The sequence below is a fragment of the Pontixanthobacter luteolus genome, from assembly GCF_947494915.1.
Taxonomy (GTDB): Bacteria; Pseudomonadota; Alphaproteobacteria; order Sphingomonadales; family Sphingomonadaceae; genus Pontixanthobacter; species Pontixanthobacter luteolus.
In genome coordinates, this window is the sequence record NZ_CANLWR010000001.1 from 1481990 (window position 1) to 1594601 (window position 112612).

115 protein-coding genes and 2 tRNA genes (2 of these 117 cut by a window edge) are annotated in these 112612 nt (G+C 60.2%); 52 read left to right on the top strand and 65 right to left on the bottom strand.

Features of this window, described 5'->3' with window-relative positions:
* On the top strand, positions 1 to 325 hold the final stretch of the coding sequence (locus PO778_RS07235) for a sigma-54-dependent transcriptional regulator (protein WP_160730254.1). Its footprint begins 1097 nt before the window's first position; 325 of the gene's 1422 nt are visible here — the last part of the coding sequence; the start codon falls outside the window, past its left edge; it ends in the stop codon at positions 323 to 325.
* A gap of 17 nt (positions 326 to 342) precedes the next feature.
* Here PO778_RS07235 and PO778_RS07240 read toward each other — a convergent pair whose 3' ends face one another.
* Positions 343 to 1824 carry a vanadium-dependent haloperoxidase gene (locus tag PO778_RS07240; RefSeq protein WP_271439082.1) on the bottom strand — a complete coding sequence of 494 codons (1482 nt, stop codon included), beginning with the start codon at positions 1822 to 1824 and terminating at the stop codon, positions 343 to 345.
* Between the two features lie 157 nt (positions 1825 to 1981).
* Here PO778_RS07240 and PO778_RS07245 point away from each other — a divergent pair, with 157 nt between their 5' ends.
* Positions 1982 to 2425, top strand: coding sequence for a hypothetical protein (locus PO778_RS07245; RefSeq protein WP_160730256.1), 444 nt, complete (start codon positions 1982 to 1984; stop codon positions 2423 to 2425).
* Here the strand turns inward: PO778_RS07245 and folP are convergent.
* From folP to PO778_RS07270, 5 genes are all read right to left on the bottom strand, one after another.
* Positions 2394 to 3509, bottom strand: a complete 1116-nt coding sequence (folP, locus tag PO778_RS07250; RefSeq protein ID WP_271439083.1) for a dihydropteroate synthase — start codon at positions 3507 to 3509, stop codon at positions 2394 to 2396. The two genes, PO778_RS07245 and folP, sit on opposite strands and share 32 nt — an antisense overlap.
* 181 nt (positions 3510 to 3690) lie before the next feature.
* Positions 3691 to 4833 carry a site-specific DNA-methyltransferase gene (locus PO778_RS07255; RefSeq protein ID WP_271439084.1) on the bottom strand — a complete coding sequence of 381 codons (1143 nt, stop codon included), beginning with the start codon at positions 4831 to 4833 and terminating at the stop codon, positions 3691 to 3693.
* Positions 4834 to 5032: 199 nt separating this feature from the next.
* Positions 5033 to 5959, bottom strand: coding sequence for a calcium/sodium antiporter (locus PO778_RS07260; RefSeq protein ID WP_271439085.1), 927 nt, complete (start codon positions 5957 to 5959; stop codon positions 5033 to 5035).
* Positions 5956 to 7137, bottom strand: coding sequence for a Na+/H+ antiporter NhaA (gene nhaA, locus PO778_RS07265; RefSeq protein WP_438944389.1), 1182 nt, complete (start codon positions 7135 to 7137; stop codon positions 5956 to 5958). Before nhaA ends, PO778_RS07260 begins: the two co-directional genes overlap by 4 nt.
* Positions 7138 to 7270: 133 nt before the next feature.
* Positions 7271 to 7444, bottom strand: a complete 174-nt coding sequence (locus PO778_RS07270) for an HP1242/YdcH family protein (RefSeq protein WP_160730260.1) — start codon at positions 7442 to 7444, stop codon at positions 7271 to 7273.
* A gap of 99 nt (positions 7445 to 7543) precedes the next feature.
* Between PO778_RS07270 and PO778_RS07275 the strand changes: the two genes are divergently transcribed.
* The gene (locus PO778_RS07275) at positions 7544 to 8443 is read left to right on the top strand and encodes a hydrogen peroxide-inducible genes activator (protein WP_271439087.1); all 900 of its coding nucleotides are present in this window, start codon (positions 7544 to 7546) and stop codon (positions 8441 to 8443) included.
* Positions 8444 to 8458: 15 nt separating this feature from the next.
* On the opposite strand, the gene rnhB is transcribed toward PO778_RS07275, so the two are convergent.
* Positions 8459 to 9094, bottom strand: coding sequence for a ribonuclease HII (rnhB, locus tag PO778_RS07280; RefSeq protein WP_271439088.1), 636 nt, complete (start codon positions 9092 to 9094; stop codon positions 8459 to 8461).
* Between rnhB and PO778_RS07285 the strand changes: the two genes are divergently transcribed.
* The 7 genes from PO778_RS07285 to PO778_RS07315 all read left to right on the top strand — a co-directional run bounded on the left by PO778_RS07285 (position 9093) and on the right by PO778_RS07315 (position 15975).
* Positions 9093 to 10277 carry a PQQ-dependent sugar dehydrogenase gene (locus PO778_RS07285; protein ID WP_271439089.1) on the top strand — a complete coding sequence of 395 codons (1185 nt, stop codon included), beginning with the start codon at positions 9093 to 9095 and terminating at the stop codon, positions 10275 to 10277. The two genes, rnhB and PO778_RS07285, sit on opposite strands and share 2 nt — an antisense overlap.
* Before the next feature lie 80 nt (positions 10278 to 10357).
* Positions 10358 to 10894 (top strand): GNAT family N-acetyltransferase, encoded by a 537-nt coding sequence (locus PO778_RS07290; protein ID WP_271439090.1) that lies wholly within the window; start codon positions 10358 to 10360, stop codon positions 10892 to 10894.
* 66 nt (positions 10895 to 10960) lie between these two features.
* Positions 10961 to 11509, top strand: coding sequence for a DUF1285 domain-containing protein (locus tag PO778_RS07295; protein WP_160730265.1), 549 nt, complete (start codon positions 10961 to 10963; stop codon positions 11507 to 11509).
* Complete coding sequence (locus PO778_RS07300; protein WP_271439091.1) at positions 11506 to 12111, top strand: CoA pyrophosphatase; 606 nt, start codon at positions 11506 to 11508, stop codon at positions 12109 to 12111. Before PO778_RS07295 ends, PO778_RS07300 begins: the two co-directional genes overlap by 4 nt.
* A 7-nt stretch (positions 12112 to 12118) precedes the next feature.
* On the top strand, positions 12119 to 13309 hold the full coding sequence (locus tag PO778_RS07305; RefSeq protein WP_271439092.1) for a CCA tRNA nucleotidyltransferase: 1191 nt from the start codon (positions 12119 to 12121) through the stop codon (positions 13307 to 13309).
* A 251-nt stretch (positions 13310 to 13560) separates the two neighbouring features.
* Entirely contained in the window at positions 13561 to 15168 is a 1608-nt protein-coding gene (locus tag PO778_RS07310) for a DEAD/DEAH box helicase (RefSeq protein ID WP_271439093.1), read from the top strand.
* A gap of 300 nt (positions 15169 to 15468) precedes the next feature.
* Positions 15469 to 15975 carry a hypothetical protein gene (locus tag PO778_RS07315; RefSeq protein ID WP_160730269.1) on the top strand — a complete coding sequence of 169 codons (507 nt, stop codon included), beginning with the start codon at positions 15469 to 15471 and terminating at the stop codon, positions 15973 to 15975.
* Between the two features lie 74 nt (positions 15976 to 16049).
* Here the strand turns inward: PO778_RS07315 and parC are convergent, their stop codons facing one another.
* Positions 16050 to 18365: a DNA topoisomerase IV subunit A gene (gene parC / locus PO778_RS07320; RefSeq protein WP_271439094.1), complete on the bottom strand. Its 2316-nt coding sequence runs from the start codon at positions 18363 to 18365 to the stop codon at positions 16050 to 16052.
* Positions 18366 to 18463: 98 nt separating this feature from the next.
* Here parC and PO778_RS07325 point away from each other — a divergent pair, with 98 nt between their 5' ends.
* The 3 genes from PO778_RS07325 to PO778_RS07335 all read left to right on the top strand — a co-directional run bounded on the left by PO778_RS07325 (position 18464) and on the right by PO778_RS07335 (position 21222).
* A complete protein-coding gene (locus tag PO778_RS07325; RefSeq protein ID WP_271439095.1) occupies positions 18464 to 19003 on the top strand; it encodes a type 1 glutamine amidotransferase domain-containing protein in 540 nt (179 codons plus the stop codon).
* 129 nt (positions 19004 to 19132) lie between these two features.
* Positions 19133 to 20056 (top strand): DUF4349 domain-containing protein, encoded by a 924-nt coding sequence (locus tag PO778_RS07330; protein ID WP_271439096.1) that lies wholly within the window; start codon positions 19133 to 19135, stop codon positions 20054 to 20056.
* A gap of 167 nt (positions 20057 to 20223) precedes the next feature.
* Complete coding sequence (locus PO778_RS07335) at positions 20224 to 21222, top strand: DUF4349 domain-containing protein (protein ID WP_271439097.1); 999 nt, start codon at positions 20224 to 20226, stop codon at positions 21220 to 21222.
* Here the strand turns inward: PO778_RS07335 and PO778_RS07340 are convergent.
* From PO778_RS07340 to PO778_RS07350, 3 genes are read right to left on the bottom strand one after another with little or no spacing between them, the layout of a single operon-like run.
* Positions 21219 to 21551, bottom strand: coding sequence for a 2Fe-2S iron-sulfur cluster-binding protein (locus PO778_RS07340; RefSeq protein ID WP_271439098.1), 333 nt, complete (start codon positions 21549 to 21551; stop codon positions 21219 to 21221). The two genes, PO778_RS07335 and PO778_RS07340, sit on opposite strands and share 4 nt — an antisense overlap.
* A complete protein-coding gene (locus tag PO778_RS07345) occupies positions 21551 to 22636 on the bottom strand; it encodes a cysteine desulfurase family protein (RefSeq protein ID WP_271439360.1) in 1086 nt (361 codons plus the stop codon). Before PO778_RS07345 ends, PO778_RS07340 begins: the two co-directional genes overlap by 1 nt.
* Complete coding sequence (locus tag PO778_RS07350; RefSeq protein ID WP_438944383.1) at positions 22633 to 23622, bottom strand: cysteine desulfurase family protein; 990 nt, start codon at positions 23620 to 23622, stop codon at positions 22633 to 22635. The genes PO778_RS07345 and PO778_RS07350 overlap by 4 nt, the downstream gene beginning before the upstream one ends.
* A gap of 177 nt (positions 23623 to 23799) precedes the next feature.
* On the opposite strand from PO778_RS07350, the gene PO778_RS07355 reads away from it, so the two are divergent.
* Together PO778_RS07355 and PO778_RS07360 are read left to right on the top strand one after the other, a co-directional pair.
* Positions 23800 to 24456, top strand: a complete 657-nt coding sequence (locus PO778_RS07355) for an alpha/beta hydrolase (RefSeq protein ID WP_160730274.1) — start codon at positions 23800 to 23802, stop codon at positions 24454 to 24456.
* Between the two features lie 147 nt (positions 24457 to 24603).
* A complete protein-coding gene (locus PO778_RS07360) occupies positions 24604 to 25290 on the top strand; it encodes a TonB family protein (RefSeq protein ID WP_271439099.1) in 687 nt (228 codons plus the stop codon).
* A gap of 11 nt (positions 25291 to 25301) precedes the next feature.
* Here PO778_RS07360 and PO778_RS07365 read toward each other — a convergent pair whose 3' ends face one another.
* Positions 25302 to 25523 (bottom strand): hypothetical protein, encoded by a 222-nt coding sequence (locus PO778_RS07365; protein WP_160730276.1) that lies wholly within the window; start codon positions 25521 to 25523, stop codon positions 25302 to 25304.
* A 135-nt stretch (positions 25524 to 25658) separates the two neighbouring features.
* Here PO778_RS07365 and PO778_RS07370 point away from each other — a divergent pair, with 135 nt between their 5' ends.
* The 4 genes from PO778_RS07370 to PO778_RS07385 all read left to right on the top strand — a co-directional run bounded on the left by PO778_RS07370 (position 25659) and on the right by PO778_RS07385 (position 30284).
* Complete coding sequence (locus PO778_RS07370) at positions 25659 to 26018, top strand: DUF3597 domain-containing protein (RefSeq protein WP_160730277.1); 360 nt, start codon at positions 25659 to 25661, stop codon at positions 26016 to 26018.
* Positions 26019 to 26120: 102 nt separating this feature from the next.
* Entirely contained in the window at positions 26121 to 27986 is a 1866-nt protein-coding gene (locus PO778_RS07375) for a DUF885 domain-containing protein (RefSeq protein WP_271439100.1), read from the top strand.
* 75 nt (positions 27987 to 28061) lie between these two features.
* Positions 28062 to 28592, top strand: coding sequence for a DUF421 domain-containing protein (locus tag PO778_RS07380; protein ID WP_271439101.1), 531 nt, complete (start codon positions 28062 to 28064; stop codon positions 28590 to 28592).
* 81 nt (positions 28593 to 28673) lie between these two features.
* On the top strand, positions 28674 to 30284 hold the full coding sequence (locus PO778_RS07385) for a DUF1570 domain-containing protein (RefSeq protein ID WP_271439102.1): 1611 nt from the start codon (positions 28674 to 28676) through the stop codon (positions 30282 to 30284).
* A gap of 22 nt (positions 30285 to 30306) precedes the next feature.
* Here PO778_RS07385 and PO778_RS07390 read toward each other — a convergent pair whose 3' ends face one another.
* The 3 genes from PO778_RS07390 to PO778_RS07400 all read right to left on the bottom strand — a co-directional run bounded on the left by PO778_RS07390 (position 30307) and on the right by PO778_RS07400 (position 32981).
* Positions 30307 to 30810 carry a DUF937 domain-containing protein gene (locus PO778_RS07390; protein WP_160730281.1) on the bottom strand — a complete coding sequence of 168 codons (504 nt, stop codon included), beginning with the start codon at positions 30808 to 30810 and terminating at the stop codon, positions 30307 to 30309.
* A 30-nt stretch (positions 30811 to 30840) separates the two neighbouring features.
* Positions 30841 to 31164: a hypothetical protein gene (locus PO778_RS07395; protein WP_160730282.1), complete on the bottom strand. Its 324-nt coding sequence runs from the start codon at positions 31162 to 31164 to the stop codon at positions 30841 to 30843.
* A gap of 221 nt (positions 31165 to 31385) precedes the next feature.
* Complete coding sequence (locus PO778_RS07400; RefSeq protein WP_271439103.1) at positions 31386 to 32981, bottom strand: phosphoenolpyruvate carboxykinase; 1596 nt, start codon at positions 32979 to 32981, stop codon at positions 31386 to 31388.
* Between the two features lie 249 nt (positions 32982 to 33230).
* Here PO778_RS07400 and PO778_RS07405 point away from each other — a divergent pair, with 249 nt between their 5' ends.
* The 7 genes from PO778_RS07405 (at position 33231) to PO778_RS07435 (ending at position 38554) form a co-directional block, all read left to right on the top strand.
* The gene (locus PO778_RS07405) at positions 33231 to 34004 is read left to right on the top strand and encodes a response regulator transcription factor (protein WP_160730284.1); all 774 of its coding nucleotides are present in this window, start codon (positions 33231 to 33233) and stop codon (positions 34002 to 34004) included.
* A complete protein-coding gene (locus tag PO778_RS07410; RefSeq protein ID WP_271439104.1) occupies positions 33997 to 35577 on the top strand; it encodes an ATP-binding protein in 1581 nt (526 codons plus the stop codon). Before PO778_RS07405 ends, PO778_RS07410 begins: the two co-directional genes overlap by 8 nt.
* Positions 35574 to 35996, top strand: a complete 423-nt coding sequence (locus PO778_RS07415; protein ID WP_271439105.1) for an HPr kinase/phosphorylase — start codon at positions 35574 to 35576, stop codon at positions 35994 to 35996. The genes PO778_RS07410 and PO778_RS07415 overlap by 4 nt, the downstream gene beginning before the upstream one ends.
* A gap of 63 nt (positions 35997 to 36059) precedes the next feature.
* On the top strand, positions 36060 to 36986 hold the full coding sequence (gene rapZ, locus PO778_RS07420; protein ID WP_160730287.1) for an RNase adapter RapZ: 927 nt from the start codon (positions 36060 to 36062) through the stop codon (positions 36984 to 36986).
* A 61-nt stretch (positions 36987 to 37047) separates the two neighbouring features.
* A complete protein-coding gene (locus PO778_RS07425) occupies positions 37048 to 37470 on the top strand; it encodes a PTS sugar transporter subunit IIA (RefSeq protein ID WP_160730288.1) in 423 nt (140 codons plus the stop codon).
* On the top strand, positions 37467 to 37745 hold the full coding sequence (locus tag PO778_RS07430) for an HPr family phosphocarrier protein (protein ID WP_271439106.1): 279 nt from the start codon (positions 37467 to 37469) through the stop codon (positions 37743 to 37745). The genes PO778_RS07425 and PO778_RS07430 overlap by 4 nt, the downstream gene beginning before the upstream one ends.
* Positions 37745 to 38554, top strand: coding sequence for a TrmH family RNA methyltransferase (locus PO778_RS07435; RefSeq protein WP_271439107.1), 810 nt, complete (start codon positions 37745 to 37747; stop codon positions 38552 to 38554). The genes PO778_RS07430 and PO778_RS07435 overlap by 1 nt, the downstream gene beginning before the upstream one ends.
* Here the strand turns inward: PO778_RS07435 and PO778_RS07440 are convergent.
* Positions 38527 to 39933 (bottom strand): DNA recombination protein RmuC, encoded by a 1407-nt coding sequence (locus tag PO778_RS07440; protein WP_271439108.1) that lies wholly within the window; start codon positions 39931 to 39933, stop codon positions 38527 to 38529. The two genes, PO778_RS07435 and PO778_RS07440, sit on opposite strands and share 28 nt — an antisense overlap.
* Positions 39934 to 40033: 100 nt before the next feature.
* On the opposite strand from PO778_RS07440, the gene PO778_RS07445 reads away from it, so the two are divergent.
* Complete coding sequence (locus PO778_RS07445) at positions 40034 to 40432, top strand: four-helix bundle copper-binding protein (protein WP_271439109.1); 399 nt, start codon at positions 40034 to 40036, stop codon at positions 40430 to 40432.
* Between the two features lie 84 nt (positions 40433 to 40516).
* Here PO778_RS07445 and def read toward each other — a convergent pair whose 3' ends face one another.
* Together def and recR are read right to left on the bottom strand one after the other, a co-directional pair.
* Positions 40517 to 41095 (bottom strand): peptide deformylase, encoded by a 579-nt coding sequence (gene def / locus PO778_RS07450; RefSeq protein ID WP_160730293.1) that lies wholly within the window; start codon positions 41093 to 41095, stop codon positions 40517 to 40519.
* 49 nt (positions 41096 to 41144) lie between these two features.
* Positions 41145 to 41741 (bottom strand): recombination mediator RecR, encoded by a 597-nt coding sequence (gene recR, locus PO778_RS07455; protein ID WP_160730294.1) that lies wholly within the window; start codon positions 41739 to 41741, stop codon positions 41145 to 41147.
* A 53-nt stretch (positions 41742 to 41794) separates the two neighbouring features.
* Here recR and fmt point away from each other — a divergent pair, with 53 nt between their 5' ends.
* Genes fmt through PO778_RS07470 form a run of 3 tightly spaced genes read left to right on the top strand, consistent with a single transcriptional unit; the run spans position 41795 to position 44577 of the window.
* Complete coding sequence (gene fmt, locus PO778_RS07460) at positions 41795 to 42700, top strand: methionyl-tRNA formyltransferase (RefSeq protein ID WP_271439110.1); 906 nt, start codon at positions 41795 to 41797, stop codon at positions 42698 to 42700.
* Entirely contained in the window at positions 42697 to 43446 is a 750-nt protein-coding gene (truA, locus tag PO778_RS07465; protein WP_271439111.1) for a tRNA pseudouridine(38-40) synthase TruA, read from the top strand. The genes fmt and truA overlap by 4 nt, the downstream gene beginning before the upstream one ends.
* 18 nt (positions 43447 to 43464) lie before the next feature.
* On the top strand, positions 43465 to 44577 hold the full coding sequence (locus PO778_RS07470) for a zinc-binding dehydrogenase (protein ID WP_271439112.1): 1113 nt from the start codon (positions 43465 to 43467) through the stop codon (positions 44575 to 44577).
* 12 nt (positions 44578 to 44589) lie between these two features.
* Here the strand turns inward: PO778_RS07470 and PO778_RS07475 are convergent, their stop codons facing one another.
* Positions 44590 to 45570 (bottom strand): asparaginase, encoded by a 981-nt coding sequence (locus tag PO778_RS07475; RefSeq protein ID WP_271439113.1) that lies wholly within the window; start codon positions 45568 to 45570, stop codon positions 44590 to 44592.
* A gap of 100 nt (positions 45571 to 45670) precedes the next feature.
* Here PO778_RS07475 and PO778_RS07480 point away from each other — a divergent pair.
* Positions 45671 to 45746 (top strand) — tRNA-Val (locus tag PO778_RS07480).
* A gap of 33 nt (positions 45747 to 45779) precedes the next feature.
* On the opposite strand, the gene hemN is transcribed toward PO778_RS07480, so the two are convergent.
* The 11 genes from hemN to PO778_RS07535 form a co-directional block, all read right to left on the bottom strand.
* Entirely contained in the window at positions 45780 to 47093 is a 1314-nt protein-coding gene (gene hemN, locus PO778_RS07485) for an oxygen-independent coproporphyrinogen III oxidase (protein ID WP_271439114.1), read from the bottom strand.
* 45 nt (positions 47094 to 47138) lie between these two features.
* A complete protein-coding gene (locus tag PO778_RS07490; RefSeq protein WP_271439115.1) occupies positions 47139 to 47342 on the bottom strand; it encodes a hypothetical protein in 204 nt (67 codons plus the stop codon).
* Complete coding sequence (gene ccoS, locus PO778_RS07495; protein ID WP_160730300.1) at positions 47339 to 47491, bottom strand: cbb3-type cytochrome oxidase assembly protein CcoS; 153 nt, start codon at positions 47489 to 47491, stop codon at positions 47339 to 47341. Before ccoS ends, PO778_RS07490 begins: the two co-directional genes overlap by 4 nt.
* Positions 47488 to 49611: a heavy metal translocating P-type ATPase gene (locus tag PO778_RS07500; RefSeq protein ID WP_271439116.1), complete on the bottom strand. Its 2124-nt coding sequence runs from the start codon at positions 49609 to 49611 to the stop codon at positions 47488 to 47490. The genes ccoS and PO778_RS07500 overlap by 4 nt, the downstream gene beginning before the upstream one ends.
* Positions 49608 to 50054 (bottom strand): FixH family protein, encoded by a 447-nt coding sequence (locus tag PO778_RS07505; protein ID WP_271439117.1) that lies wholly within the window; start codon positions 50052 to 50054, stop codon positions 49608 to 49610. Before PO778_RS07505 ends, PO778_RS07500 begins: the two co-directional genes overlap by 4 nt.
* Positions 50054 to 51610 carry a cytochrome c oxidase accessory protein CcoG gene (gene ccoG, locus PO778_RS07510; protein WP_271439118.1) on the bottom strand — a complete coding sequence of 519 codons (1557 nt, stop codon included), beginning with the start codon at positions 51608 to 51610 and terminating at the stop codon, positions 50054 to 50056. The genes PO778_RS07505 and ccoG overlap by 1 nt, the downstream gene beginning before the upstream one ends.
* The gene (gene ccoP / locus PO778_RS07515; RefSeq protein ID WP_271439119.1) at positions 51597 to 52523 is read right to left on the bottom strand and encodes a cytochrome-c oxidase, cbb3-type subunit III; all 927 of its coding nucleotides are present in this window, start codon (positions 52521 to 52523) and stop codon (positions 51597 to 51599) included. The genes ccoG and ccoP overlap by 14 nt, the downstream gene beginning before the upstream one ends.
* Positions 52513 to 52677, bottom strand: a complete 165-nt coding sequence (locus PO778_RS07520; RefSeq protein ID WP_160730304.1) for a cbb3-type cytochrome c oxidase subunit 3 — start codon at positions 52675 to 52677, stop codon at positions 52513 to 52515. Before PO778_RS07520 ends, ccoP begins: the two co-directional genes overlap by 11 nt.
* Entirely contained in the window at positions 52674 to 53432 is a 759-nt protein-coding gene (gene ccoO / locus PO778_RS07525; protein WP_271439120.1) for a cytochrome-c oxidase, cbb3-type subunit II, read from the bottom strand. The genes PO778_RS07520 and ccoO overlap by 4 nt, the downstream gene beginning before the upstream one ends.
* Before the next feature lie 11 nt (positions 53433 to 53443).
* Positions 53444 to 55099 (bottom strand): cytochrome-c oxidase, cbb3-type subunit I, encoded by a 1656-nt coding sequence (gene ccoN, locus PO778_RS07530; RefSeq protein WP_160730306.1) that lies wholly within the window; start codon positions 55097 to 55099, stop codon positions 53444 to 53446.
* 111 nt (positions 55100 to 55210) lie between these two features.
* On the bottom strand, positions 55211 to 55897 hold the full coding sequence (locus PO778_RS07535) for a helix-turn-helix domain-containing protein (RefSeq protein WP_160730307.1): 687 nt from the start codon (positions 55895 to 55897) through the stop codon (positions 55211 to 55213).
* Between the two features lie 173 nt (positions 55898 to 56070).
* Between PO778_RS07535 and PO778_RS07540 the strand changes: the two genes are divergently transcribed.
* Positions 56071 to 56748 (top strand): OmpW/AlkL family protein, encoded by a 678-nt coding sequence (locus PO778_RS07540; protein WP_160730308.1) that lies wholly within the window; start codon positions 56071 to 56073, stop codon positions 56746 to 56748.
* Between the two features lie 16 nt (positions 56749 to 56764).
* Here PO778_RS07540 and PO778_RS07545 read toward each other — a convergent pair whose 3' ends face one another.
* Positions 56765 to 57340, bottom strand: a complete 576-nt coding sequence (locus PO778_RS07545; RefSeq protein ID WP_271439121.1) for a TlpA family protein disulfide reductase — start codon at positions 57338 to 57340, stop codon at positions 56765 to 56767.
* 16 nt (positions 57341 to 57356) lie between these two features.
* Between PO778_RS07545 and argH the strand changes: the two genes are divergently transcribed.
* From argH to PO778_RS07565, 4 genes are read left to right on the top strand one after another with little or no spacing between them, the layout of a single operon-like run.
* A complete protein-coding gene (gene argH, locus PO778_RS07550; RefSeq protein ID WP_271439362.1) occupies positions 57357 to 58745 on the top strand; it encodes an argininosuccinate lyase in 1389 nt (462 codons plus the stop codon).
* Positions 58742 to 58999 carry a hypothetical protein gene (locus PO778_RS07555; RefSeq protein WP_160730310.1) on the top strand — a complete coding sequence of 86 codons (258 nt, stop codon included), beginning with the start codon at positions 58742 to 58744 and terminating at the stop codon, positions 58997 to 58999. Before argH ends, PO778_RS07555 begins: the two co-directional genes overlap by 4 nt.
* 15 nt (positions 59000 to 59014) lie before the next feature.
* Positions 59015 to 60274, top strand: coding sequence for a diaminopimelate decarboxylase (lysA, locus tag PO778_RS07560; protein WP_271439122.1), 1260 nt, complete (start codon positions 59015 to 59017; stop codon positions 60272 to 60274).
* Complete coding sequence (locus PO778_RS07565; protein ID WP_271439123.1) at positions 60271 to 61047, top strand: precorrin-2 dehydrogenase/sirohydrochlorin ferrochelatase family protein; 777 nt, start codon at positions 60271 to 60273, stop codon at positions 61045 to 61047. The genes lysA and PO778_RS07565 overlap by 4 nt, the downstream gene beginning before the upstream one ends.
* 2 nt (positions 61048 to 61049) lie before the next feature.
* Here the strand turns inward: PO778_RS07565 and PO778_RS07570 are convergent, their stop codons facing one another.
* Both PO778_RS07570 and PO778_RS07575 read right to left on the bottom strand, forming a co-directional pair.
* On the bottom strand, positions 61050 to 62063 hold the full coding sequence (locus PO778_RS07570) for a helix-turn-helix domain-containing protein (protein WP_271439124.1): 1014 nt from the start codon (positions 62061 to 62063) through the stop codon (positions 61050 to 61052).
* A 72-nt stretch (positions 62064 to 62135) separates the two neighbouring features.
* Positions 62136 to 63425: an adenylosuccinate synthase gene (locus tag PO778_RS07575; protein WP_160730313.1), complete on the bottom strand. Its 1290-nt coding sequence runs from the start codon at positions 63423 to 63425 to the stop codon at positions 62136 to 62138.
* A 187-nt stretch (positions 63426 to 63612) separates the two neighbouring features.
* On the opposite strand from PO778_RS07575, the gene PO778_RS07580 reads away from it, so the two are divergent.
* Positions 63613 to 64440 carry an aldo/keto reductase gene (locus tag PO778_RS07580; RefSeq protein WP_271439125.1) on the top strand — a complete coding sequence of 276 codons (828 nt, stop codon included), beginning with the start codon at positions 63613 to 63615 and terminating at the stop codon, positions 64438 to 64440.
* 59 nt (positions 64441 to 64499) lie between these two features.
* On the opposite strand, the gene PO778_RS07585 is transcribed toward PO778_RS07580, so the two are convergent.
* From PO778_RS07585 to PO778_RS07595, 3 genes are all read right to left on the bottom strand, one after another.
* Positions 64500 to 65609, bottom strand: coding sequence for an ATP phosphoribosyltransferase regulatory subunit (locus PO778_RS07585; protein ID WP_271439126.1), 1110 nt, complete (start codon positions 65607 to 65609; stop codon positions 64500 to 64502).
* Positions 65610 to 65651: 42 nt separating this feature from the next.
* The gene (gene serA / locus PO778_RS07590; RefSeq protein WP_160730316.1) at positions 65652 to 67235 is read right to left on the bottom strand and encodes a phosphoglycerate dehydrogenase; all 1584 of its coding nucleotides are present in this window, start codon (positions 67233 to 67235) and stop codon (positions 65652 to 65654) included.
* Between the two features lie 87 nt (positions 67236 to 67322).
* Positions 67323 to 68474, bottom strand: coding sequence for a phosphoserine transaminase (locus tag PO778_RS07595; RefSeq protein WP_271439127.1), 1152 nt, complete (start codon positions 68472 to 68474; stop codon positions 67323 to 67325).
* 185 nt (positions 68475 to 68659) lie between these two features.
* Between PO778_RS07595 and PO778_RS07600 the strand changes: the two genes are divergently transcribed.
* Entirely contained in the window at positions 68660 to 69808 is a 1149-nt protein-coding gene (locus PO778_RS07600; RefSeq protein ID WP_271439128.1) for a glycosyltransferase family 4 protein, read from the top strand.
* Positions 69809 to 69829: 21 nt separating this feature from the next.
* Here the strand turns inward: PO778_RS07600 and PO778_RS07605 are convergent, their stop codons facing one another.
* Both PO778_RS07605 and PO778_RS07610 read right to left on the bottom strand, forming a co-directional pair.
* A complete protein-coding gene (locus PO778_RS07605; RefSeq protein WP_160730319.1) occupies positions 69830 to 70255 on the bottom strand; it encodes a hypothetical protein in 426 nt (141 codons plus the stop codon).
* A 93-nt stretch (positions 70256 to 70348) separates the two neighbouring features.
* A complete protein-coding gene (locus tag PO778_RS07610) occupies positions 70349 to 70972 on the bottom strand; it encodes a PadR family transcriptional regulator (RefSeq protein WP_235903629.1) in 624 nt (207 codons plus the stop codon).
* 108 nt (positions 70973 to 71080) lie between these two features.
* Here PO778_RS07610 and PO778_RS07615 point away from each other — a divergent pair, with 108 nt between their 5' ends.
* The 5 genes from PO778_RS07615 to PO778_RS07635 all read left to right on the top strand — a co-directional run bounded on the left by PO778_RS07615 (position 71081) and on the right by PO778_RS07635 (position 74567).
* On the top strand, positions 71081 to 72403 hold the full coding sequence (locus PO778_RS07615) for a replication-associated recombination protein A (RefSeq protein WP_160730320.1): 1323 nt from the start codon (positions 71081 to 71083) through the stop codon (positions 72401 to 72403).
* On the top strand, positions 72400 to 73287 hold the full coding sequence (locus PO778_RS07620) for a hypothetical protein (protein WP_271439129.1): 888 nt from the start codon (positions 72400 to 72402) through the stop codon (positions 73285 to 73287). The genes PO778_RS07615 and PO778_RS07620 overlap by 4 nt, the downstream gene beginning before the upstream one ends.
* A gap of 42 nt (positions 73288 to 73329) precedes the next feature.
* A tRNA-Thr gene (locus PO778_RS07625) sits at positions 73330 to 73405 on the top strand.
* 138 nt (positions 73406 to 73543) lie between these two features.
* The gene (locus PO778_RS07630; RefSeq protein ID WP_271439130.1) at positions 73544 to 73702 is read left to right on the top strand and encodes a hypothetical protein; all 159 of its coding nucleotides are present in this window, start codon (positions 73544 to 73546) and stop codon (positions 73700 to 73702) included.
* 91 nt (positions 73703 to 73793) lie between these two features.
* Positions 73794 to 74567, top strand: coding sequence for a hypothetical protein (locus PO778_RS07635; RefSeq protein WP_271439131.1), 774 nt, complete (start codon positions 73794 to 73796; stop codon positions 74565 to 74567).
* Positions 74568 to 74576: 9 nt separating this feature from the next.
* On the opposite strand, the gene queF is transcribed toward PO778_RS07635, so the two are convergent.
* The gene (gene queF, locus PO778_RS07640) at positions 74577 to 75050 is read right to left on the bottom strand and encodes a preQ(1) synthase (RefSeq protein ID WP_160730324.1); all 474 of its coding nucleotides are present in this window, start codon (positions 75048 to 75050) and stop codon (positions 74577 to 74579) included.
* A gap of 495 nt (positions 75051 to 75545) precedes the next feature.
* Between queF and PO778_RS07645 the strand changes: the two genes are divergently transcribed.
* The 9 genes from PO778_RS07645 (at position 75546) to PO778_RS07685 (ending at position 83631) form a co-directional block, all read left to right on the top strand.
* Positions 75546 to 76421 carry a hypothetical protein gene (locus tag PO778_RS07645; protein WP_271439132.1) on the top strand — a complete coding sequence of 292 codons (876 nt, stop codon included), beginning with the start codon at positions 75546 to 75548 and terminating at the stop codon, positions 76419 to 76421.
* A gap of 50 nt (positions 76422 to 76471) precedes the next feature.
* Entirely contained in the window at positions 76472 to 77320 is an 849-nt protein-coding gene (sseA, locus tag PO778_RS07650; RefSeq protein WP_271439133.1) for a 3-mercaptopyruvate sulfurtransferase, read from the top strand.
* 2 nt (positions 77321 to 77322) lie between these two features.
* On the top strand, positions 77323 to 78531 hold the full coding sequence (gene metC / locus PO778_RS07655; RefSeq protein WP_271439134.1) for a cystathionine beta-lyase: 1209 nt from the start codon (positions 77323 to 77325) through the stop codon (positions 78529 to 78531).
* On the top strand, positions 78528 to 79652 hold the full coding sequence (locus PO778_RS07660) for a mechanosensitive ion channel family protein (protein WP_235903630.1): 1125 nt from the start codon (positions 78528 to 78530) through the stop codon (positions 79650 to 79652). The genes metC and PO778_RS07660 overlap by 4 nt, the downstream gene beginning before the upstream one ends.
* A gap of 98 nt (positions 79653 to 79750) precedes the next feature.
* Positions 79751 to 80509: a uroporphyrinogen-III C-methyltransferase gene (gene cobA / locus PO778_RS07665; protein WP_271439135.1), complete on the top strand. Its 759-nt coding sequence runs from the start codon at positions 79751 to 79753 to the stop codon at positions 80507 to 80509.
* Positions 80506 to 80802, top strand: a complete 297-nt coding sequence (locus PO778_RS07670) for a DUF2849 domain-containing protein (RefSeq protein ID WP_160730329.1) — start codon at positions 80506 to 80508, stop codon at positions 80800 to 80802. Before cobA ends, PO778_RS07670 begins: the two co-directional genes overlap by 4 nt.
* Before the next feature lies 1 nt (position 80803).
* Positions 80804 to 82435, top strand: a complete 1632-nt coding sequence (locus tag PO778_RS07675; protein WP_271439136.1) for a nitrite/sulfite reductase — start codon at positions 80804 to 80806, stop codon at positions 82433 to 82435.
* Positions 82428 to 82853 carry a DUF934 domain-containing protein gene (locus PO778_RS07680; protein WP_271439137.1) on the top strand — a complete coding sequence of 142 codons (426 nt, stop codon included), beginning with the start codon at positions 82428 to 82430 and terminating at the stop codon, positions 82851 to 82853. Before PO778_RS07675 ends, PO778_RS07680 begins: the two co-directional genes overlap by 8 nt.
* Positions 82846 to 83631 carry a phosphoadenylyl-sulfate reductase gene (locus PO778_RS07685; RefSeq protein WP_271439138.1) on the top strand — a complete coding sequence of 262 codons (786 nt, stop codon included), beginning with the start codon at positions 82846 to 82848 and terminating at the stop codon, positions 83629 to 83631. Before PO778_RS07680 ends, PO778_RS07685 begins: the two co-directional genes overlap by 8 nt.
* Before the next feature lie 11 nt (positions 83632 to 83642).
* Here PO778_RS07685 and PO778_RS07690 read toward each other — a convergent pair whose 3' ends face one another.
* The 26 genes from PO778_RS07690 to PO778_RS07815 all read right to left on the bottom strand — a co-directional run.
* Positions 83643 to 84563 carry an NAD-dependent epimerase/dehydratase family protein gene (locus tag PO778_RS07690; RefSeq protein ID WP_271439139.1) on the bottom strand — a complete coding sequence of 307 codons (921 nt, stop codon included), beginning with the start codon at positions 84561 to 84563 and terminating at the stop codon, positions 83643 to 83645.
* Positions 84560 to 85693, bottom strand: coding sequence for a glutamate 5-kinase (gene proB, locus PO778_RS07695; RefSeq protein ID WP_271439140.1), 1134 nt, complete (start codon positions 85691 to 85693; stop codon positions 84560 to 84562). The genes PO778_RS07690 and proB overlap by 4 nt, the downstream gene beginning before the upstream one ends.
* Positions 85694 to 85758: 65 nt before the next feature.
* Complete coding sequence (gene obgE, locus PO778_RS07700; RefSeq protein ID WP_160730335.1) at positions 85759 to 86814, bottom strand: GTPase ObgE; 1056 nt, start codon at positions 86812 to 86814, stop codon at positions 85759 to 85761.
* An 89-nt stretch (positions 86815 to 86903) separates the two neighbouring features.
* Positions 86904 to 88001, bottom strand: a complete 1098-nt coding sequence (locus PO778_RS07705; RefSeq protein WP_160730336.1) for a hypothetical protein — start codon at positions 87999 to 88001, stop codon at positions 86904 to 86906.
* A 148-nt stretch (positions 88002 to 88149) separates the two neighbouring features.
* Positions 88150 to 88929 (bottom strand): Bax inhibitor-1/YccA family protein, encoded by a 780-nt coding sequence (locus tag PO778_RS07710; protein WP_271439141.1) that lies wholly within the window; start codon positions 88927 to 88929, stop codon positions 88150 to 88152.
* 109 nt (positions 88930 to 89038) lie between these two features.
* Positions 89039 to 89845: a pyrroline-5-carboxylate reductase family protein gene (locus tag PO778_RS07715; protein ID WP_271439142.1), complete on the bottom strand. Its 807-nt coding sequence runs from the start codon at positions 89843 to 89845 to the stop codon at positions 89039 to 89041.
* Positions 89846 to 89909: 64 nt separating this feature from the next.
* Positions 89910 to 90416 (bottom strand): type III secretion system chaperone family protein, encoded by a 507-nt coding sequence (locus tag PO778_RS07720; protein ID WP_271439143.1) that lies wholly within the window; start codon positions 90414 to 90416, stop codon positions 89910 to 89912.
* A 138-nt stretch (positions 90417 to 90554) separates the two neighbouring features.
* Positions 90555 to 92225 (bottom strand): SPOR domain-containing protein, encoded by a 1671-nt coding sequence (locus PO778_RS07725; RefSeq protein WP_271439144.1) that lies wholly within the window; start codon positions 92223 to 92225, stop codon positions 90555 to 90557.
* Positions 92226 to 92392: 167 nt separating this feature from the next.
* Positions 92393 to 94087 carry a cell division protein FtsZ gene (gene ftsZ, locus PO778_RS07730; protein WP_160730340.1) on the bottom strand — a complete coding sequence of 565 codons (1695 nt, stop codon included), beginning with the start codon at positions 94085 to 94087 and terminating at the stop codon, positions 92393 to 92395.
* A gap of 122 nt (positions 94088 to 94209) precedes the next feature.
* The gene (ftsA, locus tag PO778_RS07735; RefSeq protein ID WP_160730341.1) at positions 94210 to 95490 is read right to left on the bottom strand and encodes a cell division protein FtsA; all 1281 of its coding nucleotides are present in this window, start codon (positions 95488 to 95490) and stop codon (positions 94210 to 94212) included.
* Positions 95490 to 96395, bottom strand: a complete 906-nt coding sequence (locus tag PO778_RS07740; protein WP_160730342.1) for a cell division protein FtsQ/DivIB — start codon at positions 96393 to 96395, stop codon at positions 95490 to 95492. The genes ftsA and PO778_RS07740 overlap by 1 nt, the downstream gene beginning before the upstream one ends.
* Positions 96382 to 97371, bottom strand: a complete 990-nt coding sequence (locus tag PO778_RS07745) for a D-alanine--D-alanine ligase (RefSeq protein ID WP_271439145.1) — start codon at positions 97369 to 97371, stop codon at positions 96382 to 96384. The genes PO778_RS07740 and PO778_RS07745 overlap by 14 nt, the downstream gene beginning before the upstream one ends.
* Entirely contained in the window at positions 97368 to 98309 is a 942-nt protein-coding gene (murB, locus tag PO778_RS07750) for a UDP-N-acetylmuramate dehydrogenase (RefSeq protein WP_271439146.1), read from the bottom strand. The genes PO778_RS07745 and murB overlap by 4 nt, the downstream gene beginning before the upstream one ends.
* Before the next feature lie 26 nt (positions 98310 to 98335).
* Positions 98336 to 99760, bottom strand: coding sequence for a UDP-N-acetylmuramate--L-alanine ligase (murC, locus tag PO778_RS07755; protein WP_271439147.1), 1425 nt, complete (start codon positions 99758 to 99760; stop codon positions 98336 to 98338).
* Positions 99757 to 100953 (bottom strand): undecaprenyldiphospho-muramoylpentapeptide beta-N-acetylglucosaminyltransferase, encoded by a 1197-nt coding sequence (gene murG / locus PO778_RS07760; RefSeq protein ID WP_271439148.1) that lies wholly within the window; start codon positions 100951 to 100953, stop codon positions 99757 to 99759. Before murG ends, murC begins: the two co-directional genes overlap by 4 nt.
* Positions 100950 to 102206, bottom strand: coding sequence for an FtsW/RodA/SpoVE family cell cycle protein (locus PO778_RS07765; protein WP_160730347.1), 1257 nt, complete (start codon positions 102204 to 102206; stop codon positions 100950 to 100952). Before PO778_RS07765 ends, murG begins: the two co-directional genes overlap by 4 nt.
* On the bottom strand, positions 102203 to 103531 hold the full coding sequence (gene murD / locus PO778_RS07770; RefSeq protein ID WP_271439149.1) for a UDP-N-acetylmuramoyl-L-alanine--D-glutamate ligase: 1329 nt from the start codon (positions 103529 to 103531) through the stop codon (positions 102203 to 102205). Before murD ends, PO778_RS07765 begins: the two co-directional genes overlap by 4 nt.
* A complete protein-coding gene (gene mraY / locus PO778_RS07775) occupies positions 103528 to 104598 on the bottom strand; it encodes a phospho-N-acetylmuramoyl-pentapeptide-transferase (protein WP_271439150.1) in 1071 nt (356 codons plus the stop codon). The genes murD and mraY overlap by 4 nt, the downstream gene beginning before the upstream one ends.
* A 23-nt stretch (positions 104599 to 104621) precedes the next feature.
* Positions 104622 to 106088 (bottom strand): UDP-N-acetylmuramoyl-tripeptide--D-alanyl-D-alanine ligase, encoded by a 1467-nt coding sequence (locus PO778_RS07780; protein ID WP_271439151.1) that lies wholly within the window; start codon positions 106086 to 106088, stop codon positions 104622 to 104624.
* Positions 106085 to 107584 (bottom strand): UDP-N-acetylmuramoyl-L-alanyl-D-glutamate--2,6-diaminopimelate ligase, encoded by a 1500-nt coding sequence (locus PO778_RS07785; protein WP_271439152.1) that lies wholly within the window; start codon positions 107582 to 107584, stop codon positions 106085 to 106087. The genes PO778_RS07780 and PO778_RS07785 overlap by 4 nt, the downstream gene beginning before the upstream one ends.
* A complete protein-coding gene (locus PO778_RS07790) occupies positions 107584 to 109302 on the bottom strand; it encodes a peptidoglycan D,D-transpeptidase FtsI family protein (protein ID WP_271439153.1) in 1719 nt (572 codons plus the stop codon). Before PO778_RS07790 ends, PO778_RS07785 begins: the two co-directional genes overlap by 1 nt.
* On the bottom strand, positions 109299 to 109829 hold the full coding sequence (locus PO778_RS07795) for a hypothetical protein (RefSeq protein WP_160730353.1): 531 nt from the start codon (positions 109827 to 109829) through the stop codon (positions 109299 to 109301). The genes PO778_RS07790 and PO778_RS07795 overlap by 4 nt, the downstream gene beginning before the upstream one ends.
* A complete protein-coding gene (rsmH, locus tag PO778_RS07800) occupies positions 109826 to 110803 on the bottom strand; it encodes a 16S rRNA (cytosine(1402)-N(4))-methyltransferase RsmH (RefSeq protein WP_271439154.1) in 978 nt (325 codons plus the stop codon). Before rsmH ends, PO778_RS07795 begins: the two co-directional genes overlap by 4 nt.
* Positions 110800 to 111339, bottom strand: a complete 540-nt coding sequence (locus PO778_RS07805) for a division/cell wall cluster transcriptional repressor MraZ (RefSeq protein WP_271439155.1) — start codon at positions 111337 to 111339, stop codon at positions 110800 to 110802. Before PO778_RS07805 ends, rsmH begins: the two co-directional genes overlap by 4 nt.
* 298 nt (positions 111340 to 111637) lie before the next feature.
* Positions 111638 to 112399: a motility-associated ABC transporter substrate-binding family protein gene (locus tag PO778_RS07810; RefSeq protein WP_271439156.1), complete on the bottom strand. Its 762-nt coding sequence runs from the start codon at positions 112397 to 112399 to the stop codon at positions 111638 to 111640.
* Positions 112400 to 112612, bottom strand: the 3' portion of a protein-coding gene (locus tag PO778_RS07815; protein ID WP_271439157.1) for a tumor necrosis factor receptor family protein. Its footprint extends 147 nt past the window's final position; the window shows 213 of its 360 coding nt (coding positions 148-360); its start codon lies beyond the right edge, outside the window; the stop codon is at positions 112400 to 112402.

Below are 112612 nucleotides of genomic sequence, written 5' to 3' on the forward strand. Positions count from 1 at the left end.
CGTTCGCCAGTTGCAGGCTGTCCTGTTTCGGGCGGCGGTGTTCTGCGACCGCGAGACGCTGACGGTGGAAAGCTTCCCGCAGCTGGTCGAAGTGGTTGGCGACTTTGCCGATGAGGCCGCAAGCCCCCTGCAGGAAGGCGTTGGCATCATGCTCTACACGGCGGACGGCAATCTGAGGCCGCTGGAAGAAATCGAGGCCGATGTAATCCGGCTGGCCATAGGTCATTACCGCGGCAGGATGACAGAGGTCGCCCGGCGCCTCGGAATCGGCCGGTCGACGCTCTACCGCAAGCTCGGAGATCTCGGCATGGGTGACGCTGCCTGAACGGCGGACGTCGCCCCCTATCCGAACAAATCCTGCGCCCGCTCGTGCACCAGCTTGCCGACGCTGCGGCCCATTTTCAGACCTTCAATATTATCCGACTGGATGTGATAGCCGCCATAGATGCGCGAAATTCCCGCCATTTCCGCCGTCTCGGTAAATGTCGGTAGATAGAGGCGCACATCTTCGCCCAGCGCATCGGGTTCCGTGATTTCGCCAGGGTGGCGGATCAGTTCCGCCCCGAATGCATCATCCCCCGTGAACAAGCGCAGTCCTTCCGCGCACGCGGCGCTGACAGTGCTGTGCCCCGAAACGTAACTGGGAAATGGCGGGCTGACGAACACGTATGGCGAGTAGGGATACCATTCGGAACCCTTCAGCTCGATGGTGCCCTTGCCAGGTCCGCCCCACCCCTTGATCATCCGCTCGCCGTAGTAATGCCGCACGAGAGTCCATGGACGCGAGGTGTCCCAATATCGCTTCGAATCCCATGAAGCGATAAACGCATCGTGCGCTGTCTGACCGATCTGGAAGAACATCTTCACGTCGGCATCGAGGTCATTTCCGTCACGGCGCGAAATATCCTGAGCAAAACGCAGCCAATGCCCAGATTGGCCGGTGGAAGACGGCCCGTCGCGCATGAACTCGACCAACCCCTTCTGCTCGTCGGAGAGGCCCGCATTGAATGCGATAATTTCGTCCACCTCGGCGCGGAGTTTTTCAGACCCAACTCTTGGCGGCTCCGGCGCGCGGAACTGATCGCACGAACTCAGGGCAAACGCTTTAACCCGGTACCAGTGCGGGGTGAGAAAGCCCGGCGCAAAGGTGCTCCCGTCGTCACGACGAAACGTGATCGGTTGCCAGCGATCCGGGTGGTATACCCGGTCAGGCGGATTGGCCGGCGAATATTGGGTGTAGTCCGAATAGGGGGTGCCAGCCGATCCCGCTTCGTCGCCCAGCTGGTTCGCGCCGTCACGGTGGCATTCGCTGGCCATTGTTTCAGCTACCAACGTGCCAATTCCGGCCGCGTTGCTGCGTCCGGGAACCGCCAGTTCAGGCCGGTAGCCGAAGCCGCGAAGCGCCGCGTGAACAGTGGCGACATTTTCCGGGTAAAGATCGATCAAAGCGCCGGCTGCGGCATAGCTGATCGCTTCGCGTTTGTTCGCATCGGTCCGGTTTGCCTGTGGCTGACGCAATGAGGCCCCAAACAGGACACCGCGTGCCTTGCCGTCATACGCCGCCCACGCTTCGTACATTGCACCCGTGACGATGGCCATTGCCCGCGCAAGTACGGTTGGCCGCGCTTCGTTGCGCCTGACGTCCTCTGCCGCGATGTTCTGGAGGATATCGACCCAGTGATACGCCAGAGACTGGGCCTGCCCGCCCACCGATTTGCCGGTGTGCTGGATCCGCACTTCTCCTGCGCGAAGCGGCGCCGAGAAGCTAGCACCGCCCAACAGGCCGAGTACCGAACCGGATTTCAAAAAGTTTCGTCTCTGCATGGTTCCCCCTTGCTGCTGGCGTAAATGCAGAAGCCGTTTTTGCAAAGCCCCACAACCTCGATGGCGGTGATTTTTGCCGACCCCACATAGTGCGAATTGTTAGGATGTTTCGCTGTATGGAAACTGTGACGAAGCCAATTTTTGCCCGGGATGCGACATGACAGACAGCAAGTTTCAACAGGTATGCGACAGCCTTTCCAAGGTTGTCGATGGGGACCAGTTCGAAAGGTATCGCTGGGGCCGTGATGAAGCACCCAAACTGAAGCGACTTGCCGAGTTGACCCGCGAAGCATTTTCAGGCCGCGAGGACTTCGAATTGACCGAAGAAGGTGCGACCAGCGAGCTGAAACGTTACGTCATCAAGGTGCACGGCAAGCGCACCATCGCGGTCGCTTTGACCTATGAAGCAGGCAAGGCGGTTATCCGGACTGAATCCGTAAACCGCAGTGCCTATGCCGCTGCTCCCGGCGATCCGATCGCCATCGACTATGAAAACGTCGACGAGGAATGGATCGCAAAGGCGATGCAGGCCGCGTTCAGCCGCATCCGCCAGGCCGGCGGCGCGCATTCTAGCCCGCAGGAAGCTCAGCAAAGTCAGTAAGCGCCGCATCGCGCAAACCGCGCCACACATTGCGCGCCTGAACGACCGGCGCGGCGTCATGGACACGGTGCAACTGCACGCCTGCATTCATCCCTGCAATCGATAGCGCGATGCTGCCGCCCAGCCGGTCCTCGGCAGGTGCCTCGTTCGACAACGCGCCAATCATCCGTTTGCGGCTTGCACCTAGCAGCAATGGCTGACCCAGTGCATGAAACAGCGGCAGCGCGTTGATCAGAGAAAGGTTCTCCGACAGCGTCTTGCCGAAACCGATGCCCGGATCGAGGATTATGTTGCCCCGTTCCAGCCCGGCTTCCAACGCGCGGTCACGTGCAGCCTTCAGCCAATCGAACACATCGAACACCACGTTTGAATAATCGCCATTGGCGTGCAGGTCTTCGCCTTCACCGGGTGCATGCATCAGCACCACCGGACATTGCCGTGCCGCACACAGTTCAAGGCTGCGCGGATCGTGCCGCAATGCCGATACGTCGTTGATGATGTGCGCACCCGCATCCAGCGCCGCCTCCATCACTGCCGGTCGCCGCGTATCGACACTGATTGCGGCGCCCATTCCGGCACAATATTCGACTGCGGGAAGCACCCGTTTCAGTTCGTCGCCTTCCCATGTGGCGGGTGCGCCAGGACGCGTGCTTTCCCCGCCGATATCGACCAGCGCCGCACCAGCTTCCAGCATGGCAGAGGCGTGCGCCCTGCCTGCTGCGGGATCATCGAGGAATTCGCCGCCATCGCTGAAACTGTCAGGCGTGACGTTGAGGATGCCCATGATCTGCGGCTGGTCCAGCGGCACGGTTCGCTCGCCCAGTTTCAGCGGGGCGTGTGCTGTTGTCAGCCCGGCCCATTGCTCGCCCGCATCCGCAGCAACGCCATCTGGCAGGTCGCCAAGAATTTCCTCCACCGTTTCGGGCGATCCGAGCGAGCGCTCGATCACCTGACCGCTGCGCGTCACGATCACGGCAAAGCGGTGCGCGTAGACCATCCCGCCTGCCAGACGGATCGCATCGCCATGCTCCGCCTGCGGGCTGAGCGTGAGGCCAATCGGGCGAATGTATACCTTGTCTGTCATGCCGCGACCCTAAGCTGAAATCCTACAGGATGGAACACATGGAACACAGTCCTGAAACTGGAATCATCGGAGCAATTTGCACGGCACAAAGTCATGAAGCGAGGCTAGCGTGGCACCGGACCTGTAGGACAGGATCAATGCTCTCCACTGCCGCGTCAAACCGCCGACAACTCAGCCGATATCAATCCTCAACCGCGAGCAGATAGGTCTGCCGGACGGCGTCGATCGGTTCGACCTTGTCACCGATTTCCATGTGCCAGAATGTCCAGCCGTTACAGCTTGGAGCGCCCTGCAATTCCTTGCCGAGCCCATGAATCGATCCGGTCTGCTTTTCGTAAACCAGCGATCCGTCAGCGCGGACTTTCGCGACCCAGCGGCGTTTCTTGTCGAACACCTCGGTGCCCGGTTTGATATAGCCGTTCTCGACCAGGGCGCCGAACGCCACCTTGGGCGCATTGCGCTTGCTCTGCATGGTTTGCAGCGCGCTTTCGTCCAGCGGCAATTCCTTCTCGATCCGTTTCAGCGCGGCCTGCGTATAATTGCTTTCCCGCTCGCAGCCGATCCATTCGCGGCCTAGCCTTTTCGCGACTGCACCGGTCGTACCGGTACCGAAAAACGGGTCGAGAACCACGTCGCCCTTTTCCGTTGTTGCAAGCATCACGCGGTAAAGCAGCGCCTCAGGCTTTTGTGTCGGGTGCACTTTCGTGCCGCCTTCCTTCAGCCGTTCCTGGCCGCCGCAAATGGGCAGCACCCAGTCGCTGCGCATCTGCAGTTCGTCATTCAGTGTTTTCATGGCGCGGTAATTGAAGTGGTATTTCGCTTTCTCACCCTGCGAACACCACAGCAGCGTTTCATGCGCATTGGTGAAACGCGTGCCTTTGAAATTGGGCATCGGGTTGCTTTTGCGCCAGACGATGTCGTTGAGAATCCAGAAGCCCAAATCCTGCAGGATCGCGCCGACGCGGTAGATGTTATGGTAACTGCCGATAACCCACAGCGCGCCATCGGGTTTCAGGATACGCTTTGCCTCGGTCAGCCATTCACGAGTAAAATCATCATAAATCTTGAAGCTATCGAACTGGTCCCAATGATCGGTGACCGCGTCGACCTGGCTGCCATCGGGGCGGTTCAGATCGCCGCCCAGCTGAAGGTTATATGGCGGATCAGCAAAGACGAGATCGATGCTGGCATCGGGGATGGAGCGCATGGCCTCCACACAGTCGCCCGACAGGATTTGCCCCAGCGGCAAATCCGGTTTCGATACTTCTGCTTTGGCGCGTTTCGTTTTGGCCGCGCGCATCCGTGTGGTCTCGATGACCCCCATCTTGTCTTTTCCCTTCCTGAGTTATCCACAGGGTGAGTCCAAGCAGACTCCACGTCAAGGAAAGAGTTTTGGGGGCCTATGGTTAACAGCCCGCTAACCAAGAAAGAACGAAAAGAGTCCCCCACAAGATGTTGAGACTCATGGCATTTGGCAGACTCGACATGATGGGGTGTTGCGCGAAAGACTCGGCTGGCCGAATTTATGCAAGGATCAGGACAATGTTGGCGATGAATGCGGCAAGCAAGACCGCGCCGAGCACGCGGCCGATCCGGTCGGCAAACCAGCACAACAGCAAAACCATCAGCGCAGTCGCAGCCACCATCGGCAGTTCGATATCCACCAGCTCGGCCGGAATGGCGACTGGGGAGATGGCCATCGTCGCCCCGCCAATCAGCAGGATATTGTAGATGTTCGATCCGACCACATTGCCCAGTGCCAGGCCCGATTTCCCGCGCAGCGCGGCAGCGACAGAGGCGGCCAGTTCCGGCAGCGAAGTGCCGATCGCGACCACGGTCAGACCGATAACCGTTTCGCTGAGGCCGGCAAAGCGCGCCACGTCCACAGCGCCGTCGACCAGATATTTACCCCCGGCTATCAGCGCGGCAACGCCGATCGCGAACAGCACGACTGATTTCCACAAGGCGGGAATTTCATCCTCGTCTTCATGCTCGTCTTCGTCGGCCGGACGCGGGTGGCGGTATCTCCACACGATATAGATCGTCAGCAGCGCGAGCAGCGCGGCGCCCAGCCATGGTGATGCGAAACCGCCCAATGCGAGCAGCCACAACATAACCGATGCGCTGAACGCGACGACGGCGTCGCGTCTGCCGGTACCGGTCAGGATGATCGGCGCGACCAGCGCGGCCGCGCCCAAAATCAGCAGGGTATTGGCCAGGTTCGACCCGGCAATATTGCCCCAGGCGATTTCGGGCGAGCCGATCAGGGCCGCCTGAACACTGGCGACCATTTCCGGCATGGAAGTCGCCGCACCGACAATTACCAGTCCCGTGACAAGGTTTGAAATCCCCATCCGCCGGGCAAGGCCAACGGCCCCGCGAACCAGCAGCTCGCCGCCCAGCCCCAGTCCGACCAGGCCAGCAAGGATCAGCAATATTGCAGTTGTCATGTAGTCGCCTTGGATGCGGAGCGCAGGATTGCGATGCCGGCCACTGCAGAAACAAGCGATCCCGACAACACACCAAGTTTGACCGCGGCGATTTGTTCCGGCGATGCAAAGGCAAGGTTCCCGATAAACAGGCTCATGGTGAAGCCGATACCTGCTATCAGCGACAGCCCCCAGATCTGCGCCCAGCTAATGCCCTGCGGCAGGTTGGCGATGCCCAGCCTGGTGGCGATCCACGCAAAGCCGACGATGCCCAGTTGCTTACCGACGATCAGGCCCAGCGCGATGCCCAGCGGCAGCGGCGCGATCAGGGCGGCCATTTCCACATCGAGCAAGCCGACACCGGCGTTGGCGAAAGCGAAGATCGGCACGACCAGGAATGCAACCCACGGGTGCAGACCATGCTCCATATGCTCAAGCATCTTTTCACCGCCCCGGCTGGTTACCGGGATCGTCATCGCCAGCGCCACACCCGCCAGCGTTGCATGGACGCCGGATTTCAGCACGAAATACCATAGGGCGACGCCCAGCAGAATGTAAGGCAGGCGTGATCCGACACGTGCGCGCCCGATCAGCAGCAGCAGCGCGAATACAATCGCGGCGGCAATCAGCATCCCGGTTTCAACGCCGGGGGTATAAAACAGCGCGATAATCACGATCGCCCCGATGTCATCGATGACAGCAATCGCCAGCAACAGCGCTTTGAGCGCGACCGGCACACGCTTGCCCAGCAGCGCAAGGATGCCCAAGGCAAAGGCGATGTCAGTGGCAGCAGGGATCGCCCAGCCCGCCATGTTCTCGCTCTGACCCCAGTTGATCGATGTGAACACCAGCGCTGGCAGGACCATTCCGCCCAGCGCAGCGAACAGCGGCAGGGAAGACTGTTTCCAGCTTGATAACTGTCCGGTCAGAACCTCGCGCTTCACCTCGAGCCCGACGAGCAGGAAAAACAGCGCCATAAGACCATCGTTGATCCATAAGAGGGCAGATTTCTCGACTCCCCCACCGCCTATCGTGACTGCAACCGGCGTCTGGAGAAGGCCCGCATACCATCCGGCAAGGCCGCTATTGGCCACGATCAGTGCAGCAGCAGCCGCAATCATCAGCACGATCCCGCCCGCGCTTTCTTCCTTCATGAAGTCGCGCAGATATTTTGCGGATGCCTCGACGGCGGTGGTTATGGCCACGATGTTTGCCCTTAAAAAAGCGGCGCCGCGGGGAAATGCCGCGGACGCCGCTGTGGTTCATTCTGTTTAGGTGACGGCGCCGGGGTCACAGGAGGGGGGTTGGTTCCCCGGCGCCGCCGATGCGAGGTCACTGGACCGCGGGTTCTCCACGTGCCTGGACCTGTGCAATACGGTCTTTCAATTGCAGACGAATACGCTTGAGTATCTTCACTTCCTCTTGCTTGCCTGCCGCCTTGCTGGTGTCGATCAAACGATCGATCCGGCGGTGCCGCAAACGCAATTTCTTGAGGTAGCCATTCATCTCACTCTCCTGAATTTGCCCTGTTGGCCACTATATCGCATCGCCGGTTTGATAATTCCAATTGTTAGTTATCGCTCTTTTTGATAGAAAATATCTATCATGCCTTCACTCCGCCAACTGGAATATCTGATCGCTATCGAAGACGCGGCCCATTTCGGGCGGGCTGCGGCAGAGATGAATGTCACCCAGCCGACGCTCAGCCAGCAGGTGAAGGAAATGGAACTGCGCCTCGGATCGAAACTGATCGATCGAGGCCGCCCGGTTCGCCTGACCCCGATCGGGCGCGAAATTGCCAGCCGCGCCCGCCGTGTGCTGCGCGATATCGGTGAAATCCGCGCGATTGCGCAGCGCGGGAAAGACGGCATGGCCGGTACTATCCGGCTGGGCGTTTCACCGACAATCGGCCCCTATCTGATGCCGCGCGCAGTGGTCCGGCTGCACCGCGATTTCCCCAGCCTCAGGCTCTATATCCGCGAAGGGATCCCGGCAGACCATTTTGCCGATCTGCGCAATGGCCGCCTCGACATGATGCTCGCCCCCTTGCCGGTAATCGGCAGAGATATGCACGTGCAGCCATTGTTTGACGAACCCCTGCAAATGGTCGGCGCGCCCGATCATCGCTTGTTCGCCAAACGCAATTTGCAGCCCGGCGATTTTGCCGGCGAGCCTGTCCTCAGCCTCGACCGGCGGCACCCTTCGCATGGTCAAACCGAACAGATTTGCGAGGAAATGGGCGCCGACCTTCTGCGCGATTACGAAGGGACCAGCCTGGACAGTCTGCGCCAGATGGCCGGGTCAGGTTTGGGCCTGGCGCTGCTGCCGGAACTGTATCTGCGCGCAGAAACCGGCGGTGAAGACATGGTCCGCCGCTTCGAAATCGATGACTGGGCGCCCAAACGCTCGATCGCGGCCGTCTGGCGCGAAGGCGCAGCGTTCGCCAGCAGCTTCGCCGTGATCGCTGAAATCGCCGCCTCAGAAGCTCGCGAGATTCTCGCCTGAGCCGCTGCAGGCAGCCTATATCAGGCTGAGCTGCGCAACCGGCGCGAAGCTTCTGCGATGATGCGGCGTCGGGCCGTGTTCGCGCAGCGCGGCCATGTGGTCTTTCGTTCCGTAGCCCTTGTTCCGTTCCCAGCCATATTGCGGATACTCAGCCGCCGCATGCAGCATCATCCGGTCACGCCATTCCTTGGCGACGATCGAGGCTGCGGATATCGCAGGTTCTAGCGCGTCACCGCCGACAATCGGCCGCCCTTTGCCCCATGCGGCCTCGTCCCATTCGCCGCAGCGCCCGCACGGCGACATATTTCCGTCGATCAGCACAGCCGCAGGGGCGCCGTCGAGAACCGAGCATAGCCGGTTCACCGCCAGCGTCATGGCGAGCATTGTCGCGCCGAGGATATTAAGCTCGTCGATCTGCTTCACATCCACGATGCCGACCGCCCATGCGCATGTGCCCCGGATCGTTTCATCCAGCACCGCGCGCCGTTTCGCAGTCAGCTTCTTGGAATCGTCGAGCCCGGCAGGGCAAGGGTTGCGCAGAACCACGGCACCGGCCACAACCGGCCCCGCCAAGGGGCCGCGTCCGGCCTCGTCCACCCCGATGGTGAAGCCTTCGGCACCAAATTGCCGGTCAGGAGTTGCAGCTAACATGACTATCTCGAAAAACGCCCTTCTCGCCCTCGCCCTATCACCCGCTGCCATCGCGCTATCAAGCTGCGAGGCCAATGGATCGGTGGAAACCGCCACTGAGACACAGGCTGTCGCCGGGGCCAAGGAAGCAGGCACCTTCGGACCGTTCAGCGTGACGGAACACGGTACTTTCAATGAGCCTTGGGCCGCTGCGTTCGAACCGACAACCGGCAATCTGTTCATCACTGAAAAGTCGGGCCAGATTAAGTTCTTCCAACCTGAAAACGGCAAGGTCGGCACGGTGTCGGGCGTACCGGCGGTCGATTACGGAGGACAGGGCGGATTGGGCGACATCGCCTTTGCGCCCGATTACGATCAGAGCGGGATGATCTATCTGAGCTGGGCAGAGGCTGGCGACGGCGATACACGCGGCGCCGTGGTTGGCCGCGGCAAGCTTGCCTGCGGCGGCGCGAGCGCCTGCTCGATCAACGATCTCGAAATAATCTGGCGCCAGGCACCCAAAGTCACCGGACGCGGACATTATTCGCACCGGATCGCGTTTTCGCCTGACGGGCAGCATCTGTATATCGCCTCGGGCGACAGGCAGAAAATGCAGCCCGCGCAGGATACCTCCAACACGCTGGGCACTATCGTCAGGCTCAACCTCGACGGGACGCCGGCCGCGGGAAATCCGATGGCTGACAAGGGCGGAAAGACCAGCGAGATATGGTCCTATGGTCACCGCAACATCCTGGGCATGGACTTCGATGCGCAGGGCCGCCTTTGGGAAACCGAGCACGGCCCGGCTGGCGGCGATGAATTCAATCTTGTGAAAGCGGGTTCCAATTACGGTTGGCCGGTGGTGTCAGACGGTAACCATTATGACGGCGAAAAAATCCCGAACAATTCGACCCGCCCGGACCTAGCCGGATCGGCAATCACCTGGACGCCAGTTATCGCGCCGGGGGATATGGTGTTCTATAAAGGCAACCTGTTCAGCGATTGGCAGGGCGATGCCCTGATCGCGGGTCTTAAAACCAACGCCATCATCCACGTCAAAGTGGATGGTGATACGGCACGGGAAGCTGCGCGATACGAATTCGAAAACCGCCTTCGCACCATTGATACCGGATCTGACGGCGCGCTGTGGGTGCTTGAAGACGGCGAAGGCGGACGATTGCTGCGTCTCACCCCGCAAAACTGATGGGCGAGAGCTGAACCTTACCCGCTGCTAGCTGAAATTGATCGACAGGGCGCGAAGTGCGTCCTATCGGCGCGCGCATCGTGGCAACCATAGTCCCCCTTTCCAATGTCGATGCCGACCTGATCGAGCAACTGCTCGACCGCGCTTTTGGCGAAGGGCGGCAGGCGCGCACAGCCTATCGTATCCGCGAAGGTACCGATTGGCTGGAGGCGCTGAGCTTTGCCGCGCTGGATGAAGACGATTACCTCGCCGGTACGATCCAGCTTTGGCCCGTCGCGCTGACGGACCCCGAAGGGCGCAACCATCCGCTGATCATGGTCGGCCCGGTGGCCGTACTGCCGGAAAAGCAGCAAGAAGGTTACGGCAAGGCCTTGATGCTGGCGGCTCTGGGCGCGCTGGCCCCGCAGTCACCGCTTCCGCAGGTGATGATCGGCGATCCTGAATATTACGGGCGTTTCTTCGGCTTCTCTGCTGCACCGACCGGCAAATGGCATTGCCCCGGCCCGTTCGAGCAATCGCGCCTGCTGGTCCGGTGCGAGAACCCGGCGATCCTTCCGGCGGAAGGTATGCTGGGGCCCTGGCCTTCCGATTTCAATCCAGAGGCCGGCACAGACTAACCCTGCCCGATGGCCTGATCTGGCCCCTTGGCGTTATGCTGCAAGTCTGGCATCGCAATCAGACCAATGCCTTACGAACCACCCCCCGAACTCGCCGGACTGACCCTGTCCGAAATTGCCCAACAGGTTGCCGCGCGCAAACTGCCGCCGGTCGAAAGCTGGAATCCTGCGCAGGAAACCGACAGCCTGATGCGGATCGCGGCCGATGGTCAATGGTATCACGATGGCGGATTGATCCGGCGCCACGCGATGGTGCGGGCCTTTTCCGGTTTACTGGTGCGCGATGAAGACGGCCAGCACTGGCTGGTTACGCCGTTCGAGAAAGCGCGGATCGAGGTCGAGGACGCGGCGCTGATCGCAGTCGACGTCAGTCAGCGCGGCGACGGGCTGGCATTCCGCCTGAACACCGATGATCTGGTGGTTGCCGGACCGGAAAACCGCCTGGTGGCACGCGGCGACGAAGAAACCCCGTCGATATATTTGCAGGTGCGCCGCGGGCTGGAGGCAAAGCTGAACCGCAGCACGTATCAGCAACTGGCCGAAATCGCGCTGGCGGCAGGCGATGACTGGACCGTATCCAGCCTTGGTGAAACTTTCACGCTTCTGCCTGCATGAGCGCGCTGTTCGACCGGCTTTCAGCCCTGTTCGAACTGGGCCACCGCGAGCCGATCCCCGATCTGCTGAGCGATGAACGCTTCGCCGTGGCAGAACGAACCGCGAAAGCGGCGGTGCTGATCGCGGTGACCGACCGGGCAGAACCGGGAGTAATCCTGACCCAGCGGCCAACCACCATGCGTGACCATCCCGGGCAGGTCGCTTTCCCCGGCGGGAAGCTGGACAGCGGCGAAGGTCCGGTTGAAGCCGCCTTGAGAGAGGCGCATGAGGAATTGGCCCTGCACCCCCAGCACGTGCAGCTGATCGGCACCAGCGACCGGTACCAGACGGGAACCGGGTTCGACATTACCCCGGTGCTTGGCGTGGTCCCGCCCGACCTTCCGCTGACCGCGCACCCGCGCGAGGTGGAGGCATGGTTCGAAGTCCCGCTGCGCGTGGTATTCGAACGCAGCAACTGGACGGAGAACGAGGTGTTCTGGCGCGGCCGGACACGGCGCTATCTGGAAATGGACTGGCAAGGCTTCCGCATCTGGGGCGTGACAGCCGCTATCATCGCCAATTTGTCGCGGCGGATTGAAATAGAGGCACTTCTCGGTGAATAGGGGCGCGATGGCCGAAACCAAACTCGAAGCAGACTGGCTGCACCGTGAAGACCTGGCGATGCTGGTCGATGCCCTTGGGGCAGAGGATATGCGCTGGGTCGGCGGATCGGTACGCGACACGCTGCTGGGTATCGAAGTGGCCGATATCGATGCCGCTACCATGCATGAACCGCAGGAAGTCATTCGGCGCCTGAAAGAGGCTGGCATACGGAGCGTGCCCACAGGCCTTGATCATGGCACCATTACCGCGCTGATGCCCGGTGGGCCGGTAGAGATTACCACCTTGCGAAAGGATGTCTCGACTGACGGCCGCCGTGCGACCGTCGCCTTCGCTAGCAATTGGCGCGACGATGCCGCCAGACGAGACTTCACAATCAATGCGCTGTACGCGCATCCCGTGACCGGGCTAGTCACGGATTATTTCGGCGGGCTGGAAGACCTGGCAGCGCGCCGCGTTCGCTTTATCGGCAACGCTCATGAAAGAATTCGCGAGGATCACCTGCGTATTCTCCGCTATTTCCGGTTTCAGGCGCGGTTTGGCTCTCAGCTAGATGAAATTGCCGAGCAGGCGTGCAGCGAACTTGCCGAAACCCTCAAAGGGCTGAGCCGGGAACGGGTGGCGAAGGAATTGCTGCTACTGCTGGGTCTGCCTGATCCGCACTCGACCGTTGCCAGAATGCGCAAACTCGGTGTGATGCAGGTGGTCATGCCTGAGAGCGGGGCACACGAACTCGACGTTCTTGAGCGGCTGATCGCACGTGAGAAGGCAGAGCGAGTGAAGCCTGACGGACTGCGCCGGCTGGCCGCAATGGTGCCTACGGTTCCGCCAGTCGCGGAAACCATCGCCTCGCGGCTGAGATTGTCCCGCGCACAGCGGGAACGGCTGGTTTCTGTTTCAAAACGCATGGCAGACGATGCCGAAAACGCCCGCGCCCTCGCTTATCGCAAAGGTATGGAGATTGCGGTCGACCGCGTCTTGCTTGTCGGCGGATCGATCGAAAAATTGCGCGGCTGGGAGGTCCCAACCTTCCCCCTCAAAGGCGGGGAGATCGTTCAGCGAGGGGTCAGTGCCGGGCCTGAGGTCGCGCGCATTTTGCAGGGCATTCAGAACATATGGGTGGCAGAAGGCTTCCCCGACCGGGTGCGCGTACTCTCCCTTCTGGACGAAGAGCTTGAGCGGCGCGAACAGGCCAGTTGACGTAATTTGATTGCTTATTGCAGCGCCCCACCCTACATGGCGCTCAACGTCCGGCGCGGGATTTGTCCTGCGAAATCGGCTGCGAGCGTGAACTTCCCCTTACAAACAAGGGTTTAGTCCCGCATCCGGTGCACGGAATTTGCGTTGATCGCATTGCTTCCCTTTTCACGCTTGGGTCGCCGTAAGGACCCCTTGGCGCCCGGAATCCCTCTTTTGTTGGGCTTCCGACCGGCGCCCAATGAAAGTATTTTATGTCTTATTTTGAAAAACTCGGCCTCGCCGAACCCATTCTTCGCGCCCTCAATACCAAAGGCTATACAGAGCCGACACCAATTCAGCGCGAATCCATTCCGGCGCTGCTCGACGGCCGCGATCTGCTGGGCATCGCCCAGACCGGCACCGGCAAGACCGCCGCATTCTCGCTGCCTTCGCTTCACCGCTTGGCCGCAAATCCGAAAGGCCGCATTCCAGCTGGCTGCCGGATGCTGATCCTGTCGCCTACCCGCGAACTGGCCGCGCAGATTGCCGAGAACATGCGCGAGTATGCGCGCTTTCTCGACCTGTCGGTTCAGTGCATTTTCGGCGGCGTCCCTGCCCGTCAACAAGCCCGCAAGTTGGTCCCCGGCTGCGACGTACTGGTCGCCACTCCGGGCCGCCTGCTCGACCTGATCGAACAGCGCGCGCTAAGCCTGCAGCATGTCGAAATCTTCGTCCTCGACGAAGCCGACCAGATGATGGATCTGGGCTTTATCAAGCCGTTGACCCGCATCGCCAACATGCTGCCGCAGGAACGCCAGAGCCTGTTCTTCTCCGCCACCATGCCGCAAACGATCGCCGATCTGGGCAAGCGCTTCATCCGCAACCCAGTGCGCGTGGAGGTTGCCCCGCAATCGACCACCGCTGAACGTGTCGACCAGTTCGTGACGTTTATCGACCAGCGCGAAAAGCAGGCCTTGCTCACGCTGACCCTGCGCAAGGGCCTGGCCAATGGCGAGATCGAAAGCGCGCTTGTCTTCACGCGTACGAAACACGGCGCCGACCGCGTCGTCCGCCATCTCGTGGCAGCTGGCATCAACGCTGCTGCCATTCACGGTAACAAGTCGCAAGCGCAGCGCACCCGCGCGCTGGACGGTTTCCGCCGTGGCAGCATTCCCGTGCTGGTTGCGACCGACATTGCCGCACGCGGCATCGATGTTCCGGGCGTCAGCGCGGTGTTCAATTTCGAGATTCCGAACGTGTCAGAACAATATGTTCATCGCATCGGCCGCACCGCGCGTGCCGGACGCAGCGGCATCGCGATCGCCTATGTCGCACCGGATGAAAAACCGTACATTCGCGATATCGAGAAACTGACCGGTCAGCGTCTTACACCGGCCAATCTGCCCGACGATTTCGTCGATCAGGCAAAAGGCCTGCCTGCCCCAGCCCGCAAGGGCACCGGTGCAGAGCGTAGCGATGACGACCGCAGCGCACGTTTCCGCAAGGGCGGTAACGCCGGAAGAGGCGGCGCTGGCGGAAATCGCCGTGATCGCCCGGCCAAGGCCAATGGTGCCGGTGGCCGCGACCGCAAATGGCGCGATGCAGAGGGCCGCTCCCCCGATCAGGGCGAGTACCGGAGCCGCGAAGACCGGGATCGCCGCAACCGCGGCGGCGGACACGATTCGACCGGCAACGGATCGGGCGAAAACTTCGCCCGCCCCAAAAATGTCAGTCACAAGAAAGGCCCGGTCACCAAACCCGTGATCGAGGCAAAACGTACAAATGACAGCAAACCGGCGGCGAAAAAACCGCACCGCAAGGGTGGCAGGCCGCAGGGCGCAGCCAGCGGGAACCGTCCGGTACGCCGCCACCAATCATGATCCAAACGCGCTGAGATCAGTGCTTGAGGCCAGCTTCAGGCCAGCTTCAGGCCAGCTTCAGGATTGTTTCGATATAAACCGGGTGTTGCGTTCTTCTCCATGATTTGGAAAAGAGCGCGACGTCCAGAAATCTGCGGGCTGAAATCTGCGGGGACGAACATAAGCCCATGCTGGCCGCTCCGCTATATTGTGCGGAGCAGGTTTCAGCGCACGGGCATTTCCTGAGCGATCGCTTGTTGCGCCGGTTTCCGGCTGTGCTGTGGCGACTGGTCGCCTGAACGACGAACTTGGAGCGTATTGATGAAATTCATGAAACTGGCCACCCTCTCCGCAATCGCGGCAGCCAGCCTTTCCACCTCTGCCTTCGCCGCACCTGCGGTTGGCGATACAATCACCGGCCCAGAAGGCGGCACCGTTGGCACGGTTGAAGCTGTGGCTGACGGCATGGTCACCTTCAACACCGGCAAGCACAACGTGACGTTGCCGACTGAATCCTTCGGTGAAGGCGATACCGGCCCGACGATCACTGTCACCAAAACCTATCTTGATGACGCGATGGACGCAGAAATCGTCAAGGCAGCAGCAGCACGCGATGCTCTGCTCGTCGAAGGCGCAGCCGTTCTGAGCGCGAACCAGCAGCCGCTGGGCGTGGTCGAAAGCGTTGACGGTGACACTGTAGTCGTCGCCCATGCCGATGGCCCGGTCAGCCTTCTGCGCGAGCACTTCGTTGCACGCGAAGCCAATCTGATGGCGCTTTTCACCAATGAACAGATCAAGACGACGATCGCTGCCAACTCGGCAAGCTAAGTCGCAGCCCTTGAAGGGTCGCAAAGAAGGGCCGGTGCGTATCAGCGCACCGGCCCTTTTCTTTATACCGCGTATCAGGTGAAACGATTGTCGCGCGGGAAACCTTGCGGCGGCATGCGGCCAGCTGCCCCGCGGGCCACCTTCCACTGCCATATTTCATTCTCGGTGCGGGTCCGGTCGCCCTTGCCGCCCATCGCCCAGCTAAGCCCCTCCTCCAGCTTGAAGGTCGTGGCATCGGACAGGCCGCCATCGCGGTAACGCTGCAGCATTACGCCCTGCCCGCGGCCCAGGACCGGCAATTCCTCGAGGCTGAACACCACGAGCTTGCGGTTGTCGCCGACCACCGCAATGTGATCGTGATCCTTGTCTATCTCGCGCAGGACCTGGAATTTGGCATCGCCCTTCAGATTGACGACCTGCCTGCCCTTCTTTGTTTCGGCCAGCATTTCGTCCATCTCTGCCGCGAAACCCTTGCCGTTCGACGCAGCGAGCAACAACTGCCCCTTGGGCCGGTACACAATCACCCCGATAATCTGCGATGCGGAATCGATATCCAGCGTGTTGCGGATCGGTTCGCCGAACCCGCGAGCACCGGGCAGCTTGTCGCCGCCAAGCGTGAAGAAACGGCCATTATCGGCAGCAATCAGCAGTTTGTCGGTGGTTTGCGCGTGCAGCGCGAAGGCCGGGCCGTCGCCTTCCTTGTATTTGAAATCGCCCATGCCGTCTTCCGAGGCAGCCAGATCGACATGCCCCTTGGCCCCGCGGATCCAGCCCTTCTGCGACAGAACAACCGTGATCGGTTCCTTCTCGATCATCGCATCCATGCTGAATTCGACGGTCGGCGCAGCTTCCGCAATGGTTGTCCGGCGGCGGCCAATCGCCGTGTCTTCGGCATATTCCTTGCGCAGTGATTTCAGATCGCGTTTGAGGCGGGTGCGTTGCCGTGCGGGTGAGCCGAGCAACGTTTCCAGTTCCTCCCGCTCTTTCAGCAAGTCATCGCGTTCACCGCGCAGTTGCATTTCTTCCAGCTTGCGCAGCGAACGGAGACGCATGTTCAGAATTGCCTCGGCCTGTCTGTCGGTGAGGCTGAATTCCTTGATCATCACCGCTTTCGGCTCGTCCTCGTAGCGGATAATCTCGATCACCCGGTCGAGGTTGAGGAACGCCACCAGATAACCTTCGACCAGTTCCAGCCGGGCGGCGATCTTTTCCAGCCGGTGGCGGCTGCGGCGCTGCAGGATGTCGATCTGGCTGGTGACCCAATTGCCCAGCAATTCCTTCAGCCCCATCACCATCGGCGTGCGCGAAGCGTCGAGCACGTTGAGGTTCAGGCCAAACCGGGTTTCAAGATCGGTCAGCTTGTACAACGATTCCTTGAGCAGTTCCGGATCGACATTGCGGTTCTTCGGCACCAGCACGAGACGGATCTTCTCGTCACTTTCATCGCGGATATCCTCCAAGATGGGCAGCTTCTTGTCGGCAATCAGCTGCGCGATCTGCTCGATCAGCTTGCCCTTTTGTACCTGATAAGGAATTTCGCTGATGACCAGCTGATATTGGCCCCCGCCCAATCGCTCGATCCCTGCCTCGCGGTCTTCGGCCTTCTCCGCCTCTACCGCGTGGAACCGGCCGCGAATACGGAACGACCCGCGCCCGGTTTCATATGCCTTGGAAATAATTTCCGGACTGTCGACGATCAATCCGCCGGTCGGCAGGTCGGGCCCGTGGAACAGCTCCATCAGGCGCGGGTGTTCGACGTGGGGGTTGTCGATCAGTTCCAGCGTCGCATCGATGATTTCTGCCACATTGTGGCTGGGAATGTTTGTCGCCATGCCCACCGCAATACCGCTGGCACCATTTGCCAGCAGATTGGGGAACAGGCCGGGCATAAGCTCCGGCTCTTCCTCTTCACCATTATAGGTCGGGATGAAATCGACCGTGCCTTCGTCCAGCCCCTGCATCAGCAGCATGGCGGTGCGCGTCAGCCGCGCTTCGGTGTAACGATAGGCAGCTGCGTTATCGCCGTCGATATTCCCGAAATTGCCCTGCCCTTCGACCAGCGGATAGCGGAGCGAAAAATCCTGGGCCAGGCGGACCATCGCATCATACGCCGCAGTATCGCCGTGCGGGTGGTATTTGCCGATCACTTCGCCGACGACTCGGGCGGATTTCTTGAACGTGTTTGACGGGTCCAGCTTGAGCTGGCGCATGGTCCACAAAAGGCGCCGGTGAACAGGCTTCAGCCCGTCACGCAAATCAGGCAGCGAACGCGCCGTAATCGTGGACAGGGCATAGACCAGATACCGTTCCGACAGCGCGGAATCGAAAGGTGCATCGACGATCGCGTCGAACGGATCCGGTTCGGTATTTTCAATGTCGGTAGTCGCCATACGTTTCGCCTTATCACCGGCACGGCTCGCAGGACAATCCGGAACGATTCACTGTCCCCGCCCGTTGATCAGGCAAAAGCAATTCAAGGAGTTATTTTATGACAAACGTACTGATCATGGCCACCAATGGGTTCGAACAAAGCGAACTGATGGGCCCGATGAAGCGTCTGAACGATGCCGGCATCGACACCACGGTCGCAAGCATCGAAACGGGTGAGATCAAAGGCTGGAAAGACGGCAATTGGGGAGAAAGCGTCAAAGTCGATACGACTCTAGGAGACGTATCGGTCGACGATTTTGACGCGCTACTGCTGCCCGGCGGACAGATCAACCCGGATATTCTGCGGATGGAAGGCGATGCGATTGATATCGTGCGCAGCTTCAACATGCGCGGCAAACCAATTGCTGCAATCTGCCATGCGCCGTGGCTTCTGGTCGAGGCCGATATTGTGAAGGGCAAGACCGTCACGAGCTGGCCGTCGCTGCGGACCGATCTGACCAATGCAGGCGGCAAGGTCGTGGATCAGGAAGTGGCAGAAGATGGCAATCTGATCACGAGTCGCAACCCGGATGACATCCCTGCCTTCTCGGATGCCTTAATTGCCCAATTGAAAAATGCGATGGCCGAAGCAGCCTAAAAACGCAGATAATCAACAGCTTGAAAGGCCCTGCCGCGTGATCGCGGTGGGGCTTTTTGCATTTTGGCCTTGACCGATCGGCCTCGCGAGCCTCAATTGTGGCTAAATTATGGCGAGAAGGAGGCTGAAATGAGGCAGAATATGAAACGTGCGATGTTGGCTGGTTTTGCGATCCCGCTGCTAGGGCTGGCGGCCTGCGCTGAGGACCGGGGCGAAAGCACCGAAGCAGCTGCGGATATCGCGCAAAGCTATGAGGCGGACTCCGCAGCTGACGAGGTGGCGACTGAGGCCGGCTACTCAGCCGGGAGCGGGCCATCCGCATCCTCAGCCATTCCGGATCTCGGCAGTGTTGCGATCAATTTGCCCGAGCTGGCTTATACTTATGACTTCGCGTGGCGGATGCCGGGTGAGGACATCGGCAAGCTTCAGCGGCGCCACGCCGATCTCTGCGATCAACAGGGGCCGGCAAGCTGCCAGATTTTGGGCATGCGCAAGAACGGCGAGGTCGGAGATGAGGTGACCGGCGAATTGCAACTGGCTGTAGCCACCCGCCATGCGCGGGCGTTCGGCGCGTTGCTTCAAAAGGAAGCTGGCGAAAGCGGCGCAGAACAGATCTCCGCGAATATCGCGGCCGAAGAACTTTCCAAGGCCATCGTCGACACCGAAGCTCGGCTGGAGGCGCGAACCGCCTTGCGTGACCGGCTCCAGAACGTCCTGCGCACACGCAAAGGGACGGTCCGCGAACTGGTGGAGGCAGAGCGCGGCGTCGCGCAGGTTAATGAGGAAATCGATCAGGCACGCAGCTGGCTGAAGGAGATGCGCGGGCGGGTTGCCTATAGCCGGGTCAATATCCGCTATGAAACCGGAGCTGTCGCCCGCAACGACTTCCTCTCCCCGATCCAGGCTGCGCTCGGATCGCTCGGATCGATCTTCGGGTTCCTGATTGCGGCGCTGATCATGCTCGCCGCAGTGCTGGTTCCAGTCGGCGGCCTGGTGCTTGGCGGCAGGGCAATCAAGCGCAGGTTCGGCATCCGCCAGACTGCTGACGCCTAAGAAAGACAAGACTAACCGATAAGCTTGATGGGGCGGCTGCTTTCACTGCGAGAGCAGCCGCCCCTTCTGTTTCTCTCGCCTCCGCCCGAACACCACCTGCATGTATGATATGTTGTCACATCACGTAAACTGGGGTATGCCGTTACAGGAGAAACAGGGAGAGTGAGATGAATTACAAGGTGTTGGCAGCCAGCGGCGTCGCAGCAATCGGCCTGTTGGCGATTGTCGTGACCATGACCGAAAACTCGCAAAACGGAGATGGGGAGATCATCGAACGTCTGACGATTATGGACCCCCCTTCACCTTCGACGAGCTACGACTACGGCGAACCAGCCCAGTCGATTTCTGCGCCTGCTGCCATGATGATACCACCCTCAGAAGCGGCGATGCCCGAGATTCCGGCTCTCGAAAACGAAGGCACAGCGATCGCCGGACAGCCGCGGATTGCATACCGCTTTGGATATGGCTTCCGCCTGCCGGGAGATGCCGTGAAGCCACTACAGGACCGGCATGCGGATATGTGCGAAACACGCGGCCCAAATGTTTGCCGGATCATTTCGATGCAGCAAAGCGGAGAGGACGATGCCCCGCATCAAGGCAGCCTTCATCTTGCCGTTGCGGCCCCCATTGCTCGCTGTTTCGGCAAGGCAATAACCGGCGTGGCGCAAAATGCCGAAGGAGAGCTGGTATCTTCGTCAATCGATGGCGAAGATCTATCAAAGCAAATCGTCGACACCGAGGCACGCCTGCGCACCCGGATCGTACTGAGGGACAGGCTGATGGAAGTGCTGCGAAGCAGGCGCGGAACCGTCGCTGAACTGGTCGAGGCAGAACGCGGTGTGGCCAAGGTCAATGAAGAGATCGATCAGGCGCGAAGCTGGCTTGCCGAAATGACTGGCCGTGTCGATTTCAGCCAGATGCATATTACATATTCGTCAGGCGCGGTGATTGCGCGCGAATCCAGCTTCACCGATCCCGTAACCGATGCCTTGAGCGCGGCGGGACCGACTTTCGGCGGTATGATCGGCGCGCTGATCCGGCTGCTGACATTCCTGCTGCCGCTCTTGCTGCTGGGCTGGCTGGCCGTCAAAGGCTGGCGCGCGGCGGGCCGTCCTGGTTCCGGATTGCTGAAAGGCCCGGAATACAACGAAATGCCAGTTGGCTAAAGCCCGCTCATATCGCGGCTTTCGCTGGGAATTTTGACAGTCATCCCGTCCAGCTCGTCAGTCAGTGCAATCTGGCAGGAAAGGCGGCTGGTTCGGGTGACACCGTAAGCGAGGTCTAGCATGTCTTCCTCTTCCTCGCTTGCCTCGGGCAATTTCCCAAACCAATCGGGATCGACAATCACATGGCATGTTGAACAGGCCATTTGACCTTCGCAGGTGCCCTCTAGCGGCATTCCCGCCGCCTGCCCCGCTGTCAGCAGGGATGTACCCGCTTCGGCGCGGGCTTCGGTGATCGCGCCATCGGGCGCCTGAAAGCGAACACAAACCATCAGATACCTTGCGCCTCTGCTGCTTCGAGGATTGATCTGGCTCCTGCCTCAAGATCCTCCATGCTGGTATAACGGCCGAAACCCAGCCTGATAGAGCTTTTGGCCTGTTTGTCGCTCAGCCCGATCGCCTTGAGAACATGGCTGGGCCGTCCGGACCCGCTGGCGCAGGCAGACCCGGCGGAAAAACACACATTGCGTGCATCGGACATCAGCCGCGCAACATCGAGACCGTCTTTGCGGATGTTAAGATTGCCCTTCCACCGCGCATCGGCGCTGCCATTCAATTCCCAGCCTGCGAACATTTCCCGCGCCCGGTCCCATAGCGCCGCAATATGTTCCGCGTCCTGCGCCATGCGCTCGTTCGCCTCTTTCGCAGCGGCACCGAAACCGGCGCACAAAGCCGGACTGAGCGTGCCGGACCTGAGCCCGCCTTCCTGTCCGCCGCCGGTCTGCACTTCAGTCAGGTCAAGACCATCGCGGATCCACAGCGCACCAACGCCCTTGGGTCCGTGAAATTTGTGCGCGCTGATCGCGATCATGTCCGCGCCGGTGACCTCGATCTTGCCATAGGCTTGCACCGCGTCGCACAGGAACAGCGCGTTCGCCTCCTTCGCACGGCGGTGCCATTCGACAGTGGGCTGGATTACGCCGATCTCGTTATTGACCTGCATCACCGCGACCAGCCGGGTGTCCGCCGGCATATCCTGCTTGATACTGCACTGGCCGTCTTGCGCGACGTTCAGCTCGTGAAATTTGCCCAGCGACCGTGCGGTATCGCCCACTGCGGAATGCTCGATTGCGGAGAAGGAAACGCTGTCTTTTCCCTTTCCGCCTTTCGTGCCGCGAATGGCCAGATTGATCGCTTCGGTCGCGCCGCTGGTAAAAATGACCTTGCCGCCGGCCGGGAACAGCGCCGCAACCCTGTCCCGCGCCAGTTCGACAGCGGCGGCGGCAGCGCGCCCCATCCTGTGCGCCGAATGCGGATTGCCGAAGCCCTGCCCGTCAGGCCCGTCGAGCCAGCGCAGCATGGCATCGCGTGCTTCGGGGGCAAGCGGAGTGGTTGCCTGATAGTCGAGATAGATCACGTCAGACCTACCCATGCCTGTGCAAAGCGTTCCAGATCTTCTGCCGCTGTGTTCCAGCCAATGCTGACGCGGATCGTGCGCGATGCGGTTTCATCGTCCACTCCGAATGCGTCGAGAACCCGGCTTTTCTTGAGCGTGCCGGATGAACAGGCGCTGCCCGCCGACACGGCAAACCCCATCGCATCCAGGCGGATCAACTGCGCCTGCGCGCTCAGGCTCGGGTGGGCGATCGACTTGATGAACATTGTTGTCATGCCATCTGCATCAACGATCACACCGCCATGGTCGGTCACAATTTCAGTCAATTCTATGAACTTGTCGCCAACATCAATGAACGGTTCCGGGTCGTCTGGCGCCCATTGTTCGAGCGCCGCCGCCATACCCAATGCACCGGGCAGGTTTTCCGTCCCCTGACGGTATCCGCGCTCATGCCCGCCAATCGGATCGAGAAGCGCATAATCACGCACCAGCAATGCCCCGATCCCGATCGGCCCGCCGAATTTGTGAGCCGATATCACCGCCATGTCGCAATCAGGGAGCGCGTGCTTGCCCGCGCTTTGCGAACAATCGCACAGCAGCATGCCGCCGTGAGAGCGCACCTGCTGTGCCAATCCGGATATCGGCTGCATCACACCCGTTTCCGAATTCACGTGTTGAACGGCCACTATCGCGGAGCCATCCGCTTGCAGCAATCGATCCAACGCATTGCTGTCTACCAGTGGACCTTCCAGACCCAAGACTTCCGCACCGGGTGCCGCACGGAAAACCGCATCATGTTCCGCCGCGCTCACGATCTGGCGGTCAGCTTCCGCGCGCTGCAATCCGATAGAAAGCGCCTCGCTCGCACCGCTGGTGAAGATCACTTCGCCGTTCCAGCCGAGAGCATTCTTGACCCGTGCGCGGGCATCCTCCAGCGCCTGTTTCGCCTTGCGGCCCTCTGCGTGCGGGCTGCTGGGATTGGCCCATTTCCGGAACCCGTCCTGCATCGCGGCCAGTGCTTCGGGCCGGATCGGTGAAGTCGCCGCATGGTCGAGATAGATACGGTCGGAAATAGCGCCCTCTGGATATGGTTATCACAATTGCGAAAATCGCATGTGACACTATATAGACAGGGAAATACGCCGCGCTACCCGCGCGTCCGCTACATCTGACAGGTTGAACTCATGCCATCCGTAATTTTTCCCGGTCCCGAAGGCCGTCTTGAAGGCCGCTACACACCCGCCCCGCGCCCGCGCGCGCCGGTCGCCATGATCCTGCACCCGCACCCGCAAGGCGGAGGCACGATGAACGAGCGGATTACGCAAAAACTTTTCAAGACTTTCACCGACCGCGGATTTGCAACGCTGCGCTTCAATTTCCGCGGTGTCGGCCGCAGTCAGGGCAGCTTCGACAATGGCATTGGCGAATTGAGCGATGCGGCATCGGCACTCGACTGGGTGCAGTCTATTCATCCCGAAGCGCAAACGACGTGGGTTGCCGGCGTTTCGTTCGGCGCGCTGATCGGCATGCAATTGCTGATGCGCCGACCGGAAGTACGCGGCTTCATCTCGATCGCTCCGCCCGCAAACATGTACGACTTCAGCTTCCTTGCGCCCTGCCCCGCATCGGGCATCTTCATTCAGGGAACCGCAGACACCGTTGTGCAGCCGAGCGCGGTGCAGAAACTGGTCGACAAGCTGCGCACGCAGAAACACATCACCATCCATCACGAAGAGATCCCGCGGGCGAACCACTTCTTCGAGAACGAGCAGGATGAGTTGATGGCCTCGGTCGACAATTACCTCGATTTCCGCCTGGACCCGGCCTGCCCGATCAAGTGATTGTGGGCTAACGCCCCGCACAGCCTGAATTCCTACACACCTGAAATCAGTGGCAAATTGCCACGCGATATACCTTGCTCTTCAAATGTTATGTTGTAACATTGCCCTATCGGAGGCCGCTAAGAGGTCGCAACAGGAGAGCAAGCCATGTCCTATATCGATCAAGGCACGCGGACGAACAAGCCCGCCGCCATTGCCGCAGTTATCGCTATCCATGCCGGCCTCGGCTATGTGCTGGTCAGCGGACTGTCGACGGTAATCGACATCCTCGATCCGCCACCTCCGCTCACAGGCACAACGGTCATCGACCTTCCGCCGTCGCCCCCGCCGAAAGTGGTGGAAGAAGCGGTCAAGCCAAAGGCACCGGTGAGGAACGAGAACGTGACCGCTCCAGACCTTCCGATAACGATTGTCGTGAATGAGGCCGATTTCATCGTCGAACCGACTTTCGATGATTTCGCGGACGAATTGATCCTGAAGCCCGGTACGGGTGCTGGTCTTGGCGGCGGGACGAAGCCAGCCGATCCTCCTGCGTTCGATCCAGTTGCAGCTGCGCCGAAGAACAATCCGGGAGACTGGGTGAGCCAATCCGATTACCGGTCCAGTTGGGTCCGCAAGGAATTTGACGGTCTGGCCCGCTTCAAACTGACGGTCAGCGCCAGCGGCAAAGTCGAAAACTGCCAGATTACCGGATCGACTGGCCATAACGTTCTCGACCAGGCGACTTGCAAACTGGTCCAGCGCCGCGCGCGTTTCGAACCGGCCCGCAACAGCAGCGGCAAAAAGGTCAGCGGTACCTATACCAATGCAGTGCGCTGGCAGCTGCCCGAATAGACCTTACGAAATCACGAGCCTGCAACTGGCCCCTCGATCTGGTCCAACCGGTCGAGGGGCGCTTTTCCTTCGTCGTCGGGAAGTGTCCAGATCGCGATATTGACTGCCGCAATTATGGCCAGAACGACCATCAGCAGAACCTGCTTGATCGGACCGCCTTTTCGCCACAGCAAAAATGCCCCGAATAGAAGTGCGACAACCGCGAGTGCCAAGATCGAAAGAACTGTATTCATATCGTTCGGATAGCGCTTTTTACCAGTATGTGTCACCCTGAAAGAGTGGAACTAAAGCGACTCTGGACCGTTACATGTCTGAGTCGCAAATCTGCGGTAAAACTCACATTTCGAAATAGACGGGAGAATTAGGTAATGGGTATTTTCAGCTCGATCAAAAACGCGATCTTCGGCAAAAAAGAAGAGAAAGCAGCACCGACGGCACCGGTCACGCCAGCTGCCAGCACCCAGCCAGCTGCGATCAGCGAAGTTGATGTTGCTGCCCGTCTTGATGCGATGGACGGTTCCGACAAACTGAACTGGCGCACCTCGATCGTCGACTTGATGAAGCTGATTGGCGTGGATTCTTCCTTCGCCAATCGCAAGGAATTGGCCGGCGAGCTTGGCGACACGAATTATTCCGGATCGGCTGAAGAGAATATCTGGCTGCACAAGAAAACGATGCAGGAACTTGCCAAGAATGGCGGCAAGGTTCCAGCCGAATTCCTCGACTGATCTGTCAGACATTGAACTGGAAGGGGCGGGCGTTTGCTCGCCCCTTTTTTGTGGGCGCATGACGGTTTGACACGGTGCCTGCGCCGCGCCACACACTCAGCCATGACCACACCACAATTTCAGATAACTCGCCGTCAAGCCATCGCTGGCCTTGGCGCCACAACCGCTGTCACACTTGGCGGCTGCACGACCATCGCCGCTGGCGAAGGCACAATTTCAGCGTCTGCCCAGACGCGCAGCACCCAGCTCATGCTGGAAAAAGTCGCATACAATTTGCTTCAGCATGAGCCTGAGAGAGCCACCGGGCTCGGCGTCGACACCGGCGATCATTCCGGTCTGCGAGGCAGGCTGGAAGATCAGTCGCCAGAGGGGCAGGCAGCCTATGCGGTTCAGCTCAAAACCGATTTGCAGATTATCCGCAGCTGGCCGCGTGAAGGCCTCGATGCGGAAAACATCACCAACCTTGAGGTCGTGCAAAGCGGATACGAGACGGCGCTGGCCGGTTTCGCCTTGCCATACGGCGATGTCCCGGTCGGCAGCTGGCGCACCGCGCCCTATGTCGTAATCCAGAATGTCGGTAGTTATCTCGACCTGCCCCGTTTCATGGGCTCCACTCACCCACTCGCCGATGTTGAAGATGCCGAAGCATATCTTGCGCGGCTTGAAGCCGTCCCCGGCGTTTTCGCGGGCGAGCTGGAACGGATGAAGCAGGCCCGGGCAATGGGCGTGGTTCCGCCTGATTTTCTGCTTGCGAAGGCAGTCAGCCAGATGAAGGCGACGCTGGGTGACCTGATGCAGGGCGGCGGATCTTTGGTCGATCCATTGCGCACAGCCGGTGCCACCCTGCCCGGCACCCGCAAATGGGCGACCGAAGGAGAGAAGATCACTCTCGAGAAGGTTGCCCCGGCACTGGAAGCGCAGCTAGCCGAACTGTTCAAGGAACAGACTGTAGCCACGGGCAATCCCGGAATGCGCGAGCGGCCTTTTGGTGAGGAATGGTATTCCTGGGCGCTGCGTTCCAGCACCACGACCAGCAAGACGCCTGATGAAATTCACCGGCAGGGCCTCGCCGAACTGGAGGAACTGCACGGCAAGATGGACCCGATCCTGCGCGAAATCGGCTATACCACGGGCAGTGTCGGTGAACGCATGCAGGCACTGAGCCAAGACCCGCGCTACAAATTTGCCGTAGGTGATCCCGGCCGCGCGGAGATCATGGAATTCATCAATGAACGGGTCGACTGGATCAAGGCGCAAATGCCGCGCGCGTTCAACACTCTGGTCGATCCCAATATGGAAATCCGCCGCCTCCCGCCCGCCGAAGAGCCCGGCGCACCCGGCGCATATGGCGGAGCAGGCAGCAAGGACGGATCAATCCCGGGCCGCATGTGGATCAATCTGCACACCACCGACTTGCACCGGAAGTACGATCTTGCCGATCTGACATATCATGAGACTATACCCGGCCACGTCTGGGAGGGTGAGTATTCCAATCGTCTGCCACTGATCCGGTCGATCCTGGCGTTCAATCCGTTCAGCGAAGGCTGGGGACTGTATGCCGAGCAGTTGGCCGACGAGCTTGGCGCGTATGACGATTTCAAGGTCGGCCGCCTCGGTTACCTGCAATCACTCGCCTTCCGTGCCTGCCGGATGGTGGTCGACACGGGCCTTCATTCGAAAGGCTGGAGCCGCGAGCGCGCGGTCAACTTCTTCGTCGAACGCAACGGATCGAAAAAGCAGGAAGTCGCCAGCGAAGTCGACCGTTATTGCAGCTGGCCAGGTCAGGCCACGGGCTACAAGCTGGGCCACAGCGAAATCGTCAGCCAGCGCAGCCGCGCACAGACCGAGCTGGGCGGCAAATATGATTTCAAGGCTTTCAACGATGCGGTCATTCTTGGCGGCAACGTTCCGATGGATGTGCTTGCCAAGAACGTCGACCGCTATATCGGATCCGCAACCGGCGCCTGAGGGAACAATGCCGCAGCTGGTTCGCTCCCTTAACAAGAGCGAACGCAGCTGCGGGCGCGTTTCCAAGGGGCCAGCATGTTTTTTCCATCCGATCCTGTCATCGATGCCATCGCCCGGGGGCTTTTGCTTTCGATCATTGCGATGGTCTGGGTAGTGCTGCTGATCCGCACAAACGGGCTTCGCTCACTTTCGAAAATGACCAATTTCGACTTCGTCATGACAGTCGCGCTGGGCTCGTTGGTCGCCGGTGCCTCTCAAGCGAGCGATTGGCCGACGCTGGCTCAGGTCGGCGCAGCAATGCTGGCGCTGTTTGTGTTCCAGAACATTTCGTCCCGGCTGCGCAAAAGCTCGGACAAGATAGAAAGTGCGATGCAAAATGATCCCGTCCTGCTTATGAAGGATGGGAAGATTTGCCACGAGGCGCTGAAGGCAGAACGGGTCGCACAATCGGATCTCATCGCGAAGCTGCGCGAAGCAAACGCCCTTGAATTCTCCAAGATCAGGGCCGTCGTGTTAGAGACAACAGGTGACGTTTCGGTTCTGCATGGCGACACTGAAGTCGATACGCGACTGACAGAGAATGTGAGAGACTTAAGCCAGAAATAAAACCGGCCCAAACAACACTCTGTAACTTCGTAGTTCTTCCGCTATCATCGGTGCGAACGAACAGACTACGGGTTGGGATTTATGATTGATCGCTTGCTGGCACTCGTCGCCGCATCTTTCCTCGTTTTGCCGAATAGTGCCCAAGCAAAGTGGCGGGTCGCGGAAAGCGACTATTTTGTCGTCTATGCAGATGATAGCGAGAAAGATATTCGCCAGTTTGCGCAGATGCTGGAAAGCTATCATGCCGCGATGGAGTATGTGAGCGGCCGCACCGTGCCCAAACCCAGCCCGTCCAACAGAGTTACGATCTTTGCGGTCGGCAGCCGTCGCAGCTTGCAGAAACTCTATGGTGAGAACAGCCGATACATCGGCGGCTTTTATGTTCCCCGTGCTGGCGGATCGCGCGCATTCGTCCCCGACATCCGGATGAGCAACCGGGAACCGACCGCTTCCATGCGAACGCTGCTCCACGAATACGCGCATCACTTCATGATCTCGGGCTCGCGGTTCGCAATGCCGCGCTGGATCAACGAGGGCGCAGCCGAATTCTTCGCTTCGGCAAAGTTCCCCGCTAACGGAAACGTTGTGGTGGGCCGCCCGGCCAATCACCGTGCAAACGAGCTGTTTTATGCTGACAAGGTTTCGGTCCGCGAATTGTTCGACCGCGAACTTTACGCTGAAAATCGCGGGAAGCGGTATGACGCATTCTATGGCCGCAGCTGGCTGCTGTATCATTACCTGACCTTCAATCAGGAACGTCAGGGACAAATGAGGGCGTATCTGGCCGCGCTGGCCGGTGGCCAGGATGCGCTTGACGCTGCACAATCAGCCTTTGGCGATCTGGACCAGCTTGAAGATGAGTTGGACAAATATCAGCGCGCCAAGCGGATGTATAACTTCACGATCAGTCCCGACAAACTGGAGACAGGGGCGATTACAGTCCGCGAAGTAAGCGAAGGGCATAACAAGGTTTTGCCGCTGCAAATCGTCTCACAGCGCGGCGTCAACCGCGAAGAGGCGATAGAGTTGCTCGAAGAGGTCCGCGAGATTGCGGAAGAATACCCGGCTGACGCGGCGGTTCAGGCAGTCTTGGCCGAAGCCGAGCATGACGCCGGCAACTACGCAGAAGCCATCGCCGCAGCTGACAGGGCCATCGCGGCCAATTCTGGCACCAAGAACGCTTATATCCAGAAAGGTTATTCGCTGTTCAGGCTGGCAACTGACGCTGAAGATCGCGGCAAGGCCTATGGCGAAGCGATGGTGCCATTCTCAAAACTCAACAAACTGGAAAACGATCACCCTCTGCCGCTGATCTATTACTACCGCAGCTACGCAGAGCGCGGGCTGGAACCACCGGAACAGGCCAAGCACGCCCTTGAGCGGGCAGCACAGCTGGCACCTTTCGATCAGGGGCTGTGGATGAGGGTCGGCAGGATGCAGGCACAGGAAGGCAAGATCGGCCTGGCATCGCACAGCGTTCGTCCGCTGATGTCCAACCCGCATGGCGGGCGGCTTGCAGCTGAAGCACGTCGGTTCGTAGCCGCTTTGGAAAAGGCACCCGAGGGCGAGCCTTTCGACGTCTCTATGCTGTCATCCATGCCGGTGGTCGAAATCGTGCCGACTGATGGTGATGACGAGGGCGCCTCCGAGCCGGACGGCGCAGACGAATCAGGAAACAGCGGCGGGGCCTGATAACGGCCCCGCCGCCGCCTGGTTACCTGGTCATCATGCCGGTAACGATGGAGCCGAGAATGCCGCCCAGCGCTCCTCCGCCCTGTTGCTGCGCCCCGCCACCTGCGGCGTTCTTGGCCATATAACCAGCCGCCGCCATCGCCAGAATCGGCAACATTTTCTTCAGGATCGCTTCATCGATCCCGGTCAGTGCGGCAACTTCGCCAGCGACGCCGCGGCTCACATCCTTGCTGCCAAAGATTGTACCGAGGATATCGTTCCCCTGTTGGGTTGGCGTTGGTGACTGGCCGAGAACTGCGTCGAGCATGTTACCGCCCCCGCCGCCAAGAATGGCACCTGCCAGACCGCCAAGACCGCCTAGCGGATCGCTGGTGGCCGCACCGCCAGTCGCACTGCGGCCCATGCCTGCCACGATTGCGGGCAACAGCGCACCGGCGCCCACCTTTGCTGTCTGCGGGTCGATACCCAGTTCGCCGGCCATGCTTTCGATGACGCCGCTTTGCTGTAACATTTGTGCAAGGCTCATACTGCCCTCCTGATTGTAATAGGGTTCAGTTCATTTCTTGCCGAAAAGCTTGCCGGCAAACCCGGCAATCTCGTCCAGCGGATTACCGTCGCCATCCTGATCGATCATCGCAGCGAACTTGCTCAGCGATCCTTCGCCGCCAACATGCTGCACGATCTGGTTGAGCACGCCGGTGTCCAGCCCGGTCTTGGCAGATGCGAGTTCGACCGTGTCGCCTTGCATCTGATGGGTCTGGCCAAGTGCCGCGATCGCCTTTTCCGCCATCGCGGGATCGATGCCGATCTTGTCGGCAAGGTTCGCAACATCATCCGGCGCGCCGCCGATGTTTTTAAGAATTTCGTCGAAAAGACCCAATGTTATTCTCCTGCTATTTCAGTCAGGAGTATCATGTCCGAATACGGACCAATGTAAAGGGGCTGAACGTTCGCCCGATCATTCGGCAGAAGCCTGCCCCTCAGACCCATTTATCCATAATATCAATATCTTGGACCGCGAAATGACCGGCGGCCACGAAAAAGGCCCCCTTCCCCCTCAGGGGAAAGAGGCCTTTCCTCTCCAACTGGAAATCAGTCTGGTCAGGCAGCCGTCGGCGCAGCCTTGCGCACGCCTTCGTCGACATGCTCTTCAAATTCCGAGAAATTGTCGACGAACAGCTGCACCAGCTTTTGAGCGGTGCGGTCGTATTCCTCACCATCAGCCCAGGTCGAGCGGGGTTCGAGGATGCTGCTGTCGACGCCCGGAACAGCCACTGGCACTTCGAAACCGAAATTCGGGTCCTTGCGGAATTCAGCGTTGTTGAGCGATCCGTCGAGTGCCGCATTGAGTAGGGCGCGCGTTGCCTTGATCGGCATGCGGTTGCCAACACCGTACTTGCCGCCGGTCCAGCCGGTGTTGACCAGCCAGCAGGCAACCCCGCCCTTGGCGATGCGCTCTTTCAAAAGATTGCCGTAAACACTTGGATGGCGCGGCATGAAAGGTGCACCGAAACAGGTGCTGAAAGTGGCCTCTGGCTCGGTCACGCCGATTTCAGTGCCGGCAACCTTCGCGGTGTATCCCGACAGGAAGTGATACATTGCCTGATCGGGCGTCAGCCGCGAAATCGGAGGCAATACGCCGAAGGCATCTGCGGTAAGCATGATGACATTGCTCGGCACCGGGCCAAGATTGTCTTCCGATGTGTTGGGGATCGATTCGATCGGATAGGCACCGCGGGTATTCTCCGCGAGCGAGTTGTCGTCGAAGTCCAGTTCGCGGGTTTCGGGGTCCATCACGACGTTTTCAAGAACCGTCCCGAACTTGCGCGTGGTGGCGTAGATTTCCGGCTCGGCTTCTTCCGAGAGGCGGATCATCTTTGCGTAGCAACCGCCCTCGAAATTGAAGACCGCGGTGTCCGACCAGCCATGTTCGTCGTCGCCGATCAGTGTACGGCTGGCATCAGCCGAAAGCGTGGTCTTACCGGTGCCCGACAGGCCGAAGAATACGGCGGTCTTTCCGTCAGAACCAATATTCGCCGAACAGTGCATTGGCATCACGCCCTTGGCCGGCAGCAGATAATTCAGGATGCCGAACACGCTCTTCTTCATCTCGCCAGCATATTTCGTGCCGCCGATCAGGATCAGCTTCTCTGCCAGATTGACCGCAATCACGGTTTCGCTGCGCGTCCCATGGCGTTCCGGATCAGCGCGGAAGCTGGGCAGATCGATGATCGTATATTCAGGGGTGAAATCGGCGAGTTCATCCGCAGTCGGGCGAACCAGCAGAGTGCGAATGAACAGGTTGTGCCATGCCAGTTCGTTGATCACGCGAACATTCACGCGGTATTCCGGCTGCGATCCGCCAAACAGGTCAGCCACGTAGAGCGTGTCCTTCTGTCCAACAGCGGCGAGGAAATCCTGTTTCAGATTCGCGAAGTGTTCAGCGGTCATCGACTTGTTGACCTTGCCCCACCAGACCGTGTCTTCGGTCGTATCGTCGCGAACGATGAATTTGTCGTTCGCAGAACGGCCGGTGTGCTGCCCGGTTTCAACAACCAGCGGCCCGTGCTTCGCCAGGCGGCCTTCGCCGTTGGCAAGTGCCTGTTCAACCAATTGTGCCGTACCCAGATTGGGATGGATCGTGGCCGAAGTTTCGATGTTCTGGCTGGCAAGCGGGAATGAAAGCGGGGTTGTCACAAATGTCTCCTGACCCGGCCAACAAGCGCGGGATTTTAGGTCGCTACGGTGGTAACCGATTCGCCTGCATACGAATGCACCGGCGTTCGCTAGCCGCATAATCATCCCGCGCCGCTACGTCAAACCGGCGGGCGCTCACGCGGCCTGAAATCAGGTTGGGCGCAGGATTTCGCCGCTCTCGCGTTGTCTAGCGCGGTAGAAATCGCTACTTCACCAGCAATCGAAATATTCAGTGTGCTTGGAGAGGGAATGTCGCAACCGCAGCAGCGGTCCGTGATCGGACATGGCGAGGAACCTGCCGACGGGCAGCAGGTGATCGCGCTTGTCGATGATGACCGTAATATCCTGACGACAGTTTCGATTGCGCTGCAGGCGGAAGGGTATGCGACGCGCCTGTATTCCGACGGCCAAGCAGCCCTGAAAGCCTTGCTGGAAAATCCGCCAGACCTCGCCGTTTTCGACATCAAGATGCCGCGCATGGACGGGATGGAACTGCTTCGCCGATTGCGCCAGAATTCCGCCCTTCCCGTCATTTTCCTGACCAGCAAGGATGATGAACAGGACGAGGAGGCCGGGCTTGCTCAGGGCGCGGATGATTACATCGCCAAACCTTTCAGCCTGCGCCTGCTGCTCGCCCGCATCCGCGCAATCCTGCGCCGCAGCGATGCGCGGGCTGCGATCATTACCGGGCCAGAGGGTGATGAAGGCAGCAATCCCGCTGGGACGATTGAACGCGGCCGGTTGTCGATGGACCCTGCCCGCCATCATGTGACCTGGAATGACAAACCCGTATCACTCACGGTAACCGAATTCCTCATCCTGGAAGCCCTTGCTGCGCGTCCCGGGGTGATCAAGTCACGCAACCAGTTGATGGACGCGGCCTATCCCGACGATATCTTCGTGGATGACCGTACGGTGGATAGCCACATCAAGCGGATGCGGCGCAAATTCCGCAGCGTGGATTCCGATTTCAATGCGATAGATACGCTTTACGGCGCGGGATACAGCTTCACCGATGGCTGACAGCACGATTGGAGAAAAGCTGGAAGCTGGCTTGGACAAGCTCAGCTGGTCCAGCTGGATTTCGCTCACTTCCCGTATTCTTGCAGTGAACATACTGCCGCTTGCCTTGCTTGGCGGCGGTATCTTCTACCTCGACGGTTACCGCAAACAGCTGCTCGACGAACGCTACAAACTTGCCCGGATCGAGGCGCAGATTACCGCAGAGGCGCTGGCGGGGGCGACCCGCGAACGACAGGAAGCGCTGCTCATCCAGATCGGCAAGGAACAGCGGATGCGCCTGCGCATGTTCGATGCGGAAGGAAATTTGTGGGCCGACAGCTTTGCGCTGGACGAACCTGCCTTTGCATTCGACGATGTGGGGCAGGATACCTGGCGGGAAGATTTCGCCCAGATGCTGGACCGCGCGGTGGACACGATCGTCGGCGCCGAACCGATCCCGGATTACATCGAGCCGGCAGAGGCGCAGGCCGATTCCTGGCCCGAACTTGCAAGAGCGCGCGAACAAGGTCTGTCGCAGATCCAGCTGCGTGATGCGCCTGACGGGACCCCTGTAATCAATGCGGCGGCGCCTGTGGGACTGAAGGGGTCGACCCTGCTTACCACCCGCAATGCCGTGGACATCACCGAAACCGTTCGCAGCGCCCGCACAACGCTGGTCGGCGCGGTGTTCCTTGCGCTGTTTATCTCCATCGCGCTGTCGCTTTATCTGGCGCGGACCATTGTCCTGCCGCTTCGTTCACTGGCCAAGGCTGCCATCCGGGTGCGGCTCGGGCGGGAACGCGAAGTCGAAGTCCCTCGCCTGCCTGAAAGAGCAGATGAAATCGGCCTGCTCGCACGCGCTGTCTCGGATATGACCGACGCCCTGCGCCTGCGCATCGATGCCGTCGAACATTTCGCCGCCGATGTCGCCCACGAGATCAAGAACCCGTTGGCCAGTCTGCGCAGCGCAATCGAGTCGCTCGCTCGGGTCGATGATCCGGAACTCCGCAAACAATTGACCGACATTGCATCACATGACGTTCGCCGGATCGACCGGCTGGTAACGGAAATCTCCGATGCGAGCAGGATCGATGCCGAAATGTCGCGCGCAAAGTTCGAACCGATCGATCTGGCCGCTCTTGCCGAAGCGATTATCGAGCGGCGCGAATACCGCGATGAAAACCGCAACCTTACAGTTGAAGTAGCAAAACCACTTGGCGCCGCGAACGTGATGGGCGTTCCCGTCAGGCTAGAGCGTGTGATCGAAAACCTGCTCGACAATGCGGTCTCGTTTTCCCCGCAGAACGGCCGCATCGACATGCAAATCGATATCGAAGACCAGACCGTGCGCCTGACGGTGTGCGACCAAGGTCCGGGCATTCCGGAGGATGCGCGCGAGAAAGTCTTCCAGCGCTTCCATTCGCTGCGGCCCGATGCCGAAGCATTCGGTAATCATAGCGGCCTGGGCCTCGCCATCGCCAGAACAATTGCAGAGGCGCATGGAGGGTCGCTGTTCGCACAAAGCCGCGCCGATGGCACAAACGGTGCGTGCCTCGTCCTGTCGCTGCCGCACGTTGTCGAAAACGCGTTATGACCGACCCGACGCTGCGCCAGGCGACAGCGGTGTCGATCGAAGGCCGCGGAATGTTGATCGAAGGTTCGCCGGGCGCGGGAAAGACTTCTCTTGCCCTGGAGCTGATTGATCGCGGTGCGATGCTGATCGGGGATGATGGCGTGACGCTCGATGTGCAGAACGGCCGTCTGCATGCTTCCCCTCCGCCAAACACCGAAGGCCTGATTGAGATACGGAATGTCGGGATCGCGGCGCTGCCCGTCACAGATGCGCCGGTTTGCCTTGTCCTTGCGCTAACCGGTGATGCGCCGCGCTATGTCGAGCAGGCTGAAATTATAGATATTGAAGGTCACGCAATACCGCGGCTGCAATTCGACCCACGCCTGTCGCCTGCGGCGACACGGGTGCATTGGGCAATGCGGATCCATGGATTGCCATGATCGCTGCCTTTCCTGTGAAAGACCTTTGCAGGCGGCAGTTTTAGGCCCAGACCACGAAGCCCGATGACCAACGATTCGCCAACCACAACAACCGATCGACGCCAGCACATTCTGCTGGTCACGGGCCTTTCCGGCGCTGGAAAAACAACCGCGCTGCGGGTTCTCGAAGATCTCGGATGGGAAGCGATCGATAATTTCCCCATTCGCCTTCTTGGCCGTTTGATCGGACGCAGCGGCAGCGACGAACAGCGAACCCCGCTGGCCATCGGATTCGATTCCCGCACGCGCGGTTTCGTCCCGCAAGACATTATCGCCAAGGTGAAAGAACTGTCAGAGCGCGACGATCTGTTGGTCACAACGGTATTCCTCGATTGCGCGAGCGGGGAACTCGAACGCCGGTACAATGAAACGCGCCGCCGCCACCCTATGGCGCAAGGGCGGCCGGTACGGGTGGGCATCCAGGCGGAACGCGAATTGCTGGAGCCGCTGCGTCGCTGGGCTGATGTGGTGATCGATACGTCGGAGTTTTCCAGCAACCAGTTGCAGCAAAACGTTCGCGAACAGTTTGGCGGCAGTGCTCCGCAAAGCATGTCGATCATTATTTCCAGCTTCGGATTTGCCCGCGGCACGCCGCCTCTGGCCGACTTGGTGTTCGACATGCGGTTTCTCGATAATCCGCACTGGATAGAAGATCTGCGTGAGCAGACCGGGTTGGACAAACCCGTGGGTGATCATATCCGCAGCGATCCGGCATTTGATACCGCATTCGCCCAAATCCGCGCATTGCTGGGCACTCTGCTCCCCCGATATGCCGCGCAGGGCAAAAGCTACGTCAACATCGCGTTCGGCTGCACCGGCGGCCGTCACCGCTCTGTATTTACCGCGGCGCGGATGGCCGATGCCTTGCAAGAAGACGGCTTTTCGCCCACGGTCATTCATCGCAATCTGGCCTCGCGCGCCGCGGATGAAATTGAAGGACCCAAGGCATGATCGCCACCTTGCGCAGCATTGCCCTTGCGCCTTTACGAAAATCGTCACACATGCGCCGACCATGATTGGAGTCATTCTGGTTACGCACGGCGATCTCGCCAACGAATTCGTCAATGCGATGGAGCATGTCGTCGGCAAGCAGGATGCGATCGCCACGATCTGCATCGGCCCAAACGACGATATGGAGGCCCGCCGCGCGGAAATCGCCTCTGCAATCGAAGATGTCGATAGCGGTGCCGGTGTCATCATTTTGACAGACCTGTTCGGAGGCACACCATCCAACCTGGCGATTTCGCTGCTGGACAAGGGCCGGGTCGAAGTCATCGCCGGGATCAATCTGCCCATGCTGATCAGGCTGGCCGGCGCACGCAAGAAGAACGATTTGCTGACGACCGCGATGGCCGCACGCGATGCGGGCCGCAACTATATCACCATCGCATCCGAATTCCTTGGCCAGGAGAATGCCGAGGCAAAGGCATCATGAGCGAAGTTCGCCGCACAATCACCATTGTCAATCAGCGCGGCCTGCACGCGCGGGCCAGCGCAAAATTCGTCGGCGCAGTGGCCGCCTTGCCAACTGGCGTCAACGTAAAGGTCGCCAAGGATGGTAACGAGGCCGCAGGCGGTTCGATCCTGGGCCTGATGATGCTGGGCGCGGCGAAGGGCGATACGATCGATTTGATCGTCACCGGCGAAAACAGCAACGCGATCCTGCACGAACTTGGCGCGCTGGTCGAAGACGGCTTCGGCGAAGAATAATGTCCTTTGCAGGTCGGCGCGAAATCACCGGATTCTCCAATCCGACGGTCAAATACCTGCGCAGTCTGCGCGACAAGAAACACCGCAAGCGCGAAGGCAAATTCCTGGCCGAAGGGCTGCGATTGCTGACCGATGCCCGTGAATGCGGGCGCCTGCCGGAAACGCTGGTCATGGCCAAGGGACGCGATCCGCACGCTTTGCTGACCGAGCTGGAAGGCGCAGTCGAGGCACATGGCGGTGAGATTATCGAAACCACCGCCGATATCCTTACCAAGATTACAGGCAAGGATAACCCGCAGGCCGTAGCCGGGGTGTTCAGTGAATTCGACACGTCTCTGGGCGCACTGGACCGGAGCTCGGCTGGCATCTGGATGGTCGCTCAGGCTCTGCGTGATCCGGGCAATCTGGGCACCATGCTGCGCACCTGCGATGCGATCGGGGCCGGCGGCCTGATCCTGATTGACGACTGCGCCGATCCCTTTTCCGTGGAGGCCGTTCGCGCCAGCATGGGGGCGATTTTCACTCAGCAGGTGGCGCAGGCAGACTGGGCGGATTTCGTCACATGGCTGCGCGCAGGCGATGGCCAGCTGGTCGCAGCAAGCCTGCGTGATGCAGTGCCCTATCGCGGCGCCCCTTATGCCGGACCCTGTTTCATTCTGGTCGGCAACGAATCGCGCGGTCTGCCGGAGGAATATGAGGCCGAGTGCGACCTGCGCGTCACGATGCCGATGAGAGGCCGCGCCGACAGCCTGAACGCTGCGGTTGCAGGCGCAGTACTCGCTTACGAAGTGCTGGCGTCGCTGGACTGATCCGGCAGGGAAGCCTGCTCGTCAGATTGCACGTCGGCAGCGGTATAGCGCGGGGCCGATTCCACCAGAGGAACCTCTTCGATCTCGCGCTTGCCTATTTCGATGCCCTTCTCAGCCAGACGCTTGCCCGAAGACAGGACATTGCGTTCAAAGCTGCCGACGAACTTGTTGTAATTGCCGACCGCCGTTTCGAGGCCGGAACCGACCCGCTTCAAATGCTGTGATGCAACAGCGAGGCGTTCGTAAAGCTCTGCCCCGGCCTTTCCGATTTCACGTGCTTCATCGGCCAGCTGATCCTGCCGCCAAACCTGCGCAATGGTGCGTGCAATGGCGACCAGATTGGTCGGCGTGGCCAGCAAGACACCGTTCTGGAAGGCGAAATCCCACAGGTCTGGATCAGCTTCCAGCGCGGCGGCGACGAAGTGTTCGCCGGGCACAAACATCACCACGTAATCAGGCGCGTCATCGAACTGGCTCTGATAACTTTTCGCGCCCAATTGCTGAACGTGGCCGCGCATTGATTTGGCGTGCGCGGCAAGTGCGGCCTTGCGCACATTGTCGTCATCAGTTTCAAACGCTTCCTGATAGGCGTTGAGCGAAACCTTTGCATCGATAACCAGTTTCTTCTGGCCGGGCACGTTGACGATGGCATCCGGCCGCAAGCGCCCTTCTTCCGTATCAATCGATTGTTCCAGATTGAAATCGGTGTGCTGCGAGAGACCGCATTGTTCGAGCACGTTCTGCAGCGCCCGTTCCCCCCAACGGCCGCGAGCCTTTGGCCCTGCCGTCAGTGAATTGCTCAGCTTTTGCGCCTCGCGCCGGACTTCTTCCTGGCCAAGGCGCATCTGTTCGATCTGCGTGTTGAGCGAGGTGAAAGCATTGGTGCGCTTCTCCTCCAGCGCGGTAACCTGATCCTCGTATTTCTTCAGCCGGTCGCCCACAGGCTGGAGCAGCGCCTTGATCTTTTCTTCCGATGTCTTTTCCGAATGACCCAGCCGCTCGTTCGCTCGCTCAAGGAATTTCTCCTGCGCAGCGCCAAGCACCTTCGCGCCGGTATTCTCGAATTCCTTCAGCAGTTTTTCGCGCGATTCTTCAAGCAATCGCTTTTGTTCCGCGAACCCGGCTGCCTGCGCCTTGAGCGCAGTGAGTTCCTCGCTGGTGCGATCGAGCCTTTCCGCCAGCGCATCCGCACGCGAGGCGCGGTCGCTCATGGTTGCCAGTTCAGGCGCCATGCGGCCGACCTTGTCCGATGCTTCCTTGGCCTCAGCGTCGCGTTGCTCATAGCGCGTTTTCCAATCGGCTACGGGCCGCGAGCCAACAAAAAATCCGAGCGCGCCGCCAACCACCAAAGCAACTAGCGCGGCTATCAATCCAATCATGTCCATTTACGGAACATAGCTGGAACGTTTGGCCAATCCAAGCTCCATCTGGAACCAATCCCCTGCCTCGTTCGCTGATCCATGGAAAAGGAGATTATTCATGTCGATCAAGGAAATGATCCAGGATCACCCCCAAGTCGGGGCCGATTACAACGAACATCTGGGCGAGGCGGTCAAGCACGCGATGTATTGCGCGGCGATAGCCAACAGCTGCGCCGATGCGTGCAGCGCCGAAGAAGGCGATATGCGCGAATGCATCCGCCTGTGCATGGATTGCTCGGACATTTGCACCGCGACCTACCGCGTCGCCACCCGCCGCACCGCCGGAAATGTCGGCGTGATCGAGGCTATGCTGCGTACCTGCGTTGCAGCTTGCGAGGCATGTTTCGACGAGTGTTCCAAGCACGATAACGACCATTGCCGCCGGTGCGCGCAGATGTGCCGTGAATGTGCCGACGATTGTCTGAAAGCGCTAAGCCAGATGCGTCAGGCCGCCTGATCGGCATAAGCACCGCCGACAAACAAAAAGCCCCCGAAAATCGGGGGCTTTTCTGTTTCTGGTCTGCTGCTGGGTGTTTGACGATCAGGCCGCGCGGCGCAGCTTGTTCAGCTTCTTGATCGCCATCTGTTTTTTCAACCGGCTAAGGTGGTCGATGAACAGAATACCTTCGAGGTGATCCATTTCGTGCTGGATGCAGGTCGCCATCAGACCATCTAGGTCTTCTTCGTGCGTTTTGCCGTCCAGATCCTGATAGCGGACGCGGCAGGTCGCCGGACGGTCGACATCGGCATAGATTTCCGGAACCGAAAGGCAGCCTTCCTGATAAGTCGCGAGTTCTTCCGCCGGATCAAGAATCTCCGGATTGATGAATACGCGCGGCTCTTTCTTCACCGGATAGTGCTTGTGCGATCCCTGACCGTCACCGTGATCATGGCCGCATTCCTCCGGCTCCGCATCCATGTCCGGTTCTTGAAGATCGATCACCAGAACGCGCTTGGGAACGCCGACCTGGATCGCCGCAAGGCCGATACCGGGCGCGTCGTACATGGTTTCGAACATGTCTTCGACGAGCGTCTTCAGTTCGTCATCGAACACATCGACAGGGGTCGAGACGGTTTTGAGCCGGGGGTCCGGCACTTCAAGAATTTCACGGATAGCCATGCGCCCTATTTAGGGTGGGTTTCGCCCTATCGCAAGCCGCAGCAGACGCTCAATCGACCGGTCTGCGCGCACGCAGCGCCTGCGCCAACGTTCCTTCGTCGAGATAATCGAGTTCACCGCCAACCGGCAGGCCGTGCGCCAGCTGAGTGATACGTACCGGAAATTCCTCCAGCCGTTCAGCAATGTAATGCGCGGTCGTTTGCCCTTCCAGCGTGGCATTCATCGCCAGAACGATCTCGTCGATCCCGCCAACCGATACACGGTCGAGGAGCGAGCCGATATTCAGGTCTTCGGGCCGGATTCCGTCCATCGCTGACAGTTTCCCGCCCAGCACATGGTAACGCCCGGTGAACAGCTTTGCCCGGTCGAGCGCCCACAGATCGGACACATCCTCCACCACGCAGATCGAACGCTGGTCGCGGCGCGGGTCGGCGCAGATGCCGCATGGTTGCTGCGTATCGACATTGCTGCAAATCTCGCATTCGACCAGCCTGTCCTGCACCGCGAGAAGCGCGTCCAGCAGAGGCGCCAGCGCAGTTTCGCGGCGTTTGACCAGCCACAACACCGCACGCCGCGCGGAACGCGGGCCAAGCCCGGGCAGCCGCGCCAATGCAGAACTGAGTGTTTCGATCTCTTGCGATGCCATGCCGGCGAAGATAGGGCTTGCCGCGCTTAATAGGAAGGCCGAGAGACCCCGCCATGCGCATCATTTTCATGGGAACACCCGACTTTGCGGTGCCGACGCTCAACGCCCTGCACAAAGCCGGCCACACGATCGTTGCGGTTTATACCCAGCCGCCCCGCCCCGCAGGTCGCGGCAAGAAACTGCAACCATCGCCCGTGCAGAAAGAGGCCGAGATACTCAGTATCGAGGTTCGCTGCCCGACATCGCTGAAAACTGCCGAAGCGCAGGAAGCATTTGCCGCGCTGGAACCCGACATCGCGATTGTCGCAGCGTACGGGATGATCTTGCCGCAGGCGATTCTCGATATTCCGGTGCATGGCTGCCTCAACGTCCACGCCTCGATCCTGCCGCGCTGGCGCGGTGCGGCACCGATTCACCGCGCAATCATGGCTGGAGACCCGGTGACCGGCGTCACCATCATGCAGATGGAGGCCGGGCTCGACACAGGCCCGATGCTGGCCACCGTTCGCACACCGATTGATGACAAGACGACGGGCGAATTGACCGAGGAACTGGCCGAACTGGGCGCGCAATTGATGGTCGGCACCGTCCGTAGTCTGAGCTTCCACCACCCGGTCGAACAGGACGATGAGGATGCGACCCATGCGCCCAAGATCGACAAGGCAGAGGCGAAGATCGATTGGTCGGAGGATGCAGAGGTTATCGAGCGGAAGATACGCGCGCTTGCCCCCTTCCCTGGCGCATGGTTTGAGATGAACGGTGAACGCGTAAAAGTCTTGAAGGCGGAACTGGCTGCGGGCCAGGGAACGCCAGGTGCCACCCTGGACGACATGCTGACCATCGCCTGCGGAACCGGTGCATTGCGGCTGGTCCGCATCCAGCGAGCCGGAAAGCCGAAAATGGACGCAGACGAATTTCTGCGCGGCGTACCGGTGCCGGAAGGGACGCAGTTCGCTTGACCCGTTACGCGCTCACTCTGGAATTTGACGGCACCCCGTTCATGGGGCTGCAACGCCAAACGCATGGTCCCAGCGTCCAGCAGGCCGTGGAAGAAGCCGTAGAGGCGTTCTGCGGCGAACAGGTGCGGATGCAATCGGCAGGGCGCACCGACACCGGTGTCCACGCCTATGCGATGCGTGCGCATATCGATCTTGAGCGCGAATGGCCCACTTTCAAGGTTTCCGAGGCGCTGAACGCTCATTTGCGCCCCCACCCAATTGCCGTGACGCATTGCGAATTCGTGCCCGATGACTGGCACGCACGCTTTTCATGCGAGGGGCGCAGTTACATTTACCGCATCTGCAACCGCCGTGCGCCGCTGACGATCGAGAAAAACCGTGCCTGGCAGGTGCCGCAGCATCTGGACGAGGCGGCGATGCACGACGCAGCGCAGGTGCTGGTCGGCCAGCATGATTTCACCACCTTCCGGTCCGTCAACTGCCAGGCGCAAAGCCCGGTAAAAACGCTCGACCGGCTCGATGTCTATCGCCGCGATGAATGGGTGTTTATCGAGGCAGAGGCGCGCAGTTTCCTGCATCATCAGGTCCGCTCAATGGTCGGCTGCCTCGCCTATGTGGGCATGGGCCGGTGGGACAAGCAGAGAGTCGCTGCTGCACTTGAAACAAAAGATAGGCAGGCGCTGGGGTTGAATGCCCCGCCCTACGGCCTCTATTTCGAATCAGCCAAATATCCCGACAAAACATAACATCCAGGAGAACGAGAGATGACCACCACAGGCAAACAGCTTTTCACAACGCTCGAAAGCGACGGCACACTGACCGTCGCCATTGAAGAGGTTTCGTTCCCCGAACCGACAGGCAATCAGGTGCTCGTCAAGATGGAAGCGGCCCCGATCAACCCGTCGGACCTCGCGATCCTGACCAGTGCCGCCGATCTGGAAAATGCCGAATACAGCAACGGCAAATTCGTCGCGAAAATGCCGGAACCCTTCAACACCGGTTCCAAGGCCCGCCACGGCCAGAAACTGCCCGCCGGTAACGAAGGTGCCGGCACGGTTGTCGCAGCGGGCGACAGCGACATGGCGAAGGCTCTGGTCGGTCAGCGCGTCGCCTGCGTCCCCGGCAGCGCCTACAGCCAGTATTGCATTGCCGATGCCGCAATGTGCCTGCCGCTTGGCGATCATTCGGCGGAAGACGGCGCATCGGCATTCGTCAATCCGATGACTGCGCTCGGCTTTGTCGAGAATGCCAAGATGGATGGCCAAAACGCGATCGTGCACACAGCGGCCGCGTCAAACCTTGGCCAGATGCTGATCAAAATCTGTCAGGAAGACGGCCTCGATCTCGTCAACATCGTGCGCAAGGCGGACCATGTCGATCTGCTCAAGGGACTCGGCGCGAAGCATGTCGTCAATTCATCCGACGATGATTTCATGAAGCAGCTGCGCGAAGCGATCGATGCGACTGACGCCTTTTACGGTTTCGATCCGATTGGCGGCGGTCAGGCGACCGACAACGTGTTCAAGGCGATGGAACAGGTCGCTGTGTCGAAAATGACCGAATACAGCCGCTATGGTTCAAACCAGCAGAAGCGCATGTTCATCTATGGCCGCCTGGATATGGGCCCGACCATTCTGACTCCGAGCTATGGTTTTGGCTGGACGCTTTCGGGCTGGCTGCTGACGCCGTTTCTCGCCAATGCCGGAATGGAAACCGTCACCCGCATGCGCCAGCGCGTGCTCGACAACCTGACCACCACCTTCGCCAGCAGCTACAAGACCAAGGTCAACCTTGAAGAGATGCTGACCAAGGAAGCCGTGCTGGATTACCGGACAATGAAAACCGGCGAGAAATACCTCGTCACGCCGCACAGCTGATAATTTAGTACGTCAGCGTCGGCTGAATTCCTGTTGTATGCGAGCGGGGTCGGTGATCCCGTTCGCAAGCAGCAACTGCAGCAAAATTCGCGCCCGTGCAGGGCCAAGCGCCCGCGCTGCCACGAAACCGGCGGTATCATCCTCCGGCTCACGGTCGACCAGCCCTTCGTCCACACGCGATGCGCGAACCACCGGAACGCCCTGCCGAACCGCTTCGGCCAGCGCATCACGAATTCCGCGCGGCGCGTTTCCGTGACCAAACCCCGCCAGCACGATGCCCTTCGCCCCGCCTTCCAGCGCCTGAGCCACATTGTCGGGTGACATTCCGGCATAGGCGTAAAGAATCGAGACCTTGGGCATATCTTCGTAAAATTCATATCGCGCCGGTTCGCCCGTCCGCCACGGCGGGCCGAACCATTCCAGCGATGTCGGCGTAACGTGCCCCACCGGGCCGCGTGGGAACGCCTTGAACGCATCCGTCATCTCTGTGTGCGCCTTGCGCGCATCGCGGGCAGCAAACACGCGGTCACTCATGACCAGCAGAACGCCGCGGCCGGCCGCATCGGGATCGCCCGCCACGCGCACGGCATTGGCGAAATTGCGCAATCCGTCACTGCCCACTGCATCGGCAGCGCGCATAGCGCCCACAACGACAACCGGCTTCGTCGTCGGTAGCGTCTGGTCCAGCAGGAACGCAGTTTCTTCTGCTGTGTCAGTCCCGTGGGTAATGATGATACCGCGGCAATCCTCGTCCGCCATCGCGCGCGTCGCCGCATCGTGCAGGCGGTGCCACAGCTGCGGCCCGATATCTTCCGAACCGATATTGGCAAATTGTTCGCCAACCAGGTTGGCAGACAGGCCGATCCGATCCATCTCCGACAGGAAATCGGCAATGCCGATCTGGCCCGGCCGGTAGTCGCGCCGCGTCGCCGAACCGGCCACTCCGGCGATAGTTCCGCCCGTGGCGAACACCTTGATATGCTTGTCGCTCATGCCGCGGCCTTAGCCGTGTGCAAAAAAAGGTTCAAAGAAATCCACTTTGGCGATTGATTTTGCACCTTTGGGCGTTATTAGGGCGCTTCCGATGGATATCGGGCGATTAGCTCAGTTGGTAGAGCATCTCGTTTACACCGAGAGGGTCGGCAGTTCGAGCCTGTCATCGCCCACCATTCCCCTACAGTGCAAACACGGCCCAACCGGGCCTAAACGGCGGAACTGAAACGCCGCTGCGATTCTGCGCGGTAAGGGTCAAACAGCGCGGCGATCGTACGCGTATATGGCAATCCATCTGGCAGGATGGTCAGGTAATCCCCCTCCATTGCAGCCAGGCCGCGAACGGTAAACGGACACAGCCTGCCAGCGATCTCGCTGCGAATCGCGTCAGGTATCCGTGCGTGTCCCTGACACAGCAGCGATTCGATGATCGCACCGCGTTTCTGGTCGTCATCCGACCGAACGATGCCGTGGCTGGCCGTCAGCCGGCCCTGCGAAGCTTGCATCCTGTAGCGCCCGCTGTTCTTCTCGTTCTGGACGAGCAGGCCGGGGAAGCTGCTGATTGCCGAACTGCCCAGTCCGATCAGCGTTTTTGCGCGGTCATCAGTGTACCCTTGGAAATTGCGCCTCAGCCCGCCGCATAGTGCCGCGTGGGCCAGCGGATCGCCGCCCGGTTTCGCAAAATGATCAAAGCCCACCGGCACGTAGCCGTGCGTGCAGAGATAGGAATATCCGAGCTTGGCCATTGCAAAACGCTCGTCCTGTCCGGCCATGTTGCTGGCATCGATAGCCCGCTGACGCGGCACGATGTGCGGCACATGGGCATATCCGAACAACGCGATCCGATCAGCGCCAAGCACGCGTGTACGATGCAATGTGTCGAGCAAATCGCCCTCAGTCTGCTCGGGCAAGCCATACATGAGATCGAAATTGAGCGAGGTGACACCGGCATCACGAAGCCAGTTGACCGTTTGCACGATCATTTCCTCTGACTGAACCCTGCCTATCGCCTTCTGACAATGCGCCGCGAATGTCTGCACGCCCAGGCTTGCCCGGTCTATTCCGGTGCGGGCGATTGTTGCGGCCCATTCTTCAGTCATCGTTCGCGGATCGAGTTCGATCGAAAACATAGGATCAGGGCATTCGAAATTGTCCTGCAATGCAGCAGTCAGTCGTTCAAAATCCTCTGGCGTGATCGCATTCGGGCTGCCGCCGCCGAACGCAATGCGCCCGATATGGGCGCTATCGGGCAGCAGGGCGGCAATCGTTTCGATTTCGCTGTGCAAGGCATCGAGATAGGAAACCACCCGCTGCCTGCGCCCGGCCGCACCGGTGTTGCATCCGCAGTAAAAGCAAATTTGCTCGCAGAAAGGGATATGGACATAGAGCGATATCTCGCCCTCTGCCTGCATCAACGCATTGCGATAGGCACCGGGGTCCACGGCTGCGAAGTCGGCGGCGGTGGGAAAGCTTGTATAGCGGGGGACCGGGGTCGCCAGCAGGTCTGGATGATAAGGCCACATGCCAGCCTGTGTGGCCGCATTACCGGCAGGCGTCTTTGCGTCAGATCAAATTTTCTTGCGGCAAGCGCCCGCATGGCACGCCTTCGCCGGGCATGGCTGACTAGGCGGCGTTTCCCGTTCACCAATCGGGATCGAGATCGCACCGCCCGAACACAGCTGCACCTGCAAAACCTGCACCCCATCGTCCGCAGGCAGCGGACCGATCATAACCGGCAGTAGAACCCCGATCGCGGCGAGAGAAAGGTTCACAGCGCGTCCTCTTCATCATCGATCAGGACGCGGTTCGCAGCGCCATCCAGATCGTCGAACTGGCCGTTTTTCATAGCCCAGAAGAACACCGCGAGGCCGAGGCCGCCCATGCCAAGCGCAATCGGGATCAGAATGGCAAGGCCGCTCACTTTGCAGCCCTCGCCAGTCGCAGCGAATTGGCAACGACCACTACAGAACTGAGCGACATCGCAATCGCTGCGATCAGCGGCGTGACCAGCCCGGCCAAGGCCAACGGCACGGCCAGCACATTGTATCCGATAGCAAATCCGAAGTTCTGCCGCACGATCACCATTGTCCGGCGGGCAACACGGATCGCATCGACCACCGGCATCAGTTTTTCGCCCAGAAACACGGCATCGGCGGCCTGCTGGCTGGCGTCGCTGGCGGTGCCCGGGGCGACGGAGGCATGCGCCGCAGCCAGCGCGGGTCCATCGTTGAGGCCATCGCCGACCATGAGGGGAAGTCTGCCTGCGGCTTTCATCGCATAAAGCCTTTCCAGCTTTTCAGCCGGCAACATATTGCCCTGGCCTTCGATTTCGAGCGCCCGGCCCATTTCGTCCACTGCATCCTGCCGGTCGCCCGACATGATCGCAGATGTAATGCCCAATGTGCCCAGACGGGAAACTGTGTCCCCTGCATCGGCGCGCATCTGATCGGTGAAACGGATCAGCTTCGTTTCATCTCCGACACGCAGAGAAACGGCCATCGCCGACTCCCCGCCCGCCGGTTTTTCCAACGCCACATCGACACCGCCGCATCGCGCATAGACACCGGCACCGCCCACTTCGCTCACATCGCTCAGCACTGCCGGGGCAGTCTTTGCCAAGCCGAGCGATCTTGCCAGACCCTTGCTCAACGGATGCCGGCTCTGCTGCGCAAGCGCCAGACCGATTGCTCGCTCGGTTTCACTCAGATCCTCGACATCCGCACGCGCTTCGCCAAGCGTCAAGGTGCCTGTCTTGTCGAACAGAGCGGTATCAACCTCCGCAAGCCTTTCCAGCGCGCTGCCATCCTTCACCAGAACGCCGCGCTTGATCAGGGCGTTGCTGGCAACAACCTGCGCTGCCGGAACGGCCAGTCCCATCGCACACGGACAGGTGATAATCAGTACAGCAATGGCAACCACCAGCGATTGATGCCACCCGGCCCCGGCGATCATCCATCCCGCAAATGCCAGCGCTGACAGTGAATGAACGGCAGGCGCGTAAAGCCGCGCTGCACGGTCAGCAATCCGGACATATCGGCTGCGCGATTGCCCGGCCTCGTCCATCAGGCGCGCGATCTCTGCAATCGCAGTGTCTGATGCGGCGGCGGTGATCCTGACTTGCAAGGGGTCCAGCAAGTTGATCGCACCAGCGTGAACTGCGCTGTCCCTGGCGACAGTCTGCGGCGCGCTTTCGCCAGTCAGCATGGCGTTGTCTATCGCGCCGCTGCCTTGTTCGATTACTCCGTCTGCGGCCAATGCCTCGCCCGACGCGACCAGCATCAGCATCCCCGGCTCCAGATCGTCAGCGGGTATTCTCGAGAGGGATCCGTCGCCTTGAAAAACGCTCGCGCTGCGCCCCATCCGGCCGAGCAATGATCCAATGCCCGCGCGCATCTTGTTGCGCATCATGGAATCGAGCGCGCGCCCCGCCAGCAGGAAGAACAGCAGCATGACCGCGCTTTCGAAATAGGCATGACCGCCGCCGTAGAGTGTTTCGTAAATGCTCAGACCGGTGGCCAGCAGAACGCCGATCGAAATCGGCACGTCCATGTTGGTTCTACGATACCGCAGCGCCATCAATGCGGAGGAGAAGAACGGCCTGCCTGCATAGGCAATAACCGGTAGTGCGATCAGGCCGGATAGCCAGTGGAACATCTCGCGCGTGGCGCCGCCTGCCCCCGCCCAGATACTGACCGACAACAGCATGATGTTCATCATTCCGAACCCGGCAACCGCCAGCGCCCGCAGCAGTGCCTTGGATTCGCGGTCATCTTCAGCAAGCGGATTGGCCGCGGCAGCCTGCGCTTCGAACCCAAGTTCGAACAGCGCCTGCGTCAGGTGATCTTCGCTCAGCGATTTCGTATGGCGCACCGCGACACGCTTGGCAGAAAAATTGACCCGTGCGCTCTCGACCCCGTCAACCTCCGCCAGCCCGCGTTCGATTTTTGCAATACAGCCCGCACAGCGCATCCCCGGAACGGTAAAGCGTGTATCCACCAGCTCTTGCGCCGCATCGGCTGCGATGGTGGCCGGAGCAGTCATGAAACGTGCAATTCTTCAATCCAGCGGGACACGCCATCGGTGATGACCAGACGAACGATCCAGCGCCCATCTGCGAGCGGGCGTGTCGAAACGTAATTGCCGGGTGCGAAATGCGTGAATTCGACGTCGACAGTTTCCGGCTGACCAAGCGGCCTGCGTGCGGTGGCAGAGACCATCGCCCCTTCCGGCACACCTTTGGTCGCGACAGAGAAATGCCCCGCCTGTGCCTTGGTGACGTCAGCACTCCAGCCCAGCTGCGCCTGCTTTTCCGCCTGTTCCAGCCATCCATTGAATTCCTGACTGGCGACGTAGGAGTTTTTGACCACGACCCCGCTGAAGCCGCCGACCGCCAGCGATGCCATGTAGAAATTCACGGCAAAAACGATGCCGAACCCGGCAACGAAAATGCCCAAAATCGTGCGGCCTGTCAGCGGCTTGCCCATCAGTTATCTCCTGGCGCGGAAAAGCGCGTTTCGCTGGTGTCGGTCTCACGCTGTTCGTCCAATGATGTGACGGTGAAGCGGAAGTCTGTGACGGGCGTATCTGCAGGCGCCATGACGTAGGCCCGGATGGTCTTGGTCTGATCAGCCTGCGCCTTGATAACTTGCGTTACAGCTGCATCGCCGCGGGCAATTTCGCCAGTCCACATGACCGCACCCGGCAGACCTTCCAGTCCAATCTGCATTTCGCGCGGGCGGCTTTCCATGTTGCGGACCTTCAGCGTGAATGCGTTGCGGATCGACCCGTCGCTCATCAGCATGAACGGCGGGTTGCGATCTGGCGATGCGGAAATCTCCGTATGGTTGCGCACACCCAGGGCGAACAGGATGGCCAGCCCGATGCTGCCCCAGATCATCGTGTAAGCAATTGTCCGCGGCCTCAGCAAAGCCTTCCAAACCGGACGGGGTTCTTCGCCGGCAGCTTCTTTCTCGCAATCTTCCAGCGTCGCGTAGTCTATCAATCCGCGCGGTTTGCCGATGTCAGCCATGACCCGGTCGCACGCATCGATGCACAGCGCGCAAGTGATGCAGCCGATCTGCGGCCCCTCGCGGATATCGATACCTGTCGGGCACACTGCGATACATTGCTTGCAGTCGATACAGTCGCCAAACTTTTCCGGCTCCTTGCGCGCTTTCTTCAGGCTGCCGCGCGGTTCACCGCGCCAATCCTTGTAGGTGACGATCAACGATTTTTCGTCGAGCATCGCAGTCTGGATACGCGGCCACGGACACATGTAGATGCAAACCTGTTCGCGCATGAACCCGCCAAGCACGAAAGTCGTCAGCGTCAGAATGGCAACCGTGGTGTATGCGACAGGTGCGGCCTGACCGGTCCAGAAGTCCACGGTAAGCGTCGGCGCGTCGGCGAAGTACATGATCCACGCGCCGCCGGTCCAGAAACTGATCACCAGATAGATGGTCCATTTCAGCGCGCGCCTGGCGATCTTGCTTGGTCCCCACGGTGCGGCATCCAGACGGATACGCGCATTACGGTCACCATCGACCAGCCGGTCGATATGCTGGAACAGATCGGTCCACACGGTTTGCGGGCAGGCATAGCCGCACCAGGCCCTGCCGACCGCGCTGGTTACCAAGAACAGGCCGATCCCCGCCATGATGAGCAGGCCGGCCACGAAATAGAATTCATGCGGCCATATCTCTATGCCGAACATGTAGAAACGCCGCCCGGCCAGATCGACCAGAACCGCCTGGTCCGGCGCATATGGGCCGCGGTCCCACCGGATCCACGGGGTGATGTAGTACACCGCCAGCGTCAGGATCATCACCAGCCATTTGAACCGCCGGAAAGGGCCGTCAATGCGCTGGTTATGGACAGTTTTCTGCTTCTCATAAAGATGAGCAGGCGGCGGTTCTTCCGGCGCGTGGCGGCGAGTTGCAGCTTCCGGTTTTGCGGTTGCGGCAGAAACCGAATGGGCGGCAGGATCGACCATTTTGACGACCCCGCCCGCTATCTCGATCGGTTTGTCAGGGTTGCTCATCAGCATTGACCACCGGGTCTTCAGCGACCTCCATCACATCTTCACCCCCGCCGAGCGAATGCACATAGGCTGCCAGCATCTTGATGGTGACCGGGTCCAGCCGCCCTTCCCATTTGGGCATCATACCCATGCGTGGTGCCAGTATCTGGCTCTGGATCTGCGCGCGGCTGTTGCCATACAGCCAGATCGCATCGGACAGGTTTGGTGCGCCCTGTGCGCGGTCGCCCATCCCGTTTGCACCGTGGCAGGATGCGCAATTGTTGGCATAGATTTCCGCACCGAGCGGGTTGCTGTTCGCCATTTTGCTGAACGACATCACGTGATCGGTAATCGCGTTCAGCTCTTCATCGCTGAAGACGCCGGCAAATGGCGGCATGATGCTCGACCGCGTCTGATCATCGCCCTGTTGGCGGATGCCGTGAATCAGCGTGTATTCGATCGCCTGCAAATCACCTCCCCACAGCCAGTCATCATCGGCGAGGTTGGGATAGCCCAGCCCCTGGCTGCCCGCTGCGCCGGAACCGTGGCACTGGACGCAGTTGACCTTGAAAGCGGCAGCCCCGCCAGCAACCGCCTGCTGCATCAGCTGCGGGTTATCCTGCAATTTCACCACATCGATCGCAGCGAGCTGTTCGCGGAAGGATTGCTGCGCCAGATCGGCGGCGCTCATATCCTTGGCCAGATCGCCGCGGCTGCTCCAGCCGAGAATGCCCTCGGTACCCTTTTCCAGCATTGGCAATGCCGGATAGAGCACAACATACACCGCCGCCCACACGATGGTGAGATAAAATGTCCACACCCACCAGCGCGGCATCGGGGTGTCCAGTTCCTCGATCCCGTCCCATTCATGCCCGACGAATTCGGTGCCAGTAGGCTCGTCGACGCGCTGCCCTTCGGTTGGCTTATTGGCCATCGCTGTCTTCCTTAAAAATCGAATTGGCTGCAGTCTGGTTGTGGCGGTCCGATCCCGGCCGGAACGGCCACAGGCACAGCATCAGGAAAAGCACGAACATCAGCGCCAGCCCGTAGCTGTCGGCAAAATGCCGCAAGGTTTCGTAGAAGCTCACCGGCCTTTCTCCTCAGCCAGTTCTTCCTGCGCCGCAGCCTTGTTCACATCCACCAGCGTACCCAGCATCTGCAGGTAAGCGATCAATGCGTCGAGCTCGGTCAGACGCGCGGGGTTGCCGTCAAAATCGCGGGTCTGCGATTTCGGATACCGGGCTTCGATACCCTTGGCATCGCCAGCCTCGTCCGCCTGGCCGCGAAGATCCTCTTCGGCCATTTCAATCTGCTCATCAGTGTATGGCACGCCGACCATCTGCAATGCGCGCATATTCGCAGCCGGATCGGCAACCTTCAGATCGGTTTCGGCAAGGAAGGAATATTGCGGCATGATGCTTTGCGGAACCACGCTTTGCGGGTTCTTCAGATGCTGCACATGCCAGTCATCCGAATACCGCCCGCCAACGCGCGCCAGATCCGGTCCGGTACGTTTCGAACCCCATTGGAAAGGGTGATCGTACATACTCTCCGCTGCCAGACTGTAGTGACCGTAACGTTCCACTTCGTCGCGAAATGGACGGATCATCTGGCTGTGGCAGGTATAACACCCTTCGCGGATGTAGATGTCGCGGCCCGCCTGCTCCAGCGGAGTGTAAGGCCGCATCCCGTCCACCTTCTCGATCGTGTTATCGATCCAGAACAGCGGCGCGATTTCCACCAGTCCGCCGATCGCAACGACCGCCAGTGTCCCAGCCGCCAGGAGCGTGATGTTCTTTTCGAGCTTCTTGTGGCGCCCGAGAATGCTGTTTTGCTTGCTCATCGGTCGGATTCCTATTCGGCCGGAACTGTGGTGATTGGACGGTCTGCAGCATCGCTATGCGGCGTCTCTGTCATGGGCGCTTCTTCGCGAATGCGGCCAGCCAGAGTCATCCAGATGTTGTAGGTCATGATCAGCGCGCCGCTGAGGTAGAGCAGCCCGCCAAATGCCCGCATCAGGTACATCGGGTGGAGAGCTGCGACACTGTCGACAAAGCTGTTCACCAGGTATCCGTCGACGCCGTATTCACGCCACATCAGGCCTTGGGTAATCCCGGCGACCCACATGCTGGCGGCATAGAAAACGATGCCGAGTGTCGCGAGCCAGAAGTGCCAGTTGATCATCCGCAGCGAATACAGCCGTTCGCGCTTCCAAAGGCGCGGAACGAGGTAGTAAAGCGCGGCGAAGGTGATCATGCCGTTCCAGCCCAGCGCGCCGGAATGGACGTGTCCGATGGTCCAGTCGGTGTAATGCGACAGGCCGTTGACTGCCTTGATCGACAGCATTGGCCCTTCGAACGTGCTCATGCCGTAGAACGCCAGCGCCATCACCATCATGCGGATGATCGGGTCTGTGCGGACCTTGTCCCATGCGCCGTTCAGCGTCATCAGGCCGTTGATCATCCCGCCCCAGCTGGGCATCCACAGCATGATCGAAAACACCATGCCCAGTGTCTGCGCCCAGTCAGGCAGCGCGGTGTAGTGCAGATGGTGCGGACCTGCCCAGATATAGAGGAAGATCAGCGACCAGAAGTGGATGATCGACAGCCGGTAGGAATAGACCGGCCGCTCTGCCTGCTTCGGCACGAAGTAATACATCATCGCGAGGAAGCCTGCGGTCAGGAAGAACCCGACCGCGTTATGGCCATACCACCACTGGGTCAGGGCATCCTGAACGCCTGCGAACGCGCTATAGCTTTTCGCGCCTAGGAAGCTGACCGGGATCGCCAGGTTGTTGACGACGTGCAGCATCGCGATCGTCACGATGAACGCGAGGTAGAACCAGTTGGCCACATAGATATGCGGTTCATGCCGGCGAACGATGGTCCCTACGAACACCGCCAGATAGGCAAGCCAGACAATGGTCAGCCACAGATCGACATACCATTCCGGCTCTGCATATTCCTTCGACTGGGTGATACCGAGCAGATAGCCGCTGGCCGCCAGCACGATGAACAGCTGGTAGCCCCAGAACACGAACCGGGCGAGCGAAGGAAATGCCAATTGGGTCCGGCAGGTGCGCTGCACAACATAAAAACTGGTCGCGATCAGCGCGTTTCCGCCGAACGCAAAAATCACCGCCGATGTGTGCAGCGGACGGACCCGGCCAAATGTCAGATAGGGTTCGAAATTCAGGACTGGGAAGGCGAGCTGCAAGGCAATGAACAATCCTGCCAGCAAACCCGCCAGACCCCAGAACGTAGTCGCGAGCACGCCCCAGCGGACCGGATCATCATCATATGTTTCCGGCCCGGTTGGCATCTTGAACAGGCTTTGCGCCTTCGCCATCGGGTCGTACCGCCCAGCGGTGACCCAGATCAAAACGAACGCGACAATTGCGATGATCGTCGCATGCGCGGCAAAACCGCTATCCTGCGCACCGATTATCGCACCGATGGCGAGCAAGAGGATCAGGAACCACAGTCCGACCCTGCCAAGTACAGCTTCCATTAGAAATTCACCCCTCTAGAACACGCTCTCATTAGAAAGCCTGCCCCGGACCCGCATTGATCCAGATCAAATTTGAAAAAAATGCCGTGCTCTGCCGGACAAGGTCGCGGATCAGGCATGACCCGCCCGTTTCGCCAATTCCGCCAAATCGCACAATTCCACCCGGCATCGGCCCACGGTCTGCACCAGGCCGGACTTCCGCAATTCACCGAATTGGCGGCTGATGGTTTCAATCGTCAGCCCCAGACTGTCGCCAATATCCCGCCGCGACATTGGCAGGTCTAGGATAGTCGTGCCGTCTTCACGTGTACCAATCCGTTCGGCCATTCCGACCAGGAAGCTGGCGAGCCGTTCCTGTGCATTCTTGCGGCCCAGCCCCACGGCCTTGTCCCGGCACCGGTGCAGCGCGGTCAGCGATCGTTCCAGCAGGATGTCTTCGAACGCCGGGTCGGTGCGGGTCAGGTCAATGAATTCACGCGCCGGAAAAAGCAGTATCTGCGTGTCGACCAGCGCGCACAGATCATAAGAATGCCACGCATTGCCAGGAACGGACACCAGATCACCGCGAAAATGGAACGCAACAATCTGCTCCCTGCCGCCGGATGCGCTGGCGATGAGTTTCGTCGCCCCGCTGGCGACGTAGGCCAGCGAATTTTCGGTGGGGTCCAGCGGTACCATGGACCCGCGGCAAATCGGCAGCAAATGGGCTAGCTTCTGCAGCCCGCACGCTGTGCTGGCGTGCGGCGTGGAACGCGGAATGTCGCGCAGGAATGAACCGAATGCATCGTTTGCGACCATGATGGGCACCGAAATGTGGCAATTGAATACGTGCCACCGAATTGGTGCAAAAAAGCCGGTCAGTCTTTGACCCAGATCAATGAACGCAGGTCTTTTCGCGAATAATCCAGCCTCGTTGCCGCAAGAACCCTTGGCTGCATCGGGCAGCCACTGCGGCACCGGGAATAAGGATTATGAAACGCACAACTGCCGTATGCCTAATGGCCTTCGCATCAATCGCTGCCGTGTCTGCGCCAGCTATGGCCGCTGAACGGGCAGGCACGGTTCAGGCAAAACTGTTTGCCACCGGTGTGCTGCCCGATGGCAAGATCACGAGCATCGACACCGATATTGTCGGACTGCCAGCCAATACCCAGACCGAAGCGAACGACAATTTCGTGCCGACGCTGGCGGTGGAGTATTTCTTCACCGAGAATTTCTCTGTCGAAACCATCTGCTGCATGACACAGCACGATGTCGACGGGACAACCGGTCTGCCCGGCGCAGAACTGGTTTCTGATGCCAAGCTGATCCCGGCCACCGTGACCGCGAAATACCATTTCGATCTCGGCGGTGTGAAACCCTATGTCGGTGCCGGCCCCGCTTACTTCCTGTTCTTCGACGAAGAACCGGGCGCTGCCACAATCCCGCTGGGCGTCACCGATTTCGATATGTCGAATGAACTCGGCCTGGCGTTGCAAGCCGGCGTCGATGTGCCGATCAATGACAAGGGCATTTCCTTCAGCGTCGATGCCAAACGGTACTTCATCGACACGACCGCGCGCTGGTTCGCAGGCAACACCCTTGCCATCCAGACAGAGCACAAGTTGGACCCGTGGGTCCTCAGCGCTGGTGTAGCTTACCAGTTCTGACGCGTAATTTGCGCGATTATTCGGCGAGTATGGCCTCGCGCGCTTCGGCGCTGGACCAGTCATACTCGCCGACTACGCGCCACACTTCCTGACCGCTGGCATTATACAGCACGGTCACAGGCATGATCTCGCTACCTACGGAAAAACCCAGTTCGTTTTGCGGGTCCATCCACGGCTCCAGATTTTGAAATTCCATTTGTTCGAAGAACGGGACGACTTTTTCTGCGCCTTGAAAATCCTGGCTCACCGTGACCAACCGGACCTGACCGTCCAGATCGCCCGCCAGATCATCCAGCATCGGCATCTCCACCACGCAGGGCGCGCACCATGTCGCCCACAGGTTCAGCAAGATCGGCTGCCCCTGTGCCGCGCCCAGATTCAGCGTTTCGCCGTCCGGCCCGGTCACATTGACCGCTGGCAGCAGTTCCCCGGCGCGGCTGCGATCGATCTCTCCGACCAAGCTGGACTTCTCCGCGCCCAATTCGCCCTGTTCTTGCGCCGGGTTGGTAGCTTCCCTATCGCAAGCTGCAAGGCCGGCAGTCAGGCCAATCAGGATCAAGGCGTTACGCGTGAGCGAAAATCGTAAGGACAAGGCAGGCTCCAACCAGATGTGGGGCGGAAGGTTCGCTGAAGGACCTAGCGCGATCATGCGCGAAATCAACGCCTCTATCCCGTTCGACAAGGCATTGTGGCGTCAGGATATCGCCGCCAGCAAGGCGCATGTCGCAATGCTCGGCGCGCAGGGTATCGTCAGCGCAGGCGATGCAGCGACGATCGCAGACGGGCTGGATGCGGTCGCAGCCGAATATGAACGCGATGGGGTGCCGGAAAACTGGGACCTCGAAGACATTCACATGACCACCGAAAGCCGTCTGGCGGAACTGATCGGCCCTGCCGCCGGCCGGCTTCACACCGCACGCAGCCGCAACGATCAGGTCGCCACCGATTTCAAGCTGTGGGTTCGCGAAGCGATCGAGCAGACCGATGCCGGTCTTGCCGCGCTGCAACAGGCGCTGGTGACGCAGGCGGGCCGTCATGCAGACAGCATCATGCCCGGCTTCACTCACTTGCAAACCGCGCAACCGGTGACGCTGGGCCATCATCTGCTGGCCTATTATGAAATGCTACGGCGTGACCGGTCGAGATTGGCAGATGCGCGTGCACGGATGAATGAATGCCCGCTTGGTTCTGCGGCGCTGGCCGGCACCGGATTTCCGATCGACCGCGATGCCACCAGCGAGGCGCTGGGGTTCGCCCGGCCAACCGCAAACAGCCTGGATGCCGTGTCCGACCGCGATTTCGCGCTCGATTACCTGATGGCCGCCAGCCAGATCGCGCTGCATCTTTCGCGGCTGGCAGAAGAATTCATCATCTGGGCGAGCCAGCCATTCGGGTTCGTGCGGATGGCAGACAGCCTGTCGACCGGCAGTTCGATCATGCCGCAAAAGAAAAACCCCGACGCGGCCGAACTGGTGCGCGGCCACGCAGGCCGGGTGATTGGTTCAGCGACCGCGCTGATGATCACCATGAAAGGCCTGCCGCTCGCATATTCCAAGGATATGCAGGACGACAAACCGCCGGTATTCGAAGCGGCCAGCCTGCTCGCGCTTTCGATTGCGGCGATGACCGGAATGGTGGCCGACAGCACCTTCAAAACCGACCGGATGCGGCAGGCGGCAGAGCTTGGCTATGCCACCGCAACCGATCTTGCCGACTGGCTGGTGCGAGAGGCGGACATTCCGTTTCGCGAAGCGCACCATATCACCGGCGCAGCGGTTAAGCTGGCTGAACAAAAAGGCGCGGCGCTGGACGAACTTTCGCTGGAGGAACTCAAAGCCATCGACGAACGTATCGATGAGCGGGTGTATACCGCGCTGTCCGTCGAAGCATCGGTTGCCGCACGGTCATCTTATGGCGGAACTGCGCCTGAACAGGTAATGCGCCAGGTCGAAACAGCGCGCAAAGCTCTGGGTATTGCTGAAGGAAACGACACATGATCCGCAAATCCCCGATCGCCGTTTGCGTGATGCCGGCATTGCTTGCGGGATTGGGTGCGTGTGCCCAGCGCGCACCGCTGGAGCCGCTGGAGGGCCAGAGCCTGCCGGTCGCCCCAACGGGTAGCGAGGCACGGCCTACCGCCGACGAATTGTTGGAACTGGACCCGCAGGCCGCCCCGGAACGCAGCGTCGAACTACGCCGCCGCAGTGAAGAACGCGAAGACGATCCGTTCGATCTTCCGCCTGAAAATTGAGCTTAGAACAAGACGATGGATCATTTTGAACTTCGCGGCGGCGTGCTTCATGCCGAAGACGTGCCCCTGACCAAGATCGCCGAAGAAGTCGGCACGCCGGTCTATGTCTATTCCCGCGCGACCCTGATCCGCCACGCCCGCGTTTTCCGCGATGCGTTGTCGGGGGTGAACAAACCGCACATCGCCTTTGCAGTGAAATCAAACCCCAACCTGGCAGTGCTGAAAGTCTTGCAGCAAGAAGGCTACGGCGCAGATGTCGTGTCCGGGGGCGAACTGGTGCGCGCATTGGCTGCCGACATGGCGTCGCAGGACATAGTGTTTTCCGGCGTTGGCAAGACGCATGATGAACTGCTGCAGGGTCTTCGCGCCAATATCGGTCAGTTCAATATCGAATCCGAAGAAGAAGGCTATGAACTGGCCTCGATCGCGGCCCGCCACGGGATGACGGCGCGCTGCGCATTGCGGGTAAACCCGGACGTCGATGCGCGCACTCACGAGAAAATCTCGACCGGCAAGGCGGAAAACAAGTTTGGTGTTCCGATCGACCGGGCAGCTGAAATCTACGCCAATTTGGCCGATCAGGACGGCATGGATATGCGCGGGATCGCCGTCCATATCGGCAGCCAGCTTTCCACCCTCGAACCGCTGGAAACTGCTTTCCTGAAAGTAGGCAAGCTGGTGCAGGAACTGCGCGATGCCGGGCAAAAGGTAACGCATGTCGACCTGGGCGGCGGACTTGGCGTGCCGTACAAGGCCGGTGAAATCATGCCCAGCCCCGCCGAATACGGGGCGATGGTTGCGCGCGTCACCAAAGACTGGGATGTGGCGCTGTCTTTCGAACCGGGCCGCGTCATTGCGGGCAACGCCGGTATTCTGCTGACCAGGGTGATCCGGGTGAAACGCAGTTCGAATGCCAGCCCGTTTATCGTCGTCGATGCAGCGATGAACGATCTGGCCCGGCCTGCAATGTACGGCGCATGGCATGATATCGAAGCTGTGGCCCCCAACGGCGGCAAAATGAATGCCCACGTGGTCGGCCCCATCTGCGAGACCGGCGATACCTTTGCCATGAACCGCGATCTCGACGTTCTGGAAAGCGGCGACTTGGCGATCTTCCGCACCGCTGGTGCATATGGTGCGACTATGGCGTCCAGCTACAACAGCCGCGGTTTCGTGGCCGAAGTGCTGGTCGATGGCGACAAATTCGCGGTCGTTGCAGACCGTTTGCCGGCAGCAGACATCATGGCGGCAGAACGGGTGCCGGACTGGCTGTGATCGGTTCGCTTCCCCTGCTCCACCGCATTGCGGGACAACGCGTGGTCGTGCTCGGCGAAGGGGAGATGGGCGAAGCGAAGAAGCGCTTGGTCGAGCGTGCGGGCGGGATCCCCTGCGGCGAGGCCGAGGCGCATCATGCCAAGCTGGCTTTTATCGCGCTGGAGGATGAGCGCGCTGCGAAGGCGGCAGCCATGCGGCTGAGCCGCAAGGGTCTGCTGGTCAATGTCGCCGACCGTCCGGATTTGTGCGAATTCACTACCCCCAGCATTCTCGACCGTGACCCGGTCTTGATCGCGATCGGGACATCCGGTGCCTCAGCCGGCCTTTCCAAACAGATCAGGCTGCGGCTGGAGAAACTCTTGCCTCAGACCCTAGGCGATCTTGCCGCGAAACTGGCCGCCAGCCGCGATGCCATGCGTGCGCGGTTCCCCGACGGTGCACAGCGCCGCAATGCTCTGGATGCAGCACTTGCCGAAGGCGGCACGCTTGATCCGCTCGATCCTGGGTCTGCAGAGCGGGTGGACGATTGGCTTGCCGCGGCCGACGATCCCGTAGCGTCACAGACAGTGGAAATTCAGCTTACGAGCGATGACCCTGAAGACCTGACGCTGAAACAGGCCCGTTTGCTCGGCACGGTTGACCTGCTGCTCCACGATCCGGCGGTGCCGGCAGAAATCCTCGACCGGGCAAGAGCTGACGCGCTGCGCCGCGAATTGCCTTACAGCGGGGAGCCTGTCTGCGGCCTCACAATCACCCTGCGCGCAGCCAGCTAAAATCACACCAGCGCGGCAGCGTCTTTCTTCAATTCGATGAAATAGCGGGCCATTGCGTCTGCCGCCCGGTCGCTGAGCGCGATGAAGGCGCGGCGTTTGTCGGCCTCATCCTCAACCCGCTCCAACAGACCAGCATCGACCATCTGGCTGATCCAGCGCAGCGCGGTTGTCGGCGGAACCCCGCTTGCAATGCACAGGGAGGTGACCGACACACGCGTGTGCTCTGCGCGGGCTGCCGTCAGGTCCAGCAGGATATCCCATGCCGGATCAGCGAAAAGATCACCGTCGAAAAACCGCGCGCGCAATTGGCGCTGGCGTACGATGCGGCGCACCAGACGCGGATCGGGCAGCGAGGGACGCACTTTGCGCACCAGCCGGCCCGAACCGTCCTCACTTTCCTGCGCGCTGAAATCGTCAGTCGGAGATTCGAAGCGGAAGGCGCCCCCATCGGCGGACTTTCCATCCGCGCCCAAGCGTTCCAGCCGCTCGGCAATCTGTCCGACCTGCTCGGTCAGGCGCAGGAGTGTGATCCGATCATCATCCGAAAGATCGCGTAGGCGCATGTTAGGCATTTTCGCCAGAACGCGGCCAAGCGCAATTACGCGTTCCGACCTAGCGGGATCGACAAGAATTTGCGGAGCCGACTGGTCAAGACATCCGAACACGTCATCGAGCGCATCGACCGACGTTGAAATCACCAATTGCGCGCCCGAATTGGCGATGCGCATATCCAGCCGGGCCAGCGCAGCCAGTGTCCTGCCGTCCACAACCGGACAATCGAGAAGCACCACCTCGCCAAGCGAGCAGGCTTCACCGCCCAAAAGTTCATTCACGCTGCCGACCTGCCCCTGACGCAGCCCGGCAGCCAGCGCATCATCGAGGATACCGGCGCGCACGTGGCTGCGGTCGGCAAACACCGATACCGTCAGCGGCAGCCCGGCGGGATCGTTTGCAACGCCGCGCGCAACCCCTGTCGGGTGGTAATCGAAATCGGCTTGCGCCCTGTGACCTGACATCTTCCCAGCTCCTGATAACAAGAACAGGGTAAGAACAAATGTAGATCAAGTAAAGATCATATCGTCACAATTCTAGTCGACGAAGGGATCTCGCATCAGGATAGTATCGTCGCGTTCCGGACTTGTGGACACAAGCGCAACCGGCGTTTCGATCAATTCCTGCACACGCTGGATGTATTTGATCGCATTGGCGGGCAGGTCGGCATAGCTGCGGGCGCCGGCGGTGCTTTCGCTCCACCCTTCCATTTCTTCATAGATCGGTTCGACCTCGGCCTGATCGGCAGCGTGGCTGGGGAAATAATCCATGATCTTTCCGCGCAGACGGTAGCCGGTGCAGATTTTCACCGTATCGAACCCGTCCAGCACGTCGACCTTCGTCAGCGCGACACCGGTGACGCCGCTGATGGCGCAGCTCTGGCGGACCAGCACCGCATCGAACCAGCCGCAGCGCCGCTGGCGTCCGGTGACGGTGCCGAATTCATGGCCTCGCTCGCCCAGCCGCTGGCCGTCTGCATCGTCCAGTTCGGTCGGGAACGGACCGCTGCCGACGCGGGTCGTGTAGGCCTTCACAATGCCGAGCACGAAGCCGGTCGAGTTGGGGCCCAGGCCCGACCCGCTGGCCGCTGTTCCGCTGACCGTGTTGGAACTGGTGACGAACGGATAGGTGCCGTGATCGACATCCAGAAGCACGCCCTGCGCGCCTTCGAACAGGATCTTGGCGCCAGCCTTGCGCACTTTCTTGAGCCGTTTCCAAACCGGCTGGGCAAACCGCAGCACGAAGGGGGCGATTTCCTTCAGTTCGGCAAGCAAAGCCTCCCGGTCGACCGGCGGCTGGTCGAAACCGGCGCGCAGCGCATCGTGATGCGCGCACAGGCGGTCTAGCTGCGGCTCCAGCGTATCGAGATGTGCGAGGTCGCACACCCGGATCGCGCGGCGGCCGACCTTGTCTTCATAGGCCGGGCCGATGCCGCGTCCGGTGGTCCCGATTTTGCCGCTGCCGGCGGCGGTTTCGCGCAGACCGTCAAGATCGCGGTGGATTGGCAGGATCAGCGGGCAGTTGTCGGCAATCGCGAAATTGTCGTCAGTGATCGTCACACCCTGCGATTCGAGTTTCTCGATCTCTCCTTTGAGAGCCCACGGGTCCAGCACCACGCCATTGCCGATAATCGACAGCGTGCCTGACACGATGCCGCTGGGCAGCAGGCTAAGCTTGAACACATTGCCATCGATGACCAGCGTGTGGCCGGCATTGTGGCCGCCCTGAAAACGCACCACGGCATCTGCGCGGCTGGCGAGCCAGTCGACGATCTTGCCCTTGCCCTCATCGCCCCACTGGGCACCGATCACAGTTACGTTAGCCATAGGTATTCCTTCACCCCTGCCCGGGGATCCTCAAACGTCCTTCGACAGGACTCGACGTCAGGGATGAAATGGACGGACCGGAGCCCGAAATGCGTGTGCGGGGTAGAGGTGCAAGGCAGTGCAAGTCAAGCGGTCTGGTGGATGCAAATTCACCGGAACCGCTCGCACCGGCGTTCGTAGAAATGATATGAACAAAACAAACAACTATCCCACCCTCACCCTGAACGATGATCGCCAGATTCCGCAGCTTGGCTTTGGAACCTGGGAAATCGATGAAGACGATGCCGCTGCCGCTGTCCGAACCGCGCTGGAAGCCGGTTACTGGCTGATCGATACAGCGGCTATTTATCAGAACGAACGCGGCGTCGGCGAAGGGATCGGCGACTGGAGCGATATTTTCCTTCAGACCAAGATCTGGAACGAAAGCCAGGGCTATGACCGCACATTGAAGGCGGCAGACAAATGCCTGCAGCGCCTGGGCCGCGATCATGTCGATATGTTGCTGATCCATTGGCCGTGCCCGGAGAAAGATCTGTTTGTCGACACCTGGAAGGCGCTGATCGAACTGCGCGACCAAGGCAAGGCGAAGTCAATCGGCGTGTCCAATTTCCGCGAGCAAGACCTGAAACGGATTGCCGATGAGACAGGCGTTGTGCCCGCACTCAACCAGATTGAACTGCACCCGACTTTCCAGCAGCGTGATATGCGCAAGCTGCACGATGAAATGGGCATCGTCACGCAAAGCTGGTCACCGCTGGGCCAAGGCAACGCTATGGGCAGCGATGCAGTTAGCAAGATTGCGGAGGAGATCGGCCAGTCGAAAGCTGCGGTGGTCATCCGCTGGCATATCCAGTGCGGATTGAGCACCCTGCCCCGGTCCACCAATCCTGACCATATCCGGGACAATTTCTCTGCGCTGTCATTCGAACTGACCGCCGATCAGATGAAGATGATCGATGATCTTGACGATGCAGAAGGCCGGATCGGTCCGGAGCCGGGCAAGTTCAACTCATAACCGGTTAGCCGGCGGGGTATGCCAAACGCGCAGACCCCGCTGGCAAACGGGCAATGGCTTCAGAGCGGTTTCGGCTGCTCGCCTGAAAGGACGTGCGTACAGCGAAGAGCCCCTGCGTCGTCTTGCTCAGACAAGGCAGCAACTGTTCGCCACCCATTGGCACGAAGTGCTGCCGCCGCTGCGCGGTCATGACCGACCGGCAAGAACAGCGTGTCGCGCTGGCTATCGCTGTCGAGCGCATCAACCAGCCGGTCCACATAGAGAGAGAAACCGGTCGCAGCCTCGTCGCTGCCGCCAATTGTGTATGTGCCGCCGCGGCCCAATGCGCCGCGCACACCCTGTGCGTAAATCGTAAAGCCGAACCAGCTCTGATATTCAAAACCGTGCCGTTCGGTCGGGTCGAGAGTGACGCGCGCGCTGCCGCCAACCCGGCTGGCGATGGTTTTCAGCCCTTCGATCCGTGATGCCAGCGCACCGCCGGCATCCAGTTCGGCAAGACGAGCGATGGAATCGGCAAAGTCGCCGGTTGCGTAAAGCAGCGGCAAATAGGCGTCGCCGCCGGCAGCCTTCAGCCCGCCGGCATCCTTGGTATCAAGTTCGCGGCGAACAGCCTCAATCTGGGTTTCGTCCAGCGGCATGGTTTGCGCGGAGAGCGTATCGACAAGATCGGGCAACGTGAAATCGACCGAGATTCCGGTTGCTCCCGCTGCCTTGAGCGATTCAATCGCCAATTCAACCATTTCGGCTGCCGCTGCTGCGCTGTCGGCACCGATCAATTCAGCGCCGATCTGCAATCGCTGGCGCGACGGGTCCAACTGGTCTGCGGTGATCGTAGCAACTTCGCCTGCATAGCACAGCCGCAACGGACGCGGGGCGCCAGCGAGCGAGGTCGCGGCAATCCGCCCGACCTGCACCGTCATGTCGGAACGCAGCGCCAGCGTGCGCAGACTGCCGGGATCCACAAAGCGGAACATCCGGCGCGGCGACACGCCGTCCATCCGTTCGGCCATCGATTTTTCGAATTCAATCAGCGGCGGACGCACGCGGTCATAGCCGTGTGCGTCCATCGCCTGCAATGCGGCCCGCATTACACGGGTCGCAATTGCCGCTTCTTCGGGCAAGCGGTCGGAAAGTCCGACTGGCAGCAAGTCGTCGGTCGAATTACTCATAGCTGTTCACTCATATCGAGCGGGCGCTTGCCCCAAACGTGATCAAAAGGCCAGCGGAGTTACGACTTTGACGCCTTCCAGCGCGCAGGCCTTTTGCACAATGTCCTGCGGGATCGGCTGATCGACCGAAAGTAGTACCACGGCCTCCCCTCCGCCATCGCGGCGGCCAAGGTTGAAGTTGCCGATATTGATACCGTTTTCGCCCAGAAGCGAACCGATGCGGCCGATGAAACCCGGCGCATCTTCGTTGACGATATAAAGCATATCGCCCTGCAAATCCGCCTCGATACCGATGCCGAAGATTTCAACCAGTCGTGGCGCTTCGCTGCCGAACAGCGTGCCCGCCACAGACCGTGCACCCTGGCTGGTTTCAACCGTCACGCGCAGTAGCGTGTGATATACGCCTTCGCGGTCGTGGCGGATTTCGCGAACGTCCAGCCCGCGTTCCTTTGCAAGGTATGGCGCGTTGACCATGTTCACCGTGTCCGAATACTGTTTCATCAGACCGGCCATCACCGCACCGGTGATCGGTTTGCCGTTCAGATCGGCGGCGGCGCCTTCGCGCTCGATGCTGATCTTGTCGAGATTGCCGTGGGCCAATTGCCCGACGAGCGAGCCGAGCTTTTCAGCCAGCGACATGTAAGGCTTGAGCTTGGGCGCTTCTTCCGCGCTCAGGCTTGGCATGTTGAGCGCATTGGTGACGCCGCCATTGACCAGGTAATCGGCCATCTGTTCGGCAACCTGCAGCGCAACATTGACCTGTGCCTCTGTGGTCGAGGCGCCGAGGTGCGGCGTGCAGATGAAATTCTTGGTGCCGAACAGCGGGTTTTCCTTGGCCGGTTCCTGCGCGAACACGTCGAGAGCAGCGCCAGCGATATGGTCGCTTTCGAGCAGGTCCTTCAGAGCCGCCTCGTCGATCAGGCCACCGCGGGCGCAATTGACGATACGCACGCCTTGCTTGGTCTTTTCAAGGTTTTCCCGGCTAAGGATATTGCGGGTCTGGTCGGTCAGCGGCGTGTGCAGCGTGATGAAATCCGCACGGGCCAGAAGCGTGTCGAGGTCAACCTTCTCCACGCCCATTTCCACGGCGCGGTCCTCTGTCAGGAACGGGTCGAAAGCGACAACCTTCATCTTCAAACCGAGCGCGCGGCTGGCAACGATCGAGCCGATATTGCCGGCACCGATCAGGCCCAGCGTCTTGCCGGTGACTTCAACACCCATGAACGCGCTTTTCGGCCATTCGCCCTGCTGCGTGCGGGCATCGGCCGCCGGGATTTGGCGGGCAAGCGCCATGATCATCGCAATCGCATGTTCCGCGGTGGTGATCGAATTGCCGAATGGGGTGTTCATCACGACCACGCCCTTGCCGCTAGCATAGGGGATATCGACATTGTCGACCCCGATACCGGCGCGGCCGATGACCTTCAGATTGGTCGCCGCGTCGAGGATTTCAGGGGTGACCGTGGTGGACGAACGGATCGCCAACCCGTCATATTCGCCAATCCGCGCTGCCAATTCTTCCGGTGTTTCGCCGGTGATTACATCGACATCGCAGCCGCGTTCCTGAAAAATGCGGGCGGCGTTCGGGTCCATCTTGTCAGAGATGAGTACTTTGGGTTTCGTCATAGAAAATTCCTTCGCAAAATCCGGCGCAGACCGCACAGCGGCCGCGTCAGCGGAAAACGGGGCCCCGGGCAGTGCCGGGGCCGCCGATCATTTCTGGATTTCGGCGTATGCCCATTCAATCCATGGCAGAAGACGCTCGAGGTCTTCCTTCTCCACGGTTCCGCCGCACCAGATGCGCAGGCTTGGCGGTGCATCGCGGTAGCCGTTGAAATCGTAACCTACGTCACGTTCATCCAGCATCTTGGCGATGGTCTTGGGCACGGCTGCCTGGTCTTCTGGCGACAGGCTGTCGTAATAGTCGCCCTGAAACACAAAACACACACCGGTATTGGTACGTTTTGCCGGGTCGGAAACCATGTTGCGCAGCCACGGTGTCGCTTCGATCCAGTCGGTCACGACTTTTGCGTTGGCGCTGGCCCGTTCGAACATTGCCTGACGGCCGCCGAGCGATTTGGCCCATTCCAGCGCGAGAATGTAATCCTCGGTCGCCAGCAGGCTGGGTGTGTTGATGGTCGCGCCTTCGAAGATGGCGCGATTGATCTTGTCACCCTTTTTCATGCGGAACAGTTTCGGCAGCGGCCATTCCGGATCGTAGCTTTCGATACGCGCGACTGCCTTGGGGCTGAGGATCAGCATACCGTGCTGTGCCTCGCTGCCCATCACCTTCTGCCAGCTGAACGTGGTCGCATCGAGTTTCGACCAGTCCATTTCCTGCGCGAAGATCGCGCTGGTGGCGTCGTTGATGGTGATACCCTCGCGGCCTTCGGCCAGCCAATCGGTATCAGGAATGCGTGCGCCCGAAGTTGTTCCGTTCCAGGTGAAGACAACATCGTTGTCCTGCGGAATGCTCGCCAGATCGGGGATTTCGCCGTAATCGGCATCAAGGACAGTCAGGTCCTTCAGCTTGAGCTGTTTGACCGCGTCCTGAATCCAGACATTGCCGAAGCTTTCCCATGCTGCGACAGTCGCGGGGCGCGCGCCAAGCATGGTCCACATCGCGCATTCCAGCGCGCCGGTATCCGAACCGGGCATAATGCCGACAAGGTAGTCGTCGGGCACGCCCAACAGTTCACGGGTCAGGTCGATCGCGTATTTCAGGCGCGCCTTGCCGGTTGCCGAACGGTGCGAACGGCCGAGTGCTTCGGTTTTGAGATTGCTCGCCGACCAGCCTTTGAACTTGGCAGTTGGTCCGGACGAAAAGAAAGGACGCTCAGGTTTGAGCGCAGGTACGTCAGTCATGTATTCTCTCCTCACAGAGAGCACGCGCGGCGTTGGGACCGCGTGGCCCGTCGGCGGCAATAATGTTGCGCCGCAGCATGTCAAGCAGCATCAGCATTTCCCGGCAAATGATCGGTGGAATGCTTTGTGTGCGCGACGAACTCCGCACTCGCCAAACGCGGTGCGGCAATCTAAAGCGCTGGCATATGCAGACGTCCGACCTTCGCATTGCGCTCTTCAGCGGCAATTACAATTACGTTCGCGATGGTGCGAATCAGGCGCTCAACCGTCTGGTTGAATATCTGCTGCGCCAAGGTGCCAGCGTTCGCGTTTACGCGCCGACCGTGGACGAACCCGCGTTCGAGCCGCAGGGCGACCTCGTCAGCGTACCTTCAGTGCCAATCCCCGGGCGCAGCGAATTCCGTTTCCCGCTTGGTCTGCCAAAAAGCGTGCGCGACGACATTGCGAATTTCGATCCCAACATCATTCATGTGGCCTCGCCCGATGTGTCATCGCACCGTGCAGTCAGCTGGGCACGCGATCACGACATCCCGATCCTTGCTTCGGTGCACACGCGGTTCGAAACCTATCCGCGCTATTACGGGCTTGGTTTCACTGAGCCGTGGCTCGAGGCCATTCTGCGCCGGTTCTATCATCGCTGCGACGGACTTGTTGCACCATCCGAAAGCCAGATCGAGACTTTGCGCGAACAGGGAATGCATGATGACATTTCCATCTGGTCGCGCGGGGTGGACCGGACTGTTTTCGCTTCCCAGAAGCGCGATCTGGAATGGCGCCGCAAACTGGGCATCGAGGACGACGATGTAGCCATCGTTTTTCTTGGCCGTCTGGTGATGGAGAAGGGTCTCGACGTTTTTGCCGAAACGATTGTGCAGCTGCGCAAGAAACAGGTGCCGCACAAGGTGATGGTCATCGGCGAAGGCCCTGCCCGCAAATGGTTCGAGAAGAACCTGCCGGGCGGCATCTTTGTCGGCTTTCAGACCGGACCTGATCTTGGGCGCGCGCTGGCCAGCGGGGATATCTTCTTCAACCCGTCGGTTACCGAGACCTTCGGCAATGTCACGCTGGAAGCAATGGCGTGCGGTCTGCCGGTTGTCGCAGCCGGTGCGACCGGCTCATCCAGCCTGGTAAATGACGGGGCTACAGGCCGGCTTGTCCCGCATGGATCGCCGGAGAATTTTGCCGAGGCAATCGCGCCTTATTGTCAGGGCAACGCGCTGCGCAAGGAGCACGGCGATGCCGGTGAAAAACGCAGCCTGGATTTCAGCTGGGATGCAATCAATCAGGCGGTTGCAGATACCTACGTCCGCCTGATCGAAGCACGCAAAAACTGAGGCAAATGGCCTCAACGCCCGTTAGCGCAAAACCCCTGCGCTGCGCATTTTGACAGCATACCAGAGCATCAGTGCCGTGATCACCCATATCGATACGGCAAGAACGGGATTTTGGAGGCTTTCCGGTGTCTGGGTGAGGACATGCTGATACAGCGAAGTCCCCACCAGCCCGGCAATCGCCACGATTAGCGATGTCACGGCCCATCTCGACCTGAGCAGAAGCAGGATCGACCCTGCAAATGCCCCCCATACGCCGAGCGCCCAGAACGCATTCGCCCACAGGGGGTAGCTGTCGAAATACGCGATCTGGTCAGCCGTCATTCCAAGCGATTCCAGCTTGTCCATCCGCGTTGCCAGATAGGACATGATCCCTATCGAGTTCCAAAGCAGTGTCAGAACACCGATCACCCACAGGTGCCACGGTGCTTTACCGGTCGTGCCGTTCATAATTTCCTCCCTCCGCGCAGAATTTTAGCGCGGCTCAATAGGAGGAAGCTAACTCACGGCATCCAGACCGGCAAATGCGTTAACCCCCGTGGGTCAGAGGCGCTCGATACGCTTTGCTGCCTCGTCGATGATGTCGACGATTTCTTCGATGTCGCCATCCTTGAATCCGCCTGCGCGGTACTTGTTCTTGAGCACGCCCGCCAGATTGCCCATCGCACGGAAAAGCTCAGGCGCACGGTGCCGTTCCTCGTCGCCGGACATGGCGGTCAACTTGTGAACGATTGCGGCGATTTCCGCTTCCCGTTCAGCCAGTTCGTCTGTGCCGGCCTGAGTGATCTCAAAGGCCTTTTTGGCTTCATCGCCCTTTTTCGGCTTGGCTTCCCTGATCGAACCCTCGTCTGCCAACAATTGCAGAGTAGGATAAACGGCGCCGGGGCTTGGCTCGTAATTGCCGCCGGTAATCTCGCCGATCGCCTTGATCAGTTCATAGCCGTGACGCGGTTCGTCACCGATCAGCATGAGCAAGGTCAGCCGGAGCTCGCCCGATCCAAATATCCTGCGCCTGCTACGCGGACCGCGGCCACCCTGACCGCCTCGCCCGCCCCATGGACCGTCACCATCCCAACTGAAACGGCCATCCCAACCGCGTCCTGCGGCCATCATTGCTGCCATGGGAAAGGCTGCTTTCCACGCTTTCCGATTTTTGTGCAGTCTCATATTCTCGATCCTTCTGATATAACTAAGATAGCTCTAAGATATATCTTAAGGCTGTTTGGTCAAGCGATTGGTGCAATCCTTCGGCAAAGTCACTATCTGGATCGACGAATGACTGATTTGTTTGCCGACGACCTCCCGCCGCCCCCTCCCGCCGATACGCCGCGCGAGGACGCGCCGCTCGCCGATCGCCTTCGCCCGGGCGAGTTGAGCGAAGTGGTCGGGCAGGATCATTTGACTGGCGAAGAGGGCGCAATCGGGCGCATGGTCGCGGCGGGGCGGCTGTCTTCCATGATACTCTGGGGTCCGCCGGGCACAGGCAAGACGACAACCGCACGGTTGCTTGCTGATGCTGTCGGCATGCGGTTCGAGGCGATAAGCGCGGTTTTTTCTGGGGTGGCAGACCTGAAGAAGGCATTCGCCGCCGCAGACAAGGCAGCCGATGCAGGCCAGCGCACATTGTTGTTCGTTGACGAAATCCACCGCTTCAACCGGTCCCAGCAGGACGGTTTTCTGCCCTTTGTCGAACGTGGCACGGTAACGCTGGTCGGCGCGACCACCGAGAATCCCAGTTTCGCACTGAACGCCGCGCTGCTCAGCCGCGCGCAGGTGCTGATCCTGAGGCGGCTCGACAATTCCGCACTGTCGATCCTTCTGGAACGGGCAGAGGGCCTGGAGGGCCCCCTCCCCTTGAACCCCGACGCACGCGAGGCGCTGGTGGCATCCGCCGATGGAGACGGGCGCTTCCTGCTCAACCAGGCCGAGACACTTTACGCGGCGAAGATCGAAACACCGCTCGATCCGGCGGGGCTAGGTAAATTCCTGCAGCGGCGTGTTGCCGTTTACGACAAGGATCGTGACGGTCACTACAATCTGATTTCCGCGCTGCATAAAAGCCTGCGCGGGTCAGATCCGCAGGCCGCGCTCTATTACATGGCCCGTATGCTGACCGCCGGGGAGGAGCCGCGCTATGTCCTTAGGCGTCTGGTCCGTTTCGCCAGCGAGGATATCGGGCTGGCCGATCCACAGGCCCTGACCCAGTGCCTCGCGGCTAAGGATGCCTATGAATTCCTCGGCAGTCCGGAAGGCGAATTGGCCATCGTGCAAGCGTGCCTGTATCTGGCGACCGCGCCGAAATCGAACGCCGCCTATGCCGCGCAAAAGGCCGCTTTCAAAAGCGCCCGCGAAACGGGCAGCCTCATGCCGCCGCAGAACATCCTGAACGCACCAACCAAGCTGATGAAAGATATCGGCTACGGCGAAGGCTATTCCTACGATCACAATGCCGAAGGCGGTTTTTCCGGCGACAATTACTGGCCTGACGAGATGGAGCCGCAGGAATATTACCAACCGGTTGAGCGCGGGTTTGAACGTAAGGTGCGCGAACGCATGGAATGGTGGGACCGGAAACGGACCGAACTGCGCAGCCGATGAAACCGGGCCGCTTTGCCGAATTCATTGCCGTCGACTGGTCTGGCGCGAAGGGTGAGCGCCACAAGGGTATCGCGGTTGCAGCCGCCAAAGGACAGGACGCCCCGCGCCTTGTGTCTCCGCCGGGAAAATACTGGTCGAGGCAAGAAGTCCGTTCGCTGATCGAAGGGTTGGCCAGCAATGACATCCTGATCGGAATGGATCTGGGGATTTCGCTGCCGTTCGCCGATTCGGACGCGTTCTTTCCCGGTTGGGACCGCACGCCGCAGGATGCGAAATCGCTGTGGGCCATGGTGGAGAGCATCTGCGAGAACGATCCCAATCTTGAAGCGGGCAGTTTCGTCGCGCATCCCGAGGCATCTCGCTATTTCAGGCATTCCAGGGAACACGTTGGCGATAGGTTCCATCACCCCGCCGCCGAAACGCGCGAGGGGCGCTTTCGTATCGCCGAACAGGCGCAGCGCGCCTTGGGGGTCAGACCGGTGAGCAATTTCAACCTCGTCGGCGCTGCGCAGGTGGGGAAATCCAGCCTCACCGGGATGCGAATGCTGCATTCGCTGCAAGGCGTGGTTTCGGTTTGGCCGGTCGATCCGGTGCCCCCTTCGGGTCCGGTGCTGGTGGAAATGTACACCTCTATCGCTGCGCGCGGCGGCGGTGCACGCAAGGGGAAGACAAAGCTGCGAAGTTACGAGGCGCTCAACGCAGCCTTGGGCAAGTTGGGTTCTCCCCCCGTAGGCGGCGCAGGAGACATTGACGACCATTCTTCCGACGCGCTGGTTACAGCTGCGTGGCTCAGGAAAATCGCTCATGACCCCGCCTATTGGAACCCGGCGGAGCTGACACCAAAAATTGCCCGAACCGAGGGCTGGACATTCGGTGCAGTTTGACGCAAAGGGCGCGCCGCAGCTTCGATAGCTGCACGGCGATGGGCCGGCTTAGCTCAGTTGGTAGAGCAGTTGATTTGTAATCATCAGGCCGCGGGTTCGACTCCTGCAGCCGGCACCATCCCCCCCCTTCCGCATTTTTCCGGTTCGACAGGCGGGCCCTCCCGCAACCCAAGCCTTGAGCCTCGGATTGTGGTAAATTTCAGCTTACCAAAGGCGTTAGGAGATTGCCGAAATCTGGCAATTAAGCTGTGGCGCCATGTTCAAACCGTTCTTCTTTTTCTGCGCGGCTGCCTTGGGCGGGCTGTTCATCATGGGCTATGATCTTGCCGATATTAAACGCGAGATGCTCAATCTGTCGGGTGAAAACGCACGCGTCCTGACAGGCAACGATTCGTCCGGCGACTGGGGCGACTAGACCGATCTGTCGAAACGCTGCGTTGCAGCGTTGCTGAAACGTGGCTCTTCGCCCAGAGTCGCGCGATGGCAATTGCGCGAGGCGGGGCATCATGAGCAATTTCAAGGTAAGCTTTGGCTTTGGAGAGCCTGCGCCTGTTCAGGAGAACAGCAGCAAATCGAGCCCGACTGAGATAGAGTTTCTGTGCGAACTGTCGCTGTGGAACACGATCCCGCAACCGGACAAGGCGATCCGGTTCGCACCCGAATGGTTTAAACGCTTACCCCGCGAGATGGGAATGCCCGATGCAAATGGGCTGCCCGGCCTGACCATCAAGGCGTGCCTGCCGGTTACCGATGTCATGTCGCTTGGTTTTATGCTGCCGCTGCCGTTCGATGTGCAGTTGATGGTGCCGGAAGACCGCGTCTCTATCCAGATGGGCTGGGCCCCGGACGTGCCGTTTCAACCGATAGAACAACATCACCCGGGCCAGATCGGCGCGCCCGAGGATCCCTTCCAAACGGCGATGCCGCTCAAATTCATCAATCCCTGGCGGATCAAGGTTCCAGACGGGTACTCGGTGCTATTCAGCCAGCCATTCAGCCGGCCGGATTTGCCCTTCACATGCTTTTCCGGATTGGTCGATTGCGACCGGTTCGACACCGCAGTGAACATCCCGTTTGTCTGGACCGGTCCGGTTGGCGAAACCCTGCTGCGCGCTGGAACGCCTATCGCCCAGGTTGTGCCGATCAGGCGTGACACGCTGATCAAGGACGCGAGGAGCCGCGTCTCCACCGATCAGGAACTGTCGGAACAGGAAAACGCGAAGAACCGCAAATATAACGAGGAATCGACCTATTCGCGAGAATGGCGCGTCAAGAAATAGCCACGCGCCTCAGCCGCGACCGCGATAGCCCTGCACACCCTGATCCGGCACCCACAGACCTTCCGGCGGCGCGCCGGTTTGCCAGAATACGTCGATCGGAATTCCGCCGCGCGGATACCAGTAACCACCGATCCGCAGCCAGCGCGGCTTCATCTCGTCTGCCAGCCGCTGGCCGATGCCAACCGTCACATCTTCATGAAAGCCGTTGTGATTGCGGAAACTACCCAGAAAAAGCTTGAGGCTTTTCGATTCAACAATCGTGTCCCCCGGGGCGTAATCGATCACAAGGTGCGCGAAATCGGGCTGGCCGGTTACAGGGCATAGCGAGGTGAATTCGGGCGCAGCGAACCGCGTCAGATACAGCGATCCGGGCCGCGGATTGGGTACATAGTCGAGAACCGCCTCTTCAGGAGAGGATGGCAGCGGGCTCTGCTGGCCAAGAAACTGGACGTTGGGCTGGTTTGATTCAGGTGTGTCGCTCATGCCGCGCTGATGCCGTGATCGGACAATTCGCACAAGTCATCTGTGGTATTTGCCAGGTTCAGTGACTATTCAGCGCGCCCTCTGCTGGTCGCACAGAAACCAATCCAAAGAAACATGACACACCGCATCATCCCATCCATCCTCGCCATTGCGCTAACCGCGCCGGCTGCAGCGTCGCCCGGAAGTGTTCGGGATTTCCAGCTGCCCACCCCAACCCCGACAGCGACACCGCAGGTCCAGGGTCCAGTGGATGTCGAAGGCGCGCTGCCGTCACGTCCGCGGGTTCTCCCGACTGCGAGCCCGACACCCCAGCCGTCACCCGCACCTACGGCCAGCGCAACGGATGACTCGGCATCCCCAGCAGCGACGCAGCCCCGCCGCAGCCCGGCCGCCGCACCAGCCCAAACGGTTACTGCGCCGCAGCCGCGGCCTGAGCCGGTTGGCATCGCTCCCGCGCCAGCACAGACCGCTCTGCCGCCAGCGAGTGAGCCGCTAATGGCAGATGGCACTGCCACTGAAGCCCCCGCTACAGAAGATGACGGTGCGTCAGCGGCAAGTTCCCTCCCAACTGAAATCGCCCCCGTGGAAGCCCAATCGGAAGTGATCGGGGACAATACCGCAAGGTTGGGATTGGCCGCATGGCTGGCGGCCTTGGCAGCCGTTCTGGCAATTGTGGTGGGAGCGTTCCTCTTCTGGCGCAGGCAGCGCAGCGAATTTGCCGCAGCACCGCAGATCGAGCCGCCGCTTGCCCGCACACCTGCAGCCGGTTCTGCAACTGCAGAAACCAATCGGCGTGAGCCAGTCAAACCGCCCAAACGTACGCCCTCGCCCGCGCCCCCGTTCGCTCCAGCAGCAGGCAGCGCAGCAGCGGCCACACCCGCGACTGGCGCGGGCAAAGGCAAGCTTCACGTAAAGGCCGAGGCGCTGTCGCTAAGCCGCAGTCTGATGAATGCCACGCTCGCCTACCGGTTTGAATTGCTCAATCAGGGCGACCGGGATCTGACAGACATAACCGTGAAGGCAGATGTCGTCACTGCCCACGGGCAGGCGCCCATCGGCGATCAAATCGCGGACGCAGCGACAGAATTGCAACCGATGAGCGTCGTCGAAACGATACCAGTTGGCGATGGTCATGAAGTGCGCGGGGAATTTCGCTTGCCGATCAATGCAATCCGCACAATTTCACAGGGACAAGCCAGACTGTATGTCCCGCTGCTGAGGCTGCGGATCGAGGCTGAAGGGCTCGATCCGATCATCAGCACGCTGGTGGTCGGCATCAAACCCGCCGAGACCGGTGCCAAACTGCAGCCATTCCGGCTGGACGAAATGGCACAGACTTACCGCAATATCGGCTTGCGCGCGCTGAACTGACAAAGCTGGTCTATCTCGACGAGGGTTCTTGACCCGGCTAGGTTCAGGCCATGGAAATACTCGTATCAACCGACTGGCTTGCCCAGAACCTCAATGCAGATGACCTCGTAATTCTGGACGCATCAGCGCATTTGCCGTCTGCAAATCGCGATCCAGCGGCAGAATTCCTTGCTCAACATATATTGGGTGCTCGGTATCTGGATTTGCCGTTGCTAAAGGATGGCACGTCGCCAGTCCCGTCAGCTCTGCCCCGGCTGGATCAGTTCGAGCAGCGGCTTCGCCAACTCGGCGTGCGCAACACTGATCGAGTCGTCTTGTACGATAACAGCGCGCTCCACAGCTCTGCTCGGGCGTATTTCATCTTCCGCATGTTCGGTTTCGACAATGTTGCGATACTTGATGGAGGCCTGGACAAATGGGTCGCTGAAAACCGTCCTGTCGAACCGGGCACACCGCAAGTGGAACCGTCCGATTTCACCGCACAGTGCGATGATCGCAGCAGGGTCCGGAGTAAAGCGCACATGCTCGGCAATTGCACCAGCTGTGAAGATCAGGTGGTCGATGCACGCGACGCTGACCGTTTCACCGGCGAGGTATCCGATACCGTACACGGCCTCGCCGGCGGCCACATACCGGGCGCGCGAAATTTGCACTTTGCCAGCCTGTTCAACGAAGATGGCACCTTCAGGGATTTAACGGAGCTGCGCGAAATATTCGCCGAGTCCGGCCTTGACCTGGAAAAGCCGATCATCGGCAGCTGCGGGAGCGGGATGACCGCATCTGTGCTGTTGTTCGCGCTGGAACTGCTGGGCAATGACAATGCCGCACTCTACGATGGCAGCTGGAGCGAATGGGGCGCAGATCCCCTTACCCCGAAAGAAGAAGGACCCGCGCGCTAGGCATGGCCAATTTCGATGACAAGCAAGGCCGCGATACGCGCCTGGTAGCGGCTGGACGGCGCGAAGAATGGACCGGTGCAGTGGTCAATCCGCCAGTTTGGCGGGGCAGCACCCATCTGTACCGCGATACAGCGGCGCTCAGACAGGGAACCAAGACCAACGAGGACGGCCGCTTTTTCTATGGCCGGCGCGGTTCGCCAACCCAGTGGGCACTGTGCGATGCTCTGACCAAACTCGAACCCGACGCGTACGGCACGGTGCTTTACCCGAGCGGCGTCGCCGCGTTATCCGGCTCGCTCATGGCCGTGCTGAAACCAGGTGACGTCTTGCTGGTAACAGACAACGCGTATGAGCCGACGCGCCTGATGGCGACCGGCCTGTTCCGCAAACTTGGCATCGAAGCGCGCTTTTTCGACCCGCTGGATGTTGATGGGTTTCGCGATCAGTTCTGCGAACGGACCAAGGCCGTCATGCTGGAAAGCCCCGGTAGCCTGACTATGGAAGTGTGCGATGTGCCTGCCCTCGCAGCGATTGCGCGCGAGATGGGCGCGACCAGCCTGATCGACAACACCTATGCGACGTCGCTTGGCTTTCCAGCGCTCAAGCATGGCTGCGATATATCGATCATGTCGCTGACCAAGCATGTCGGCGGACATTCCGACCTGATGATGGGCAGCGCAAGTGCCGCCAATCGCCATTACCGTCTGCTGCGCCAGACAGCGCAGACGCTGGGCCACGTAGTATCGCCCGACGATGCAGCACTGGCGCTGCGCGGTTTACGCACCATGGGCTTGCGGCTCGACCGGACAACGCAGACCGCTCGTGAGGTTGCAAGCTGGCTGGCCGCGCGCCCGGAAGTGGCACATGTCCTTTGCCCGCTGCTCGAAGGCTGCGCAGGTCACGAATTGTGGAGCCGGGATTTCACCGGCGGGTGCGGCCTATTCAGCTTCGTCCTGAAAGGGGCAGGCGAGGAAAGCAGGGCCCGTCTGATCGACGCCCTGCAACTGTTCGGCATTGGCTACAGCTGGGGCGGTTTCGAAAGCCTGGCTTTGCCATTTGACCCTGCTCCGATCCGCACCGCGACCCCTTGGCCGCCCGGAAACTGGCAGGCAGAGGACCGACATGGCGTTCGCCTCGCCATCGGGCTAGAGGATGCACAGGATCTGATACGCGACCTTGAGCAAGGGTTCGCGGCGATGGAGCAAACATGACCACTGCAACCGCGCCACTGGCGATGGAAACTTCCGACGGCGAGACATTGCAAGCGGGCGATACCGTCACGCTGCAACCGGTCGAGAATGCCAACGGTCAAGACGTCACCTCTCCCGATGTATCAGCTACGCCTGAGCCAACCCCGACGCCAACCGAAGCCGTCAGCGCAGCCGAGGACCTGAAAGAAGCCGTTTCGGACAAGAGCGAGACCGTTGGCGGGATGGTCGACACACTTGATGCGATGGCATTCAGCATCGGCGACATGCGTATCTCGATGTGGGATGTGCTGATTGTCGTTGGAGTTATCTTCCTCGTCATAGCAATGGCATGGGCTGCATCGCGTCTGGTCTCGATGCTGCTCAAGCGGATGACCAAGCTCGACAATACGCAGCGGCTGCTGTCGGAGAAAATCTCCACGATCGTCATCTGGGGTGCGGCATTCTTCCTAGGTATCGATCTGCTTGGCATTGATCTGACTGCACTGGCTGTATTTTCCGGTGCATTCGGTTTGGCGATCGGTTTCGGTTTGCAGAAAACCTTCGGTAATCTGATCGCAGGGATCATCCTGTTGATGGACAAATCGATCAAGCCTGGCGACGTTATTGCGGTCGCCGACCAAGCTGGCAATTCGACGTTTGGCCAGATCCGCAAGATCGGTATCCGCGCCGTTTCGATCACCACCCGGGACCAGAAAGAATACCTGATCCCGAACGAGAACCTGATGGTCAACCAGGTTGAAAACTGGTCCTATTCAAGCCGCAATGTCCGCATGCAGATCCCCGTCGGGGTCAGTTACAATTGCGACATCAAGAAGGCCGAACAATTGATGCTAGAGGCGGCAAAAAACACCTCGCGCGTGCTGAAGTCACCCCCACCGACCTGCTGGCTGGACGGGTATGGTGACAGCTCGGTCGACTTCATAATCCATTGCTGGATCAAGGACCCGGAAGCGGGCATCGGGAATATCAAAAGCGAAGTTCTGAAGACCCTGTGGGACCTGTTTCAGGAAAACGGCATCGAAATTCCATTCCCGCAGCGCGACCTTAATCTGCGCAGCAATGCCCAGATGGATCAGCTTGTCGCGGCTATCTCGCAGCGGGTAACAGGCGACAAAAGCTAAGCTTCTCGGCCTGCTACAACCGCTTTCAAAAACTTTGCTTCCACGCTGGACACCCATTCTCGCTGGAAGGGTAGCGTGCCGTCGCGCATCTGGGCGGCATGACAAAAACAGGCACAGTCTTTCTCGTCGGCGCAGGTCCGGGTGATCCCGATCTGCTGACCATGCGCGCTGCACGTTTGCTGCAGAATGCGACGCTTATTGTCCACGATGGGCTGGTTGATCCCGCTATTCTGGCGCTTGCCAGCAGCGGGGCGACACTGATTTCCGTGGCCAAGAAGCGTTCCAAACACACCCTGCCGCAAGATCAGATCAACGCCCTACTCGTCCGTGAAGCGCACGCAGGGCGCGATGTCGTCCGTCTGAAAGGCGGCGACCCGTTCATCTTCGGACGCGGCGGCGAGGAAATGGAAGACTGCCACGCCGCCGGCGTTCCGGTGGAAGTCGTGCCGGGCATCAGTGCGGCAAATGGCGCGGCTGCGGCAGCTGGCATCGCCCTCACCCACCGTGACAGCGCGAGCATCGTCAGCTTTGTGGCGGGCCAGTGCAAAGGACTGAAAGACCAGAACTGGGCCGGTCTGGCCGGCCAGCACCGCACTCTGGTAATTTACATGGGCGTCAAGACCGCGCCGCAAATTGCCGAAAAACTGATGGAAGACGGCCTTTCGCCTGCGATGCCTGTCGCAGTGATCGAGAACGCCGCACGGCCTGAGATGCGCGTCTTGCGCGGCCCGCTCGCGGCGCTTCCCGAAATCGTTGAAAACCACTCGGTTGTCAGCCCAGCGCTGATCGTGATCGGCGAAGTCACAGCGCGCGGCGATCACGCGATCGCCCGGATCGCAGAGGAGGCAGCGGCATGATCATCCTGACCGGCAATGATCTGAAGACCGGAGCTGTCGTCTGGTGGGATGGCTCCGACTGGGTTCTCCACATAGAAAACGCCATTGACGTGGGCGGCAATGCCGAAGCGGTCATGGCGCGTGAGGAAAGCGCGCGCCGCGTCAATGTACCTTACGCAGTCGAAGCCACCCTGACCGACGGCGTGGCCCGCCCCAATCACATCAAGGACCGCATCCGGGCATTGGGCCCGACAGTGCGGCCCGATCTCACTCTCAAACCGGCCGACCCCGAGATCGGCAACTGGGTAATCTGACATGTATGCATATGACAAATACGACCAGGCGATGGTCGATGCCCGGGTGGAAGAATTCCGCGACCAGGCCCAACGACGTCTCGATGGGAAGCTGAGCGAAGACCAGTTCAAGCCGCTGCGGCTGATGAACGGCCTCTACCTGCAATTGCACGCCTATATGCTGCGCGTGGCGGTTCCCTATGGCACGCTCAATTCGCGTCAGATGCACGCGCTGTCGGATATTGCCGACAAGTATGACCGCGGATACGGGCATTTCACCACCCGGCAGAACATCCAGTACAACTGGATAAAGCTGGAAGATGCAGGCGACATTCTGGCGGACCTCGCCGCGGTTGAAATGCACGCCATCCAGACCAGCGGAAACTGCATCCGCAATATCAGTTCGGACCATTTCGCAGGCGCCGCGCAGGATGAACTGGTCGATCCGCGCCCCTATGCCGAATTGCTGCGCCAATGGTCCAGTTTCCATCCGGAATTCATGTATTTGCCGCGCAAGTTCAAGATTGCGGTGATTGCCAGCGATACAGACCGCGCTGCCATGCGGCTGCACGATATCGGTATCCAGATCGTAAAGAACGATGCGGGTGAACTGGGCGCAAGCTTCTATGTTGGCGGGGGCATGGGACGCACCCCGATGATCGCCCCCAACATCCGCGAATTCGTGCCGCTGGATCAGCTGATCACCTATTCCGAAGCCTGCCTGCGCGTCTACAACCGCTATGGCCGGCGCGACAACAAGTACAAGGCGCGGATCAAGATCCTGGTCCACGAATTGGGGGCAGAGGAATATACGCGGCAGGTAGAGGAAGAATTTGCCCACCTGCTCGGCCAAGGCATCGAACCGCCGATCGCTGAACTGGGCCGGATCAAGACGTTCTTCACCGATCCCGAATTTGCCGACGGCGCGAAAACTGTCGATCGCAGCGATCCTGATTTCGCGCTGTGGGTTGATCGCAACACCCACCGGCACAAGCATGACAGCTATGTCAGCGCGGTTATCAGCCTAAAGCCGGTTGGCGGCATCCCGGGCGATGCGACTGCCGAACAGATGCATCTGATGGCGCAGCTCGCCAGGGATTATAGCTTCGACGAACTGCGCGTGATGCACACGCAGAACATCGTCCTGCCGCACGTCAGGATCGAAGACCTTCATGCCTTGTGGACCGCTCTGGACGAGGCGGGCCTTGGCACGCCGAACCTTGACCGGATCGGCGACATTATTGCCTGCCCCGGCCTCGATTACTGCAGTCTGGCCAACGCCCGCTCGATCCCGCTGGCACAGAAAATTTCCCAGCGCTTCACCGCGAATGGCAAGGAAGACACGCTGGGCGAACTCAAACTGAAAATCTCCGGTTGCATCAATGCCTGCGGGCACCATCACGCCGGGCATATCGGCATCCTCGGCGTCGATAAGAAAGGCGTCGAAAATTACCAGTTGCTGCTGGGCGGAAGCGAGGCAGAGGACACGTCGCTAGCCAAGATTACCGGCCCCGGTTTTTCGGAAGACGGGATCGTCGATGCTATCGAAACAGCCGCTGACGTTTACCTGAGCCAGAGGGAGGATGGGGAACGCTTCCTCGACACCTATCGCCGCATCGGAATGGCTCCGTTCAAGGAGGCGCTGTATGGTTGATATCCTTCGTTTCCGCGATGACGAGGCGGTTGATCATGCCGCTGTCACGGTCGATTCCTTTGTCGAACAGACCAACGCCAACGCCGTTCGGATCGAACCGAGCGACGATGCGCGCGACCTGATCCCGCATCTGGCCCAGATCCATCTGGTGGAAGTCAACTTTCCGGTGTTCGGCGACGGGCGCGGTTATTCCGCCGCGCGTATGCTGCGCGAAGCAGGCTATACCGGCGAAATTCGCGCGGTCGGCGATGTGCTGGTCGATCAGATTGGCAATATGAAGCGCTGCGGTTTCGACGCATTCGAACCCGACGCGCCGCTCGATCCCAGCGATGTCGAAGCTGCGCTGAACCGCTGGCCCGAAGTCTATCAGGAAAGCGCGGACAGCCGCACACCTATCTGGAACCTGCGCCATGAATGATTTGCGTGCGATAGACCGCCTCGACACCGCCCCGCGTTTTACCGACGATGATGCGATCCGCCTAAACCGGATGTTCAGGGGTCAGGATACGCGAGAAATGCTGCGCAATCTGATCGAAGATGATCTGGTCGGCGAACTTGCCACGGTTTCCAGCTTCGGCGCAGAAAGCGCTGTTTTGCTGCACCTTATCAGTGAGGTCGCACCTGATCTGCCGGTCCTGTTTCTGGAAACAGGCAAGCATTTTGACGAAACACTGACTTATCGCGACACCCTGATTACCCAGCTTGGACTGAACAACCTGCGCAACATTTTGCCCGAACCCGGTCTGATCGCGCAGAAAGACGAAAGCGGCCTGCGCTGGTCCTACGACCCCGATGGGTGCTGCGAGATTCGCAAGGTTATCCCGCTCGCCAATGCGCTGGCCGGGTATGACGCAACGCTGACCGGCAGGAAGGCTTTCCAGTCCGCCACGCGCGCCAATCTGCCACGGTTCGAAGTGGACAGTTCCGACGCGCAGGGCCGGCTCAAGATCAACCCGCTGATCGACTGGACGGCTGATGATATTCAGGCCTATTTTGAAGAACACAGCCTGCCGCGTCACCCGCTGGTTGAACAAGGCTACCCCTCGATCGGATGTTCGCCCTGCACCAACAAAGTTGCGCCGGGTGAAGACCCGCGTTCGGGCCGTTGGAAGGGTTGGGACAAGACCGAATGCGGCATTCACACGCCGCTGGGGGATGATGGCGAATTGCCGCCCGGTTTCGATCCGGCTTTCTAGGCCCGGCTGGCCTAGAGCCAGTTCTCGCGCCGATACCATTCGGCCGTTTGCCGCAGCCCCTGCTCCGATTTGATCGCAGGGCTCCAGACACTGTCAGGCACCGACTTGTCCGAACGGGCGACCCAGTTCGGATGGCACATGTAACCGACACGGTCAGCGGTCAGTTTTGCGCCGTCCCCGCGAACCAGCTTGTCGATTTTCGCTGCGCCCAGCAGCACACCGCGCGGCAGGTGCGGGGCCAGAACCGGGCGGCCCACGGCGCGCCCGATTTCCTTCGCCAGTTCCTTGTGCGACCAGCCGCCCACGCGGCCATCATCCGGCTCGAACAGCTTGCACCGCACAATCGGCGACGATGGGACGAGATCCAGAAGCAAAGCGGCCAGATCATCCACATGGATCAGCGAAGTCGCCCCGCCCGGCGGCAGAGGGACAATCCCCAGCCGCGCGCTCTTGAACAGCTCGAACATATCGCTGTCGCGCGGGCCATAGACTGCTGGCGGGCGCACGATCGTCCAGTCGAGACCACTGGCCTCCACCAGCTTCTCTGCTTCCAGCTTGGATGCCCCATACGCGGAAAGATCAGGCTTCCTGGCAGATAGCGAGGACACGAAAACAAACCGCTTCGCACCCGCGCCCTTGGCTGCATCTATCATTGCCTGCGTTCCGGCGACGTTCGCCCGGGCAAATTCCGCAATATCCGGCGTGTTGGTCAACCCGGCAATGTGGACCACGGCATCTGCGCCGCCTGCCAGTGAGCGCAATGCAGGTTCGTCGTGCAGACTGCCGTGAACCCATTCGACCGCAGGCCGGTCATCAGGCACACGCCGTGCCAGCGCGCGCACCGCCAGATCGCGGCGCTTTGCCGCGTCAAGCACTGCCTGCCCCACAAAACCGGTACCGCCAGTTATCGCAATTTTACCCGCACTGCTCACAGCATCACCATCTGGTCTCTATGCACGACCGCGGACCTTGGCGCATGTCCAAGAATGCCGGCTTGTTCGGCCTGCTTCTTGCCTGCAATCGCGCGGCACGCCTCCGCGCCATATTCGGCCAGACCCTGCGCGACGACGCATCCGTCGCCGTCGAGCACGATGACCAGTTCGCCGCGCTCAAACGCGCCCTTCACCTCGACGATACCGGCTGCAAGCAGGCTGGCACCGTTGGCAAGGGCGGAAATGCAGCCCTCGTCGACCACCAGCGATCCGCCCGGCGCGATTCGCCCGCCTAGCCAGGCCTGCCGTGCATTGTCCTGCCGCTGGGCGACGAAGACCGTGCCGCGGTCTTTGCCGAGAGCGGTAGAAATGGGCTTGTCGACCGTGCCGTTTATGATCGCGAGAGCGATTCCGGCGCGCTCGGCAATTTCCGCCGCCTGAATTTTCGATGTCATCCCACCCGAACCCATGCCCGAGGCTGATCCGCCATCCGCCATCGCACGGACTTCGCTCGTCACGCCGTTAACCTGCGGAACGAGCCTTGCCCCAGGTTCGGCGGGGTTGCGGTCCATCAGGCCGTCAACATCGGAGAGAAGGATTACCGCGTCGGCAGAGGCAGCCTGAGCCACGCGGGATGCCAGGCGGTCATTGTCGCCAAAACGGATTTCTTCCGTCGCCACGCTGTCGTTTTCGTTCACGACCGGCACTATGCCAGCTTCCAGCAGGCGTGAAAGCGTGGTCGATGCGTTGAGATATCGGCGGCGCTCTTCCATATCGCCCAGCGTTACCAGCATTTGCGCCGCGGTCAGACCGTGCTGCTCCAACAGCCCCGACCACAACCCGGCCAGCGCAATCTGCCCGACCGACGCCGCGGCCTGCGCATCGGCAAGACTGCCGCGCCCGCCTTTTGGCAGACCCAGCCGCGCAGCGCCCAGAGCGATCGCGCCCGAACTGACCACCACCACGTTCTGGCCACCGGCCCGCAATTCCGAGATTTCGTTGACCAGCCCTGCCAGCCACGCCGATTTTGGTTTGCCGTCACCATCGACGAGCAGCGCAGAACCGATCTTGAGCACCAGAGTGCTACAAATATCCTTGTCGGTCAGATGTTCCAGCCGTTCGATCGCCATAGCGTGGCATTTACCCGCAGGACCCGCGGATGAGAAGCTGCCTTACCGACCAGCGGGCGAAGAAATCAGATGGGTGACCATGGTTCGGCTTCATCAATGCTTTCTTCTTCGGCCGCATTGGTTTCCGTGGACGTCCGATCGGGCAGGTACGAGAGCACCGCATCGAGCAATTGTTCAATCCCCTGCCCAGTTGCGCCGGAAACAGCGAAAACCTCGTCCGCGCCAGCATCCATCAGTTCCTTGGCAAAACCTTCTGCCAGTTCGGCGTCGGCCAGATCGAGCTTGTTCAGCGCGATCAATTGCGGCTTGTTCTCAAGACCTGCACCGTATGCAGCCAGTTCTTCCTGAACTGTCTGCATCGCAGCCGCCGGATCGTCGCCTGAAATATCGACCAGGTGGATCAGCACGCGGCAGCGTTCGATGTGCCCAAGAAAACGGTCACCGATACCGGCCCCGTCAGCAGCCCCTTCGATCAGGCCGGGAATATCCGCGATCACGAACTCGCGCCCTTTGTGATGCACCACGCCCAGTTTCGGCACGAGAGTGGTAAAGGCATAGGCGCCGACTTTCGCCTTCGCATTGGAAACTGCGTTGATGAAAGTGGATTTGCCAGCGTTCGGCAATCCGAGCAGGCCAACATCGGCAAGCAGTTTCAGCCGCAGCCAGACCCACATTTCTTCACCCGCTTCACCAGGCTGATGCTGGCGCGGCGCGCGGTTTGTGGAGCTTTTGTAGCTCGCATTGCCGCGTCCGCCCATTCCGCCTTCGAGGAATACGACGCGCTGCCCGACTTCGGTGAAATCGGCGAGTATTTCTTCCTTGTCTTCGGACAGGATCTGCGTGCCGACCGGTACCTTGATTACAAGGTCGTCGGCACCGGCACCGTAGCGGTCACGGCCCATACCGTGTCCGCCGCGTTTCGCCTTGAAATGCTGTGCATAGCGGAAGTCGATAAGGGTGTTCAGGCCCTGCACGGCTTCGAACACGATGTCCCCGCCCCGGCCGCCATTGCCGCCGTCGGGTCCGCCGTATTCGACGTATTTTTCACGCCGAAAACTAACCGCTCCGGGGCCACCGGCACCGGATTTCAAAAATATCTTCGCTTGGTCGAGGAAATGCATGACGCGCCTTTAGGGCCAATCTCTCTTATTGGCCAGCTATGACGGCCCTCATGTCCATGGCAGACACCGGGGGCACTGCCTCCAGCCGATTAACCGTCTTCGTCAGGCAGCGGCTCAACGACCGGCTCGCTGATGAAAACGGGCTCCTGCGATGGTTCGGGCAAGGGTTGCTCCGTGATTGTAAATCCAGGAATTGCGCCGCTTTCAGGTGCAGCCGCTTCCAGCGTAGCACCGACCAGCGGCCCTTGTACGTTTGCAGCGGCTCCGGTTCCACCGGCACCGACCGCAGGTGCCGCCTGCGCACCGGGCAAGGCATCAACAACGACTGGCTGCGCTTGCGCCGGGTAAGGCGCTGCGGTGTAAACCCGCTCTTCACCGGTGTCCGACGGAGCAACTTCGACGCTGCGAATGACCGGCGCGAATCCGGCTGAACTCGCAGCAGGGGTCGCCGTATTGGTCTGTGTTCCGTCACCCGCAACGAAAGTCGGAGCAGGTGCGAAAACAGCAGACGGAGCGAACGTCGATGCCGGCGCGTATTGCGAATCCCATGCCGCGACATTCACGCGGTACTGTTCAAGCTCAGTGTAGAAATTGTCGAACACGCTCTCGATCAACGGCAGGTTGGCCAACGCAAACGGTTCCAGCCCGCCTTCTTCCACCATCAGTGAAGCGCTGGCGATCTGCATCGCGGTATCGCAAAATGGCCTCTGCGCAGGCGGCAGAGCGAAATAATTGTAAACCTGCGTCATGTAGCCGTCGAATGCGTCACGATATTCGGCCCGGCCGTATTCGGCCCGATATTCCTGCGTGATCTGGTCATTCACCCGCGCAAGTTGACGCTTGTGAGTTGTCAGCAGCGACGAATACGCATCGACAAGCCCGTCATAACGCGGATCAAGACAATTCAGCGCCGCAACATTCAATGCAGAACGCAAATTCCAAACCGATTGCGGCGTCGTGATGCCGTAGTTCACTGTCCGGCGAATTCCGTCGAGCCCGCGAGGAGGCACATACATCGTCGGGGTCGCACCACCCGGCGGCAATGGCCGCGGCGGAATGACTTTGACCGGAGGGGGCGGAGGCGGAGGTGGAGGCGGCGGAGGTGGCGGCGTCACACACCCGGCAAGCAACGCCAGGCCCATCATGGCCCCGGCAAGACGAATTTTTGCGGCGTTCGTTTCGAACATGCTCCTGCGGCCCTCCTTAGCGCGCTTGATACTATGGAACAGCGAATATTACGCTGACCTGAAGCAACCGTAACGCCTTAAGCAGACAAAGAAAATGCCCGGAATGCACATTGCACTCCGGGCACGTTCAAGTGAGTCTTATTTGCGACTATTCCTGGCTGCCGAGGAAGCTCAGCAGGAACTGGAACATGTTGATGAAGTCCAGATACAGGGTCAGCGCGCCGAGGATCACGAGCTTGCCCATTGGGTAAGCTGCCGCGACCGCAGGGTTGGTCATACCGGCTTGGCGGATCGCCAGATATTCCGACTTCAGACGCTGCGTGTCATACGCGGTCAGACCAGCAAAGATCAGCACACCGATGAAGCTGATGGCGTACATCAGGCCCGGCGACTGCAGCCACATATTCAGCAGCATAGCCACGATCAGTCCGACGACACCCATAATCAGGAAGCTGCCCATACCGGACATGTCTTTCTTCGTGGTGTATCCGAATAGGCTAAGCCCTGCGAAGGCCGCCGACGTCGCGAAGAAAGTCACCGCGATGGAGCTTGCTGTGTACATCAGGAATATCGTCGACATCGACAGACCCATCAGCGCAGCAAAGCCCCAGAACATCGCCTGAAGCGTGGCCGTGCTGAACTTGTTACGTCCGAAGCTCATCGCGAAAACGATCGCCAGCGGCGACAGAATGATGATCCATGCCAGCGGGCCGCCGCCGAGCATGATGTCGGCTGCCATGCCCGAGCGGGCGAACAGCAGTGAAATAACGCCGGTCAGGAGAATGCCCGATGTCATGTAATTGTAAATCGAGAGCATATGCTTGCGCAGACCCTCGTCGAATGTGACGCCGCTCGCGACTTCGCCATTGATGCCGGGTGCTGCGCCGAAACCCGTCCGTTCGTTCCGGGTGTCGTTCCAATCAGCCATTACGATTCAACTCCTCTTCCGGATCCCCAATAGGCCCCGGCTCTGGTGACAATATCAGTGTTTAAGCACCATTTTTCAAGTGAAACCGGACGCAAAGCATTTCCCGGCATTAACCTTTTGCGGCAGGTCCCTTCGCCATTTCGGCTCCCCGGTCACGCGCGGCCCTCAAACAGTCGGTCAAAAGGTTCACCAGCGCGCCGCCATCGTCGAGCACGTCGAGCCCCTTTTGTGTCATTCCGCCCGGGCTCGCCACACGTTTCGCCAGCTGCGCCGGTGAATGTTCCGACCTGGCCGCAAGCGCACTCGCACCCTCCACCATAGCCAGCGCAAGCCGCTGCGCCTGCTGCTCGGGCAGGCCAAGATTGGTCGCCCCTGCCGCCAGCGCATCGATGAAACGGTAGACAAAGCCCGGTCCGGACCCTGCAAGGGCGGTGACCAGATCGAACTGGTCTTCGGATTCGAGCCATTCAGCGGTCCCGATTTCCTCGGCCAGCTGCGTAACCGCGTGACGGGTTTCAGCGTCCAGTCCTGCCCCGAACAGGGCGTTGGGCGATTTGCCTATCGAACAGGCAAGGTTCGGCATGAACCGGACCCAGCCCGCCGCCCTTGGGAACCGCGTCTTGCAGGTGTCGATCGTTACTCCGCCGAGAACCGAGAGGAGCACAGTACCGGGTCCGATCAGCGGCTCCAGCCCGGCGGCGACATCGTCCAGCATTTGCGGCTTTACCCCCAGCAGGACTGCGTCATACGTGTCCGCAGGCCAGGCGTTGTGGACCGTAAGCCCGTGCGCGACTTCGGTTTTTGAAGGGTGATAAACCTCGAACCGCGATGCATCACTGCCAGCGGCAAGCCAGCCATCGACCATTGCGCCGGTCATCGTGCCGAAACCGACTATTAGGATTCTCCGAAACGCCATCGCATCGCTCCTGACATACACACAGCCGCCAACTGAAAATCCGCGCACGCCTCAGCTGACAGGCCTAAGCCTCCCCGGCGGCATCGATCAATGCGCTTTCCAGAGCTTCGGTTGGCGACTTGTCGCCCCACAAGACGAATTGGAAAGCCGGATAGAAGCGGTCGCATTCCTCAACCGCCGTTTCCACCAGCGCCTGAGCCTGATCAAGACTAAGAAGCCCGTCATCACCCAGCATCGCGCCATTGCGGTAAACCAGCACACCGCCATTGGACCACATATCGAAATGGCCCATCCATATCTGCTCATTAACCTTGGCGAGCAGCTCGTAAGCGGCGCTCCGTTTTTCCTTGGAAACCCGGACATCGGGCAGGCACAGCAATTGCAGCACCTTGTCTTCCCGCCGCCAGATCGCACGCAGCTGGAATTTCGCCCAGCTTCCCTGAATTTCTCCGGAAAGCTCTTCCTTGGAAGTGGCAGAAAAAGGCCAGCCTCGCGCCTCGAACAGTGCCGCCAGCATATCGACCGGTGCAGCATCGTCTGACGCGGTGAAGCTTTGCTCGCTCGCTCTCATCGGGTGGATCCGTAAACCATGATTGACGGGATGCAGATCACGCGCGCAGCTTGCAATGCGATGCCGAACAAGCGCTGGGGAGAAGTCACTTAGACTGTTCAAAGCTTGTGCAAAAGCGGCGCCGGAACCACCAGAAATTCACTTCAATTGATCAATTTCCTGCCCCTCGGGGCTGGTGAAGGTAAAGCTGTCGACACCATTTTCCTTGAGTGAATTCATGGTGTTGCGAGCCTCTTTCAGGCTGACATATGGCCCTGCAAGCAGGCGATTTGATTGGCCCCAAGGTGTTACGTGCGGGTTTTTGCCGTCCAGAACACCTTGAGCCGACCGGCTGATCCGCCGCCAGTCGAACTTCAATGCAGACACATTCTTTCCGGTCGCGACCTGGACCCAGAACCGTTCAGGATGTTTTGGCGGATCCGGCGTTTTCGGCTCGGGTGGCTTTGCCACCTCGCGCGGGGGTTTGATCGTGGTGATGTCGACCGCACCTGCACCCAGCGATGCCGTTGTAGACGGCCCGAGGCTGAAATTCGCAAACGCCTCGGCAACGGTGGCCGGGTCGTCCGGCGGTGTTTCCGCAGGCGTATTGCTGGCTGCGATCGTGCTGACCACCACGGGTGACGCGCCCGATTGCGAGGCCCCCGCCTGAGCGAGATCGAAACTGGGGGCGGCCGCCTGCATATTTGCCGGTGGTACCGATGCCGGTGCGGCGGCTACCTGCGCTGCAATTGTGCTGTTCGCTGCAGGCAGTTCATTCCGCACCTGCACGTTATCAGCACTGTTCCGCACTGCGATTTGGGGCAATTCCGCAGAAGCAGTGACGGGCTTGGAGCCACTATTGGCGGCGAGGTCTGCAGACTGCGTCGCCTGTGTGTCTGGCTGTGCCGTAACCGGAGCAGGCTCAGGCGGAACTGCACTTCTGCCGCGATCGGGACGGCGCCGTGGGCTCTTTGTGTCTGTCGCTGCACTGGCAACCCGCCGGCCAAGCGGCTCGCCCTGCGGCGCAAGGCGCGCATCGGCATTGCTCGCTGCAGAAGATCGCCCGGCATATTCGGCGATTCGGGGATCGTCGCGGCCGATCTGCGCTGCACGCGGAAAAATACCCAGATTGGCAGCTGCAGCCTGCTGAGCCTTCGTCAGGCGCGGCATGTAGCGCAGATAAGGCGCAATCCGGGCCGACAGGTCGCGCGGCATCACTGCTTCTGCGATGGCAACCGCTTCCGTATCTTCGCCCAGAATTGCCATGCCGAACGCACGGGTCCGGTAAGCGGCAAAGTCCTGTTTTTCGAGGAGTGGATAAAGCACCTTCTCGAATTCGCTGCGGTTTCCGGCGATCGCGTGGCTCAGAGCTAGGCGGCGGCGTGTTTCGTCGTCATCTTTGCGGGCCATTGCCTGCTGATAGAAACTTTGTGCCGCAGCATTGTCGCCGACCAGATCGTAGGCCAGCCCGCGGTCACCGGCCAAGGCACCTGTTGCAGCGCCGGCCTGCTCTGCTTCGTCGAACAGCCGCAGGGCTTCCAAGGGGCGCTCGCGGCGGACAAATGCGCCTGCCAGCCCGACCTTGATACGCGCATTGACTGGCGAAAGCTCGTCCGCACGTCCGAAAAAGCCAATGGCAGCATCCACATCGCCAACCGCCAATGAGGCATTGCCTGCATCAATCAGCGCATCGACATCGCGTGAATTCCTGGCCAGCCTTTGCAGCGCCTCGCTCAGGTCAGTCGCACTTTTGGGGGGCAATGGCTGCACGACGGCTTGCGATACCGCATCCTGCGCCGGCTGCGCGGACAGAGGCGCAGCAGACGCCATCAAACATCCGAACAATGCCGCGCGAAGCGGTTTCCGTGCCGTCAAACCTTGCTGCATGGTTCCAGTTTCGGCCAACGCCAAAATCCAATCTACCTTTCGCATATTCCGCATCGGGTCACCGGCAATAGCATAGCCGCATGAACCCGAGCGGAACGTTGCTTCGTAGATTACTGGTTGTTCTGACGCCCGAGGAAACGGGGAATGTTGAGCGACGAACCGCCTTCATCCTCGCCGTCCTCATCCTCGTCTTCTGCATTGCTGTCAGAACCCGAGCCGCGCGACAGATTGGCCATACGCTCGAACAGAGTGCTGCCCGCACCCGATCCGCCGCCACTGCCGCCCTCGCCCGATCCAGAAACCAGACCGCGCCTGCGACCGGTCTTGACCTCCAGCGGTTGATCTTCTTCAGCCAGCTTGTCGGCGTTGAGAAGGAGTTCGTCCTGCTGCGAACCGGCGTCGGTGCTCTCGTCAGTTTCAACCTCGGCGGTCAGGTCCAGCGCATCGTCATCGCTGCCTGCTTCGGAGATTTCATCCCAATCGTCGTCACTGGCAGAAGCATAGCCCTCTTGCTCACCAGGTGAGGTCAGAGCGGTATCATCCGCAGGTTCCGGCAGGGAAGACTCTTCATCCGCATCGAACGGATCAGCAATCTCGTTCCGCATCCCGGCAAGCGGGTCAACGATGCCGTCGACATCGCCGTCATCCTCGCCCTCTTCCTCGAAATCGTCGTCGTCGAAAGACATTCCGGCAAGACCAGCGGGAACAGCGGAGGGTTCCTCTGCGAACTCTTCTTCGAATTCATCTTCGGCGGGCAGTTCAAGTGCCGGACGCTTTGGCGCACGCGATCCACCCAGGGAGAGCGAATGGGTATCCCCGCCACCGTCAACCTGACCGGCGCCGGGCTCGATACCCGTCGCAACGACCGAAACACGGATCTTCCCGTCAAGATCGGGATTGAAGGCCGAACCCCAGATGATGTTCGCGTCTTCGTCCACCAGCTCACGAATGTGGTTCGCCGCTTCGTCGACTTCCAGCAGCTTCATGTCTTCACCGCCGATGATCGAGATGATCACACCCTTCGCGCCCTGCATAGACACACCGTCGAGCAGCGGGTTCGCGATCGCACGTTCAGCAGCTTCGAGAGCGCGATTTTCGCCCTCGCCCTCGCCGGTGCCCATCATTGCCTTGCCCATTTCTTCCATAACCGACTTAACATCGGCAAAGTCGAGGTTGATCAGGCCCGGCATGACCATCAGGTCGGTAATCGAACGCACACCCTGCTGAAGCACTTCGTCGGCTAGCTGGAACGCTTCCTTGAAAGTGGTTTCAGCCTTGGCGATCAGGAACAGGTTCTGGTTCGGAATAACGATCAGCGTGTCGACATGGCGCTGCAGTTCGGCAATGCCTGCTTCGGCTGCACGCATCCGGCGCGTACCTTCGAACAGGAATGGTTTGGTGACCACGCCAACTGTCAGAACACCCTTGCGCCGCGCCGCTTCTGCGATGACCGCAGCAGCACCCGTGCCTGTACCGCCGCCCATACCGGCTGCGATGAAGCACATGTTCACACCGTCGAGCGCGTCTTCGATTTCCGCGACCGTTTCTTCTGCGGCTGCCTTGCCCACTTCGGGACGGGCGCCAGCACCAAGGCCGCCGGTGATTTCAGGGCCAAGCTGGATGCGGGTGTCCGCAACTGCTGTATTGAGCGCCTGCGCGTCGGTGTTGGCGACGATAAATTCGACGCCTTCGATTTCAGCCGCAATCATGTTGGCGATCGCGTTGCCGCCCGCTCCGCCGACACCGATAACGGTAATCTTCGGGCGAAGTTCGTCGGATGCCGGTGGGCCGATATTAATGCTCATTTTATACCCCTCCAAGGGATTGGTCGCATAATTTGATAGTCACATTCGTTTTGCCACAAAGCGAATCAACCCTGCAAAGGGTAAATCCTCTTATCCACAGTGGTTAACGCACGGAGTTCCACTCAGAAATACTCTTTAACCGCGCGAAATATCCTTCCGAACATCGCTGCGCCCGAAGCTTTCACGGTTTCCTGGTAGCCAGGCTCGATCGAGCGGATGTCCACCGGATCGTCTGCCGCATAGAGGCAAAGCCCCGACAGGGTTGCAAATCCCGGTGTCGCATGGGCCTCGGGCAGGCCGCGCAGCGATGGGGCCTTACCCACCCTGACAGGGCGGCCAAGCGCGCCTTGTGCAAATTCTGCGATGCCTGCAAGTTCAGCGCCACCGCCGGTCAGAACAACCTGATTGCCGCGCGCGCCGGAGAAACCCATCTCCTTCAAAGCCTTGCCGATTTCGTCGGTCAGGCGCGAGAGCTGCTCTGTCACGACGGAAACGAGTTCGGCGCGCGGAATGCGGTTCTTGTCATCAGCGCCACGAGCGGTTGTGCCTGCGGAACTGTCGCCCGGCCCATCAACGGGGATCATTTCGCGGTGGTCGCTAGGGCTGGCGATTGCAGAGCCGGAAACGCATTTCAGCCGCTCGGCCTGGAAACGGCGGATGCCAAAGGCTGATGCAACGGCATCGGTGATATCAGCCGAGCCAAGCGGAATGGCTTTCAATCCCAGCAGCATCCCGCCAGCATAGACAGACACATTGGTCACATCACCGCCGATTTCGACCAGCGCCGTGCCCAACTCCCGTTCCTCGGGGCTAAGACAGGCATGGCCAGCCGCGATTGGCGCCGCAACCACCGCTTCGACGTCCAGGTGCGCGTTCTGCACCGCTTCGATCAGGTTGCGGACTGGCGCGCCGTCGGCAAGCATCACGTGAATATCCACGCCAAGGCGTTCGGCATGAAGGTTCTTTGGATTGGCAACCCCGTGTGCGCCGTCGAGTGTGTAATGCGCCGGCTGCGCGTGTAGCACCATGCGGCCGTCAGGCTCGATGGAATCGCGTGCGGTTACGAGCAATTGCTCGATATCCTCTTCTTCGATCCGGCGGCCGCCAATATCGATTTCCACCTTGGCAATCTGGCTGGCGAGTCCCGCGCCTGCACAGCCGATCCAGACGCTGGACACGCTGGTCCCGGCGTTCTTTTCTGCCCGCTCTACAGCATCACGGATGGCATAGGTTGCGGCGGCCATATCGGTGATATAGCCGCGCTTTATGCCTTGGCTGGCACGGTGGCCCGAGCCCAGCACGATCATCTCTCCGGTCTCCGAAATGCCCATGATCATGGCAGAGATGCGGAAACTGCCGACATTTACTGCGCCGTAGACTTTGGAAATGCGGGGTAGAGCCATCAGCTGCCGCTTCCGGTTTCAAGGCTTTCCTGCGCGCGGCCCGGAATACGCATGTAAATTCGCTCAGGCGCGCGCATGTCGAATGTCGCAACCTTTCCGCCGAGGAGGCGGTTCACCCCGTCGAGCCTTGCGAAGGAAATCAACGCGGTGGCCGCTTCCTTCTCGCCCTGCGGCAAGGCCAGCACCTGATCGGTGCTGAAGGTGAGATTCCAGCGGCGATTGCCGATCCATTCGGCTTGCGCAACCTGCGGCTTCAGCGCCGGTGCGGCATCAAGCAAATCCGTTAGCTGAGCGACCTGCTGCCTGGCACCGGGCCCGGCGATAACCAGCATCCCGCGTGCATTTGCCTGAGTGATCGGTTCGAGTTCCGCCCCGGTTGGATCGATAAGCACCATCCTGCCCGGTTTCCTGAGAACCGCATGGGGTGTGCGTTCAACGATGTTTACGACGAGCGTGTCGGGCAGTTGGCGCGAAACGCGCGCGTCCTGGACCCAGCTCAGTTCGAGCAATTCGTCGCGCAGCGTATCGAGTTCGACCAGCGGCATCGGCCTGTCGCGTTCGCCCAAGACTTTCTCGTAGACCTTCAGTTCGTTCATCCGGTCGACGCCGCTCACGCGAACATGGCGCACTTCGAAACCGGCGTCGGATGCCAGCCCGGCAATCTGTTGCTGTGCCATGGCCGGCACGCCGGCCAGACTAGCCACGAACCATGCCAGCGCCGCTGCTGCACCGAGGATCATCGCCAGGAAGAAACGCGTCAGCTGTTCTTCGGTGAATGGCAGCACAGCCATTGCCGAATCCATGAACGAGCCGGTTTTCGCCTTTGCCCGCCGAGCGGTGTTGGCGCGGCTCTTGGCTGCGGCGGAGCGGCGCACGCCCTGCCCTTTGCGTTTAACCGTTGCCATCTGCCCCTCCTTGCTGATCCGCACCACTTGCCGCGCTGCGAAGCGCTTCCTTGACGATTGTTTCGACGAGATCCGCGTACTCCATACCGCAATATTTTGCCTGTTCAGGCACGAGGCTGAGCGGAGTCATCCCCGGCTGTGTATTCGTTTCCAGCACGAACAGGCCGTCTTCGCCCAGTTCGTCATCCCAGCGGAAGTCAGTTCGGCTCGTACCTTTGCAGCCCAAGACCTTGTGCGCCCTGACCGCATATTCGCAGCACAATTGCGCGATGTTGTCGGGAATTTCAGCGGGGCAGATATGATCGGTCATGCCGTCAGTGTATTTCGCGTCGAAATCGTAAAAGCCGGATTTCGGAACCAGTTCTGTCACCGTCAGGGCGCGTGGGCCACCTTCGCCGTCGATAACGGCTGTGGTAAGCTCGCGCCCCTTTATGAAAGGCTCTGCCAAAAGGTGGTCAAACTGTTGCCACGGCCCTTTGGCATCTCTTTGAATCGGATTGCCGTAATTGCTTTCATCGGTGACGATCGCCACCCCGACCGACGATCCCTCGTTCACGGGTTTGAGCACGTATGGACGCGGCAACGGGTCCTTCTCGTAAAGCTCCGCAGTTTGCACGATCCGCCCACCCGGCATCGGAATACCCGCCGGGACAAGCGCTTGCTTAGTCAGTTCCTTGTCGATTGCGATGACAGAGGTGGCGAGGCCAGAGTGAGTGTATGGCACGCCCATCAGATCGAGCATGCCCTGCACCGTTCCGTCTTCGCCCGGCACCCCGTGCAGAGCGTTGAAAACGATGTCGGGCGCAGCTTGGGCAATTCGGGCGGCAACCTGCCGGTCCATATCGATCCGGGTCACTTTGTGTCCGCGGCTTTCCAGCGCGTCAGCCACGCCTTTGCCGCTCATCAGGGAGACGGGCCGTTCGTTAGCCCATCCGCCCATCAGAACCGCGATATGCAGTTTGCGCTTCGCATTCATGGCCGGCCAACCCTTTGAATTTCCCATTCCAGCTGGACGCCGGAGTTTTCATAGACGCGGCGCTTCACTTCTTCCCCCAGCCCTTCGATATCTGCGCTTGTCGCATCGCCGGTGTTGATCAGGAAATTGGTGTGTTTCTCGCTCACTTGCGCGCCGCCCATTTTGAGCCCCCGACAACCGGCATCATCGACCAGCTGCCAGGCCTTTCGGCCTTCCGGGTTCTTGAAAGTGGAACCGCCGGTCTTGGTCCGTAGCGGCTGCGAGTTTTCGCGCGCTTCGGCAATCCGGTCCATCTCCGCACCGATTTCTTCCGGAACGCCCGGCGTACCCTGAAACCGGGCCTGAACGACCACCGCCCCATCGGGTATCGCGGAATGGCGATATGTGTATTCGAGATCGGCTGCCGGCAAGACGATGCAGTCCCCGCTCGGCAAGATCACTTCACAATCGATCAGCACGTCTGAAACCTCGCGGCCATATGCGCCGCCGTTCATTCGTACGAAGCCGCCAACCGTCCCTGGAATCCCGCGAAGAAATTCAAGGCCGGCAATGCCAGCATCGCGCGCGGTGGAGGAGACGAGAATTCCGTGAGCACCGCCGCCACATGTGACAACACAATTTTCATCCGTTTCGACCTGTGCGAACGGCTTGCCCAGTTTCACGACCACGCCCGGCACGCCGCCATCGCGGATGATCATGTTGGACCCAAGGCCGAGCGCCATCACCGGAAGTTGTCCGCCCAGCCGTTCAAGGAAATCGACCAGATCCGCCCGGTCCGCTGGTTCGAACAACCAGTCCGCATTGCCCCCGGCCTTGAACCAGACCAGCTTGGCGAGCGGCGCATCGGCGGTCAGCTTGCCGCGGATGTTCTCGATTGGAACAGGCGTCGAAACCGCACCATCAACCTCGGATGCGGGTGCCGATCCTGTGTCGTTCATAAACCAGTCGTTTGGTTGATGGCCGCTCACGCCGCAGTCCGTTCTTCAGCAATCGCATCGGCCAGCCCGGCTGCCCATTTCGTGATGTCACCTGCGCCAAGGCACACGACCAGATCGCCTTCAACGATTTGGTCGGCAAGGGTTTTTGCCAGCGCTTGCTGGTCGCTGATTGTCGCTGCTGAACGGTGGCCGCGCGACTTCAGCCCTTCTACCAATGCGTCCGAACTGACACCTTCGATCGGGTCTTCGCCCGCCTCGTATACCGGAGTCACATACACCTGGTCCGCATCGTTGAAGCAGGTCTGGAAATCATCCATCAGATCATTGAGGCGCGAATAACGGTGCGGTTGCATGACCGCGAATACACGCCCGTTCCCGACAGCCGATACGCTTTCCTGCGCAGCCGAAAGTACAGCACGGATTTCAACCGGATGGTGAGCATAATCGTCGATGATGCTTGCCCCGCCGACGGTACCGACCTTGGTAAAGCGCCGACGCACGCCGCCAAATTGACCAAAGCCATTGCAGATCACTTCGTCAGAACAACCCATCTCGATCGCAACAGCAATCGCGGCGAGAGCGTTCTGAACGTTGTGGCGGCCTGGCATCGGCAGCTTGACGCCTTCGATACGGCGATCTTCTTCGCCGCGCTGGCGGACGACCACGTCGAATTTGTTGCCGCCTTCCACAGGCTGGACATTCACACCGCAAATGTCTGCCTGCAGCGAGAACCCATAGGTCACTACACGGCGGTCGCGTACCTTGCCGATCACCGCCTGCACTTCAGGATGATCGATGCACAGAATGGCAGCGCCGTAGAACGGGACGTTGTGAATGAATTCCACAAAGGCATCTTTCACCCCGTCGAAATCGCCGTAGTGATCGAGGTGTTCAGGATCGATGTTGGTTACAACCGCAATCGTACCGTCAAGGCGCAAGAAGCTGCCGTCGCTTTCATCGGCCTCAACCACCATCCAGTCGCTGTCGCCCATGCGCGCGTTGGAGCCGTATTGCTCGATAATGCCGCCATTGATGACGGTGGGATCAACCCCGCCCGCATCCAGAAGTGCAGCGATCATGCTGGTCGTCGTAGTTTTGCCATGCGTGCCGGCAACCGCGACCGTGCTTTTCAGCCGCATCAGTTCAGCGAGCATTTCAGCGCGGCGAACCACGGGGATACGGTTTTCCAGAGCGTGCGCGACTTCGGGGTTGGTCCGCTTCACGGCGGTAGAGATCACGACGACGGCTGCACCTTCAACGTTTTCCTTCTCGTGTCCGATCTTGACCGAAATTCCGCGCTCCCGCAGGCGCAGGACGCTCGGGCTTTCAGACAGGTCACTGCCCTGCACAGTATAGCCGAGATTGTGCATCACTTCCGCAATGCCGGACATCCCGATCCCGCCGATGCCGACGAAATGGATCACCCCGATATCAGTGCCTACGCCCTTCATGATGCATCATCCCTTGCCGCGCCATGCGCCGGCCTTGCTTCCTGCGATGCGCCGCGGGCGTTGTTCGCGCCAACCCGGATAACGTCCATCAGTTCGCTGCCGCCAAAACTCTCGACCAGATCGGCAAGGTCCCGCACCGCGTTGGGACGCCCGCAATTCCAAGCCGCATGCGCCGCCGTTGAAAGTGTATCGGGACGCTGCGCCAAAGCCTGTATCTGGCGCGCGAGTTCCTTGCCGGTAAAATTATGCTGACGGATCGAACGCGCACCGCCGCTTTGGGTCAACTCGCGCGTATTTGCTGCCTGATGGTCATCGGTTGCAATCGGCAGCGGGATCAGGATGGCCGGACGGCCAACCGCAGTCAGTTCCGCGATGGTAGATGCGCCAGCACGGCCAATAAATAGATGCGCGTCGGCCAGCCGCGATGCCATGTCCTCGAAATATGTGCCGAGTTCTGCCGGAATGTCGTGGCTGCGATACCGCTCACGCACGGCATCAATATCTTCCGGGCGGCATTGCTGCGTCACCTGCAGGCGCGCACGCAGAGCAGGCTGCAACATGGCGAGCCCGTCCGGCACCACTTCTGAAAGCACGCTGGCACCCTGACTGCCGCCAGTGACAAGCACGCGCAGCAGCCCTTCATCCGTAAACGGAGGAAACGGATCATCGCGCAATTGCATGACTTCGGCCCGTACCGGGTTGCCAACCAGATGCGTTTTCTCGGCGTGTTTTGGCTTAAGCCGTTTGATTTCCGGATAGGCAGTGGCGATTGCTTCAACCCGGCTGGCCAACAACCGGTTTACCCTGCCAAGCACGGCGTTCTGTTCGTGCACCAGGCTGGGTATTTCAGCCGAAGTCGCCGCCAGCAGCGCAGGCAGTGCCGGGTATCCGCCGAAACCGATTACGGCGCTGGGCTCGAAAGTTTCGAACAGGCGCAGTGACATCTTGCGCCCTTCCAGCACAGCCTTGATGCCCTTGAACCATTTGAGCGGGTTCTTTCCAAACCGGCCGGCAGGCAGGACATGCGCTGGCAAAAATTCAGGCTTGCCCGGGATCGCCGCGCCGCGCTCATCAGTGATCAGCGCAACATGGTGGCCGCGCCGGTCAAGCTCAATCGCCAGCGCAAAGGCCGGGATCAGATGCCCGCCGGTACCACCGGCAGCCAGGACAAAATGGCGGTTCGCGCCGCTCATGAGCGTTTTCCTTCGTTCGTTTTTCGCATCGCCCCGAATTTCTTGAACGGGGGCACCTTGCGCAATCCGGGTGTCTCACGCGTGAGAAACGGATTTCGCCGCGTGATGGCCAGCAATAGCCCGGCGGCAAGACATACAGCGATGGTCGAAGAACCGCCATAGGATACAAGCGGCAAGGTCATGCCTTTCGATGGAAAAAGCTGCAGATTGACGAGGATGTTGATGAACGCCTGACCGCCAATCTGTGTCACCAGACCGGCACCGGCCAGCAGTGTGAACAGATTGTCTTCATCAGCCAGACGAACCAACACGCGGGCGATGATCGCCAGATACATCACGACGATGACAGCGCACATAAGCAGACCGAATTCCTCGCCGATGACGGAGAAAATGTAGTCTGTATGCGCCTCGGGCAGGTTCAGCTTGCGAATGCCCAGCCATAGCCCGCTTCCGGTCCAGCCGCCTGCCAGCAAGGTGCGTTGGGCAAGGTCGACCTGATCGAATGCCGTACCCCCGCCAAGGAATGCGTCGATCCGGTTGCGGCCGTTTTCATACAGGAAATACACCGCGACCAGGCCCGCGATACCGCCGCCGATCAGCATCCCGATACGTTGGACCGAGACGCCCGACAGCAACACCAGAACGAACCACACACCGCCAAACAGCAGCGTCGCACCCAGATTAGGCTGCAACATCAGCAGGAGCCCAACAACACCCATGATTGCGGTGACGATTGCCAGCACCGGCAAATGCGGATCACGCAGCCGCCACGACAGGATCCACGCCAGCGCAATCGCAAAGCCAGGCTTGAGAAATTCCGATGGCTGGAACCTCATACCCAGATTGATCCAGCGCTTCGCTCCGTTCACTTCATGGCCGATCATCGGCACCAGTACGAGGAAACCCAGCATTGCCGCTGCCAGAACGATCCCGACCCTGCGTGCGTTGTCGCGCGACAACATGGATGCGCCGATCAACGTGATCACGCCGAGGAACTGCCAGCGCAGATGCGCCCAGTAAAAATAGAGATCCGGCAACTGCACTGATGCCGTGGACAGCCGGCGCGCACTGGCCGGCGATGCTGCAGCAACAGCGGCTGTGCCGATTGCCATCAGCAGCAGAATCAGAAACAGCAGGACCCGGTCGACTTCGCGCCACCAGATCTTCAACTCCGCGCTTCGTGATCCGCGAAACTTCTCGGTCGCAGGTGCACGTTCGCCGGCACGCGGGATATAGGGCTGGCTGGCGCTCATGCTTCAGGCCTGCGGTCACTATCTGCGGCACCGTCCGGGTCTTGTTCGGTCAGTGTCCTAACGATCTGGCGGAAGTGTTCGCCGCGCTTTTCGTAATCACGAAACTGGTCGAAGCTGGCACAGGCCGGGGATAGCAGGATGACATCGCCGGGCACCGCATTCACGACGGCGCGCCCGACTGCTTCGCACAGCAATTCGCAGCGTTGGACGGGTACCGTCCCTTCCAGAAGCTCTGCGAAACGGGGGCCGGCCTCGCCGATTGTGTAGGCTGTCTTGACGTTGCCCAGATGCTGTTCGCACGCGCCCAATCCATCTTCCTTGGGCAACCCGCCGACAATCCAGTGGAGCCTTGGCGCGGGATTGGGCGGATAGGCAGCGAGAGCGGGTGCAGCGGAATCGGCATTGGTTGCCTTGCTGTCGTTGATGAACAGCACCCCGTCATGCTCCGTCACGAATTCCATCCGGTGCGGCAGGCCCCTAAAGGACTGCAAACCGCGTTCGATCTCATCCGGAGTGAGATCGAGTTCCATGCAAACCTGGATTGCAGCAGATGCATTTTCCGCATTGTGCGGCCCTTGCAGCGACGGCCACCGCACCTGTCTTTCACCATCGATCGCCGGGATCGGATTGGTCGGGGACGCAACGCGCAACTCGGGCGGGATGTGGGAACCAAGGAACGAAATATGCCCGCCGGACTGCATCGCGAACAGACGTGCCTTGCTCGCCGCATAGGCCGCAAATCCGTCATACCGGTCGAGATGGTCGGGGGTTATGTTAAGCAGCACCGCAATTTCGCAATCTAGACTGACTGTCAGGTCGATCTGATAGCTGGACAGTTCCAGCACATAGACACCGCCTTCGGGCAGCGGCTCCTGTTCCATGATCGGAATGCCGATATTGCCGCCCATCAGGGTGGGCACGCCGGCAGATTTGAGAATGTGATGCACCAGCGCGGTGGTGGTCGATTTGCCGTTGGTGCCGGTAATGCCCACCACCTTGTGCGGCGGCAGCGCAGAACGGGCCTGCGCGAACAATTCGATATCGCCGATCACCGGAACGCCGAAACGCGCAGCATACCCTACGATCGGATGGGTGTTGAGCGGAACACCGGGCGACACGATCACGGCGGCAAATCCGCTCAGGTCAATCTCCAACGGGTCAGCCAGACGCGCGCGCCCTTCCAGCTTTTCTCGGGCCACATCCTGCCGGTCCCAAGCGACGACGTCCGCCCCGCTGGCAAGCAATGCTTCCGCCGCGGCGAGACCTGATCTGGCGAGACCGAGGATGGCATAGCGTTTGCCGGAAAAGGCGGGGCTGGTGATCATCTGAGCTTGAGCGTTGCCAGCCCCATCAGTGCGAGCACGATCGACACAATCCAGAACCGGATCACCACCGTCGATTCAGCCCAGCCTTTTTGTTCGAAATGATGGTGGATCGGCGCCATGCGGAAGATCCGTTTGCCGGTGCGCTTGAACCAGAAAACCTGGATGATGACCGACAGTGCCTCCATCACGAACAGGCCGCCGACAATCGCCAGCACAATCTCGTGATGCGATGCCACGGCAATCGCGCCCAGCGCCCCGCCCAGAGCAAGACTGCCGGTATCGCCCATGAACACAGCGGCAGGGGGCGCGTTGAACCACAGGAAAGCGAGGCCGGCACCCATGATCGCAGCACACAGGATCGCAAGCTCGCCTGCCCCCGGAACATGGGGAATGCCGAGATAGGCGGAATAATCCACGCGGCCCACAAGATAGGCGATGATCGCGAAGGTGCCTGAGGCGATGATTACCGGCATGGTCGCAAGACCATCCAGCCCGTCGGTGAGGTTCACCGCGTTACCCGCCCCGACAATTACGACGGCGGCAAAAACATAATAGAATGGGCCAAGCGGGATCGATACGTCCGACACGAACGGGACGTAGAGGTTGGTGTTTATCTGACTGACGATCAGGTAGGATGCGACACCGGCCACGGCGAATTCCATCAGCAGGCGAACCTTGCCTGACACACCCTTGTGACTTGCCTTGGTGACTTTGTCGTAATCGTCAAGGAAACCGATCAGGCCAAATCCCACCGTCACGGCCAGACAGGCCCAGACAAACGGGTTTCGCAAATCCATCCACATGATCATCGAAAATGTCAGCGAGATCAGGATCATCAGGCCGCCCATCGTTGGCGTGCCAACCTTTGCCAGATGGGTTTGCGGCCCATCTTCGCGGATTGGTTGCCCTTTGCCCTGGCGGACACGCAGCATGTTGATGAAACGGGGGCCGATGATCAGGCCGATCACCAGCGCGGTCATCAGCGTCGCCCCGGACCGGAAGGTCTGGTAACGGATGAGGTTGAAAATTCCCTCGAAATTCAGCCACTCGGCGATCAAATAGAGCATTAAGGCTTCCCGCCCCCCACGTTCTAGTTCCTGGCCGTGAAATGCGCGACCACCCTGCCCAGACCAACTGAGTTGGAGCCTTTGACCAGGATCGCGTCCCCCGACGTGATTCCGAATTCTTCAAGCGCCGAAATGGCCTCTGCAGGACCTTCGCAATGCGCGAAGCTGAGTCCCCCTGCAAGCGCATCCGCAGCGCCTTTCCCCAAGTCCCTGACGAGGGCTTTCATCTCTTCACCAACCAATATGGCAAAATCGACATTCGCCTCGGCCAACGGTTCGGCCAGCTGGGCATGAAAACGGGGAGCAAAATCACCCAGTTCCTTCATAGAACCAAGCACCGCAACGCGGCGCGTTGCTGGCGTCTGGCCCAATTGGCGCAAGGTTGCGCGCATTGATGCCGGATTGGCGTTGTAACTTTCGTCGATCAGCAATGCCTTGCCGCTGATTGCGGTGATCTGGTGGCGTGCGCCCCGCCCTTTCAGGCCGCCCATCTCCGCCAGCGCCAGTCCGGCGGACCCCAGATCGCCGCCAGCGGCGCGCACAGCGGCCATGACCGCCAGCGCATTGCTGATCCAGTGGTCGCCCGGCTCCGCGACCGAAAAACACAGCCGCGTCGCGCCGAGGTCCGCCGTGACCAGCGAACCGCCATTGGCAGATGGAATCGCATCGAGCAGACGCACATCGGCATGGCGCGCGCGGCCGAACGACACGATGTTTACGCCGTGTTTCGCCGCGGCCGCTTTCAATTGTTCGAATTGCGGGCTGTCAGCCGGGATCACTGCGGTTCCACCAGGCACAATACCTTCGAAAATCTCTGCCTTGGAATCTGCGATGGCTTCGATACTGCCGAGGTTTTCGATGTGGGCCGGCGCAATCGTGGTGATCACCGCCACGTGCGGCTTCACCTGATTGGTCAGGCCTGAAATTTCGCCAGCGTGGTTCATGCCCATTTCAAACACGCCGAACTTGCTCCGCGCAGGCATTCTGACGAGGCTGAGCGGCACGCCGACATGGTTGTTGTAACTGCGGACGGAACGATGCGTTGCGCCGTGGCTTGCGCGGTCCAGACCGGCAAAGATTGCCTCTTTCACACCCGTTTTGCCGACTGATCCGGTTACCCCGATACGAACCGCCGTGCTGCGTTCGCGGGCCGCGGCTGCCAGCAATTCCAGCGCTTCGTTGGTGTCGGGCACGAGGATGTGCGGCTGTTCAATCGGATGATCGACAACGGCTGCGGTTGCACCGTTCGCAAATGCTTTGTCGAGAAATTTGTGCCCATCGGTCGCTTCGCCTTTGAGCGCGAAGAAAAGGTCCCCGGAACGCACATCGCGGGAATCGATTTCGACGCCGGAAATCTGGAAATCGCAGCTGGCTGTACCGCCGGTCGCCGCAGCAATGCTGGCCGCATCCCACAATGCCAGACCGATGGCATCGCGTTTGCGAACAGGCCATGCGCGCAGCGCAGGGTGGCGGTTGCTCAATGCACTCATTCTTCGGTTCCCCATGCTTCCTTGCCCAGCTTCACGCCGCATTCGCGTGCCACCTCGACATCGTCGAATGGCAACACGCGTGTATTCTCTCCCGAGCCGATGATCTGGCCCTTCTCATGACCCTTGCCGGCGATCAGGATGATGTCGTTTTTGCCCGACATTTCCATTGCGCATTCAATCGCTTCTCGGCGGTCGCCGATCTCGCGCCCCTTGCCATTGGCACCGGCAAGCACTGCTGCACGGATGGCGGCCGGATCTTCACCGCGCGGATTGTCGTCGGTCACGATAATTTCGTCGGACAGGCGCGCGGCAACTTCGCCCATTGGCCCGCGTTTGCCCTGGTCACGGTCGCCGCCCGCACCGAAAACAGTAATCAGGCGTCCGGTCACATGGGGGCGAAGCGCGACAATCGCAGATTCAACCGCATCAGATGTGTGGGCATAATCGACATAAACGGGCGCCCCCGACGGGCTAATCAAAGCTCGTTCCAGCCTGCCGCGCACCGGTTGCAAGCGGCCCACCGCATCGAACACCATTCCTGCATCGCCGCCCGTTGCAAGCGCAAGTCCTGCGGCGACCAGCGCATTCGCAGACTGGTAGGCGCCGATCAGCGGAAGTTTGATAGTACGTTTCTGACCCGCATGCTCGATCTCGAGTTCCTGACCCAGCTGGGTCGGCGTATGGGAGAGCAGGCGGATCCCGTTTTGATCGTTAGCCCCCTGCTCACCCACAGTGAACACACGCAGGTTACGCCGCTGTGCGTGTTCGATAGCCCGTTCGGTCCACTCGCCAGTACCCGTCCAGACTACGATCGTTGCATCGTCATTCACGACTTCATCGAAAAGCCGCATCTTGGCCGCGAAGTAATCCTCCATATCGGCATGATAATCGAGGTGATCGCGGCTGAAATTTGTAAAACCGGCCGCCACAACCGGGAGGCCTTCGTTGCGGTACTGGGACAGCCCGTGGCTCGAAGCTTCGAATGCAACATGGGTAACGCCCTCACGCGCCAGTCCGCTCATGTTCGAATGGAAAGTGACGATATCGGGAGTAGTCAGTCCGGTCGAAACCGAACCATCCGGGGTTGTTACGCCCAAAGTACCGATTGATGCCGCGCGGTGGCCGCACATGCGCCAGATCTGGCGGGTCATTTCGGCGGTCGAAGTCTTGCCGTTGGTGCCGGTGACCGCAACGATTGTTTCAGGCACCGGCTGGAAGAATTGTGCCGCCAGCCGTGCGAATACCCGCCGGGGTTCAGGGTCAGCAATGTGGACCGCGCCCTCCACGCGTGCTTCGGGCCTGGCGACAACGGCAACTGCGCCTGCCTCGACCGCGGCGGGAATGAAATCTTCGCCGTTGACCTGCGAACCCTGGAACGCGCCAAACACAGTGCCCGGCGCGACCTTGCGGTTATCGATGGCGAAGCCGGTGACGTTGATTTCAGCGCCCTCTGGGCACTCGATTCCGGCGGCTTGGGCGATCTTTGTCAGGCGCATCAGTCAGCCTTCGCGATCAGGGGTTTGAGGTCGCTGATATCGATATCGCGCGTGGTGTCGGGCCGCACGCCGAGGATCGGCCCGATACGCGGGACCAGCTTGCCGACGATCGGCGCGGCGTTCCATGCGGCGGTGCGCTGGAACGAACTTGCGGCGGTGCCTTTTGGTTCATCCAGCATCGCGATCACGACATAGCGCGGCTTGTCCATCGGGAAGGCGGCGGCGAAGGTCGAAACCAGAGAGCTGCGGCGATACCCGCCCGCACCCGGCTTTTCCGCGCTGCCGGTCTTGCCGCCGACCCGGAACCCGGGTGCGTCTGCGTTGCGGCCGGTGCCGTACACTGCGATCATGCGGAGCAACTGGCGCATCCGTGAAGAAGTCGATGCCTTGAACACACGGCGGCCCTTGGGTGCCTTGCCCGGCGCGAGCTTGTGCATTGTCGCAGGGCGCCAGACACCGCCATTTACCATCGCAGCATAGGCGCTGGCGAGGTGCAGCGGTGTCACCGCAATGCCGTGGCCATAGCTGACAGTCATGTTGCGCAGGCGCGGCCAGTCATCGCCCGGCCAGATCGGGAAACCCTTTGCCGGCAATTCGATATAGGGCCGCTCGTTCATGCCAAGGTCGATCATCGTGCGGCGCAGGCGCTCTGCCCCCAACTCGTCGGCGATCCGTGCAGTTGTCGTATTGGAAGAATGGATCAGCGTCTCGGCCACGTTGAGGTGGTTGCCGATGAAGTGGCTGTCCTTGATGCTGAAACGGCCAACTTTCACCGGCGAGGCATCATAGCGGCGACCAAAATCTCGCACCGTGCCTGCATCGATCGCCGCTGCTACTGTGAGCGGCTTGAAGGTGGAGCCGAGTTCGTAGACCTGATTGGTCACCCGGTTGAACATATGGTCGACGCCCTTGGCATCAATCTTGTTCGGATCAAATTCGGGCAAGGATGCAAGCGCCATGACCTCGCCGGTATCGACGTCCAGCACGATCCCTGCGGCGCCCATCGCATTGGTCGCCAGCATGCCGCGGCGCAGCTCGTCTTCCAGCGCACCTTGGGCGCGCATGTCGATCGAGAGAGCGACGGGAGTTCCGCGAACTGCCGGGTCCATAAGGCGCGCGTCGAGCACCTGTTCCATGCCGACCTTGCCTTTACCTTCGGCATCGACATAGCCGAGCACATGGGCTGCCATCGATCCTTGCGGATAGTGGCGGTCGGTTTCGCGGGGCATTTCCAGCGCCAGTTCGCCCAGCGCCATGACTTCGTTTGCCTGTTCTGGCAGAACGCGGCGGCGCAGATATCCCGGCCGGCCAGCCGCGAGTTTTTCCGCAGTGACATCAATGTCCATCTCAGGAAAAATGCGGTTGAGTTCCTGCGCGATTTCACGCGGGTTCTTCACCAGCGGATTATCAGCATCGCCCAAAGCCTTGGGGTTATACCACAGCGCATAGGCCGGGAATGCGCGCGCCAGGGGCACACCGTTGCGATCAGTTAATTCCCCGCGCGGCGGCAGCAGCGCATCTTCCAGCGAAGTCGCACGGTAAGTCTGATCGGTGAAACCAAGATAGCCAATCCGGGCCACGGCCGCGCTCGCCACCAGAGCAAAGATGATGGCAACCCACAGCACCCGCAGACGCGCCGTGCCTACAGCCAGTTCGCGGACGGATGTAAGCTGGAAACGGCTGGTCGAAATTGCAGTGCTGACTGCCATCCCGTTCATTCCGGCAGCTCCGCAATCGACCGCTCCAGCGGATTATCGAGCGACAGGCGTTCTGCCAGCGAGGATGGGGCGGACATGGGCGAGCGGCGCCGCTCGCCGGTATTCCCGCCGTCCGAGCGTTCAGGCTGCAAAGTCTCGCCGGTCAGCGGCGAAACCATCAATGCAAAGCTCGACTCTTCACCTTCAACCGGAGCGCGGGCAACACGGATCGGTTCGGGCGCGGTGGCACCGCGGGGAACGCCCAGGCTCGCAAGCTGACGCTCATTCTCGAGGTACTGGTCCGCATTCGGTGCAGAAAGACCGAATTCGATCCGGTTCCAGTCGGCCAGCTGCTGCTGATTGGCGCGGGTCTGAAATTCTGTTTCCAGCAGCAATGTCTCACGCTCCAGCGCGATGAGCTGGCGTTCGGCAAGCCGGACTTCGCTCTTCACGGCATTCACACGGAAAGTGAGCGCGACAAAACCGGTGATGCAGACACTCAGCACCACGGCCCAGCCGATCTGGCGAAGACGCGAACCGCGCATCATGCTGCCTCCCTCGCGGGGGCGGCTGTGCGAACGGCATAGCGCAGGGTTGCGGAGCGCGAACGGGGGTTGTCGTTCACTTCACGCTCGCCAGCACGAATTGCCTTGGACACATCGCGATAGATTGCCGGCTCGGATTCTATTTGCGGCAAGTGACGCGAACCGCCGGTGCTGCCGCTGGCATCCTTGAGGTAACGTTTGACGATACGGTCTTCGAGGCTGTGGAAACTGACCACGGCAAGACGGCCGCCCTCGCCCAGCAGTTTCTCTGCCGCGGCCAACCCCTCGTGCAGCTCGTCCAGCTCCCCATTCACATGGATGCGGATCGCCTGAAAACTGCGGGTCGCCGGGTCTTTCTGCGGGCGCTTGGTGTATTCGCCGGGACGGTAACCAAGCGCCTTGCGAACCACGCGTGCGAGGTCTCCGGTCGTCTCCAGCGGGCGCGCCGCAACGATCGCCCGGGCGACCCGGCGCGACTGGCGTTCTTCGCCGTAATTATAAAGGACGTCGGCGATCACGTTTTCGTCGGCGGAATTGAGGAAATCCGCCGCGCTTTCGCCCTCTTGCGACATACGCATATCGAGCGGTCCATCAGCCGAGAAGGCAAAACCGCGCTCCGCCTGATCAAGCTGCATCGACGATACGCCGATATCCATTGTGATGCCGTCGACCGCTTCGATCCCGGCATCATTCATAGCCTCTGCCATTTCCGAGAAACGCCGCGCATGGAGCACAAGCCGGGGCGGATTTTCGCGTGTTTCAGGCCATTTCTCGCCCGCCTCGATCGCGTCGGGGTCGCGGTCGAAAGCGTGGACGGTGGCCCCTGCATCGAGCAGCGCGCGGGTGTATCCGCCAGCACCGAAAGTCGCGTCGATGATGACGTCGCCTTGCTCGGGCGCAAGCGCCGCAACGACCTCTTGCAACAGCACGGGAATGTGCGGTGCGGTGTTCGCAGCTGTGTTGGGATCGCCGGTCATTTGCGCTTCGCCTTCGCCGCAATGTCGGCCAGCAACCCTTGGCAACCGGCTTTCGCAGCACGCCATTCGTCGCCCTGCCGGTCGAGGACTTGCGGGTTCCAGATTGTGAAGAACCGGCCGCCACCGCGAAAGAACAGTGCGTCTTCGATCAGGCCATCGGCCTTTATGAAGTCGGGCATGGTGAAGCGGCCGCTGTCATCAAAGGGAATTTTCTCGAAACCGAACAACTGGCTAGCGCGCAGTTCACGGTCGTATTCGCGGCCAAGGCGCAGGGCGGCATCTTCTTCGCGGTCAAGCTGGGTTTCAAGCTCTGCTTCTCGGGAAAGGCCGAAGCCAACCAGACAATCCCAGCGGTCATGCTTGGCAAGGCAAAGGATGCGATGCCCATCGCTGGATTCCTTGACGGTTTTTCTGAAGTCGGAAGGCACAACGAACCGACCTTTGTCCCCCAGAAGGGTCAAAGCCTGTCCACTGTAACTATGAAGTGCTCCCGCCACTTCGCCCCAATCCTCTGCCGAACAAAACCCCTGAGGCACGCCTTCTCCGCTCCCGCCCGCGCATAAGCTCGGGTGGCTCGCCCCGAAGAATCAGAGCGCAGCAAAAAACGTCTTGCCTGATGGAAGACGGTATTACCCCGCGAGATGCGGGGATGGAAGGGAAAATTAAGGGTTTAGTGGGGATATGCTGATAAGTATATGTTTTACCTAGCTAAATATCCTTAACCCTAAGCCTGATATTCGCATAAAAAGCCTTGAAAACAACACGCCTCCCGCGAAATCCCCGTCGATCCCGGGGCGCGACTCCGCTCCATCCCGTGAAATCCCCGAACGGCGTTCAGTCACGACCGAATGTCCGCTGAAGCATACTGCCGAGCGCCTCTATCCGCGCCTCGTCCGCCAATTCGGTATCGAGAATTGCTGCATCCGCGATGACTGTCGCGCGCCCTTCCCCGACCTGGCATTGCGCCACCAGACCCGCCGCCTGAATTTCGCAATCCGCAAATTCGCTGCCACGCGCAGCAAGCACGCCAGGCGCTTCGACCGGGATGGCAAAGCTGCTCCACAGCGCTTCTCCCGAAGTGTCCGGCCCTACCCCGAGCTCAAGCCCCCACCGAGAGAGGATCGGCCCCAGCATCGCGATATCCTGAGGCCGCCTCTTGTCGCCAAGCCCGAACTGCGAGTGCTGGGTCAGAACCGGATCGGCAAATATCAGCACCTGACCGCCTGCCTTCACCCATTCATCCAAGGCAACGTAGTCGGCTGGCGGTAATGGAGCCGCTTGAGCCAGGATGAGATAATCTACTGCCGATAATGCAGATGAAGGCGTTACCGCGCCCTGTCCGGCTAAAGTGTCGAGCGGCGTCAGTTCATATCGCTCTTCCAGCAATCGCCTGACCCAAGGCGCTTCTGCATCGGGGGAAATCGCAGCTGAGATGTCTGATTGACTGGGCCAGTAGATTGGCAGGGACGTCATCAGGCCCAGCGATGGCCTTTGCGGTGCCTGCACTACCTCTTCCGCCTGATCAGCGCACACAGAGCTGGCAAGCACCAACAACGCAGCGCAGATGCAAGCCGCAACCGATCTTGCGGTGCCCATTTATTCGGTTTCTGAGCTCAGGCCCTGCTCAGGCAGGATCGCCGATTCCTGAGTTGGAGCTGCGGTCGGTTCCGCAGGCAGATCCGGCACCACACCGGCTTCTGCCAGCGGATCGCTCTGGACCGATGCGCTCGGCATTGGTGCGGTGGTCGCGGCAGCTTCCGGCACGCTTTCGGCATCCGCCTGGTCCGCCCGGTCGCGAATGACGTCTGC

Coding starts and splice junctions, on each gene's coding strand:
- PO778_RS07350 (WP_438944383.1), bottom strand. CDS start 23,622: ATGCAGGACGGGTTCCGGAAATGGGCCAATCCCAGCAGCCCGCACGCA.
- PO778_RS07555 (WP_160730310.1), top strand. CDS start 58,742: ATGATCCGCAAATCCCCGATCGCCGTTTGCGTGATGCCGGCATTGCTT.
- rsmH (WP_271439154.1), bottom strand. CDS start 110,803: ATGACCGGCGATCCCAACACAGCTGCGAACACCGCACCGCACATTCCC.
- PO778_RS07415 (WP_271439105.1), top strand. CDS start 35,574: ATGACCGACCCGACGCTGCGCCAGGCGACAGCGGTGTCGATCGAAGGC.
- PO778_RS07375 (WP_271439100.1), top strand. CDS start 26,121: ATGACCACACCACAATTTCAGATAACTCGCCGTCAAGCCATCGCTGGC.
- PO778_RS07505 (WP_271439117.1), bottom strand. CDS start 50,054: ATGGGCAAGCCGCTGACAGGCCGCACGATTTTGGGCATTTTCGTTGCC.
- PO778_RS07575 (WP_160730313.1), bottom strand. CDS start 63,425: ATGGCTAACGTAACTGTGATCGGTGCCCAGTGGGGCGATGAGGGCAAG.
- def (WP_160730293.1), bottom strand. CDS start 41,095: ATGGCTATCCGTGAAATTCTTGAAGTGCCGGACCCCCGGCTCAAAACC.
- PO778_RS07715 (WP_271439142.1), bottom strand. CDS start 89,845: ATGGCGTTTCGGAGAATCCTAATAGTCGGTTTCGGCACGATGACCGGC.
- hemN (WP_271439114.1), bottom strand. CDS start 47,093: ATGTGGCCTTATCATCCAGACCTGCTGGCGACCCCGGTCCCCCGCTAT.
- PO778_RS07605 (WP_160730319.1), bottom strand. CDS start 70,255: ATGAACGGCACGACCGGTAAAGCACCGTGGCACCTGTGGGTGATCGGT.
- parC (WP_271439094.1), bottom strand. CDS start 18,365: ATGGCGACTACCGACATTGAAAATACCGAACCGGATCCGTTCGACGCG.
- PO778_RS07615 (WP_160730320.1), top strand. CDS start 71,081: ATGACTGATTTGTTTGCCGACGACCTCCCGCCGCCCCCTCCCGCCGAT.
- proB (WP_271439140.1), bottom strand. CDS start 85,693: ATGGCGATCGAACGGCTGGAACATCTGACCGACAAGGATATTTGTAGC.
- PO778_RS07810 (WP_271439156.1), bottom strand. CDS start 112,399: ATGGGCACCGCAAGATCGGTTGCGGCTTGCATCTGCGCTGCGTTGTTG.
- rnhB (WP_271439088.1), bottom strand. CDS start 9,094: ATGTTAGCTGCAACTCCTGACCGGCAATTTGGTGCCGAAGGCTTCACC.
- serA (WP_160730316.1), bottom strand. CDS start 67,235: ATGACGAAACCCAAAGTACTCATCTCTGACAAGATGGACCCGAACGCC.
- PO778_RS07705 (WP_160730336.1), bottom strand. CDS start 88,001: ATGTTCGAAACGAACGCCGCAAAAATTCGTCTTGCCGGGGCCATGATG.
- PO778_RS07365 (WP_160730276.1), bottom strand. CDS start 25,523: ATGAATACAGTTCTTTCGATCTTGGCACTCGCGGTTGTCGCACTTCTA.
- PO778_RS07440 (WP_271439108.1), bottom strand. CDS start 39,933: ATGATTGGATTGATAGCCGCGCTAGTTGCTTTGGTGGTTGGCGGCGCG.
- PO778_RS07570 (WP_271439124.1), bottom strand. CDS start 62,063: ATGTCAGGTCACAGGGCGCAAGCCGATTTCGATTACCACCCGACAGGG.
- PO778_RS07595 (WP_271439127.1), bottom strand. CDS start 68,474: ATGACTGACGTACCTGCGCTCAAACCTGAGCGTCCTTTCTTTTCGTCC.
- PO778_RS07300 (WP_271439091.1), top strand. CDS start 11,506: ATGAGCGCGCTGTTCGACCGGCTTTCAGCCCTGTTCGAACTGGGCCAC.
- metC (WP_271439134.1), top strand. CDS start 77,323: ATGGCCAATTTCGATGACAAGCAAGGCCGCGATACGCGCCTGGTAGCG.
- PO778_RS07720 (WP_271439143.1), bottom strand. CDS start 90,416: ATGAGAGCGAGCGAGCAAAGCTTCACCGCGTCAGACGATGCTGCACCG.
- PO778_RS07295 (WP_160730265.1), top strand. CDS start 10,961: ATGCCTTACGAACCACCCCCCGAACTCGCCGGACTGACCCTGTCCGAA.
- murB (WP_271439146.1), bottom strand. CDS start 98,309: ATGAACGACACAGGATCGGCACCCGCATCCGAGGTTGATGGTGCGGTT.
- PO778_RS07305 (WP_271439092.1), top strand. CDS start 12,119: ATGGCCGAAACCAAACTCGAAGCAGACTGGCTGCACCGTGAAGACCTG.
- sseA (WP_271439133.1), top strand. CDS start 76,472: ATGGAAATACTCGTATCAACCGACTGGCTTGCCCAGAACCTCAATGCA.
- ftsA (WP_160730341.1), bottom strand. CDS start 95,490: ATGGCTCTACCCCGCATTTCCAAAGTCTACGGCGCAGTAAATGTCGGC.
- PO778_RS07315 (WP_160730269.1), top strand. CDS start 15,469: ATGAAATTCATGAAACTGGCCACCCTCTCCGCAATCGCGGCAGCCAGC.
- queF (WP_160730324.1), bottom strand. CDS start 75,050: ATGAGCGACACACCTGAATCAAACCAGCCCAACGTCCAGTTTCTTGGC.
- PO778_RS07325 (WP_271439095.1), top strand. CDS start 18,464: ATGACAAACGTACTGATCATGGCCACCAATGGGTTCGAACAAAGCGAA.
- PO778_RS07310 (WP_271439093.1), top strand. CDS start 13,561: ATGTCTTATTTTGAAAAACTCGGCCTCGCCGAACCCATTCTTCGCGCC.
- PO778_RS07260 (WP_271439085.1), bottom strand. CDS start 5,959: ATGACAACTGCAATATTGCTGATCCTTGCTGGCCTGGTCGGACTGGGG.
- PO778_RS07630 (WP_271439130.1), top strand. CDS start 73,544: ATGTTCAAACCGTTCTTCTTTTTCTGCGCGGCTGCCTTGGGCGGGCTG.
- fmt (WP_271439110.1), top strand. CDS start 41,795: ATGCGCATCATTTTCATGGGAACACCCGACTTTGCGGTGCCGACGCTC.
- PO778_RS07780 (WP_271439151.1), bottom strand. CDS start 106,088: ATGAGTGCATTGAGCAACCGCCACCCTGCGCTGCGCGCATGGCCTGTT.
- ccoN (WP_160730306.1), bottom strand. CDS start 55,099: ATGGAAGCTGTACTTGGCAGGGTCGGACTGTGGTTCCTGATCCTCTTG.
- PO778_RS07385 (WP_271439102.1), top strand. CDS start 28,674: ATGATTGATCGCTTGCTGGCACTCGTCGCCGCATCTTTCCTCGTTTTG.
- PO778_RS07410 (WP_271439104.1), top strand. CDS start 33,997: ATGGCTGACAGCACGATTGGAGAAAAGCTGGAAGCTGGCTTGGACAAG.
- PO778_RS07445 (WP_271439109.1), top strand. CDS start 40,034: ATGTCGATCAAGGAAATGATCCAGGATCACCCCCAAGTCGGGGCCGAT.
- PO778_RS07335 (WP_271439097.1), top strand. CDS start 20,224: ATGAATTACAAGGTGTTGGCAGCCAGCGGCGTCGCAGCAATCGGCCTG.
- PO778_RS07370 (WP_160730277.1), top strand. CDS start 25,659: ATGGGTATTTTCAGCTCGATCAAAAACGCGATCTTCGGCAAAAAAGAA.
- PO778_RS07270 (WP_160730260.1), bottom strand. CDS start 7,444: ATGAATGGCTACCTCAAGAAATTGCGTTTGCGGCACCGCCGGATCGAT.
- PO778_RS07430 (WP_271439106.1), top strand. CDS start 37,467: ATGAGCGAAGTTCGCCGCACAATCACCATTGTCAATCAGCGCGGCCTG.
- PO778_RS07745 (WP_271439145.1), bottom strand. CDS start 97,371: ATGAATGCGAAGCGCAAACTGCATATCGCGGTTCTGATGGGCGGATGG.
- PO778_RS07435 (WP_271439107.1), top strand. CDS start 37,745: ATGTCCTTTGCAGGTCGGCGCGAAATCACCGGATTCTCCAATCCGACG.
- PO778_RS07675 (WP_271439136.1), top strand. CDS start 80,804: ATGTATGCATATGACAAATACGACCAGGCGATGGTCGATGCCCGGGTG.
- PO778_RS07645 (WP_271439132.1), top strand. CDS start 75,546: ATGGCAGATGGCACTGCCACTGAAGCCCCCGCTACAGAAGATGACGGT.
- obgE (WP_160730335.1), bottom strand. CDS start 86,814: ATGCATTTCCTCGACCAAGCGAAGATATTTTTGAAATCCGGTGCCGGT.
- PO778_RS07360 (WP_271439099.1), top strand. CDS start 24,604: ATGTCCTATATCGATCAAGGCACGCGGACGAACAAGCCCGCCGCCATT.
- cobA (WP_271439135.1), top strand. CDS start 79,751: ATGACAAAAACAGGCACAGTCTTTCTCGTCGGCGCAGGTCCGGGTGAT.
- PO778_RS07680 (WP_271439137.1), top strand. CDS start 82,428: ATGGTTGATATCCTTCGTTTCCGCGATGACGAGGCGGTTGATCATGCC.
- PO778_RS07475 (WP_271439113.1), bottom strand. CDS start 45,570: ATGAGCGACAAGCATATCAAGGTGTTCGCCACGGGCGGAACTATCGCC.
- PO778_RS07425 (WP_160730288.1), top strand. CDS start 37,048: ATGATTGGAGTCATTCTGGTTACGCACGGCGATCTCGCCAACGAATTC.
- PO778_RS07330 (WP_271439096.1), top strand. CDS start 19,133: ATGAGGCAGAATATGAAACGTGCGATGTTGGCTGGTTTTGCGATCCCG.
- PO778_RS07785 (WP_271439152.1), bottom strand. CDS start 107,584: ATGCGCCTGACAAAGATCGCCCAAGCCGCCGGAATCGAGTGCCCAGAG.
- PO778_RS07405 (WP_160730284.1), top strand. CDS start 33,231: ATGTCGCAACCGCAGCAGCGGTCCGTGATCGGACATGGCGAGGAACCT.
- PO778_RS07740 (WP_160730342.1), bottom strand. CDS start 96,395: ATGGCAACGGTTAAACGCAAAGGGCAGGGCGTGCGCCGCTCCGCCGCA.
- PO778_RS07240 (WP_271439082.1), bottom strand. CDS start 1,824: ATGCAGAGACGAAACTTTTTGAAATCCGGTTCGGTACTCGGCCTGTTG.
- PO778_RS07670 (WP_160730329.1), top strand. CDS start 80,506: ATGATCATCCTGACCGGCAATGATCTGAAGACCGGAGCTGTCGTCTGG.
- PO778_RS07765 (WP_160730347.1), bottom strand. CDS start 102,206: ATGAGCGCCAGCCAGCCCTATATCCCGCGTGCCGGCGAACGTGCACCT.
- PO778_RS07620 (WP_271439129.1), top strand. CDS start 72,400: ATGAAACCGGGCCGCTTTGCCGAATTCATTGCCGTCGACTGGTCTGGC.
- PO778_RS07635 (WP_271439131.1), top strand. CDS start 73,794: ATGAGCAATTTCAAGGTAAGCTTTGGCTTTGGAGAGCCTGCGCCTGTT.
- folP (WP_271439083.1), bottom strand. CDS start 3,509: ATGACAGACAAGGTATACATTCGCCCGATTGGCCTCACGCTCAGCCCG.
- PO778_RS07340 (WP_271439098.1), bottom strand. CDS start 21,551: ATGGTTTGTGTTCGCTTTCAGGCGCCCGATGGCGCGATCACCGAAGCC.
- PO778_RS07710 (WP_271439141.1), bottom strand. CDS start 88,929: ATGGCTGATTGGAACGACACCCGGAACGAACGGACGGGTTTCGGCGCA.
- PO778_RS07275 (WP_271439087.1), top strand. CDS start 7,544: ATGCCTTCACTCCGCCAACTGGAATATCTGATCGCTATCGAAGACGCG.
- PO778_RS07380 (WP_271439101.1), top strand. CDS start 28,062: ATGTTTTTTCCATCCGATCCTGTCATCGATGCCATCGCCCGGGGGCTT.
- PO778_RS07600 (WP_271439128.1), top strand. CDS start 68,660: ATGCAGACGTCCGACCTTCGCATTGCGCTCTTCAGCGGCAATTACAAT.
- recR (WP_160730294.1), bottom strand. CDS start 41,741: ATGGCATCGCAAGAGATCGAAACACTCAGTTCTGCATTGGCGCGGCTG.
- argH (WP_271439362.1), top strand. CDS start 57,357: ATGTGGGGCGGAAGGTTCGCTGAAGGACCTAGCGCGATCATGCGCGAA.
- PO778_RS07355 (WP_160730274.1), top strand. CDS start 23,800: ATGCCATCCGTAATTTTTCCCGGTCCCGAAGGCCGTCTTGAAGGCCGC.
- murC (WP_271439147.1), bottom strand. CDS start 99,760: ATGAAGGGCGTAGGCACTGATATCGGGGTGATCCATTTCGTCGGCATC.
- murG (WP_271439148.1), bottom strand. CDS start 100,953: ATGAGCGGCGCGAACCGCCATTTTGTCCTGGCTGCCGGTGGTACCGGC.
- PO778_RS07685 (WP_271439138.1), top strand. CDS start 82,846: ATGAATGATTTGCGTGCGATAGACCGCCTCGACACCGCCCCGCGTTTT.
- ccoP (WP_271439119.1), bottom strand. CDS start 52,523: ATGGCCAATAAGCCAACCGAAGGGCAGCGCGTCGACGAGCCTACTGGC.
- PO778_RS07540 (WP_160730308.1), top strand. CDS start 56,071: ATGAAACGCACAACTGCCGTATGCCTAATGGCCTTCGCATCAATCGCT.
- PO778_RS07660 (WP_235903630.1), top strand. CDS start 78,528: ATGACCACTGCAACCGCGCCACTGGCGATGGAAACTTCCGACGGCGAG.
- PO778_RS07535 (WP_160730307.1), bottom strand. CDS start 55,897: ATGGTCGCAAACGATGCATTCGGTTCATTCCTGCGCGACATTCCGCGT.
- PO778_RS07390 (WP_160730281.1), bottom strand. CDS start 30,810: ATGAGCCTTGCACAAATGTTACAGCAAAGCGGCGTCATCGAAAGCATG.
- mraY (WP_271439150.1), bottom strand. CDS start 104,598: ATGCTCTATTTGATCGCCGAGTGGCTGAATTTCGAGGGAATTTTCAAC.
- rapZ (WP_160730287.1), top strand. CDS start 36,060: ATGACCAACGATTCGCCAACCACAACAACCGATCGACGCCAGCACATT.
- PO778_RS07790 (WP_271439153.1), bottom strand. CDS start 109,302: ATGAACGGGATGGCAGTCAGCACTGCAATTTCGACCAGCCGTTTCCAG.
- PO778_RS07725 (WP_271439144.1), bottom strand. CDS start 92,225: ATGGCGTCTGCTGCGCCTCTGTCCGCGCAGCCGGCGCAGGATGCGGTA.
- PO778_RS07500 (WP_271439116.1), bottom strand. CDS start 49,611: ATGACTGCTCCGGCCACCATCGCAGCCGATGCGGCGCAAGAGCTGGTG.
- murD (WP_271439149.1), bottom strand. CDS start 103,531: ATGATCACCAGCCCCGCCTTTTCCGGCAAACGCTATGCCATCCTCGGT.
- PO778_RS07795 (WP_160730353.1), bottom strand. CDS start 109,829: ATGATGCGCGGTTCGCGTCTTCGCCAGATCGGCTGGGCCGTGGTGCTG.
- PO778_RS07585 (WP_271439126.1), bottom strand. CDS start 65,609: ATGAGTAATTCGACCGACGACTTGCTGCCAGTCGGACTTTCCGACCGC.
- lysA (WP_271439122.1), top strand. CDS start 59,015: ATGGATCATTTTGAACTTCGCGGCGGCGTGCTTCATGCCGAAGACGTG.
- PO778_RS07255 (WP_271439084.1), bottom strand. CDS start 4,833: ATGGGGGTCATCGAGACCACACGGATGCGCGCGGCCAAAACGAAACGC.
- ccoG (WP_271439118.1), bottom strand. CDS start 51,610: ATGAGCAACCCTGACAAACCGATCGAGATAGCGGGCGGGGTCGTCAAA.
- PO778_RS07580 (WP_271439125.1), top strand. CDS start 63,613: ATGAACAAAACAAACAACTATCCCACCCTCACCCTGAACGATGATCGC.
- PO778_RS07610 (WP_235903629.1), bottom strand. CDS start 70,972: ATGAGACTGCACAAAAATCGGAAAGCGTGGAAAGCAGCCTTTCCCATG.
- ccoO (WP_271439120.1), bottom strand. CDS start 53,432: ATGAGCAAGCAAAACAGCATTCTCGGGCGCCACAAGAAGCTCGAAAAG.
- ftsZ (WP_160730340.1), bottom strand. CDS start 94,087: ATGAGCATTAATATCGGCCCACCGGCATCCGACGAACTTCGCCCGAAG.
- PO778_RS07245 (WP_160730256.1), top strand. CDS start 1,982: ATGACAGACAGCAAGTTTCAACAGGTATGCGACAGCCTTTCCAAGGTT.
- PO778_RS07470 (WP_271439112.1), top strand. CDS start 43,465: ATGACCACCACAGGCAAACAGCTTTTCACAACGCTCGAAAGCGACGGC.
- PO778_RS07285 (WP_271439089.1), top strand. CDS start 9,093: ATGACTATCTCGAAAAACGCCCTTCTCGCCCTCGCCCTATCACCCGCT.